Source organism: Burkholderia sp. AU19243, assembly GCF_018148075.1.
Classification (GTDB): domain Bacteria; phylum Pseudomonadota; class Gammaproteobacteria; order Burkholderiales; family Burkholderiaceae; genus Burkholderia; species Burkholderia latens_A.
Genome location: NZ_JAGSTV010000018.1, coordinates 1 through 107,352 on the forward strand (window position 1 = coordinate 1; position 107,352 = coordinate 107,352).

Below are 107,352 nucleotides of genomic sequence, written 5' to 3' on the forward strand. Positions count from 1 at the left end.
GGCTCGAACCCGGCCGGAAGCGGAGCCGGACTGGGGCGCGGCGTCTGGGCGTTCGCGGCGGCGCGCGCGAGGCTCGCGGTGCTGCCGGTCGGCGGCGGCGGCATCGCGCTCGCCGCGCCCGGTGCGGGAGGCGTCGGCATGCGGCGCCCCGCCGTCGGCTTCAGCCAGCCGGATGGCGCGACGGGTTCCGCGAGCGGACGCGGCGTCGCCTTGCTGCGCGGCTTCGGCCTCGCGTGGGGATCCGGTTTCCACAGCGTCGGGCGCGAATACCGGCCGTTCTGCCGCGGCGCCATCGAGTTCACGGTGTGCGCGGTGGTCGGTTGCACGATGTCGTCGTCGCGGTGCAGCGCGCTGCGCGGCAGATCGGCGACGCCCCGCACATCGTCGTCGCCGACGTCGCGCGCGAGCTTCACGCCGAACGACGTGTCGACCCACGCGGCGAACTGGCGCCAGCCGATGCCGGTCAGCCACGGCAGGCCCGCGAAAAACAGTACGACCATCGCGACCGGGGTGCCGATCGGGCCGAGCAGATGCGCGAAGCCGTTCGAGAATGCGTGGCCGAGCGCGTTCGTGTCGGGGCCCGACAACGGGCTCGTCAGCGCGCAGCTCGCGACGAACACGGCCGCGAAGCCGAGCCACAGGCGGATCGAGCCGCGGCCGGCGAGGCCGCCGCCGCCGGGCAGCATCGCCTGAACGAGACGCCAGATGAGAAGGAGGAACCAGACGGCGGAGATGCCGAACCAGCCGAAGACAACCGTGTGCATGCTTTGATGAAACAGGAAAAGGGCGGGGAGCGCGGTGCGCGACCCGCCGAGTTTAACCGGCCGGCGAACGGGACTGACGGGACTCCGGGCCGCGCGAACCCGGCGGTGCGCGTTCAGGCCGCGGGGCGTGCGTCCGGCATCCATGCGCGGCGAAGGCGGCCGGTCGGCCCTCGCCCGCGCACTGCGTCAGCGGCTGCGGCGCGTGAAGGTCAGCGTTGCGCCGGCTTCGGTCACGATCTGCAACTGCTGCGGATCGCGCATCTGCACGCCGGTCTTCCGGATGTGGGCAAGCGCATCGAGGTACGCGTGTTCGAGCTCGCCGCCGAGCGCGTTCGGGCACGCCATGCGCGTGCCGGCGAGCGGGCCGAAGCTCAGCAGGCCGTTCTTGATCGCGTAGGTGCCCATGTAGCGGTTGCAACCGGAAAAACCGCTCGCTCGCCGGACGCCCGATTCGGTCGACAGCGCCAGCTTGATCGGTTCGCCGTTGTCGCCGTGCGGAATCGTGCGCGGCGTGCCGTCGGCGTTCAGCCAGCTCGTGAGCTCCCAGCTCGTGTCGTCGAGCAACTGGACGGCGGCGGGATTGTACGGATCGGGTGCGGGGGCGGCGGAGTCGGGATGGGTCGGCATTGCGCAGGCGGCGAGAAGCGTGGCAAGCGTCAACGCGCAAAGCGGCGCGCGCAACGGGCGAAGCAGGCCGGTGCGTGCGCGTGCGGCCGCGGACAGGTGGGACATGAGCCTCGTTCCTCATCGGATTCTGATCAAGGCGTAAGAGTAACGCACCCGTGCCGCGCGAGGCGAGCCGACACTTCGCGCGTGAAAACGTTCGCAGCATGCCCGCGGCCCTCGCGTGGTGCTCGCGTGGTGCTCGCGCGGCACGGCGCCGGCGCGGCGAAACCGCCCGAACCGGCCGCGGTGCGCGTGTTAACATCGGAGCCGTTTTCGTCCTCCAACAGAAACAGAACCAGCGGGAAATCACATGCAGATCGGTCAGCGGCTCGGTACGCCGCTTTCACCTTCGGCCACGCGCGTCATGCTGCTCGGCGCGGGCGAACTCGGCAAGGAAGTCATCATCGCGCTGCAGCGGCTCGGCGTCGAAGTCGTCGCGGTCGACCGCTATCCGGACGCGCCGGGCCACCAGGTCGCGCATCGCGCACACGTGATCGACATGACCGACGCCGCGGCGCTGCGCGCGGTCGTCGAGGCCGAGCGCCCGCACCTGATCGTGCCGGAGATCGAGGCGATCGCCACCGACGCGCTCGCGGCGATCGAGGCGGCCGGCCTCGCCGAGGTGATCCCGACCGCCCGCGCGACGCAGCTCACGATGAACCGCGAAGGCATCCGCCGGCTCGCAGCCGAGGAGCTTGGGCTCGCGACGTCGCCGTACGCGTTCGCGGAATCGTTCGACGCGTTCAGCGCGGCGGTCGCGAAGATCGGCATGCCGTGCGTCGTGAAGCCGGTGATGTCGTCGTCGGGCAAGGGCCAGTCGGTCGTGCGGACCGAGGCCGACGTGAAGCCCGCGTGGGAGTACGCGATGGCGGGCGGGCGCGTGAACCACGGCCGCGTGATCGTCGAGGGCTTCATCGATTTCGACTACGAGATCACGCAATTGACCGTGCGTGCGATCGATCCGTCGACGCTCGACACGCGCACCTACTTCTGCGAACCGGTCGGCCACGTGCAGGTGGCGGGCGACTACGTCGAATCGTGGCAGCCGCAGCCGATGAGCGCGACCGCGCTGGCCAGGTCCCGCGAGATCGCGCACAAGGTGACCGAGGCGCTCGGCGGGCGCGGGCTGTTCGGCGTTGAACTGTTCGTGCGCGGCGACGACGTGTGGTTCTCCGAAGTGAGCCCGCGGCCGCACGACACGGGCCTCGTCACGCTTGCGTCGCAGCGCCAGTCGGAGTTCGAATTGCACGCGCGCGCGATTCTCGGGCTGCCGGTCGATCCGGCGCTCGGCTCGCCGGCCGCGTCGGCGGTGATCTACGGCGGCCTCGACGAGCGCGGCATCGCGTTCGAAGGCGTGCGCGACGCGCTCGCGGTGCCGGGTGCCGACCTGCGCCTGTTCGGCAAACCGGAGAGCTTTGCGAAGCGACGCATGGGCGTCGCGCTCGCGACCGGTGCGACTGTCGACGAAGCCCGCGAACGCGCGAAGCGCGCCGCGGCGGCCGTGCGGCCCGTATCGGCACGCTGACGCGATCAGGAGAGCACGATGGCATCGACATGGCGGCGCATCGGCCGTTTCGGCAAGGTGGGTGCCGCACTGGCGCTGATCGCGAGTCTCGCGGGGTGCGGCCTTGCGGCCGCGCCGTGCCGGGTCGCCTCGGCCGGGCTGAAGATCGTGCCGCTCGTCGGCCATGTCGCGGCCGCGCCGACCGACGCGTGCGCCGACGTCATCGATCCCTGAACGTCGAACGCTCGACCGATGATCAACGATAACCGCGCGCCCCGCGAGGGCGCGCTTCCACCCGTCTCGTGAGAGGACCTGCATGATTCGCCAAACCTTCGCCGCGCTCGCGCTGGCCGGCGCCGCCGTCTCCGTCGCGCATGCCGCGCAACTGACCGTCGAGGAGATCGACGCCGATGCCCGCGTGCAGACCGTCTATCAGTGCGCGAACCAGAAGCAGCCGGTGCGCGTGTCGTACTGGCGCGCGGGCAACGGCCAGAGCTTCGCGCTCGTGCCGGTCAACGGGCAGCAACTGCTGTTCGTCGATACCGTTTCGGCGTCGGGCGTGCGCTACCAGGCCGGGCGCTATACCTGGTGGACGAAGGGCAAGGAAGGGACGTTGCGCGACGAGATTGCCGACCAGAATGCGGCTCCGCTGCTCGGCGACTGCGTGCAGGTCGAGAAGAAGAAAAAGAAGAAGGGCTGAGCGCCGCGCGCGTTTCGCACCCGCAGCGCGGCCGTGCCGATTGCCGCGATCGATGCGGGCCGCCGAGTTCGATCCCGGGCTCGGCCGAGCAGGCGACGCTCGGGCTCGTCGGCCGCTTGCCGATTTCCCTGAAGCATATGTCCGACATGTGGCCCCGATTTTTTCTCATCGGCCGATCGGCATAGCCCGGTCGCTCGACGCATTTCCCCGCGCCCGGGCCGGCCGGAGGTCGCCGCGAACCGCCGCCGGGGGCGTTCGCGGCGTTGTCACGGACAGATTGCTGCGCAGTGCTACAATACGGCCCTTTCCGCCGGCATTCGCGCCGAACGGAGTCCGCACGGCCTGTGGCGCCCGATGTTCGAAATGAACCGGTCCCAAGCGCCAGAGCGGCGCCGCGCGGCGCGCCGCGGCTCCGTCTACTTCCGAAATGTGATGAGCGCAGGCCCGGCCGGCCTGACGCACGATGTCCCCGCCGCGCCTTTTGAGCGAAACGCCACCATGTCCGATTCTGTCGCCAAGCCAGTCGACGCAACCTTCGATCAATTCGGCCTTGCCGCCGATATCCTGAAAGCCATTGCGGAGCAGGGCTATACGACGCCGACGCCGATCCAGGCGCAGGCCATTCCGGTCGTGCTCGCCGGCCGCGACGTCATGGGCGCCGCGCAAACGGGCACCGGCAAGACCGCGAGCTTCTCGCTGCCGATCCTCCAGCGGCTCCTGCCGCAGGCCAACACGAGCGCGTCGCCCGCGCGCCATCCGGTGCGCGCGCTGATCCTCACGCCGACCCGCGAGCTCGCCGACCAGGTCGCCGCGAACGTGCATGCGTACGGGAAGCACACGTCGCTGCGCAGCGCGGTCGTGTTCGGCGGCGTCGACATGAACCCGCAGATGGCCGAGCTGCGCCGCGGCGTCGAGATCCTGATCGCGACGCCGGGCCGCCTGCTCGATCACGTGCAGCAGAAGACGGCGAATCTCGGGCAAGTCCAGATCCTCGTGCTCGATGAAGCGGACCGGATGCTGGACATGGGCTTCCTGCCCGACCTGCAGCGCATCCTGAACCTGCTGCCGAAGGAACGCCAGACGCTGCTGTTCTCGGCCACCTTCTCGCCGGAAATCAAGAAGCTCGCGTCGACCTACCTGCGCAACCCGCAGACGATCGAGGTCGCGCGCAGCAACTCGACCAACGCGAACGTCACGCAGATCGTCTACGACGTCGCCGAAGGCGACAAGCAGGCGGCCGTCGTCCAGTTGCTGCGCGATCGCGGTCTCAAGCAGGTGATCGTGTTCTGCAACAGCAAGATCGGCGCGAGCCGGCTCGCGCGCAACCTCGAGCGCGACGGCGTCGTCGCATCGGCCATCCACGGCGACAAGTCGCAGATCGAGCGGATGCAGGCGCTCGACGCATTCAAGCGCGGCGAGATCGAGGCGCTGGTCGCGACCGACGTGGCCGCGCGCGGCCTCGACATCGCCGAGCTGCCGGCCGTGATCAACTTCGACCTGCCGTTCAATGCGGAAGACTACGTGCACCGGATCGGCCGTACCGGCCGTGCGGGCGCGACCGGCGATGCGCTGTCGCTGTGCAGCCCGAACGAACGCAAGCAGCTCGCCGATATCGAAAAGCTGATCAAGCGTCCGCTCGACGTGCAGACGCTTACCCTCGACAAGCCTGCGCGTCCCCGCCATGACGAGCGCGGCAGTGAACGCGGAGACCGCGGCGACCGCGGCGGCCGTCGCGATCGCGACGAGCATCGCGGCGCGGCGGGGCGCCGTGCGGGCGGCTCCGAGCGCGGTCACCACCGTCGCCACGAAGCGCCGGTCGACGATTTCTTCCTGAAGCCGTACGAGCCGTCGGCGCCGGCGAAGCAGCCGGAGGAGCCGACGTCCGCGCAGCAGCCCGAGAAGAAGGGGCCGAAGCGTCAGGTCGCGGCGCTGCTCGGCGGATTCGGGATGCCGCGCAAGCCGTCCGCGTAAGCGAACGGCTTGCGAACGGTCGATGTGGCGCGCAAGCGCCGCTGCGCAAACGGGTGCATGTGACGAGCATGTGCCCGTTTTTTATTGGGCGCGATGATTCGAAGGACGTGCGCGGTGCGTCATTGCGTGCCATGCGGGGTGATTGCGATGCCTGGAGCGGCATCGCGACGGCGTCGTCGCCGGCACGCTGGTCGCCGTGGCTGCCAGTGGGCGGTCATGCGGGATGATTCAACGCGGACGCCGCTCGCCGGCGCGGCAAGGAAGCGGCCGGCACGCACCGGCGCGTGTGCGACAGCGGCGGCGGTTCAGCGGTCGAGCGGGTTCAAGCCGATTCAGGCGGCCCGCGGCCCGAAGCATCGTGCCCACGCGCCGATCGCGGCCGCCAGGAACGCGTCGATCGTATCGCCCGATATGTCCCCATCGGTCGCGAGACCGAGATGCGCGGCTGCGGCCCGCAGCGCCGGCAAGGGATCGTCGTCGCGTTCGAGCGCGAGCGCGCCCGTCTGCTTGCTGAGCTTTTCACCGTTCGCATCGACGACGACGGGCACGTGCAGGTACTCGGGCGTCGGCACGCCCAGACAGCGCTGCAGATAGATCTGGCGCGCGGTCGAATCGAGCAGGTCGGCGCCGCGCACGACGTGCGTGATGCCGGCGTCGGCATCGTCGACGACGACCGCGAGCTGGTACGCCCATTGGCCGTCTGCGCGCTTGAGCACGAAATCGCCGACCTCCGTCGCGAGGTTCTGCGCCTGCGTGTGCTGCCAGCGGTCATCGAACGCAACGACCGCGGCGTCGCCGTCCGGCACCCGCAGCCGCCACGCGCGCGGCGGCTTGCCGTGCAGGCCGCTGCGGCAGGTGCCCGGATACGCGAGCGTCGTGTGGCGTTCGTGCGCGGAGCGCAGCGAATCGGCGATTTCCTTGCGTGTGCAGCCGCACGGATAGACGAGCCGCGCGGCGGCGAGCCGTTCGAGCGCGGCCGTGTAATGCGCGTCGCGCGTGCTTTGCCACACGGGCGGCTCGTCGGGCGTCATGCCGAAATGTGCGAGCGTCGCGAGGATGTCGTCGGCGGCGCCGGGCACGGTGCGCGGGCCGTCGATGTCCTCGATGCGCACGAGCCACGCGCCGCCATGCGCACGCGCGTCGAGCCAGCTCGCGAGCGCACCGACCAGCGAGCCGAAATGCAGCGGGCCGGTGGGCGACGGCGCGAAGCGGCCGCGGTAGCCGTTCATCGGGGCGCGACGCGACGCGCGCTTATGCGGCGCTGGCTGCCTGCGCGCAGGCCGGGCACGACTTGCCGGGCACGTAGCTCGGCGATTGCTGGGCTTCCGGCGTGACGACCGCGCGGCACGCGAAGCACGTGACGTTGGCGGTCGGCTGCAGCTGCGGGTTCAGCGCGGTGCGGTAGTCGAACACGAAGCAGTCGCCGTGGTAGTGCGCGCCGCCGACTTCCTCGAAATACTTCAGGATCCCGCCCTCGAGCTGGTACACGTTCTCGATGCCGATTTCCTTCATGTGGATCGCCGCCTTCTCGCAGCGGATGCCGCCCGTGCAGAACGACACGACCGTCTTGCCCTCGAGATCGGCGCGGTTCGCGTCGATCACTTCCGGGAACTCGCTGAACTTGTCGATCCGGTAGTCGAGCGCGTCGTCGAACGTGCCGACGTCCACTTCGAATGCGTTGCGCGTGTCGAGCATCACGACCGGGCGGCCGGCATCGTCGTGGCCGCGGTCGAGCCACGCCTTCAGCGTGCGCGCGTCGACCGACGGGGCACGGCCGAGCTCCGGCTTGATCGCGGGCTTCTTCATCGTGATGATCTCGCGCTTCAGGCGCACGAGCATCCGGCGGAACGGCTGCGAGTCGGACAGGCTCTCCTTGAACTGCAGCGTCGCGAACTTGCCTTCGAACAGCGGATCGTGGCGGATGTAGTCGATGAACGCGTCGGTCGCCTCGCGCGGGCCGGCGATGAACAGGTTGATGCCTTCCGGCGCGAGCAGGATCGTGCCGCGCAGGCCGAGTTCGTTGCAGCGGGCGGTGACGAGCGGGCGCCATTGCTCGGTCGCGTCGAGCGACACGAAGTGGTAGGCGGCAAGGTTGACGATGGTCATGATGGTCCGACGGGAAAACGGCCGCGGCCGTGCGCCTGGCGCACGGCGGCCCCGCAAAAAAGGGTGCGAAGCCGGGGCGATGATTCGAAAACCCGTATTATCCCGCAAACTGCGCATGCGCCGGCACCTGACCGTTCGGCCGACGTCGCGCGCATCGGCCGAACGGCCGGGCGCGGGGATTTTTTGGGCAGCCGGCGCGACGACGCGGCTACAATATCGCCCATGTCAGATCCCCGCTTCGTCCATCTTCGCGTTCACTCCGAATTCTCGATTGCCGACGGCATCGTGCGTCTCGACGACATCGTCAAGGCGGCGGCCGCGGACGGTCAGGGCGCGCTCGCCCTGACCGATCTCGGCAACGCGTTCGGCCTCGTCCGTTTCTACCAGGAAGCCCGCGGCAAGGGCATCAAGCCGATCGCAGGCTGCGACGTCTGGATCACCAATCCGGACGATCGCGACAAACCGTCGCGGCTGCTGCTGCTGGTGAAGGACAAGGTCGGCTACCTGAACCTGTGCGAGCTGCTGTCGAAGGCGTGGCTCACGAATCAGTACCGCGGGCGCGCGGAGCTCGACGCGAGCTGGCTCGACGGCGAGCTGTCGCAGGGGCTGCTCGCGCTGTCCGGCGCGCAGCAGGGCGACATCGGGCTTGCGCTGGCCGCCGGCAACGAGGAAGCCGCGCGCCGTCATGCGCAGCGCTGGTCGAAGCTGTTTCCGGGCGGCTTCTACATCGAGTTGCAGCGTTACGGCCAACCGGGCGCCGAGGCGTATATCCAGCAAGCAGCGACGCTCGCCGCGTCGCTGAAGCTGCCGGTCGTCGCGACGCATCCGACGCAGTTCATGACCGACGACGATTACACCGCGCACGAAGCGCGCGTGTGCATCTCGGAAGGCGACATGCTCGCGAATCCGCGGCGTCAGAAGCGTTTCACGACCGATCAGTATTTCCGCACCCAGGACGAGATGGTCGCGCTGTTCGCCGACCTGCCGTCGGCGGTCGCGAACACGGTCGAGATCGCGAAGCGCTGCAACCTGAAACTCGAGCTCGGCAAGCCGAAGCTGCCGCTGTTCCCGACGCCGGACGGCATGTCGCTCGACGACTATCTGGTGCAGTTGTCGAAAGAGGGGCTCGAGAAGCGCCTCGAGCAGCTGTATCCGGATGCGGCGGAGCGCGACGCGCAGCGCGACACGTATTACAAGCGGCTCGAATTCGAGTGCGGGACCATCACGAAAATGGGGTTCCCTGGCTACTTCCTGATCGTGGCCGACTTCATCAACTGGGCGAAGAACAACGGCGTGCCGGTCGGCCCGGGCCGCGGTTCGGGTGCGGGCTCGCTGGTCGCGTATGCGCTCGGCATTACCGATCTCGACCCGCTGCGCTACAACCTGCTGTTCGAGCGATTCCTGAATCCCGAACGCGTGTCGATGCCCGACTTCGACATCGACTTCTGCCAGCACGGCCGCGATCGCGTGATCCAGTACGTGAAGGAAAAATACGGTGCGGACGCCGTGTCTCAGATTGCCACGTTCGGCACGATGGCCGCGAAGGCGGCCGTGCGCGACATCGGCCGCGTGCTCGATCTCGGCTACATGTTCACCGACGGCGTCGCGAAGCTGATCCCGTTCAAGCCGGGCAAGCACGTGACGATCGCCGACGCGATGAAGGAAGAGCCGCAACTGCAGGAGCGCTACGACAACGAGGACGAGGTCCATCAGTTGCTCGACCTCGCGCAGCGCGTCGAGGGCCTCACGCGTAACGTCGGGATGCATGCGGGCGGCGTGCTGATCGCGCCCGGCAAGCTGACCGACTTCTGCCCGCTGTACACGCAGGGCGACGAAGGCGGCGTTGTCAGCCAGTACGACAAGGACGACGTCGAAGCCGTCGGCCTCGTGAAGTTCGACTTTCTGGGTCTGACGACGCTGACAATCCTCGACTGGGCCGAGCGCTACATCCGCCGCCTCGATCCGACGAAGGCCGACTGGTCGCTCGCGCAGGTGCCGCTCGACGATCCCGCGTCGTTCCAGATCCTGAAGAAGGCGAACACGGTCGCCGTGTTCCAGCTGGAAAGCCGCGGGATGCAGGGCATGCTGAAGGACGCGCAGCCCGACCGTTTCGAGGACATCATCGCGCTCGTGTCGTTGTATCGTCCGGGCCCGATGGACCTGATCCCGAGCTTCTGCGCACGCAAGCACGGGCGCGAGAAGGTCGAGTATCCGGATCCGCGCGTCGAGCCCGTCCTGAAAGAGACCTACGGGATCATGGTCTATCAGGAGCAGGTGATGCAGATGGCGCAGATCATCGGCGGCTACTCGCTCGGCGGCGCCGACCTGCTGCGCCGCGCGATGGGCAAGAAGAAGCCCGAGGAGATGGTCAAGCACCGGGAGATCTTCGCGGAGGGTGCGGCGAAGAACGGTCTCTCGCGCGAGAAGTCCGACGAGATCTTCGACCTGATGGAGAAGTTCGCGGGCTACGGCTTCAACAAGTCGCACGCGGCCGCGTACGCACTGCTTGCGTACTACACCGCATGGCTGAAGGCGCATCATCCGGCCGAATTCATGGCGGCCAACATGACGCTCGCGATGGACGACACCGACAAGGTGAAGATCCTGTTCGACGACTGCGTGATGAACAACTTGGTCGTGCTGCCGCCGGACATCAACCAGTCGCACTACCGGTTCGAGCCGGTCGCGGAACCCGACGGCAAGCGCTCGCGCACGATCCGCTATGGCCTCGGTGCGGTGAAGGGCAGCGGTCAGAACGCGATCGAGGAAATCTTGCGCGCGCGCGAGGAAAAACCGTTCACCGACCTGTTCGACTTCTGCGAGCGGATCGACCGTCGGGTCGTCAACCGCCGCACGGTGGAAGCGCTGATCCGCGCCGGTGCATTCGATTCGCTGAATGCGAACCGCGCGCAGATGCTCGCGTCGGTGCCGCTCGCGATGGAAGCGGCCGAGCAGGCCGCGGCGAACGCGATGCAGGCCGGCCTGTTCGACATGGGCGCCGAGTCGCCGCACGCGCATGCGCTCGTCGACGAGCCCGCGTGGGACGACAAGCGCCGGCTGCAGGAAGAGAAGGGCGCGCTCGGCTTCTACCTGTCCGGCCACCTGTTCGACGCGTATCGCGACGAAGTGCGCCGGTTCGTGCGGCAGAAGCTCGGCGACCTGAAGGAAGGCCGCGACAAGCTCGTCGCCGGCATCATCGCGTCGCTGCGCACGCAGATGACGCAGCGCGGCAAGATGCTGATCGCGTTGCTCGACGACGGGTCGGGCCAGTGCGAGATCACGATCTTCAACGAACAGTTCGACGCGAACAAGGCGCTGTTCAAGGAAGACGAGCTGCTGATCGTGCAGGGGCAGGCGCGCAACGACGCGTTTACCGGCGGCATCCGCTTCACGGCCGACACGGTGATGGACCTCGAACGTGCACGCAGCCGCTACGCGCAGGCGGTTCGGCTCACGATGAACGGCAATGCCGATGCGGCGGCGCTGCGCCGCGTGCTCGAGCCGCACGTGTCGAAGGACGACCCGGCGGCCGCGCCGGCATTCGATGCGCCCGCGCCGCGCGGCGGCGGCCGCGACGGAGGCCGCCGCCCGCAGGCGCCGCTGCCGAACGGGCTCGCGGTCCAGATCCACTACAGCAACGCGCGCGCGCAGGGCGAAATGCGGCTCGGCGACGCATGGCGCGTGAAACCGAGCGACACGCTGCTCGCGGAGCTGCGCGCGGCGTTCGACGGCAGCGTCGTCGAGATTACGTACTGAACGCGCTGAGTATGCCGATCCGATAGCCACCGGAGACCAACGAGGCTCAGCCGATTTATGAATCAAGTTTTGCACCTGTTTCCCACGGACCGCCCTCCACGCACAATACTGGTCGTCTGCACGCGACGCATCGGCGACGTGCTGCTGACGACACCTCTCGTGCGCTCGCTGAAGGAGCGCTGGCCCGCGGCGCAGATCGACATGCTGGTGTTTCGCGGTACCGAGGGTGTGCTCGAAAACAATCCGGATATCCGCCGCGTAATCACGGTCGCGCAACGTGCCCGCATCGGCGAGCGTTTCGCAGATGCTGCGCGGATCTGGCGCCGCTATGATCTGGCATGCGCCGCGATCAGTTCGGATCGCGCACGGTTCTACAGCTGGTTCGCCGGCCGAAAACGCATCGGTCTGTTGGCGCGTGAGCGGGTCACGTGGTTCAATCGCTGGATGCTCGACCGTCATGTCATTGACGACGGAGATCTTCACACCGTCAATAGTGTTCTGTCATTGGCGCGCGCGATCGGCATCACGCCCGTCCCGCACGTGGTGCCGCCTGCCGTAGGCAGCGACGCCGCGGCAGTTGCGCGGTTCGAACAGCGTTTTGACGGCGCGGACGAACTGCTGGGGCGGCCGTACGTCGTGCTGCATCCGTACCCGATGTTCGCGTACAAGTTGTGGCACGTCGATGGTTGGGTCGAGCTCGCTACGTGGTTGCATGCCCAAGGGTTCGCGGTCGCATTGAGTGGCGGCCCCGCAGCGGCCGAGCGCGAATATGCGGAACATATCGCCGCCCGTCTTCCGGGCTTCGTGCTGAATCGGGTCGGACAACTTTCGTTGGCGGAATGCGCGGAGATGATTCGACGGGCGCGTCTGTACGTGGGCCCCGATACGAGCGCCACGCATATCGCGGCGGCGACCGGTACGCCGACGCTCGCGCTGTTCGGCCCGTCCGATCCCGTGCGCTGGGGGCCATTGCCTGCCGCATGGGCTGCGACAGTCAACCCCTGGCAGCGCAAGGGGACGGCGCGACAAGGAAACGTCTATCTGCTTCAAGGCGAAGGCAATTGCGTCCCGTGTCTGAAGGAAGGGTGTGAGCAACACGTGGAGAGCAGCAGCGAATGCCTCACCACGCTCAGCGCGACCCGCGTGATTCGGGCCGCCGGCGAATTGCTGAACGTGCCCGTGGCCACGGCGCTGGTGCGCGTCGATTCAATAGCGAGAGAAAACAAGCATGTTTAGCATCCTGATTCCAACCTGGAACAACCTGCCTTATCTGAAACTGTGTGTCGACAGTATTCGGCGGCATTCGGCCTACGAGCACGAGATCGTCGTGCATGTCAACGACGGCAGTGACGGCACGCTCGACTGGGTGCGCGAACAAGGCATCGCCCATACGTGGAGCAGGGGGAACGTCGGCGTGTGCATCGCGCTGAATGACGTGGCGAGGCTCGCGACACGCGACTGGATCGTCTTCATGAACGACGACATGTTCTGCACGCCGGGCTGGGATCTCGCATTCGAAACGGCGCTGCGCGGACTCGATCACTCGTGCGCGTACTTGTCGTCGCATCTGATCGAGCCGACGCAGACGGGGAATGACCTTGTCTCGGTAGGCGCATTCGGCACCGGCCCCGAGACCTTCGACGAAGCCGGCTTGCTTGCCCATGCCAGGCAGCTGAAGAGCGTCGATCGCGACGGTGTCGCATCCCAGCCTACGCTCGTGAGCCGCGAGCTGTGGCATCGCGTCGGCGGCTACAGCATCGAGTTCGGGCCCGGCATGAGCAGCGACGACGATTTCCTGATCAAGCTGTGGCTGGTCGGCTGCCGCGTGTTCCGGATCGTCGGCGACAGCCGCATCTATCACTTTAGCTGCCGGAGCACCGGACGCATCAGGCGCAATCGCGGCGGGCGCGAATTCCTGATGAAGTGGGGCATCTCTCCACGCGAATTCAAGAAGAAGTACATGCGCGACGGCGCCGGCATGCCGCGCGACGCGCTGCCAAACGTGCCGGTGCCGAGCTTGAAGAGCCGCCTGAAGCGCCTGATGTATGCGTTCGGTCGTTACCCCACCCTCGATCTAGATGCGTGGGAGCCGAACCTTCCCGGCCAACTGCAGTTCGCCCCGTTTGCGGAGCGCGACGCTCGATCAACCGACAAGAGCAGCGTCTGAAGTATGTTCGGGGCCGCTCAGAGCGGCCTCAGCCATCGCGCGTAACGTTCACTGTGCGCGGCGAGGTAAGGGGGGAAGCGGTCGGCATCGGGCGCTTGCGCGACGTAGCGGCTGTTCGGATTGAGCAGGTCTCGACCGGCGTGGATCTGCGTGTCGATATATGCCAGATCCTTGAACTCGTCGCGCACGAACTCCTGCTCGGCAATGCTCTCCATTTTGAGCAAGATTTTCTCCGGCGGCAGCACCCATGTGAAATGCCAGCCGCCCGGCGTCAAACGCTGTACTTCGAAGCGCCGGAACCAGGCGCGACGCAGCGAGCGCAGCGGTCCGGACGATTTGTATGAACGGACTGCGTTGATGTTGCCGAAAAACCGTTCGACCTGGCGCATGGTCGTGATCTTCGACCCTGTCCAGATCGCGGGCCGGCCGTCTTTCTCCACCAACTGATTGTTCAGGAAATACGCATATGCGTGCTGCTGAAAATCACCGCGGCGGTAGCGCGGATCGTACGTGCGAATCGAGGCCGGGTGCGGAATTTCGTCGAGGTCCGACACCAGGATCCAATCATCAGGTTGTGCGTCGTGCAGCCCGTGAATAAGATAGTTCCGCTGATAGTTCTCGTTCGTCCAGGCGCTACGCGCGCCCGGTGCAAAATGATCGACCACCAGGTACCGAATCTTGTCGCGGTATTTGGCAAATTTGTCGATGTCGAAATTCAGCGGTTTAGGGTTGCCCGTCTGCGTGTAGACGGCCTCCGAAATCACAAAGTAGTCGACGTGGTCCCACAGCGTTTCGAGCCGCAGCTCGAGCAACATGTCCTCGTTGAAATAGCAGAAACAATCGTAGATCTTTGGGCGGCTCATGTTCAGGTTTGCGGGTGATTGTCGCGTTCGTCGGCGAGCAACATCATTTTCAGATAGCGATAGTACGAAGCCTCGGCATTCGATACGGCGAGAATGAAACCCATTTTGCCGTCGAGAAAGCCAAGCTTGATCACGTAGGTACGGATGAACGTCCACAGGCCATGCAATATCGCGTGGCGCAGACCGCCGGATTTGCCGCGCGCCACCTTCTGCGCGGCGCCATAGCTCGAATAGCTGTCGATCTTGCCCAGCACTTCCGAAAAATCGCGGTACGTGTAGTGGAGCAGCGGGGCAGCAAGCCGTGCGCTCCGCGCGCCGTCGTCGCCCACTACGCGCTCGTGAACGAGATCGTCGGAGAAGCGCGCACGGCCGCGCATGAACAGGCGCCGCACGTAATCGGGATTCCAGCCGCTGTGGCGAATCCAGGTGCCGCAATAATTGGACCGCCGCGGGAGATCGTAGAGCTCGGCACGCGGCGACGCAATGCAAGCGAGAATCTCGTCCCTCAGCTCGGGTGGAACGCGCTCGTCGGCATCGATCGAAAGCACCCATTTTCCGCGAGCCTGGTCCAGCGCGCGCTGTTTTTGCACGCCGAAACCCGGCCAGTCGGTTTCGTGAACGATCGCGCCGTACTCGCGGCAGATCGCCTGCGTGCCGTCGGTGCTGCCGGAGTCGAACACGACGATCTCGTCGACCCAGGGGCGCAGCGATGCGAGACACGCACCGATATCACGAGCCTCATTCTTGGTGATTACGATGGCGCTGAGAGTGGGGGCGGCGAAACGGTCGCTCATGAGACGTGAGGGGTGGGTCGGGCGGGGCTGGAGGATCGATGCAACTCGCGCAAGTATAGCAAGCGCCGATATGGGCGATGCCTGCGTGCTCAAGGCTGCGGGGACGAGCGTGCCAATTTCGGTACTCGGCACGACGCTGGCTCCACGGGGGCGCGGCGTGCCCCGGTGCCGATTCGTCGCCCCGAAGTCCGTGTGCTATTCTCCGGTTGGCAATTTCACGCAATAATTCCGCGATATCCGAAATCAATGAGCATGTTGTTTGATCGTCTGCTGCCTGGCGCTTCGCGCCGAGAGGGGCCGCAGCACGACTTCGCACCCCGTCGCCGGTTGGTGGACCTCGCGACCGTGCTGGCAGCCGGACTGGGTGTAGCCGGATATTTGAGCTGGCGTGGCGCGACCAATACCGCGCTCTTCGTCATGTCGCTGCTGGCCGTGCTGCACGGCCCGGCATGGTGGGCCGAAGCGCGCGGTCAATGGCGCCGCTTCGCACCTTTGATGGTCGCCTTGGCCGCGCCGATCGTCGCGCTCGGGATCGGGCAGCTGTTTCGGCAAGAATGGGTGCTGAAGGCGTTTGATGCGCCCATGCGGATGTTGCTCGCGATTCCGATTCTTCTGCATTGCTATCAACGCCGCGTTGACTTCGCTCGTATCGTCGGCTATGCGGCGCCGCTCGCTTTGTTCGCGATGCTAATCGAAGTGTGGCTCGATCCGACGGCCTCCCGGCAGTGGGGCGGCCGCTATGCGACGTATTTTGTCGATACGGACACCTTCGGGGTTTATGGGCTGGTGCTGACCGGCTTTTGCTTGTTTTCCATCCGCGTCACGTCCGAACGTGCCGGCAAGCTGCTGGTTGCGTGGCAGTCGGTTGGCGTGCTGGTGGGCATCGCGCTGATCATCGGTTCCGGAACGCGCACCGCCTGGTATGTGATACCGGTCGTATTTGCGCTGTGGCTGTGGCTGAACCGGCGCTCCGTCAGACTGTGGTGGCTTCTGGCTGGTTTCGCCGCACTGGTTGCCGTGCTTGTGCTCAATCAAGAAATAGCCGCGCGCCTGGTGAGCGGTTACGACGAAATCCGCCAATGGCTGACCGGTACACAGCGCGACACGTCGGCTGGCTTGCGGCTCACGATGTGGCACATGTCGTGGGAACTGTTCAAGCATCGCCCGTGGGGCGGCTACGGCGATACCGGCTATCTGGCATTGCTGAACCAGCCGTGGATCACGTCGATTGCGCCCCCATCGCAGGCGATCGCGATCGAGCATGGACCGCATAACGAACTCTTGGCGAACCTGCTGCGCTCAGGCGTGGCGGGCGGGGTTGCGGTGCTGTGCCAATTCCTGATTCCGCTCGTGTTCTTCGCGCGGAGGTGCCATGCTGCCAACGCTTCCGTCAAGCAGGCGAGCCGACTGGGCCTGATTTATATCATCTGCGTGATGGTGATGAGTATCGGTTTTGAAATGTTCACACTTAAATATACCGCGTCGTTCTATGGTCTGATGATCGCGTGCCTTGGTGCGCAGGCTTTGGCGGGCGAAGATACGCGGCGGCGCGACGCGCACCCGCTGAACGGGGCTGCAAGGGGATGAATCGGTATACCAAAATCAGGGTCGTTTGCCCGGGCGGCGCGATGACGGCCGGCCCCGAGGCGCTGCATCAGCTCGTCGCCGAATTGAACCGGTTGGGCCAGCCGGCAGCGATTGTGTACAGTCCTTTCAGCCGAACATTCGAAACGCCCGAACCGTATCGCAAGTACGCGGCGCCGGTGGAGGCGTATGCGGACAATCCCGGCGAACTCGTCGTGTTTCCCGAGATCATGCCGACCGACGCGCTGCACGTCCGACACGCCGACGCGGCGATTTGGTGGATGTCGTTGAACAATTACACATGCGTGCGCTACGGAAACCCGCTGCGTGACCGCTTCCGCTATTTCAAGGCGTGGATCAAGGGCAAGCGGCCGTTGGGTGGAATTGGTGCATTACGGCATCTGAAGCACTTCGCCCAAAGCCATCACGCGCAGTCATATCTTGCGGCACGTGGTTTTTCCGTGCTGCCGCTGACTGATTCGATCCCGGTTTACACCTCGCCCGATTATCTGGCGGCGTTGCCGCGGCGCCTGGCCGCCGCTCGGCACGACGACGTGATTCTGTACAACCCGAGCAAGGGACGGGCGACTACCGAGCGCCTGATGCGTGCATACCCGCAGTGGCAATTCAAGCCGTTGCGCGGCCTGAACCGCGAGCAACTTGCCGATGCGTTTTGCGCCGCCAAGGTCTATATCGACTTCGGGCACCATCCGGGCCGGGACCGGCTGCCGCGCGAGGCGGCCGTGCACGGCTGCTGCGTGGTCACGGCCCGGCACGGCTCCGCCGGCAACCCGGTGGATGTGCCGATACCGGACACATACAAGCTCGACCCAAAGGCGAGCGGATTCGTCGAGCAGTTCGGCCAGGTCATCGGTACGATTTTTGGCGATTTCGCTCGCTGTTCGGCCGAATTCGAGCCATATCGGCAGATGATTCATCAGGAAGCTGACGTATTCATCGCGCAGATCCGGCGCGCGTTCGAGCTGGAGGAGCCGCGAGCCTTATAATTCGCTCCGTTTAACAAACCATCCCGGGCTCGTCCCATTCGCATCAAAGGATCGTCTTGAGCAAGCACCAAACAGGCCTCAGAAGGCCAGTCGGCGACGGACATACACAAACCTCCGCGGTCGGCAAGCGGCTGTGGGTCTACGTTCGTCCGCTGGTGGGCGTGCTGCTGCTCGGCGTGCTGGCGATGGCGATCAGTTCGGCGACCGACGCCGGCATTCCGGCCCTGCTCAAACCGCTCCTCGATCATGGTTTCGGCAGCAACGGAAGTCATCAGGCGGTATGGTTCGTGCCGATCGCCGTGATCAGCCTTGCGTTCGTGCGCGGCGCGGCGCAGTACGCATCGCAGTATCTGCTCGCCTACGTGTCGAACCGGATCCTGCTGCAGATGCGCCTTGACATGTTTTCCCGGATGGTCAACACCAGCGCATCCTTTTTTCAGCGTGAAACGGCGAGCACGGTGATCAACGCGATCGTGTTCGAGGTCAATCAGATCCTCAACGTGTTGGTCAGCGTGATGGTCACACTGGTGCGCGACTCGCTGACCGTCGTGTTCCTGCTGGGCTACTTGTTCTATCTGAATTGGCGGCTCACGCTGATCATTGCCGTGATCCTGCCGGGCATCGGCTGGCTCGTCAGCAAGATCAATCGGCGTCTGCGCAGGCTCGGGCGCGATCAGCAGATGCTCACCAACGACCTTTCGTACGTCGTTGAGGAGGCCGTCGCCGGCTACAAGGTCGTCAAGGTGTATAACGGCGAGCCATACGAAATCTCGCGCTTCAGCGAAATGGCCAAACGCCTGCGCGGCTATGCGATGAGGATGACCGTTGCCGGCGGCCTCGCGCAACCTTTGACGCAGTTTCTCGCGTCGATCGCGCTTGCGATCGTGATCACGGTTGCGGTCGTGCAGTCGAAGCACGATCAGACCACGGTAGGCGGCTTCGTCGCGTTCGTCACGTCGATGCTGCTGATCATTTCACCGCTCAAGCACTTGATCGACGTGAATCAGCCGCTGCAGCGTGCGGTGACCGCCGCCGAGCTGATCTTCGGCCTGATCGACGAACCGGCCGAGCCGCAGGGCGGCGGCCGCGCGCTGCCGCACGCACGCGGCGAGATCGAGTTCCGCGACGTATCGTTCGACTATGGCGCATCCGAGCGGCCGACACTCGACCGCATTTCGTTCAAAGTCGCACCGGGCGAGATGATCGCCCTCGCGGGCCCGTCAGGCAGCGGCAAGACGACGCTCGTGAACCTGCTGCCGCGCTTCTTCGATCCCACCGGCGGCGCGATCCTGGTCGACGGCGTGCCGGTGACCGACTACGACATCCACGCGCTGCGCGCACAGATGGCGATGGTCAGCCAGGATGTCGTGCTGTTCAACGATACGATCGCCGCGAACGTTGCATACGGGCAGACGCCCGATCGGGCCCGCGTGCAGGCGGCGCTCGAGGCCGCGAACCTCGCCGATGCGGTCGCTGCAATGCCGGACGGGCTCGACACGGTGGTGGGCGGCAACGGAATGCGCCTGTCGGGCGGCCAGCGCCAGCGGCTCGCGATCGCGCGCGCGATCTACAAGGACGCGCCGATCCTGATCCTCGACGAGGCGACCTCCGCGCTCGATTCGGAATCCGAGCGTCACGTGCAGGCCGCGCTCGAGCGGTTGATGGAAGGTCGCACGACGCTCGTGATCGCGCACCGGCTGTCGACCATCGAGCGTGCGGACCGGATCCTCGTGCTCGAGGCCGGCAAGATCGTCGAAGAGGGCAGCCACGACGAACTGCTTCGCCACGGCGGGCTGTACGCACACCTCCACCGGATCCAGTACCAGCAGCAGGCGGCCTGACGCTGCGCCACGCGCGTGTGCTAGGCTTGATCGTGCAGTCCAGTTGTTTCCGATTCGACGTGACAACACGGAGGGAAGAACGATGAGGAAGATGCACGGGATGATGCTGGCCGCGCTGCTCGCCGCGACGGTCGCGGCACCGGCCGCGATGGCGCAGGGGCATGGCAACGACGACGATCACGGCGGCCCGGGCATGCACCGCGGCCATGGCCCGAAGCACATGCCGCCGGGCCACGCGATGCATCGCGACGACGACGTGCCGCCGCGCTGGGCCGACCAGCCGCGCCGAGACTGGCACAAGGGCGACCGCCTGCCCGACGAATTCCGCGATCGCCAGTACGTGGTCGACGACTGGCGCGGCTATCACCTGAGCCCGCCGCCGCGCGGCTATCACTGGGTCGGCGTGGGCGGCGACTATCTGCTCGTGCAGATCGGCTCGGGCATCGTGCTGCGCGTCGGTCCGTAACGCTTTCGCCACCGATCCTCGGTTCATCCGGTTGCCGGGCTTGCGTCCGGCAACCGCGTCAGGTATTCGCGTCCTTGCGATGGTCCGCCGCCCGCCGGTACCAGCATCGCTCGATCCGCGACATCAGCCAGCACACGCCGAGCGCGCACACGGTGCCGAGCGCCACTTCCGCGAGCCGCATCAGCGGAATGTCCCACAGGGGGCCGTTGCCCGGGAACAGCAGCACGATCGTTGCGGTCACGCCGCCGAGCCGTGCCGCGCTGCCGACGTTCAGACACCAGCACGCGACGATCGCAACTGCGACCGCAATCGCATACGCAACGACGCGATCGCCGCCGAGCGCCGCGCCCGCGAAGCCGACGAGGCCGCCGATCATCGCGCCGATGAACTGATCGCGCGACAGCGACATCGTGTCCGAGTAGTTGTGCTGCGTGACGGCGATCGCGGTGATCGCCGCCCACACGGCTTGCTCGGTGTGCAGGGCGCGGCCGATCGCGTACGCGAGACACGCGCCGCAGACGGCCTGCAACGCCATCAGCGCGCCTTGCGCGAGCCGTTCGCCGAAGGTGAGCCCCTTGAACAGATCGAAGATCGATTGCTGGATCTGCTGGCGGGCTTCGTTGAGGGTCCTGATCGTGTCCATCGTCTGCGTGACCTCAGGCGGATGCGGCGTGCGAGTGCGTCAGTGCGTCTGCTCCGACGGCGCGGCGGCCGGCTCGCCGGCAGTCGCGTCGCCATTCTCGACGCGCGTTTCCGGCATCGCAAGCCAGACCAGCAGCACCGCAAGCGCACCGGCGGCGGCGAGCCCGAAGAAGCTGACCGCGTTGCCGAAGTGATCGGCGACGTAGCCGGCCACGGCCGTGCTGAGCGTCGCGCCGATCCCGGCCGACAGACCGAACAGCCCGATGCACAGGTTGTAGCGCCCCTTGCCGGCCGCAACGTCGGCCGCAATGAGCGGCAGCATGACGCCGAACACCGCCGCGCTGATGCCATCGAGCATTTGCACCGGTACCAGCAGGTACGGGCTGCTGACGCCGGCGAACAGCAGCGCGCGCACCGGCAGCGCGGAGAAGCCGAGCAGCAGGATCGGCCGGCGCCCCCAGCGTTGCGCTGAGCGGCCGACCCATGGCGACAGCATTGCCACGATCGCCTGCGGCACGATGATGCACGCGGCGATCACGAGTTGCACGTTCTCGCCCATTCCGGCCGTTACTTCGCCGGCCGCGAGGTTGAGCATCGCCGCGTTCGACAGGTGGAACAGCACGACGCACGCCGCGAAGGTCAGCATTCGGCGATCGCGCAGCAGTTCGATCAGCGTTTCGCGTTCCTCGCCTTCGTCGTGATCGTCGCGGTCGTCCGGCTTCTGCGCATGCGGGATCACTTCGTGCGTCGGCTGAATCATCGCGAGCGCGAACAGCGCGGGCAATGCGAGCACGGCGGTCAGCCAGAACACCGCGCGCGCGGAGAAATACTCGCCGGTGAGTCCCATCAGCCCCGCGGCGACGGCACTGCCGATCGATGCCCAGCGCGCGTTGCGGCCGAGCCGGTCGCCGAGATCCGCGCGGCCCACGAGCGAGAACGAGATCGCGGCCATCGCCGGCACGAGCATGCAGCTCGCGAAGCCGTGAAACACCTCGGCCGCGATCACCGGCACGATCGTCGGGCTCGATGCGAGCAGCACTGCGGACAGGATGATCGCGGCGATCGCCCATGCGGCCGCGCCTTTCTTGTTCTTGAGCGCGTCAACGGCGGCGCCGCCCGGCACCTGACTGACCATCGCGCTGATCGTGCCGATCGACAGCACCATGCCGATCTCGCCCTGCGTCCACTTGTGCGATGCGAGGTAGGACGCGATGAACGGACCGAAGCCGGTTTGAACGTTTGCAACGAAGAAGTTGAGCCAGTCGAGAGCGCGGAGACTGCGAACGCTGACGGAATGCTTGATCGTCATCGGGCAGCACTCGCAGACGAAGCCGGCGCGGCGGCGGAAACCGGGGGCGAGACCACGACGATCGGCTTGTCGGCCGCATAGGGCGGGGCGGCCTTGATCTGCGCGTCGTTCAGGTCGAGCTGCGGATGCAGCGCCTTGTCGCGCGTGACGAAGCGCAGCGCGCCCCAGCTCGCGGCAATCGAACGGCGGTCGGTATTGACGAGCCCGCCGAGGTCGAGCACGACGGCCTGCGGCTGTGCGGCGCGGTCGATCAGCACGTCGACGACGCGGCCGATCTTCGTGCCGTTCGGGCGCTCGATGTCGCTGTCGAGCATCGGCAGCCGCGTCGTGGGCGACGCCGCGGCCGAACCCGACAACGGCACGGCCTTGGGTCGAGCGGCCGGGGGCAGCTCGCCCGACGGCACGTCGAGCACGATCGGCTCCTGCTTGCCGCCCGGCGTGAAGCGGAACACGTTCCACGGGAAGCTGACCTTGCGGTCGCCGACGCCCATGAAGCCCTGCAGGTTGACGATCATCTCGCGCGGCTTGCCGCCCGCATCGACGACCATGTCGACCGCGCGACCGATCACCTTGCCGTTGCGGCGCGCGACTTCACTGTCGAGCAGCGCATGGATCTGGCTGCGCTCGACCGGGCGCGTCGCAATCAGCGGAGGCGGTGGGGGCGGCGCCGGCGTCGGCGATTCGGGGCGCTGCACCGGTTTCGGCCGTGGCGCCTCGCGGTGCGGTTTTTTCGGCGCTTCGGGTTCCTCCGGCTGCACGAGCGGCGGCACGGGCGGCATCGTCAACGGTTCGCCTGCGGTTTCACCGACGGGCTCGACGAGCGCCTCGCTGATCGGGGCAGGCGGATTCTGCGTCGGCAGCAGCCCGCAGCCGGACAGCAGCGCAGCGGCTGCGAGAACGAGGAAGACCGTCGACGACGGAAACGGCATGCGGGATGCGGGAAACGGAAGTCCGCCGCTCATTGACACTCACTCCATGGGTCGGGGGCGTGCCCGAAGGCTCGCGCTGGCGATGGATGGCGGGTGCGGGCGGCGCACCACGCGAGGTGAGAGTTTAACGTGTCTTCCTTTCAGGACCGATTTCTGCGGAGGAATGGGCGAGGGGTGGCGGGCAAATGGCGAGGATCGACCGCCGAAACTGCGTCGGCGGCGGCTCCAAAGAACACGGCGCCCGGCCGTCGACGACGGAGCGGGCGCCGCATGAGGCGCGGAGCAAGCGGAACGTCAGGCGTCCGGATACCACGCGTCGCTGAATTCGCTGACCTGGACGTCGGTCAGCTCCGGACGTGCGGCGAGCCATGCGCGCACGGCCTCGCGGTCGGCGTCGGTCGTCGTGCCGCGCGGGGCGCCGGAGATCACGTACGCGCCAATGCCTTCGTCGGCGGATGCGACTGTCAACAGCCCGTTGGCTTCGACGAAATCGATGAACGCGTCGATCAGCTGACCGCGCTCGAGGTCGGACAGCTCGTTGCGGTACTGCGCGGTCGCGTTGAACGCGAGTTCCTGGAACTCGGCGATGTGGAGTTTCTTGCGCTGGCGGCGGTTGTGGCGTTTGCTCATGGTGTGTGACGAACGGGAAGGGGGGAAGGAAGCGGCGGCGGGCGCCGCATTGGACGCCGCGCGGCGGGGCCGGCGGCGGTCGGCTCAGAGCGTTACATCAGCACGATATCGTATTGCTCCTGGCTCAGATTCGACTCGACCTGCAGCGACACAGGCTTGCCGATGAAGTCGATCAGCATCGCGAGATGCTGCGATTCCTCGTCGAGGAACAGGTCGATCACCTGCTGCGCGGCGATTACGCGGAATTCGCGCGGATTGAACTGGCGCGACTCGCGCAGGATCTCGCGCAGGATGTCGTAGCAGACGGTGCGCGACGTCTTCACCTGACCCTTGCCCTGGCAGGTCGGGCAGGGTTCGCACAGCACGTGCGCGAGCGATTCGCGCGTGCGCTTGCGGGTCATCTCCACGAGACCCAATTGCGAAAAGCCGTTGACCGTCACGCGCGTGCGGTCGCGCGACAGCGCCTTCTTCAGCTCGGACAGCACCGCGTCGCGATGCTCGGCGTTCTCCATGTCGATGAAGTCGATGATGATGATCCCGCCGAGGTTGCGCAGCCGCAACTGCCGCGCGATCGTGTGCGCGGCCTCGAGGTTGGTCTTGAAGATCGTGTCGTCGAAATTGCGCGCGCCGACGTAGCCGCCGGTATTCACGTCGATCGTCGTCATCGCCTCGGTCTGGTCGATCATCAGATAGCCGCCGGACTTCAGATCGACGCGGCGCGACAGCGCACGCTGGATCTCCGTCTCGATGTTGTACAGGTCGAACAGCGGCCGCTCGCCGGTGTAGTGATGCAGCTTCGGGCTCACCGCCGGCGTGAACTCGGCCGCGAATTCCGCGAGGCGCTGGTAGGTTTCGCGCGAGTCGACCTGGATGCGTGTGGTGTCGTCGTTCGCGAAGTCGCGCAGCACGCGCTGCGCGAGGTCGAGATCCTGATACAGCAGGCTCGTCGCCGGCATCCGCTGCGCCTGCGCGACGATCGTCGCCCAGGTCTTGCGCAGGTACGCGACGTCGCCGGCCAGTTCGTCGGACGTCGCATCCTCGGCGATCGTGCGCACGATGTAGCCGCCTTTCTCGTCCGGCGGGATTACGGCGGTCAGCCGCGCACGCACGGCCTCGCGCTCGGCTTCGCTCTCGATCTTCTGCGAAATGCCGATGTGCGGCTCCTGCGGCAGGTACACGAGCGTGCGGCCCGCGATGCTGACCTGCGTCGACAGCCGCGCGCCCTTCGTGCCGATCGGATCCTTGATCACCTGGACCATCAGTGTCTGGCCTTCGAACACGGTCTTCTCGATCGGCTGGTGCGGCGCGCCCGACTGCGGCTCGCCCGCGAGGCGCGGATGCCAGATGTCCGCGACGTGCAGGAACGCCGCGCGTTCGAGGCCGATGTCGATGAACGCCGATTGCATGCCGGGCAGCACGCGCACGACCTTGCCGAGGTAGATGTTGCCGACCCGCCCGCGCGACAGCGTGCGCTCGACGTGAAGCTCCTGCACCGCGCCTTGCTGCACGAGTGCGACCCGCGTTTCCTGCGGCGTGAGGTTGATCAGGATTTCTTCGTTCATGGTGGGATTCAGAAGGCGACGCGCGCGGCGCGCAGCAGCGCGGCAGTCTCAAAAAGGGGCAGACCCATGATACCCGAATGGGAGCCGTCGATTCGCTCGATGAACTCGGCCGCGCGGCCCTGGATCGCGTATGCGCCGGCCTTGCCGAACGGCTCGCCGGTGTCCACGTAGCGCGCGAACGCGTCGCGGGATGCGGCGCAAACGCGCACCGACGAGCGCGACAGGGCGGGCGGCAGGAGTTCGCCGTCCGCGCCGATGACTGCGACGGCCGTCAGCACCTCGTGTTCGCGGCCGGCGAGGCGCGTCAGCATCGCGAGTGCCTCGTCGGCATCGGCCGGCTTGCCGAGAATCTTCCCGTCGATCGTGACCGTGGTGTCCGCGACCAGCACTGGCGCGGCGGGCTTGCCGCTCGCCACCAGGCGCGCACGCGCGGCCTCGGCCTTCAGGACGGTCACGCGGCGTACGTATGCATCGGCGGCTTCGCCGGGCAGCTCGGCTTCGAGTGCCTCGGCATCCTCGTCCGGGCGCGGCAGCAGCAGTTCGAAGCGCACGCCGATCTGCTGCAGCAGCTCCTGGCGGCGCGGACTTTGCGAGGCGAGGTAAAGGGTCTGGAAAAGCGGGGCCGGAAAAAGTGCGGACGGGGTGCTGGACGGCATGGTGTCGTTATCTCGTTGAGCGCGCGCGGCGCGCGTCCCGAGGGCGACGCGTCATGCGCGATGATAGGGGTGATTCTGCGTGATGCTCCACGCCCGGTAAAGCTGTTCGGCAAGCAGCACGCGGACCATCCCGTGCGGCAGCGTCATGCTGGAGATGCGCAGCAACAGGTCGGCGCGCGCCTTGAGCTCCGGATCGAGGCCGTCGGCGCCGCCGATCACGAACGCGACGTCGCGACCGTCCTGCTGCCAGCCGGGCAGCGCCTGCGCGAGCTGCATCGTGGTCCAGTCGCGGCCGCGCTCGTCGAGGGCCACGATGCGCGCGCCCTTCGGCAGCGCAGCGTCGATCTTCTGCCGCTCGGCCGCCATCACGCTTTCCGCGCTGCGGCTGCCCGAACGCAGTTCGGGCTTGATCTCGCGCAGCTCGATGCGCAGCTCGGGCGGCATCCGCTTCGTGTATTCGTCGAAGCCGGACGCGATCCAGCCGGGCATCTTGTGGCCGACCGCGAGGATGAAAAGCTTCATCGGAACGACTCGCGGCAGCTCAGCGGCGACGGGCCGCCGTCTTGCGCGCCGGGCGGGCGGGGGCTTCTTCCTCGTCGTCGTCCTCGTCGTCGCCGGCCGTGGCGGCGCCGTTCGGGCCCTTGCCGCCGCCGAGCTTCATCCGCACGGGCTTGTCGCCCCAGATTTCCTCGAGGTTGTAGTACTGGCGCAGCGCCGGCTGCAGGATGTGCACGACCGCGTCGCCGCAATCGACCAGCACCCATTCGCCGGTGTCTTCGCCCTCGGAGCTGACGATGTCGCCGCCGGCTTCCTTGACCTTGTCGCGCACGCTGGACGCGAGCGCCTTGGTCTGCCGGTTCGACGTGCCCGACGCGACGATCACGCGGTCGAACAGTTCGGTCAGGTGGCTGGTGTTGAACACCTTGATGTCTTGCGCCTTGATGTCTTCGAGAGCGTCGACGATCACGCGCTGCAGTTTGCGGATATCCATGGAATCAGGAATGGTAGAGGCGATGTTGAAGAATATAGGCCCAGACGGCGGCCGGCACATGCTCGGCCGACGCGTCGGGCATTTGCGCATGACGCGCGATGCATTCGCGCAGGTGCGCACGGATGTCGGTTGCCGCGATATCGAACGCGAGCGCCGTGTCGATCAGCAGATGGCCGGCCGGCGTCGCTTTCAGCACGTCGGCGCCTGCCTGGCGCCGCGCGATTTCCTGCGTGACGGCGGCCGGCGCCGCGCCGAGGTCGAAACCGGGGCGCGTCGACACGCACACGTGCGCGTAGTCGAACAGCGCGCGCCAGTCGCGCCACGTGTCGAGCCGCACCAGCTGGTCGGCGCCGATCAGCAGCGACAGCGATGCATCGGAGCCGATCCGCTCGCGCCAGCGCGCGAGCGTCTCGACGGTGTAGGTCGGCCCGTCGTGTTCGATTTCGTCGGTCGCGACGGTGACCGTCACGCCGGGCAGCGACAGCGCGCCCGCAGCGGCGCGCGTCATCGCGAGGCGGTGCTCGGCGGCCGACACGTCGCGCTTCTGGTACGGCTGTCCGGCCGGCAGCAGGGCGAGCTCGGTCAGGCCGAGCACGTCTGCGAACCGCCGCGCGAGCGCGAGATGGCCGTCGTGGATCGGGTCGAACGTGCCGCCGAGCAGGCCGATGCGACGCGACAGCGGACGCGGCTGCGGGGCGGGGCGGGCGGTGGTGTTCAGAAAAACGTGTCCTGTTCTTGAGGCGGCCGCGCGGGTCAGACCCAGTCGCGCGGCACGAGGAATTCGGCGAGGCGCGCTTCCGGCGAACCCGGGGCAGGCTGCCAGTTGTAGCGCCAGTTCGCGACCGGCGGCATCGACATCAGGATCGATTCGGTGCGGCCGCCGCTTTGCAGGCCGAACAGCGTGCCGCGGTCGAACACGAGATTGAATTCGACGTAGCGGCCGCGCCGGTAAGCCTGGAACTCGCGTTCGCGCTCGCCGTACGGCAGCGTGACGCGGCGTTCGACGATCGGCAGGTACGCGTTCAGGAACGCGTCGCCGACGCTTTGCATCATCTCAAACGAACGTTCGAATCCGGGCTCCGAGAAATCGTCGAAGAAGATCCCGCCGACGCCGCGCGTCTCGTTGCGGTGCTTCAGGAAGAAATACTCGTCGCACCACGTCTTGAAACGCGGATACAGCTCGGCGCCGAACGGGTCGAGCGCGTCCTTGCACGTCTGGTGGAAGTGTCGCGCGTCATCCTCGAACGGATAAACCGGCGTCAGATCCATGCCGCCGCCGAACCAGAAGACCGGCGCGTCGCCCGGTTTCGTCGCGATCAGCATCCGCACGTTCATGTGCACGGTCGGGCAGTACGGATTGCGCGGGTGCAGCACGAGCGACACGCCGAGCGCCTCGAAGCCGCGGCCGGCCAGCTGCGGGCGCGCGGCGCTCGCCGACGGCGGCAGCGCGTCGCCCGCGACGTCGGAAAAGCCGATTCCCGCACGCTCGAACACGCGGCCGCCTTCGAGAATCCGCGTGCAGCCGCCGCCGCGCAGGCGCTCTTCGGGGCCGCGTTGCCACGCGTCGGTCGCGAGCGGCGTGCCGTCGAGCGCGCCGAGCGCGTCGGCGATGCGTGTCTGCAGGCCCTGGAGGTACGTGCGCACGCGCGTTACGTCGTAGGTCGAATCGGTCATGTCTGAACTGGGCGCCCGCGCGCGAGGCGCGGGCCGTAAAAAAGGCATCTGCCGGGCATTCTAGCGAACCCCGGCAGAGGAGCGGGCGCGCCCGGCGCGATCGTCACGCGCTCTTGCGGTTCAGCGCGCGGAAGCCGATGTCGCGGCGGTATTGCATGCCTTCGAAATTGATCTGGTTGATCGCATCGTACGCATGCTGCTGCGCTTCGCGCACGGAATCGGCGAGGCCGACCACGCACAGCACGCGGCCGCCCGACGTGACGAGCTTGTCGCCGTCGACGAGCGTCGTGCCCGCATGGAACGTCACCGCCTGTTCGGTCTCGGCCGGGATTCCGTTGATGCGGTCGCCCTTGCGCGGCGCGTCCGGATAACCGTGCGCGGCCAGCACGACGCCGAGCGCGGTGCGGCGGTCCCAGTCCAGCTCGACCGTATCGAGCGTGCCCGCGATCGCCTGCTCGACGACCTTCGAGAAATCGCTCTTCAGGCGCGCCATGATCGGCTGCGTCTCCGGGTCGCCCATCCGGCAGTTGAATTCCAGCGTGCGCGGATTGCCGTCCTTGTCGATCATCAGGCCCGCATACAGGAAGCCCGTGAAGCGGATGCCGTCCTTCTCCATCCCGCGCACCGTCGGCATGATGATTTCGCGCATCACGCGTGCGTGCATCTGCGGCGTGACGATCGGCGCGGGCGAGTACGCGCCCATGCCGCCCGTGTTCGGGCCGCGGTCTTCGTCGAGCAGACGCTTGTGGTCCTGACTCGAGGCCAGCGCCAGCGCGTGCTTGCCGTCGACCATCACGATGAAGCTCGCTTCCTCGCCGTCGAGGAATTCCTCGATCACGACGCGCGCGCCGGCGTCGCCGAGCTTGTTGCCCGACAGCATCATGTCGACTGCCGCATGCGCTTCTTCCAGCGTCATCGCGACGACGACGCCCTTGCCGGCCGCGAGGCCGTCGGCCTTCACGACGATCGGCGCGCCTTTCGCGTCGATGTACGCGTGCGCGGCCGCAGCGTCCGAGAAGGTTTCGTAGTCGGCGGTCGGAATGCCGTGACGCTTCATGAACGCCTTCGCGAAATCCTTCGAGCTTTCGAGCTGCGCGGCCTCGCGCGTCGGGCCGAAGATCTTCAGGCCGCGCGCGCGGAACAGGTTGACGATGCCGGCCGCGAGCGGCGCTTCCGGCCCGACGAGCGTGAACGCGACGCCTTCGCTTTCCGCGAAATCGGCCAGCGCGTCGAGCGACGTGATGTCGATGTTCTTCAGACGCTCGTCCTGCGCCGTGCCGCCATTGCCGGGCGCGACGTAGACCATCTGGACGCGCGGCGATTGCGCGAGCTTCCACGCCAGCGCATGTTCGCGGCCGCCGGAACCGACGACGAGTAGTTTCATGGGATTCCCCGCAGACTAGAAAACAGGGCGGCCGGCACGCTCAGGCGCGCCGGCCGCGAAATCGGTCGGGCCGCCGCCGCGACGATGCGCACGGCGGCCTGCATGTCATTCCTCGACGATGACGGCGTTCGTATACACCTCCTGCACGTCGTCGAGGTTCTCGAGCGCGTCCAGGAGCTTCTGCATCTTCACCGCATCGTCGCCCGCGAATTCGACTTCGTTCTGCGGCTTCATCGTCACTTCGGCGAGCTCGGCCTTGAAGCCCGCGGCTTCGAGCGCGTCCTTCACCGCCGAGAACGCCTGCCAGTCGCACAGCACTTCGATCGAGCCGTCGTCGTTCGTGCTGACGTCGTCCGCACCGGCTTCGAGCGCCGCTTCCATCAGCGCGTCTTCCGACGTGCCGGGCGCGAACAGGAACTGGCCGACGTGATCGAACATGAACGCGACCGAACCGTCGGTGCCCATGTTGCCGCCGAACTTCGAGAACGCGTGGCGCACTTCCGCGACCGTGCGGGTGCGGTTGTCGGTCAGCGTGTCGACGATGATCGCCGCGCCGCCGATGCCGTAGCCTTCGTAACGGATCTCTTCGTAGTTCGCGCCGTCCGCGCCGCCGACGCCGCGGTCGATCGCCCGCTTCACGTTGTCCTTCGGCATGTTCGCGTCGGCTGCCTTGTCGACCGCGAGACGCAGACGCGGGTTCGAGCCCGGGTCGCCGCCGCCGAGGCGGGCCGCGACCTGGATTTCCTTGATCAGACGGGTCCAGATCTTGCCGCGCTTCGCGTCGGCCGCTGCCTTCTTATGCTTGATGTTGGCCCATTTCGAATGACCAGCCATACCTTTCTCCGTGCCCGGGCGTGCTTGCGCGGGCGTGTGTGCCAATGTGTCGTTGAATCGGCGGCCGTGTCGGCGGGCGTGATGCCGCGGGGCCGCGCGTGTCGAGTGGAACGTGATTTTATCACGCGGCGACCGCCGCTTCGGGGCCGCCGCGCATGGCCGAACGGCCGGGCGGGCCATCGCGGCGCGCCCAGTGCGCGCCGTCAGTTCTTCGTGCCGAACAGGCGATCGCCCGCGTCGCCGAGGCCCGGCACGATGTATGCGTGCTCGTTCAGGTGCGAGTCGAGCGATGCGACGTACAGCTTCACGTCCGGATGCGCGTCCTGGAACACCTGCACGCCCTCGGGCGCGGCGACGAGCGCCACGAACATGATGTTCGCGGCCGGCACGTTGCGGCGCTTCAGCACGTCGACCGCGTGCACCGCCGAATAGCCGGTTGCGACCATCGGGTCGCACAGGATGAAGATCCGGTCTTCCAGATCCGGCAGGCGCACCAGGTATTCGACCGGGCGGTGGTCGTCGGCGCGGTACACGCCGATGTGGCCGACGCGCGCGGACGGCACGAGGTCGAGCAGGCCGTCCGACATCCCGACGCCGGCACGCAACACCGGCACGATCGCGAGCTTCTTGCCGGCGATCACCGGCGCGTCGATCTCGACGAGCGGGGTTTCGACCCGCTTGGTCGTGATCGGCAGGTTGCGAGTGATCTCGTACCCCATCAGCAGCGTGATCTCGCGCAGCAGCTCGCGGAACGTGCGCGTGGACGTGTCCTTGTCGCGCATGTGGGTCAGCTTGTGCTGGATCAGCGGGTGATCGAGGATGAAGAGATTCGGGAAACGGCTGTCCTGTTTCATGACGGGGCGCCTTGGCGGCAAAAGAGGATCGGGGGCGGCGCCGGCGCAAGGCAGGCCGCCGCTTATGGCGGCAATTTTACCAAGGCGCGCCGCGCGATCCGGATATTATCGATGTCTGACGACAATCCGCGCGCCGCGTTCGCCTGTCCGGCGGCACGGCAGGCAAGCGCCGGCGCGCGCCGCCACAAAGGAATCGACGATGGATCTCGGCATCGCAGGAAAGACCGCGCTCGTGTGCGCGGCGAGCAAAGGGCTCGGACGCGGCTGCGCGGAAGCGCTGGCCGCGGAGGGCGTGAATCTCGTGATCGTCGCGCGCACGCGCGACACGCTCGAGGCAACCGCGGAAGAGATCCGCGCAGCGTCGGACGTGTCGGTCACCGCGGTCGCCTGCGACATCACGACGCCGGACGGGCGCGCGGCCGCGCTCGCCGCGTGCCCGCAGCCGGACATTCTCGTGACGAATGCGGGCGGGCCGCCACCCGGCGACTTCCGCGATTTCTCGCACGACGACTGGATCCGCGCGCTCGACGCGAACATGCTGACGCCGATCGAGCTGATCCGCGCGACCATCGACGGGATGATCGGGCGCGGCTTCGGCCGGATCGTCAACATCACGAGTTCGGCCGTGAAGGCGCCGATCGACGTGCTCGCGCTGTCGAACGGTGCGCGCTCGGGGCTCACCGGTTTCGTCGCCGGCCTGTCGCGCAAGGTCGCGGGGCAGGGCGTGACGATCAACAACCTGCTGCCGGGGCTGTTCGACACCGACCGGATCGCGACGACGCTCGCCGCGTCGGCGAAGGCGCAAGGCGTGACGGTCGACGAGATGCGCGCGCGGCGCACGAAGGACATCCCGGCCGGCCGGCTCGGCACGCGCGCGGAATTCGGCGCGGCCTGCGCGTTCCTGTGCAGCGTGCATGCCGGCTACATCACCGGGCAGAACTGGCTGCTCGACGGCGGCGCGTATCCGGGCACGTTCTGACCCGCCGCCGCGCCGCACCATTCACGATGACGACAACCACTGAACGACGAAGGAACCGGAGATGAGCAAACCCCGCATCGCATTGATCGCGCACGACGCGAAGAAGGACGAGATCGTTGCGCTCGCGGGCCAGTACCGCGAGACGCTCGCGCAATGCAGGCTGGTTGCGACCGGCACGACGGGCGGCCGCATCGCCGCCGCACACGGGCTCGACGTCGAGCGCAAGCTGTCGGGGCCGCTCGGCGGCGACTTGCAGATCGGTGCCGAACTCGCCGATGGCCGGGTCGACATCGTCGTGTTCCTGCGCGATCCGATGACCGCGCAGCCGCACGATCCGGACATCACCGCGCTGGTGCGTGCATGCGACGTGCACGACGTGCCGGTTGCGACCAACGTCGCGACCGCGCGGATGCTGCTCGACGATCTGGCGCGCAACATGCAGGACGTGTGCTAGGCAGGCAGCGGTGCACGAATTCGGATCCGGCGGATGATCGGGTTGGCAAACGGCCACGTTGCGCGGCCGTCATCTCGTAAATGTGCGCGGCAGGACGCGGGTCAACCGACCGGCCCGTCGCAAGCTGTGGATAACCTGACCACGTGCGGCGATGCGCTGTGTTGGACTTGTCGCGCGCCGACTGCCACGCGGGGACCCGCGGCGGCAGTCAGGCCAGGCCGTCGCAGGCAAAGTCGACGTTCGTCCGGCTCGGCAACGCGATGAATCCCGCAAGTCGCAGTGCGACGACCGTCATTGGCGCGAATGCGATTTCGAACGAATCCAGCGACCTGCTCAAAGCTGCGGCCCCGCGCGCATGGTTTGTCGGCGCCATTGATCGCGAAAACCCTGACGATGTGAAGGGATTGCGGTGACACGGTGCATGACCGCGCAGCACGCGCGAGAATCGTTCGCTACGTCCGCCGCTCGCATGCATCGAGCGGCGACGATGTAGCCGTATTTGCCGAACACGATTTCCTGACCAACAAGGAGCGAAACGATGCCGAAAGCAATCCGATACGACCATCCCGGCGGCCCGGACGTGATGAAGTGGGTCGACGTCGAAGTCGGCGCGCCGAAGGCGGGTGAAGTCCGCATCCGGCAGCATGCGGTCGGGCTCAACTACATCGACGTCTATTTCCGCACCGGCCTTTATCCGCAGCCGCTGCCCGGCGGGCTCGGGATGGAGGCGGCGGGCGAGGTGACGGCCGTCGGCGATGGCGTGACCGCGTTCAAGGCCGGCGACCGCGTCGCCTACGTCGGCCAGCCGCCGGGCGCATATGCGCAGGAGCGCGTGATGCCGGCCGAGCGCCTGGTCAAGCTGCCGGACGGGATCAGCTACGACGACGCGGCATCCGTGATGCTGCAGGGACTGACCGCGCACTACCTGCTGCGCCGCACGTATCCGGTGAAGGCAGGCGACACGATCCTGATTCATGCGGCCGCGGGCGGCGTCGGCCTGCTCGTGTGCCAATGGGCGAAGGCGCTCGGCGCGACCGTGATCGGCACGGTCGGGTCCGACGAGAAGGCCGCGCTCGCGAAGGCGCACGGCTGCGATCATCCGGTCGTCTACACGCGCGAGAATTTCACGCAGCGCGTAAAGGAGATCACGAACGGTGCAGGTGTACCGGTCGTCTACGATTCGATCGGCAAGGACACCTACATCGGTTCGCTCGACTGTCTCGCGCCGCTCGGCTACTTCGTCAGCTTCGGCAATGCGTCGGGCCCGCTGCCGCCGATCGACTCGAAGGAGTTTTCGTCGCGCGGCTCGCTGTTCTTCACGCGGCCGACGCTGTTCTCGTACATCGCGAAGCGCGCCGATCTCGAAGGCGCGGCTGCCGAGCTGTTCGACGTGATCCTGTCGGGCAAGGTGAAGACCAGCATCAATCAGCGCTATCCGCTCGCCGAAGTCGGCCGCGCGCATGCCGACCTCGAGTCGCGCAAGACGACCGGCTCGACGATCCTCGTTCCCTGACGCACCCCGCTCGTGCCGGCATCACGCCGGCACGTCCCGTTGCGGGCGGCACCGGCGTGCCGCCCGTCCGTCGCTGCGCACGCAGTCCCGCCGGGCATTCCGCCAGCCGCCCTCCGCCGCGTGCGTTTACGCGTTTTTTATACGCGCCCGAGCACCTTTGACCCGCCCTTTACGCGCATTCCCATAACGTTCGAGTCGTCAGATTTCGACGACGGAGAACAAAAATGGATGGGGTTTTCATCGGCGCACTGGTGGTCTTCACCGCGCTGATCCTCGGTTTGATTGCCGGTTGCGACAAGCTTGCGCAATACGGCCGCGGGGGGCGCGCATGAGCTGGATGCTTTGGCTGGCCGGCGCCTCGACGGCGCTGCTGTTCGCGTATCTCGTGTTTGCGCTGCTGCGCGCGGAGGACATCGAATGAACGCGAACAACCTGTTGCAGACGTTGCTATTCATCGTCGTGCTGCTCGCCGCGGCCGTGCCGGTCGCGCGCTACCTGACCGCCGTGATGGACGGCAGCTCGCGCGCGGTGCGCGTGTTCGGGCCGCTCGAGCGCGCGCTGTACCGGATCGCCGGCGTCGATGCCGGCACCGAAATGACGTGGAAGCAATACGCGCTCGCGACGATCGCGTTCAATGCGTTCGGCGCGCTGTTCCTCTACGGCCTGCTGCGGCTGCAGGGCGTGCTGCCGGGCAACCCGCAGCAGTTCGGCGCGATGACCGTCGACGGTGCATTCAACACGGCCGTCAGCTTCGTCACCAACACGAACTGGCAGGACTACACGCCCGAGCAGACCGTCAGCTACCTGACGCAGATGCTCGGCCTGACCGTGCAGAACTTCCTGTCGGCGGCGACCGGCATCGTCGTCGTGATCGCGCTGATCCGCGGCTTCGCACGTCACACGGCGCAGACGATCGGCAACTTCTGGGTCGACCTCACGCGCGTGACGCTGTACGTGCTCGTGCCGATGGCGGTCGTGATCGCCGGGCTGCTGATGAGCCAGGGCGTGATCCAGAACATGAAGGCGTACCAGGACGTGCCGGTGCTGCAGGCGAGCACCTACGCGGCGCCGAAGCTCGACGCGCAGGGCAATCCGGTGAAGGACGACAAGGGCAATCCGGTCACGGTGCCGACCCCGCTCGTGAAGCAGACGCTCGCGATGGGCCCGGTCGCTTCGCAGGAAGCGATCAAGATGCTCGGCACCAACGGCGGCGGGTTCTTCAACGCGAACTCCGCGCATCCGTACGAGAACCCGACGCCGTTCACGAACTTCGTGCAGATCTTCGCGATCCTGATCATTCCGGCCGCGCTTTGTCTCGTGTTCGGCCGGATGATCGGCGACCGGCGGCAGGGCATCGCGGTGCTCGCGGCGATGACGGTTGCGTTCGCGGTCGCGGTCGGCGTCGAGATCGGTGCCGAGCAGCGCGGCACCCCGACGCTCGCCGCGCTCAACGTCGACCAGTCGGCGAGCGCGCTGCAGCCGGGCGGCAACATGGAAGGCAAGGAAACGCGCTTCGGGATCGCGCAGACCGGCATCTTCACGGTCGCGACGACGGCCGCGTCATGCGGCGCCGTCGACACGATGCACGACTCGCTGACGCCGCTCGGCGGTCTCGTGCCGATGCTGTTGATGCAGCTCGGAGAAGTGATCTACGGCGGCGTCGGCTCCGGCCTCTACGGGATGCTCGTGTTCGCGCTGCTCGCGGTGTTCGTCGCCGGCCTGATGATCGGCCGCACGCCCGAATACGTCGGCAAGAAGATCGAGTCGTACGAGATGAAGATGGTGTCGATCGTCGTGCTGCTCACGCCGCTGCTCGTGCTGGTCGGCACGTCGATCGCCGTGCTCGCCGATGCGGGCAAGGCAGGCATCGCGAACCCGGGCCCGCACGGCTTCTCGGAGATCCTCTATGCGTTCAGCTCGGCCGCCAACAACAACGGCAGTGCGTTCGCGGGCCTGACGGTCGGCACGCCGTTCTACAACTGGATGACCGCGATCGCGATGTGGTTCGGCCGCTTCGGCACGATCGTGCCGGTGCTGGCGATCGCCGGCTCGCTCGCCGCGAAGAAGCGCATCGCGGTGACGGGCGGCACGCTGCCGACACACGGTCCGTTGTTCGTCGTGCTGTTGCTCGGCACCGTGATGCTGGTGGGCGCACTGACCTACGTGCCGGCGCTCGCGCTCGGCCCGGGCGTCGAGCATTTGATGATGTGGCTGGGTGCCTGACCCGTCCGCATGGCGATACATTGAAAAAGTTGAAGAGATCGCAATGACTCAACATTCCGCAACACGATCCATGTTCGATCCCGCGCTGCTGCGTCCGGCGATCGTGGATTCGTTCAAGAAACTCACGCCGCGCACGCAGTTTCGCAACCCGGTGATGTTCTGCGTGTACGTCGGCAGCATCCTCACCACGATCCTGTGGGTCGCGGCGCTGTCGGGCCAGGCCGAGGCGCCGGCCGGCTTCATCCTGGCGATCGCGCTGTGGCTGTGGTTCACCGTGCTGTTCGCGAACTTCGCCGAAGCGCTCGCCGAAGGGCGTTCGAAGGCGCAGGCTGCGTCGCTGCGCAGCGCGAAGAAGGACGTGATGGCGAAGAAGCTGAACGAGCCGCACCCGAAGTCGCCGATCCGCATCACGACCGCGTCCGAACTGCGCAAGGGCGACGTCGTGCTGGTCGAGGCCGGCGACGTGATCCCGGCCGACGGCGAAGTCGTCGACGGCGTCGCATCGGTCGACGAATCGGCGATTACCGGCGAATCCGCGCCGGTGATCCGGGAGTCGGGCGGCGACTTCTCGTCGGTGACGGGTGGCACGCGCGTGCTGTCCGACTGGATCGTCGTGACGGTCACCGCGAACCCCGGCGAGGCATTCCTCGACCGGATGATCGCGATGGTCGAAGGCGCGAAGCGCAAGAAGACGCCGAACGAAGTCGCGCTGACGATCCTGCTCGTCGCGCTGACCATCGTGATGCTGCTCGCGACCGCGACGCTGCTGCCGTTCTCGATGTTCTCGGTCGAGGCAATGAAGTCCGGCCACGTGGTGACGATTACCGCGCTCGTCGCGCTGCTCGTGTGCCTGATTCCGACGACGATCGGCGGCCTGCTGTCCGCGATCGGCGTGGCCGGGATGAGCCGGATGATGCAGGCGAACGTGATCGCAACGTCGGGCCGCGCGGTGGAAGCGGCTGGCGACGTCGACGTGCTGCTGCTCGACAAGACCGGCACGATCACGCTCGGCAACCGGCAGGCGTCGGCGTTCGTGCCCGCGCCGGGTGTGACCGAGGAAGCGCTCGCGGACGCCGCGCAGCTGTCGTCGCTCGCCGATGAAACGCCGGAAGGCCGCAGCATCGTGGTGCTCGCGAAGGAGCGCTTCAACATCCGTCAGCGCGACATGGCGCAACTGCACGCGACGTTCATCGGCTTTTCCGCGCAGACGCGGATGAGCGGCGTCGATCTGGCTCCGCAGGGAACTTCGTCCGGGGCGCCCGGCCGCGAGATCCGCAAGGGCGCGGCCGATGCGATCCGCCGCTACGTCGAGACCCACGGCAGCCGCTTCCCCGAAGAAGTGCGCCGCGCGGTGGACGACGTCGCGCGCCGCGGCAGCACGCCGCTCGTCGTGGCCGAGCTGCAGGACGGCGTTGCGCGCGTGCTCGGCGTGATCGAGCTCAAGGACATCGTGAAGGGCGGCATCAAGGAGCGCTTCGCCGAGCTGCGCAAGATGGGCATCAAGACGGTAATGGTGACGGGCGACAACCGGCTGACGGCCGCGGCGATCGCGGCGGAGGCGGGCGTCGACGACTTCCTCGCGGAAGCGACGCCGGAAACCAAGCTCGCGACGATTCGCGAGCACCAGGCGGCCGGGCGCCTCGTCGCGATGACGGGCGACGGCACCAACGACGCGCCGGCGCTCGCGCAGGCCGACGTCGCAGTCGCGATGAATACCGGCACGCAGGCGGCGAAGGAGGCCGGCAACATGGTCGACCTCGATTCGAATCCGACCAAGCTGATCGAGATCGTCGAGATCGGCAAGCAGATGCTGATGACGCGCGGCTCGCTGACGACGTTCTCGATCGCGAACGACATCGCGAAGTATTTCGCGATCATCCCGGCCGCGTTCGTGACGACGTACCCGCAACTGAAGGTGCTCGACATCATGCATCTGACGTCGCCCGCGTCGGCGATCCTGTCGGCGGTGATCTTCAACGCGCTGATCATCGTCGCGCTGATCCCGCTCGCGCTGAAGGGCGTCACGTACCGGCCGCTCGGCGCCGCGTCGCTGTTGCGCCGCAACCTGCTGGTGTACGGCCTCGGCGGCATGCTGCTGCCGTTCCCGTTCATCAAGCTGATCGACATGACGCTCGCCGCCCTGGGCTGGGCCTGATGCGCGGCACCTGAAGGAAACACCACCATGAAAACGCTGATTCGCCCCCTCGTCGTGATCTTCGTCGTGCTGACCGCCGTGACGGGGCTCGCTTACCCGGCCGTGATGACCGTGTTCGGTCAGGCCGTATTTCCATCGCAGGCGAACGGCAGCCTGATCGAGCACGACGGCAAGGTCGTCGGTTCCGCGCTGATCGGCCAGCAGTTCGACGCGCCGAAGTACTTCTGGGGCCGGCTGTCGGCCACCTCGCCGATGCCGTACAACGCGACCGGCTCCGGCGGCTCGAACCTCGGGCCGCTGAACCCGTCGCTCGCCGACCAGGTGAAGGCGCGCATCGCCGCGTTGCGCGACGCGGGCACCGATCTGTCGAAGCCGGTGCCGGCCGACCTCGTGACGGCGTCGGCGAGCGGCCTCGATCCGGAGATCACGCCGGCTGCCGCCGCGTATCAGGTCGAGCGCGTCGCGAAGGCGCGCAAGCTCACGACCGACGCGGTCGCGCAACTCGTCGCCGAGAACACGACGGGCCGCCAGTTCGGCGTACTCGGCGAGCCGCGCGTGAACGTGCTGAAGCTGAACCTCGCGCTCGACGCGGCGCAAGCCGCGCACTGAGCGCGGGCGCCGCGGCGCGGCGCGGCATGCTGCGCGCCGCGCCGGCATCGACCGGCGGCGCATGCGCCGTCTTTGCGTTTTGCAGCGATTTGGAACCACAATGCGTGTATCTCGCGCGCCATCCGGCGCTTTGCCATCCTGACGCATGAACCGCCCCGATCCCGACCAACTCCTCGACAAGCTGCAGCGCGATGAAGAAAAGCAGCGGCGCGGCCAGCTGAAGATCTTCTTCGGCGCGTCCGCCGGTGTCGGCAAGACCTACGCGATGCTGCAGGCCGCGCGCCAGCGGCTGCAGGACGGCGTCGACGTCGTCGTCGGGATCGTCGAGACGCACGGCCGCGCCGAAACTGCGGCGCTGCTCGACGGCTTCGACGTGCTGCCGCTCGCGCACATCGAATATCGCGGCCGCACGCTCACGGAGTTCGATCTCGACGCCGCGCTTGCGCGTGCGCCGCAGCTGATCCTCGTCGACGAACTCGCGCATTCGAACGTGCAGGGCGCACGGCATCTGAAGCGCTGGCAGGACGTCTACGAACTGCTCGACGCGGGCATCGACGTGTACACGACGGTCAACGTCCAGCATCTCGAAAGCCTGAACGACGTGGTCGGTGCGATCACCGGCATTCGCGTGTGGGAAACCGTGCCCGATCGTGTATTCGATGCGGCCGACGAAGTCACGCTGGTCGACCTGCCCGCCGAGGAACTGCTCGAGCGGATGCGCGACGGCAAGGTCTATCTCGCGCAGCAGGCCGAGCGCGCGGTGCGCAATTTCTTCCGCAAGGGCAACCTGATCGCATTGCGCGAACTCGCGCTGCGGCGCACGGCCGATCGCGTCGACGCTCAGATGCGCGAGTACCGCGCGGACCGTTCGATCCAGCGCATCTGGCAGGCGCGCGAGCGGTTGCTCGTCTGCGTCGGGCCCGGCCCGGAAGCGCCCACGCTCGTGCGCGCGGCCGCGCGGCTTGCAGCGAGCGTGAAGGCCGACTGGATCGCCGTGTACGTCGAGACGCCGCGGCTGCAGCGGCTGCCCGACGCGCGCCGGCAGCGCACGCTCGACGCGCTGAAGCTCGCGGCCGAGCTGGGCGCCGAGACGGCCACGCTTGCCGGCGACGACGCGCTCGCCGCGCTGATCGGTTATGCGAAGGTGCGCAACGTGTCGAAGATCGTGGCCGGCGGCTCGTCGAAGGTCGGGCTCGCCCGCCGCTTCGCTCGGCCGTTCGGCGAGCGGCTCGCCGAGCGCGCGGGCGACGTCGACCTGATGCTGATCCGCGCATCCGCGACCGACGACGCACGTGCGGCGCCGCGCGACGCGCGCGCCCGCGACTGGCGCGACGCGTTCGCGCAGTTCGGCATGCGGCGTTCGCCGCCGCGCCATTATGTGTATGCGGCCGCGATCTGCGCGGCGATCACCGGTGTCGCGAGCATCGTGTCCGCGCGGCTGGACCTGACGAACCTCGTGATGCTGTATCTGCTTGGCGTCGTGTTCTCGGCCGTGCGGCTCGGGCGCGGGCCGGGCGTGCTGCAGTCGTTCCTGTCGGTGGCCGCGTTCGACTTCTTCTTCGTGCCGCCGCGGATGTCGTTCTCGGTCAGCGACACGCAATACCTGCTGACCTTCTTCGGGATGCTGCTCACGTCGCTCGTGATCAGCCATCTGACGTCGACGCTCACGCGTCAGGCGAGCGTCGCGCAGCATCGCGAGCGCCGCACGGGCGCGATCTACGCGATGGCGCGCGAACTCGGCGCGGCGCTGACGACCGAGCAGATCGTCGAGATCGGCAGCCGGCACGTCAGCGAGGTGTTTCGCGCGCGCGTCGCGTTCCTGCTGCCGGACAGCGCTGACCAGGTGCGGCAGAAGATCGAAGAGCCCGACGCGGCCGTGACGCTGACCGGCCCGGAGCTCGACAGCGATGTCGGCCAGTGGGTGTACGACCAGCAGAAGCCGGCCGGCCGCGGCACCGACACGCTGCCCGCGACCGCTGCGTTGTACCTGCCGCTGAAGGCGCCGATGCGCACGCGCGGCGTGCTCGCGGTCGCATCGCGCGAGCCGCGCGAACTCGAGGTGCCGGAACAGCAGCGGATGCTCGATGCGTTCGCGGCGCAGATCGCACTTGCACTCGAACGCGTGCACTACGTCGAGATCGCGCGCGACGCGCTCGTCAACATGGAATCCGAGCGGCTGCGCAATTCGCTGCTGTCGGCGATCTCGCACGACCTGCGCACGCCGCTCACCACGATCGTCGGTTTCTCGTCGATGCTCGCGAACGGGCGCGCGGCCCGTGCATCGACTGACGACGCGGCGGCGGAACGTGCCGCGCAACGCGAAGCCGAGCTGGTCGACGCGATCCACGACGAGGCGCTGCGGATGACCGGCATCGTCACGAATCTGCTCGACATGGCGCGGCTGCAGGCCGGCAGCCTGCAGCTCAAGCGTCAGTGGTCGGTGCTGGAGGAAACCGTCGGCGCCGCGCTCGCCGCGTGCAAGCGCGTGCTCGCGCGCCATCCGGTGCGCGTCGCGCTGCCGGCCGACCTGCCGCTGCTGCAGACGGATGCGGTGCTGATGGAGCGGCTGTTCGCGAACCTGTTCGAAAACGCGGCGAAGTACACGCCGGCCGACACGCCGATCGACATCGGCGCCGAACGCGTGACCGACGACGGCCGCGCGTTCGTGCGCGTGCACGTTGACGATTACGGCCCCGGCCTGCCGCCCGGGATGGAAACGCGGATCTTCGACAAGTTCACGCGCGGCGAGAAGGAATCTGCGACGCCCGGTATCGGCCTGGGCCTCGCGATCTGTCGCGCGATCGTCGACGCGCACGGCGGTACAATCGGCGCGCTCAACCGTACCGGGCCCGACGGCCGCGTGGCCGGCGCGCGCTTCTGGTTCACGCTGCCGGTCGACACGCCGCCGCCCGCGCCTGCGGTACCCGACGACGACCTCGACGCGCCCGGCGCGTCGCCTTCTTCCGAGCCGTTGCCAGACCATGAGTGAACCGAGCCTGACCGTCGTCCTGATCGAGGACGAAAAACAGATCCGCCGCTTCGTGCGCGCCGCGCTCGAGGAGGAGGACATTGCCGTGTTCGACGCGGAGACGGGCAAGCAGGGGCTGATCGATGCGGCGACCCGCAAGCCCGATCTCGTGATCGTCGACCTCGGGCTGCCCGATACCGACGGCATCGACGTGATCCGCGAATTGCGCGGCTGGTCCGACGTACCGGTCATCGTGCTGTCGGCGCGCACGCAGGAAGAGGAGAAGGTGGCCGCACTCGACGCGGGCGCCGACGACTATTTGACGAAGCCGTTCGGGGTGTCCGAGTTGCGCGCGCGGATTCGCGCGCAGCTGCGCCGGCGCAACCAGGGGGGCGCCAACGAGTCGCCGAAGGTCGGTTTCGGCAACGTGACGGTCGATCTCGCGCTGCGCCAGGTGTGGCGCGACGGCGAGATCGTGCATCTCACACCGCTCGAGTACCGGTTGCTCGCGACGCTCGTGCGGCACGCGGGGCGCGTGCTTACGCACCGCCAGCTGCTGCGCGACGTGTGGGGGCCGTCGCACGTCGAGAGCCCTCACTATCTGCGCATCTACATGGCGCATTTGCGCCAGAAGCTCGAGCGCGATCCCGCGCAGCCGGAGCACATCGTCACCGAAACGGGCGTCGGCTACCGGCTCGTCGGCGCCGCATGACGTGCGCGGCGTGCGGCGCGATGCGGCCGGAATGTCACGCCGCACGGCGGTGCAGTGGCTTCGGCGCGACATTGCGGCCGCCGGCACGGCTGCTTACACCGCTTGCGCATTCCCCGCTATGCTGATCGTTCCGCGAACGCATCCGAGGAGCGTGCAATGTCCGTCCGTCTGATCGTTATCGCTGCGCTGGCGCTTGCTGCATCGGGCGCGTTCGCGCAGCCGCTGCCGCCGGGCCAGCAGCCTTCTGCGCCGCGTGCGGCGCTCGCCAATCCCGCGTCGGTCAATTGCGAGAAACTCGGCGGCCGTCACGTGATTCGCGACCTGCCGCGCGGGCAGGTCGGCATGTGCGTGTTCAAGGACGGCCGCGTGTGCGACGAATGGGCGCTGTACCGCGACGATCGCTGCGTCGGCGGTGTCGGCGCGAAGCGCGCGTCGAAGAGCGGCTGAACCAGGCGGGCGGGCGCTTTCCCCGCCATGACCTGCCCAGGCCCGCAGCGGCCGGCGCCGGCGGCATCCGGCGCCGCCGTAAGCGCCTTGTTATACTCGCCGCCGCCCGGGGACGGCCCCGGGCCATTCGCTTCAACGGGGACGGCCCCATCCGATACGGAGTACGTCGCGATGGCGTGGGTATTGTTGTTGATCGCCGGTTTGCTGGAAGTGGCCTGGGCGGCCGGCATGAAATCGTCCGAGGGCTTCACGAAACTCGGACCGTCGGTGTTGACGATCGTGACGGCGCTCGCCAGCTTCGCGCTGCTCGCGGTCGCGATGCGCCAGTTGCCGCTCGGCACCGCCTATGCGGTATGGACGGGCATCGGCGCGATCGGCGCGTTCGTGTTCGGCATCGTGGTGATGGGCGAGGCGTTGACCGTCGCCCGCGTCGCGAGTGCATCGTTGATCGTGATCGGGCTGATCGGCCTGAAACTGTCGTCGGCCACCTGAGGCCGCCTGACATGGCATGCCGGCGCGCCGGACAACCGGCACGCATCCGGCCCTGACGCACTGCGGAATTGCGCCGGCCGTGCCGATAGCCTGTCTATAATGGAACGCATTCGGGCCTGAATGCCGTCGTGCCGTTCGCGGCACGCGGTGCTGGTCGCCACGCGCCCCGCGGCCGGTCATACCGACTCGATCCGATCAATCGGCAAAACGCACGGAAAGTGCAAGGAGAGGGCCATGATCGAAGCCATTTCGCTCGGCGCGGGGCTCGCGTGGGCGAGCGGGCTGCGCCTTTATCTGACGGTGCTGATCGCCGGCGTGCTCGCGCGGGTCGGCTGGCTGCATCTGCCCGATACGCTCGCGGTGCTGACGTCGCCGTGGGTGATCGGCGCCGCCGCGGTGCTCGCCGTCACCGAATTCCTCGCCGACAAAATTCCCGCGTTCGACTCGCTGTGGGACGCCGTGCACACGTTCATCCGCATTCCGGCAGGCGCGGTGCTGGCCGCCGGCGCGCTCGGCCATGCCGATCCGACCGTGCTCGCGGTCGCGGGGCTGGCCGGGGGCTCGCTCGCCGGTGCCGCGCACGTCGCGAAGGCCGGCACGCGCGCGTTGATCAACCTGTCTCCCGAGCCGATCTCGAACTGGGTCGCATCGTCCACCGAGGACGGGCTCGTGTTCGGCGGCCTCGCGCTCGCATTCTTCGTGCCGCTCGCGTTCCTGGTGCTGCTCGCGGCGTTCATCGCGGCGTCGGCGTGGGCGTTGCCGCGTCTGTGGCGTGGCGTGTCGGGCGGTTTCCGCGGGATGGCGAATCATATGGTGTCGCGGCTCAATTCGATCGGAGGCAAGCGCGATTGAAGGCGCCGCCATCCGTCGAGCGGCAGTACGCTGATCCGTCGGCCGGGCGTCACGCCCATGCCGGCCGCTTCGGCTGGCACGATCTGATCCGGCAGGCCGCGCGCATGACCGCACGCGACTGGCGCGCCGGCGAACTCACGCTGCTCGTGCTGGCACTGGTGCTGGCCGTCGCCGCGCTGACGAGCGTCGGCTTTCTCGCCGATCGCTTGCGCCAGGGGCTCGAGCGCGACGCGCGCCAGATGCTCGGCGCCGATTTCGTCGTGCGCGCCGATCATCCCGTCGACCCGTCGTTCGATCGCGAGGCTCGCTCGCTCGGGCTGCGTACCGCGACGACCGCGATTTTCCCGAGCATGATCGCGCCGGCCGCCCCGGGGCCCGCGGGCGGCGCGGCGCCGTCGCGCCTCGCGGCCGTGAAAGCAGTGTCTGCCGGCTATCCGTTGCGCGGCGCGGTCGAGATCGTGCCGGCCGGCGCGCAGGCTGCGCTGAAGGCGGACGCGATCCCCGCGCCCGGCACCGTATGGGCCGATCCCGCGCTGCTCGATGCGCTGCATCTGAAGGCGGGCGACACCGTGCGGGTCGGCCTGCGCACGTTCACGGTCGCCGCGTCGATTTCCCGCGAACTCGATCGCGGCTTCTCGTTCGTCAATTTCTCGCCGCGGCTGATGATGCGTGCGGACGAGCTCGCGGCCACCGGGCTCACCGGGTACGGCAGCCGCGTCACGTACCGGCTGCTGGTTGCCGGAAACGCGCAGGCCGTTGCGCGCTTCGAGGCCTATGCGCACGGTCGCGTCGACGGCGGCAAGCTGCGCGGCGTCGGCCTCGAATCGCTTCAGGAAGGCCAGCCGCAGGTGCGCCAGACGCTCGACCGCGCGCGTCATTTCCTGACGCTCGTCGCGCTGCTGACCGCACTGCTCGCGGCGGTCGCGATCGCGATGGCCGCGCAGCGCTACATGCGGCGCCATCTCGACGGCTGCGCGACGATGCGCTGTCTCGGTGTGAGCCGCCGCACACTCGGCGCGCTGTTCGCACTCGAATTTGCCGGCATCGGCATCGTGTCGGGCGTCGCGGGCGCGGTGCTTGGCTACGGCGGCCACTGGGCGCTGCTTGCCGCGCTCGGCAGCCTGATCGACGTCGTGCTGCCGTCGCCGACACCGTGGCCGGCGCTCGTCGGAATCGGCGCCGCGCTCGTGCTGCTGCTCGGCTTCGCTTTGCCGCCGCTGGCGCCGCTCACTCGCGTGCCGCCGGTGCGCGTGCTGCGCCGCGACTGGGGCGATGCGTCGCGCACCGCGTGGGCCGCGTATGCGCTCGGCGTCATGCTGTTCGCCGCACTGCTCGTCATCGCCGCGGGCAACCTGAAGCTCGGCCTGATCGTCGCCGGCGGGTTCGCGGGCGCGCTGGCCGGTTTCGCGCTGATCGTGCGGCTCGTGCTGTACGCGGCCGCGCGCGCGGTACGCAATGCACGCGTGGCGGCCGGTATCGGATGGCGCTACGCGCTCGCGTCGCTGCACCGGCGCGGCACGGCGAGCGCGCTCCAGATCACCGCCCTCGCGCTGGGACTGATGTGCCTGCTGCTGATCGCCATCACGCGCAACGACCTGGTTGCCGGCTGGCGGCAGTCGACGCCGCCCGATGCGCCGAACCAGTTCCTGATCGACATCCAGCCCGACCAGCGCGACGACGTCGCCGCGTGGCTCGCCGCGCACGGCGTGCGCGACGCGGTGCCCGCGCCGATGGTGCGCGGGCGGCTCGTCGCGATCAACGGCAAGCCGGTGAACCCCGATGCGTATCCGTCCGACGAAGCGCGCCGCCTCGTCGACCGCGAGTTCAATCTGTCGTATACGACCGAGTTGCCGTCCGACAACCGGATCGTCGAAGGCGACTGGTTCGGCACGTCGTCGCGTCCGCAGATTTCGATCGAGGCCGGGCTCGCGAAGACGCTGAACGTGAAGCCTGGCGACACGCTGCGTTTCGACGTGACGGGGCTCACGGTCGACGCGCCGATCACCAGCGTACGCAAGCTCGACTGGGGCTCGTTCCGCGTCAATTTTTTCGTGCTGATGCCGCCGCCGGTGCTGAAGGACTTCCCGGCCGTCTATCTCACGAGCTTTCATCTGCCGGCTGCGCAGGCGGCGCTGCTCGATCCGCTGATCGCACGCTACCCGAATCTGACCGCGATCGACGTCGCGCCGATCCTCGCGCAGTTGCAGCGGATGATGCTGCAGGTGGTCGGCGCGGTGCAGTTCCTGTTTGCGTTCACGCTCGCGGCCGGCGTGCTCGTGCTTTTCACCGCGCTCGCCGGCTCGCGCGACGAGCGCGTGCGCGAGGCCGCGCTGCTGCGCGCGCTCGGCGCGTCGCGCGCGCAGGTGAATGCGGTGCAGCGCGCCGAATTCATCGTCGTCGGCGCGCTGGCCGGCCTGCTGGCGTCGTTGGGCGCGATCGCGGTCGGCTCGGTGCTCGCGTCGCGCGTGTTCGACTTCCAGCTCGCCGTCGATCCGTGGCTCGTGCCGGCGGGCATCGCGGCCGGCGTCGCGTGCGCCGGTGCGGCCGGCTGGCTGAGCCTGCATAATGTGCTGCGGCGCCCGGCGCTGCAGTCGCTGCGCGACGCATGAGCGTTGCCGGCGACCCCGACCATCCCGTTTCCGATTATCCGTATGACCGATGTGAATGATGAGGCGCCGTCGCAGCCGACGGCGTTCGAGCTCGTGGGCGGCGAAGCCCGCGTGCGCGACATGGTGGACCGCTTTTACGACCTGATGGATCTGGAGCCCGAGTTCGCGCAGATTCGCGCGCTGCATCCGGCGTCGCTCGACGGCTCGCGCGACAAGCTGTTCTGGTTCCTGTGCGGCTGGCTCGGCGGCCCCGATCACTACATCAGCCGGTTCGGCCATCCGCGGCTGCGCGCACGGCACCTGCCGTTCCCGATCGCGTCGGTCGAGCGGGATCAGTGGCTGCGCTGCATGGCGTGGGCGATGGAAGACATCGGGCTGCCCGAGCCGCTGCGCGAACGGCTGATGCACTCGTTCTACGATACGGCCGACTGGATGCGCAACCGGCCCGGTTGATCGACCGGTACGCTGCCGTTCCGGTGCAGGACGATGTGCGTCTGGGCGGCAGCGCCACGCGGCGCGACACTGACTGTTTCCGATCGATACGAGGCGAGTCCGATGACCACCCAGGCTTTGTTTCGCGAAGACGCATACCTGACGCAATGCGACGCGATCGTCGTTGCCGTCGGCGACGACGGCATCCGGCTCGACCGCACGGTGTTCTATCCGCTCGGCGGCGGCCAGGCCGGCGACAGCGGCACGCTGACGCGGCCCGACGGCATTGCGATCACGATCGCCGATACGCGCAAGGCGAAGTTCGACGGCGCGACGCCCGACGATGCGGTGCACGTGCCTGCGGCCGGCCAGGACGCGCGCGTCGCGTCGCTCACGCCCGGTATGCGTGTGGTCGCGGCCATCGACTGGCCGCAGCGCTACCGGCGGATGCGGCTGCATACCGCCGCGCACCTGATGTGCGCGGTGCTGCCGTATCCGGTCGACGGCTGCAGCGTGACGGCCGACTACGTGCGGCTCGATTTCGCGACGTCGGACGCGATCGACCGCGTCGACGTCGAACGTCGCCTCGCGGCGCTGGTGCACGGCGCGCATCCAGTCACGACCGAATGGATCACCGACGCGGAGATGGCCGAACGGCCCGAACTCGTGCGCACGATGAGCGTGAAGCCGCCGATGGGGCTCGGGCGCGTGCGATTGTTGCGGATCGACGGCATCGACCTGCAGCCGTGCGGCGGCACGCACGTGCGCAACACGTCGGAAATCGGCGGCCTGCGGGTCGCCAAGCTCGAAAAGAAGAGCGCGCGGACACGGCGCCTGGTACTGGAGTTTGCATGACGGTCGACAACCCGGGGCGAGCGGACGCCGCCGCCGCGCTCGATCCGCAAGCGCGCGAGATTCTCGATTTCTGGTTTGGTGCGCCGGATTCGGCGGCGTTCGGCCACGCACGCAGCGTGTGGTTCAACGGCGGCGCGGCGTTCGACGACGTGCTGCGCGCGCGTTACGGCGCGCTGCTCGACGCCGCATGCGACGGCGCATGCGATCACTGGGCCCGCACGCCGCTCGGCGCGCTCGCGCTGATCGTGGTCCTCGACCAGTTCTCGCGCAACATTCATCGCGGCACGCCGCGCGCGTTCGCCGCCGATCCGAAGGCGCTGGCGCTCGCGCGGCGCATCGTCGCCGCAGGTTGGGACGCGCAGTTGCCGAGCGGCCACCATCGTGCGTTCGCATACCTGCCGTTCGAGCATGACGAGTCGGACGAAAGCCAGCGCGAGGCGGTGCGGCTGTGCGCAGGCATTCGTCGGGAGGCCGGATGCGAAAGCTATCACGACTTCGCGTTACGTCATGCGGCCGTCGTCGAGCGCTTCGGCCGGTTCCCGCACCGGAACGCGATCCTCGGCCGCGCGTCTACCGGCGACGAAGCGGCCTTCCTGCGGCAGCCAGGGTCGTCGTTTTGACGCGGGGACAGCGGCGAGCGGCGCGGCCGGCATGAGTCCCCGTTCTGGCGTCGCGGGCGGCGGCCTTCGGCCCGCGCGTGGCCGAGCGGCGACGTCGCCGCCGCGCGGCGCCGCGTTCGGTTACGGCGCGTTGTGTTGCTCGGGCGTGCGCACGTAGACGCGCAGCATTTCCTTGTCGTCGCCCGGGCGCGCGCCGCTCCAGAACAGCTTCCATTCGTTGCCCGGCGACGGATCGACGGTCCGCACGCCCTGGACGATCATCCACGTGCAGCGCGTGGTCTTCGCGTCGTCAATCGGCGTGTGCTGGATGCCGGAGAAGTAGTACAGCATTGGTGCTTCGGATTCACCGAGCCCGTGCAGACTCGCCATGCAGTCGCCGTCGTTCCATTCGAGCGCGAGATGCGCGTTCAGGTCGTCGAACACCGACCGGTAGCTCTTCGCGACGTCGAGCCACGGCAGCAGCAGCGTGTACACGAGCCCCCACGCGGCCAGCGCGCCCGCACTCCACGACAGCGCGCCGCGCCACGGGCCCGTTGTGCGCAGCTTCGGCAGCAGCGTCAGCCAGCCGATCGTCAGCACGAGCGCGCCGAGCACGAGCGCCGGCACGATCGGCATCGTCCAGTCGAGCGGCAGCCAGCGGCCGAGCGGCGCGATGCTCGCACGCGACGCGCCCGGATCGGCCATCGTCGCCCAGATCGCCCACGCGAGCACGACGACGGTGCCGAACAGCAGCCGGCTCAGGTAGTCCCACGCGAGATGCAGCCCGCGCGGCAGGCGGTCGATCGCCTGCGCGGCGACCAGCGAGAGCGGCGCAAAGAACGGCAGGATGTAGAGCTGGCGCGAGGTCGCCGATACCTGCAGCACCGCGAGGCCGATGCCCACGAACAGCACCGGCAGCCCGATGTGCGGCGTGCGCCAGTCGCGCCATGTGCCGCGGGCGAGCGCGACGATCGCGAGCGGCGCGACCGGGAAACCGACCAGCAGGAATGCTCGCAGGATGAAGAGCGGCTTGTCGTTTTCGGCGCCGAGTTCGGGCACCGAGAAGCCGAAGAAGCGGCCGACGTTGTTGTCCCAGAACCACGTCATGAACAGCGTCTCGGAGCGCAGGAACAGCACGGTCGGCCAGATCAGCGCGAACGGCGCGAACACGAGCGCGGCGACGCCGAGCGAGCGTGCGAACGCGCGCGTCCGGCAGGCGGGGTAGAGCACCATCGTACCCACGACGGTGGCCGCGAACACGAGCGGCACGAACAGCCCCTTCGCCATCAGCGCGATGCCCACGCCCGCGCCGAACATCGGCGCGGCCCACCGGCCGGCCGGCCGCACCGGCAGCCCGTGCTGCACCTGCCGCCCGCGTGCCACGTGCTGCATCACGAGTTCGAGCAGTCCGCAAAAGCCGATCGCGGCGCCGGCGAACAGCGCGACATCCGTGATCATGTCGTGCACGTGCTTGATGACGACGAGCGTGCCGGCGCTCAGCACGACCGGCCCGATCACGCGCAGGTCCAGCCAGCTGTCGGCGCGGCTCGCACTGCGCGCCGCGCGTGCGATGAAGCCGAATGCGAGCGCCGCGAACAGCGCGCTCGCAAGCCGGGCGGCATCGTGCAGCGGCATCACGCGCTGCAACAGCCATGCGAGACTCGTCGCGACCCATGCGTAGAGGGGCGGCTTTTCCATGAACGGCAACCCGGCGTTGGTCGGCACGACGAAGTCGCCGGTCTCGAGCATGTGCTGGATGATGCCGAACGTATAGGTTTCGTCCTGCTTCCACGGATCGTGGCCGAGCACGCCCGGCAGCGTATAGGCGCAGAGCAGCGCTGCCACCAGCATCCACACGCGCCAGCCGAGCCGCAGGATGCGATCGCGGGCTGCGCCGGGCGCGGCGGTATCGGCCGCGGCGAACGGGCCGGCGGCATGGAGTGTCGTGCTGAGGTCGGGATCGGCGGGGGATCGGGCGTGCGCCGAAGCGGGCGCGGACGTGCGTCGCCGGCCGGGCGCTGCGGTTCCTGGCATGGAAAAGATCTCGTTCGGGTCAAGCTGGTCCGGCGGCATGGGCCGGCACCATTAGGGTCACATCGACGCGACATGACAGCCGGATGACGGCTGCTGGCGTTCGGCGCTAGTAAAGCACGGAACTGTTACGGATGTTTACCTGGACGCTCACGATTTTGTGGAGATTTGTGGTGTCGTGACCGCGTGGCGGGTCGCGGCGGCCCGCCGGGACACTTTACGGGTGCGATTACCGTCCGCCGCCGACGTCGAGCAGCGCACCGGTCGTATAGGACGCCGCGTCGCCGAGCAGCCAGACAATCGCTTCGGCGACCTCGTGCGCGGCGCCGGCCCTGCCAAGCGGCGTCTGCGCGCCGAGACGTGCCGCGCGGCCCGGCTGGCCGCCGCTCGCATGGATGTCGGTCTCGATCAGGCCGGGGCGCACCGCGTTCACGCGCACGCCGTGCGGGCCGAGTTCCTTCGCGAGGCCGATCGTCATCGAATCGACCGCACCCTTCGAGCCCGCGTAGTCGACGTACTCGTTCGGCGACCCGAGCCGCGACGCGATCGACGATACGTTGACGATCGCGCCGCCGCGCCCGCCGCGATCGGTCGACAGCCGGCGCGCGGCTTCGCGCGCGCACAGATACGCGCCGAGCACGTTGGTGTCGAACATCCGGCGCAGTCGGTCGAGCGGCATGTCGGCGAGCGGCGTCGACGGTGCGACGATCCCCGCATTGTTGACCAGCGCGTCGAGGCGGCCGAACGCAGCCGTGACGGTGTCGAACATCGCGATAACGTCCGCTTCGTTCGCGACGTCGCCGGCCACCACGCACGCGCGGGCGCCGGCGTCGCGCACGGCCTCGGCGGTCAGCTCGGCCGCCGCCGCGTCGCGTGTGTAGTTGATGCCGACGTCCCAGCCGCGCGCGGCCGCCAGCACCGCGGTCGCGCGGCCGATGCCGCGGCTCGCGCCGGTGATGAGGACGACTTTGCGCTCGGACGGTGCGGGCATCGCGGGCGGTTCCGGAATGGTGTTACTTGGCTGCGTCCGGCGCCCACTTGTCGCGGGCGGGCGGCTGGTAGCCGCGCAACTGCTCGATCAGCGCGGCGGGCTCGGAAGCGATGCACAGTGCGTCGAAGTAGGTGGGGCGCATGAAGCCTTCGTCGACGGTATGGCGCAGCAGCGCGATCAGCGGATCGTAGAACGAATCGATGTTGTACAACGCGACCGGCTTGCGGTGATAGCCGAGCTGCGCCCACGTGTAGACTTCGAACAGCTCTTCCAGCGTGCCGGCGCCGCCGGGCATCGCGACGAATGCGTCGGCGAGGTCGGCCATCATCTTCTTGCGGTGGTGCATGTCGGGCACGACGTGCAACTCGGAGAGCCCCGTATGGCCGACTTCCTTGTCGACGAGGAGCTCGGGGATCACGCCGACCGCACGGCCGCCGGCCGCCATCACTTCATCGGCAATCACGCCCATCAGGCCGACGCGGCCGCCGCCGTAGACGAGCGTGAGGCCGGCATCGACGAGCGCGCGGCCGAATGCACGCGCGGCATCCGCATAGACGGGCCGCACGCCGGACGACGAACCGCAATACACGCAGACTGCCTTCATTGTTTCGTATCCTTCGCGGCGGGCTTGGCGGCGACCGGACTGCCCGCCGGGCGCGGCGAACCGTCGCGCGGCGGCAGGTAGTCGGCGAACTGGCGCTTCGGCAGCTTGCCGGAGACGAGATCGTCGAACAGCTGGCGCGACCGGCCGCGCAGGTACGGGGCCATGATCGAGATCACGTGCATGCTGACCTGGTGCAGCTCTTCTCGGATCGCGTCCTGGTCGTTGTACTTGCGCGGATGCATCACGTACTGATACGACAGCCAGTACGTCGAGATCACGGCCATGTTCGTCGCGATGACCTCGATCTCGGCCGGCGTCGCGACCATTTCGGCGTCGGACACGAGCAGCTCGCACATGTCGTGCGCGAAGCGCACCTTGTGGCTGATGATCTGCTTGAAGTGCGTCTCGAGCGTGCGATTGCGCGCGAGCAGGTCGTTCAGGTCGCGATACAGGAACCGGTAGGTCCACATGAAATCGGCCATGTACTGCAGGTAAGACCAGGTTTCGTCGATCGTCGGACGGTGATCTTCGGGGAAGCGCAGCCGCCGTTCGATCTGCTGCTCGAACTGCGCGAAGATGCTGTTGATGATGTCGTCCTTGTTGCGGAAATGGTAGTACAGGTTGCCTGGACTGATTTCCATTTCCTCGGCGATCGTCGTGGTCGTGACGTTCGGCTCGCCGATCTCGTTGAAGAGTTTCAACGACAACTCGAGAATCCGTTCGCGGGTGCGGCGGGGAGGTTTCGCTTCCATGTCGTCCGGCCCTGTGTATGCCGGACTGGCGGGCGCTGCAATCGATGCTGCGAGATTCGTCCGGCGCGGGTTGCTGTTCTAAGTCTGGCCGACGATTATAAACCGCTGTTTCCTCGCATCGGGCGCATTTCGTGTGCGCAATGCATGCGCCCGCGTGCTGCACCGCCGCATGCGCGCGTCGCGGCGGCTCCGTGAATGCGGCTAGAACCCGAGCCAGCGAGCGACGACCGGACCGAGCACGAACCCCCACGTCGTCACGCATGCGAACAGCGCGACCGTGACTGCCGCGCTGCCGAGGTCCTTCGCGCGCTTCGAAAGCTCATGGCGCTCGAGCGAGATGCGGTCGATCGCGGCCTCGACGCTCGAATTGAGCAACTCGACGATCAGCACCAGCAGCACCGAGCCGATCAGCAGCGCGCGCGAGACGGCAGGCACCGGCGAGAACGCGCCGATCGGCAGCATCAGCGCGGCGAGCGTGAGTTCCTGGCGGAACGCGCTTTCCTCGCGGATCGCGACGCGAAAGCCGTTCAGCGAATGCTTGAGCGCGTACCACGCGCGCGTGATGCCGCGGTGGCGCTTGTACGGATTCGCCGGCAGCGGCGCCAGACGGTCGTCCGGGCCGAGCGGTTCGTGCGCGTGCAGGTCCGCATCGGCGTGCGGCTCTTCCTCGTCGAACGGGCGATGCGGTTGCGCCGTCGCGGCAGGGGATGGATTGCGGTCGTTCAGGTCTCGTTTCAAACGGGTGCACCTTCGGCGGGCGAGTACGCAGTCTTCGGCAGCGGCTTCAGGTGGGAGGCGAACTGCTCGGACGCCGCGCGCCACGAGAAGCGTTCTGCCCAGGCGCGCGCGGTCTCGCGTTCGATCTTCAGCGCCTCGAGGCAGGCTTCCTGCAGGTCTTCGTGCATCGCGCCGGCATTGCCCCCGCTCAGCACGTCGATCGGACCCGTGACCGGGTAGGCCGCAACCGGCGTGCCGCATGCGAGCGCCTCCAGCAGCACGAGGCCGAACGTGTCGGTGCGACTCGGGAACACGAACACGTCGGCCGCAGCATACACCTTCGCGAGCTCGGCTTGGGACAGCACGCCCAGATAGTTCGCTTCCGGATAGCGCGACTTCAGCTCGGCGAGCGCCGGGCCTTCGCCCGCGACCCACTTCGAGCCCGGCAGGTCCAGACGCAGGAACGCCTCGACGTTCTTTTCGATCGCGACGCGGCCCACGTACAGGAAGATCGGCCGCGCGGTATTCAGCACCTTCGAGTCCATCGGCCGGAAGATGTCGAGATCGACGCCGCGCGTCCACAGCACGACGTTCGTGAAGCCGAACTTCTCGAGGTCCTGCTTGACGACCGGCGTCGGCGCCATCACCGCGAGCGACGGTGCATGGAACCAGTGCAGGAACTTGTAGGTCGCCGCCAGCGGGATCCCGAAGCGCGCCTGCACGTATTCCGGAAAGCGCGTGTGATAGGCAGTCGTGAACGGCAGCTTGCGCGCGCGCGCATAGCGGCGGGCGGCGAGACCGAGCGGGCCTTCGGTTGCGATGTGCAGCGCGTCGGGGGCGAACGCATCGATCCGTGCACGCAGTTTCCGGTACGGCAGGATCGACAGGCGAATCTCGGGGTAGGTCGGGCAGGGCACCGTGCGGAATTCCAGCGGCGTCAGCAGTTCGACGCGGTGGCCGAGCGCCGTGAGTTCGCGCGACGTGCTCTTCAGCGTGCGCACGACGCCGTTGACCTGCGGTTCCCACGCGTCGGTGACGATCATGATCTTCATCGCGGCATGTCCTGTAAGTAGGGTTGTGTCAGGCAGTGGCCTTGGCCTTGCGCGACGTGGTCTCCGACGGTGCGGTGCGCATCACCGTCCAGTAGACGATCTTCAGTTCGCCTTCCATCGTTTCGACGAGCGCGGACAGGCTTTCGACCCAGTCGCCGTCGTTGCAGTACAGCACGCCGTCGATGTCGCGAATCTCGGCCTTGTGGATGTGGCCGCACACGACACCGTCGCAGCCGCGGCGGCGCGCTTCGTCCGTCATCACGGTCTCGAACTGCGAGATGAAGTTGACCGCGTTCTTGACCTGGTGCTTCAGGTACTGCGACAGCGACCAGTACTGGAAGCCGAGCCGGCTGCGGATCCGGTTGAACCAGCGGTTCAGCACAAGGATCAGCGTGTACAGCGTGTCGCCGAGATAGGCGAGCCATTTCGCGTGCTGGATCACGCCGTCGAACAGGTCGCCGTGCACGATCCACAAACGTTTGCCCGCGAGCGTCGTGTGAAACGCCTCGCCGCGCACCTGGATGTCGCCGAACGCGAGGTCGCAGAACTGCCGCGCGCCTTCGTCGTGGTTGCCCGGGATGTAGACGACCTGCGTACCCTTGCGCGCCTTGCGCAGGATCTTCTGCACGACGTCGTTGTGCGCCTGCGGCCAGTACCAGCCTTTCTTCAGCTGCCAGCCGTCGATGATGTCGCCGACGAGGTACAGGTATTCCGAATCGTTGTGGCGCAGGAAGTCGAGCAGATACGTCGCCTGGCAGCCGCTCGAGCCGAGGTGGATGTCGGACAGCCAGATCGTGCGGTACCGGTGGGCCGACGATTCGGGCTCGTCATGTGTCGCGTGCGTCGGCGTCGGCTCGTGCGGCGACAGCGCATCGGTTGCGGCAGAGCCGGACAGGAACGCGTTGACGGCTCGGGCGCCGAGCGGTTGACGGAACAGGGAGGTCGCGGACGTTTTCTGGCCCATGCATGACTCGCGCCGGTTGACATGCACGCATTGCGCCATGCGGGCGTGACCATGCCGTGACAGTCACGAGACGTTCTTATTACTGTCGTCCCGGCGTGTTTAGCAGTGAATGCGGCAGCGTTGAGTTATCTGCCGAACCGACCGTTGGACCGGCATCCCGCAAGCCGACCGGGGCGGTCGGCGGGTATCCGCGACGAATTTCGTCAGATCAATGCGTCGTGGAGCCGAGGGCGGCGCGGGTGCCGTCGCGGATCGCGCGGCGCGTCAGCGCGGAAGTGCGACGATGCGGGTGCGGGCGAGGCGGTCGTGCGGGAACTGGCGGTCGGCATGCAGGCACGCGGCGCCCGCCCACGCGGCGATCCATGCGGCGGCAATCGCGAGCGTGACGGGCACCGGCAGCCCGAGGAGCGGATGCAGCGCGAGCGGCGGCAGGAACCACAGCCAGCCGAGCGCATACCGGACGAGTGCTTGAGCCGCGTTCAGCGGCCGCCCGCTCGACGATTCGAGCCGCAGCCGCCAGGTCTTCATTGGCAGCGTCTGGCCGCCGTGGGTCCAGAACCACACGAAATACGCGCCGACGACGAGCGCGATCCATGCGGCGAGCAGGTTGTGATGGACGAGGCCGTTGCGCTGCTGGGTCACGAGGCCGAATGCGAGCCCGGCGAAGAACACCACGCCGAACAGCAGCACGGCTTCGTACAGCATTGCCGCGAGGCGCCGGCGCACGGACGGCGTGGCGCCGGCGGGCGGGGCGGATGGCGCAGGCACGTTCGTCACGGCTGCTCAGGAACCCTTGAACAGCGAAGGCGCGTCCGCCGGCGACACCGGCGTGACGGTGGCCGGCGCGGTCGCGGGCCCGGTGCCGGACGTCGCCGACGCAGCGGGCGGCGCACCGGCGCCGGCCGATGCGGGCGCCGGTGCGACCGCCGCATTGCTCGCCGGATGGTCGTGCGCATTGACGAGCCGGCGCACATCGCGGTCGGCGACGGCCGGTGGCGCGCTGACGACGCTTGGCCGGCGGCGGCGCTCGGTCGCGGCCAGCCGTTGCTTCTGTTCTTCGGGCAATTGCTGATAGGCCTTCCACGCGCGCTCGCGCGCCTGCGCGGACAGTTCCTTCGCGCTCTGGTAGTTCTCGCGCGCGACGCGGCGTTGCTCGGGCGTCATCCGCACCCATTCGGACATCCGATCCTGCAGATGTTTCTGCGCGTCGGGCGTCAACTTCGCGAAACGCGACGCGATCTTCAGCCATTTGCGCTTGCGCGCGTCGCTGAAGCCGTCCCATTGGTCGGCGAACGGCGCGAGCGCCGCACGCTGCGCGGGCGTCAGGCGCGCCCATGACAGCGGGCCGTTGGCGGCCGGCAGCGGCAGGGGCAGCGGGGGAAGTTCGGTGCTCAGGCCGGCCGCGGCCGAGGTCGGCGCGGGTGCGCTGCTGGCCGCGGTGGAAGCCGCGGGAGGCGGGTTGAATCGGGAATAGGTGGCGACGTACGAAACGGCGATCGCGATCACGCATCCGAAAAATACGGCCAGGCCGCGTTTCTGACTCACCCGTGCGATCCCCTCGTTATTGTCTGTTAGCGTGCGTGCGAAAGATACGCGTTGAACCCGTGGTCGAGATACGCGTTGAGCGGCAGGTCGTCGCTCAGCATCGCGGCGTCGATGTCCGCGAGCTCGGCGGTGCGCTGCATGTCTTCCCAGTACGCGATGCCGACGAGCCCCGCGAGCAGCAGCGCGAGCGGCCACGCGCGCAGCAGGCGGCGCGCGAACGATGCCCGCGGGCGGTTTGCGGGCGCCGGCGCGCCGTACGTGCCGGCCCCGCCCGCGAAGGCCGGTACGAATACCGGCGCGCTCGCGGCTTCCGGCTTCTTGCGCGCGAGCGCGGCCCGGCGCGCGGCGGCCAGGCGGTCGGTGGTCGCGGCAGGCAGCGCCGCGGCACGTTCGTCCAGCGCGCGGCGCACCTTCAGCGCGAATTCGTGTTCTCGATTTACGGGAGCGGAGCTCATAGCGTGATTCCTTTGGCCTTGAGCGCTTGCGCCAGCGCGTGGGTGGCTCGCGAGCAGTGCGTTTTGACGCTGCCTTCGGAGCACCCCATGGCGGCGGCCGTCTCGGCGACATCCATATCTTCCCAATAACGCATCAGGAACGCTTCCCGTTGACGCGTCGGAAGTTTCTGGATTTCCTCGTCGATCAGGGCCAGAACCTGTTCCCGCTCGAGGCGGTGCTCGGTGCTCTCGACTCCTGCATTGTCGCCCGCCGATTCGAGCGTTTCCAGTGGATCGAAGTCTTCGTCGTCCGTATTGTTCAGCGACGAGAAGAGGGTGACCCAGGTGTTGCGGACCTTCTGCCGGCGGAACCAGTCGTGGATCGCATTCTGCAGGATCCGCTGAAACAGCAGCGGCAGCTCGGCCGCCGGCCGGTCGCCGTATTTCTCCGCCAGCTTGATCATCGCGTCCTGCACGATGTCGAGCGACGCATCGTCGTCCCGCACGGCGTACGCGGCCTGCTTGAACGCGCGCCTTTCGACGCCCGCCAGAAAGTCGGCGAGTTCCTTGTCTGATGCCATTCCGTAAAGGTATGCGCTGCGGACTGCGGCGTGTGAAAGGTCGAAAAATTTCGTAAAACCCGCGGATGCTAACAAATTTTCGCGTGAGTTGGCATCGGTTGCGGCGCGCCACGTTGCTCACGAGCCGCGTGCGCGGGCCGCCGCGCGCCGGCCATGATGCGCTGCGGGATATTTTGCTTGACGGCCCAATCTCGAGCCGCTATTGTCAGCGATTCGCAACATGAAGTGATAGTCTCATTTGAGGCTGGCCCAAGAAGCCCGCCCTTCAACTGGACGCGCCGCTTGAACCCGAGCCACAAGCCCGGCAGAGAGCACCCGATCAATTTTTTGCCGAAAATTCGAAAGGTCAAAATGAACATGCCCAGCGCGGAATTCTCCACGTCGGAACCCCTTTCCCCTCCCGATAGCGACTCCATCGGCGCCACCGTGCTCATGAAGGCACTGGCCGACGAGAACGTCGAATTCATCTGGGGTTACCCCGGCGGCTCGGTACTCTACATCTACGACGAGCTTTACAAGCAGGACAAGATTCAGCACGTGCTGGTGCGCCACGAGCAGGCGGCCGTGCACGCAGCCGACGCGTATGCGCGTTCCACCGGTAACGTCGGCGTCTGTCTCGTGACGTCCGGCCCCGGCGTCACCAACGCGGTGACCGGCATCGCGACGGCGTACATGGATTCGATCCCGATGGTCGTGATCAGCGGCCAGGTGCCGACTGCCGCGATCGGCCAGGACGCGTTCCAGGAGTGCGACACGGTCGGCATCACGCGTCCGTGCGTGAAGCACAACTTCCTCGTGAAGGACGTGCGCGACCTTGCGGAAACCGTCAAGAAGGCGTTTTACATCGCCCGCACCGGCCGTCCCGGCCCGGTCCTGATCGACATCCCGAAGGACATCTCCAAGACGCCGTGCCAGTACGAGCCGGTCAAGAGCGTATCGCTGCGTTCGTATAACCCGGTCACGAAAGGCCATTCGGGCCAGATCCGCAAGGCCGTGTCGCTGCTGCTGTCGGCGAAGCGTCCGTACATCTACACGGGCGGCGGCATCATCCTTGCCGACGCGTCGCGCGAGCTGAACCAGTTCGCGGATCTGCTCGGCTACCCGGTCACGAACACGCTGATGGGCCTCGGCGGCTATCGCGCGTCGGACAAGAAATTCCTCGGCATGCTTGGCATGCACGGCACCTACGAAGCGAACATGGCGATGCAGCACTGCGACGTGCTGATCGCCATCGGCGCCCGCTTCGACGACCGCGTGATCGGCGATCCGGCGCACTTTGCGTCGCGGCCGCGCAAGATCATCCACATCGACATCGACCCGTCGTCGATTTCGAAGCGCGTAAAGGTCGACATCCCGATCGTCGGCGACGTGAAGGAAGTGCTGAAGGAGCTGATCGAGCAGCTGCAGACGGCCGAGCATGGCCCCGACACCGAGGCACTCGCGCAATGGTGGAAGGACATCGAAAGCTGGCGCGCGAAGGACTGCCTGAAGTTCGACCGCGAAAGCGAGATCATCAAGCCGCAATACGTGGTCGAGAAAGCCTGGGAGCTGACGGACGGCAACGCGTTCGTGTGCTCGGACGTCGGCCAGCACCAGATGTGGGCCGCGCAGTTCTACCGTTTCAACAAGCCGCGTCGCTGGATCAACTCCGGCGGCCTCGGCACGATGGGCTTCGGCCTGCCGGCAGCGATGGGCGTCAAGATGGCGCACCCGGACGACGACGTGCTGTGCATCACGGGCGAAGGCTCGATCCAGATGTGCATCCAGGAGCTGTCGACCTGCCTGCAGTACGACACGCCCGTGAAGATCATTTCGCTGAACAACCGCTATCTCGGCATGGTTCGCCAGTGGCAGCAGATCGAATACAGCAAGCGCTATTCGCATTCGTACATGGATGCGCTGCCGGACTTCGTGAAGCTCGCCGAAGCTTACGGCCATGTCGGCATGCGGATCGAAAAGACTTCGGATGTGGAGCCGGCGCTCAAGGAAGCGCTGCGCCTGAAGGACCGCACCGTGTTTCTCGACTTCCAGACCGATCCGACCGAAAACGTCTGGCCGATGGTACAGGCCGGCAAGGGCATCACCGAGATGCTGCTCGGATCGGAAGATCTGTAACGGCGCGACGCGCGCCCGGGCCCGAGCGGCCGCCTTCACGAAGGGCGGTGTGGCATCGGGCGGCGCGCGGCGCGAGTGAATCGACACGGACACATTCTGGAAGAAGCGAACATGAGACACATCATTTCCGTCCTGCTGGAGAACGAACCGGGCGCGCTGTCGCGCGTGGTCGGTCTGTTTTCCGCACGCGGCTACAACATCGAAACCTTGACGGTGGCGCCGACCGAAGACCAATCGCTGTCGCGGCTGACCATCGTTTCCATTGGCTCGGACGACGTGATCGAACAGATCACGAAGCATCTGAACCGCCTGATCGAGGTGGTGAAAGTGGTGGACCTGACCGACGGTGCACACATCGAACGCGAGCTGATGCTGATCAAGGTACGTGCAGTGGGCAAGGAGCGCGAAGAAATGAAGCGGATGTCGGACATTTTCCGCGGCCGCATCATCGACGTGACCGAAAAGACCTACACGATCGAATTGACGGGCGCGAGCGACAAGCTCGACGCATTCATCCAGGGGCTGGACGCCACCGCGATCCTCGAGACCGTGCGGACCGGCAGCTCCGGCATCGGACGCGGCGAGCGCATCCTGAAGGTGTGATGCCGATATTGCAACAAGGCACGCCGGGTGCGCCGTCATGTCCCGGCCCGCAGTACCCCATCCGAACGAATTGTTGAATTTTTGAATTAGCGAAGGAACCATCATGAACGTTTTCTACGACAAAGACGCCGACCTCTCCCTCATCAAGGGCAAGCAAGTCACGATCATCGGTTATGGCTCGCAAGGCCATGCACACGCACTGAACCTGAAGGACAGCGGCGTGAACGTGACGGTCGGCCTTCGCAAGGGCGGCGCGTCGTGGAGCAAGGCCGAGAACGCAGGCCTGTCGGTCAAGGAAGTCGCGGAAGCGGTGAAGAACGCAGACGTCGTCATGATGCTGCTGCCGGACGAGCAGATCGCCGACGTCTACGCGAAGGAAGTGCACGCGAACATCAAGCAGGGCGCGGCGCTCGCGTTCGCACACGGCTTCAACGTCCACTACGGTGCGGTGATCCCGCGCGCCGACCTCGACGTGATCATGATCGCGCCGAAGGCGCCGGGCCACACCGTGCGCGGCACGTACTCGCAAGGCGGCGGCGTGCCGCACCTGATCGCGGTTGCGCAGAACAAGTCGGGCGCGGCACGCGACATCGCGCTGTCGTACGCAGCAGCGAACGGCGGCGGCCGTGCCGGCATCATCGAGACGAACTTCCGCGAAGAGACCGAAACCGACCTGTTCGGCGAGCAGGCCGTGCTGTGCGGCGGCACCGTCGAGCTGATCAAGGCTGGCTTCGAAACGCTGGTCGAGGCCGGCTACGCGCCGGAAATGGCGTACTTCGAGTGCCTGCACGAGCTGAAGCTGATCGTCGACCTGATCTACGAAGGCGGCATCGCGAACATGAACTACTCGATCTCGAACAACGCCGAGTACGGCGAGTACGTGACGGGCCCGCGCATCGTCACGGAAGAGACGAAGAAGGCGATGAAGCAGTGCCTGACCGACATCCAGACGGGCGAGTACGCGAAGAGCTTCATTCTCGAGAACAAGGCAGGCGCGCCGACGCTGCAGTCGCGCCGTCGCCTGACGGCCGAGCACCAGATCGAGCAGGTCGGTGCAAAGCTGCGCGCGATGATGCCGTGGATCGCGAAGAACAAGCTCGTCGACCAGACGAAGAACTAAGCACCGACAGAAGCAAAACGTGCTGTTCCGGCCCTTCGAGTGGAGGGTCGGTATCAAAAAGCCGTCCGAAGGCAGCAGTGCCCCGGGCGGCTTTTGCTATCCTACGGGCTTTGCAATTCACCGAACACCGAACGAACCCATGAACTATCCTCATCCGATCATCGCGCGCGAAGGCTGGCCGTTCATCGCGATTGCAGCCGTCATCGCGTTGTTGATCCACGCCGTCGGGGGCTTCGGCTTTGCGTGGCCGTTCTGGCTGCTGCTCGTCTTCGTCGTCCAGTTCTTCCGCGATCCGCAGCGCCCGATCCCGGCGCAGCCGAACGCGGTGCTGTGCCCGGCGGACGGCCGCATCGTCGCGGTCGAGACCGCGCAGGATCCGTACGCGAACCGCGAAGCGCTGAAGATCAGCGTGTTCATGAACGTCTTCAACGTGCACTCGCAGCGTTCGCCGGTCGACGGCGCGATCTCCAAGGTCGAATACTTCCCGGGCGCGTTCCTGAACGCGGCGATCGACAAGGCGTCGACCGAGAACGAGCGCAACGCGGTCGTGATCCAGACCGCAAGCGGCAAGACCGTTACGTCCGTGCAGATCGCCGGCCTGATCGCACGCCGGATCCTCTGCTACGTGCGCGCCGGCGAGCCGCTGTCGCGCGGCCAGCGTTACGGTTTCATCCGCTTCGGTTCGCGCGTCGACGTGTATCTGCCGCTCGGCAGCCGCGCGAAGGTGTCGATCGGCGAGAAGGTCTACGCGTCGTCGACGATCCTCGCCGAGCTCGAACAGTAAGCGGCGGGGACGCACGATGGCCGCATTCAAACCGCGCCGGCCGCGCAACGGCACCAGCCAGACGCCGCGCCCATTCCGCCGCAACAAGGTGCTGGCAGCCGATCCGGTGCCGAGCGAAAGCCGCCGTGCCGCGCGCCAGCGGTTCCTGAAGACGCGCGGCATCTACCTGCTGCCGAACGCGTTCACGACCGCCGCGCTGTTCTGCGGCTTCTTCGCGGTCGTGCAGGCGATGAACGTGCGCTTCGAGATCGCCGCGATCGCGATTTTCGTCGCGATGGTGCTCGACGGAATGGACGGGCGCGTCGCGCGGATGACCCACACGCAAAGCGCGTTCGGCGAACAGTTCGACAGCCTGTCGGACATGGTGTCGTTCGGCGTCGCGCCCGCGCTCGTCATGTACGAATGGGTGCTGAAGGATCTCGGCCGCTGGGGCTGGCTCGCGGCGTTCGTCTACTGCTCGGGCGCCGCGCTCCGGCTCGCGCGCTTCAACACGAACATTGGCGTGGTCGACAAGCGCTTCTTCCAGGGGCTGCCGAGTCCGGCCGCTGCCGCGTTGATCGCCGGCTTCGTATGGCTCGCGACCGACAACCGCGTGCCGATGAAGCTCGGCTGGCTGCCGTGGGTCGCGTTTGCGCTGACGATCTACGCGGGCGTGACGATGGTGTCCAATGCGCCGTTCTATAGCGGCAAGGCGCTCGACGTGCGGCACCGTGTGCCGTTCGCGGCAATCCTGCTGGTCGTCGTCGCGTTCGTGCTCGTGTCGTCCGATCCGCCGCTGATGCTGTTCTGCCTGTTCGTTCTGTACGGGCTGTCCGGCTACGTGTTCTGGGCCTACCAGGCCATGCGGGGGCGGGCGAATCCCGCGCGCTCGTCGCAGCGCGATCATTGACGCGCAACCTGCGCGGAAACGGCGGCTTCGGGCCGCCGTTTTCATTTGCCCCCTTTTCGCATCCGCGGCCCGTCCCCCCGGGCGTCGTCCGATTGCGCCCCCGGCGGAATGTCGCTATAGTCTTTGGCATGACTGCATTTCCCCGCCTCTCCCTCCTTCTAGCCGGTGCGCCGCTACGCGCGCTAGCTTCGGCGCGCCTGCCGCGCTGATCGTTCTCGCCCTCCGTCAAGCCTCGTCTGTTGTTGAGCGTCGCCAGCGGTGGCGCGATCTCATTACGTTTGATTCCCGTATAAAGAGCCCTGGAGCCCCCCATGACAGACAAGCTGATCATTTTCGATACGACGTTGCGTGACGGTGAACAATCGCCCGGCGCGTCGATGACGAAGGAAGAGAAAATCCGCATCGCGAAGCATCTCGAGCGGATGAAGGTCGACGTAATCGAGGCCGGCTTCGCGGCCAGCTCGAACGGCGACTTCGACGCGATCCACACGATCGCCGGTCTCGTGAAGGACAGCACGGTCTGCTCGCTGGCGCGCGCGAACGACAAGGACATCCAGCGTGCGGCCGACGCGCTGAAGCCAGCCAACAGCTCGCGGATCCACACGTTTATCGCGACGTCGCCGCTGCACATGGAGAAGAAGCTGCGAATGACGCCCGACCAGGTGTTCGAGCAGGCACGGCTCGCGGTGCGCTTTGCGCGCAAGTTCACCGACAACGTCGAATTCTCGCCGGAAGACGGCAGCCGTTCGGACCTCGACTTCCTGTGCCGCGTGCTGGAAGCCGTGATCGACGAAGGCGCGACGACGATCAACATTGCCGACACGGTCGGCTATGGCGTGCCGGAGCTGTACGGCCATCTCGTGAAGACGCTGCGCGAACGCATTCCGAACTCGGACAAGGCGATCTTCTCCGTGCACTGCCACAACGACCTCGGGATGGCCGTCGCGAACTCGCTCGCCGGCGTGAAGATCGGCGGCGCGCGGCAGGTCGAGTGCACGATCAACGGGCTCGGCGAGCGCGCGGGCAACACGTCGCTCGAGGAGATCGTGATGGCGGTGAAGACGCGCAAGGACTACTTCGGCCTCGACGTCGGCATCGACACGACGCAGATCGTGCCGACGTCGAAGCTGGTGTCGCAGATCACCGGTTTCGTCGTGCAGCCGAACAAGGCCGTGGTCGGCGCGAACGCGTTCGCGCACGCGTCGGGTATCCACCAGGACGGCGTGCTGAAGGCCCGCGACACTTACGAGATCATGCGCGCGGAAGACGTGGGCTGGGCCGCGAACAAGATCGTGCTCGGCAAGCTGTCGGGTCGCAACGCATTCAAGCAGCGCCTGCAGGAGCTCGGCGTGTCGCTCGACAGCGAAGCCGAACTGAACGCCGCGTTCATGCGCTTCAAGGACCTGGCCGACCGCAAGGCCGAGATTTTCGATGAAGACATCATCGCGATCGTCTCCGAAGAATCCGCGCTCGCGCAGGAGCAGGAGCACTTCAAGTTCGTGTCGCTGTCGCAGCGCTCCGAAACCGGCGAGCAACCGCAGGCGAAGGTCGTGTTCGCGGTCGATGGCAAGGAGGTGACGGGCGAGGCGCGGGGCAACGGCCCGGTCGATGCGACGCTGAATGCGATCGAGAGCGAAGTCGGGAGTGGTTCCGAACTGCTGCTGTATTCGGTGAACGCGATCACGACCGGTACGCAGGCGCAGGGCGAGGTGACGGTGCGGCTGTCGAAGAGCGGCCGGATCGTCAACGGCGTCGGCACCGATCCGGACATCGTCGCGGCGTCCGCGAAGGCGTATATCGCCGCGCTGAACAAGCTGCACTCGAAGGACGACAAGCTCAACCCGCAGCGCGCATAAGCGCCGCGCGTCGAGCGCGTGCAACACCTGAAACGCCCCGTGCGGCCTTGCGCCGCCCGGGGCGTTTTTCATGCATCGATCATTCGGCGGCCGGCGTGCGGAACGACCAGCGGCGCGCGGCCGGGCTCGCCGCCGGGTTGCGCCGGCGGAACTCGACCACGATCCCGCGCCGCGGCGCATCGGCGATGAACGCGTCGAGCAGCTCGAGCACGTCGTGATCGATGTAGTCGGCGCGCGTCGCGTCGATGATCACGGCCGCGCGGTCCGGAATGTGGCGCAGATGATGCTTGACCTGCACCTTGCCGAGGAACGACACGTCCTTGCGGAACGACAGCAGGAAGTGGTCGTCGTGCTGCGCGAGCGTGACCGGGCTCTTCAGGTTGGCAACGGCGACCGCGAGCACGCTGCATGCGAGACCCATTGCGATGCCGAACAGCAGGTCGACCGTGAGCACGCCCGCGATCGTGGCCGCGAACGGCGCGAACGCGGCCGGGCCTTGCTTCATTACCGAGCGGAACAGCGCCGGCTTCGCGAGCTTCAGGCCGGTATGGATCAGGATCGCGGCAAGGCTCGCGAGCGGGATCAGATTGATCAGCCCGGTGAGCGCGAACACGCTCGCAAGCAGAAGGATGCCGTGGACGATTGCCGACATCCGGCTTTGCGCGCCGGCGTTCACATTGGCTGAACTGCGAACGATCACCGACGTGATCGGCAGGCCGCCGACGGCGCCGGCGACAAGATTGCCGACGCCCTGTGCCTTCAGCTCCCGATCGGGTTGCGTCGGCCGCCGCTTCGGATCGATCTGTTCGACCGCTTCGAGGCACAGCAGCGTCTCGAGGCTCGCGACCACCGCAAGCGTGATCGCGACGCGCCAAACGTCCGGATTGGCCAGTTGCGCGAAGTTCGGGCCGAGCTCCGCGTGCTTGAGCGATGCAGCGAGCGCCGCGAACGAGTCGAATTCGGGAAGCGTGACACGATGCGCGGCGCCCGGCGCGGCCGCCGGTGCGATCGCGCCGAGCACGAGGGTCGCGCCGATGCCGAGCACGACGACCGCGAGCGGCGCGGGGACTGCGCGCACCCACGCGAAGCGCTTGAATGCCGGCGTGTCCCATGCGATCAGCAGCGCCAGCGATGCCAGCGCGATCGCCGTGGCGGCCCATGCGGCCGGCAGGTGCGGCCACGAAGCAAACGATTGCGCGGCCGGGCCGCCGATACCGAACGCGAACGGAATCTGCTTCACGATCAGCAGCAGGCCGATCGCGGCTAGCATGCCTTTGATGACCGGCGACGGCACATACGCGGCGAATCGGCCGGCGCGCAGCATGCCGAAGCCGAATTGCAGCACGCCGGACAGCAGCACCGCGAGCAGGAACGCGGAAAAGCTGCCGAGTTGCGCGATTCCTTCGACGACGATCACGACGAGGCCGGCGGCCGGGCCGCTGACCGACAGCGACGAGCCGCTCAGCAGCGCGACGACGATGCCGCCGACGATGCCCGACACGAGCCCGGCAAACGGTTCGACGCCGGACGCATTCGCGATGCCGAGACATAGCGGAAGCGCGACGAGGAAAACGACGATGCCGGCGACGATGTCGCGCGGCAGGGTGGACAGATGCTCGTTCAGTTTCATGGTTGGGGCGATTTCACGGGCGTTGGGGGCGGTGTGGATCAGTCGAGCGCGGCGGCCGCGGCAAGCTGTTCCGGCTCGGTTTCGACAGGCGGCGCGGTGTAGCCGGAGTCCAGCTCCTTCAGACGGCCGTCGGCAAGCGAGAAGATCCAGCCGTGGACGAGCGGCGGCCGCTGGCGGCCCTGCACGATCGGCGATGCGCGCAGCAGCCGCACCTGCTCGAGCACGTTGAGTTCGGCCAGCCGGTCGGCGGCAGCGATGTCGTCGAGGCCGTCGAGCGCGTCGCGATGGCGGCGCGCAAGCCCGCAGAGCGGCGCGATGCGCCGCGCAACGTGCGGCAGGTCGGCCGGCGGCGGCAGCAACGACGCGCGTACGCCCCCACAGCCGTAGTGACCGCACACGATCACATGGTCGACCTCGAGTACGCGCACGGCGTACTCGAGCACGCTTGCGGAATTGTCGTCGTCGGGATGGAACAGGTTCGCGATATTGCGATGGACGAACAACTCGCCGGGCACGCTGTGCGTGATGGTTTCAGCCGGCACGCGGCTGTCCGAGCAGCCGATCCACAGCACGCGCGGATTCTGGCCGCGCGCGAGCGCGTCGAAGAAGCCGGGCGTATGTTCGCGCGTCTCCCGGGCCCACGCGATATTGGCAACCAGCATGCTCTTGGGACGGTTCATGAGGACTCCTTTCTGGTTGAAACAAATAAATGAAAACCGGACGAAGGGGAGCAATAGGATGCTTTCTAAATTGAAAGGTTCAATTTCGACTGATATTAGGGGTATGCCCTAGCATTCGGGGTTACTGATACAAATTGTTTCAAGTCGATCGGGCGCGGTGCATCGCATGCACCAATCGAACGCATGACATGTATGGCGAGTGCCTGTTTCGGGCCAGCCCGCGCGGGCCGGGGAATCGGGCGAAGTGACTGTTGCGCGGGCGGCATCGGCCGGAAAGCATTACCGCGCCGCATTGCCGCTTAATCGAAAATGACGGGAAATAAGAAATGGCCATTTACGCAACAATTCGTAAATGGCCATTGTGAAAATTGCGCGTAAATGCGCAATCCCGCGATCAGAACAGATTGCGACGATCGGGGTCGTGCAGCGGATCCGGCGTTTTCTGGGTAGTGCGCAGGATGCCCTGCGGATCGAAGTAGAAGCTGTACATCATGTACCAGACGTTGTCTTCGAGGTACCGGTAGGTCCACACCTCGCGCTTCATCAACGGGAAGTAGGACGTCTCGACCGGGCGGCCGAAGTTCACGAGCACGTCCGTCTTGGTCCACTTGCCAATCTCCGCGCGATAGAACTCGCTCGGCTGCAGCACCTGGCGCACGTTGACGATCCGGTGGCTCGCGTCGACGTCGGCCGCGATCGTGATCTCGCCCATCGGCTGGGTCGGCCACATCAGGCGCTTGCCGCCTCCGGGCAGATCGTAGATCTCGCGCGGCGGCCCCATGCGCGCGACGATCGCCGACTCGTCCTGACCGGCCTGGTATTGCTGCCACGGTTGTGCGCAGCCGGCAAGCAGCGCCGCCGCGCAGGCGGCCAGCACCGGCAGGCGCACGGAAATGCGAATGCGCATGGGATTCTCCAGAACTAGAATTCGCTGACCGCTCAGTTGTATCACGGACGGCGCGTAGCCGTGCATCCTGCCGCAAAAATCGGTGCGGATCACGCGCGGCGTGTCGTGCAGCGCGATGCTTGCGGGCGCCGGCGACGACGGCCTATGATCCGCGCTTCCCGGACAGATTGAAGACAGGTGGCCGATGCAGTTGTGGAAACGATGCGCGCTCGCATTGAGTGCCGGATGGATGATGGCGTCGTCCGCGTTCGCGGCCGGCGAGCCGGTGCGGATCGCGCTGATCGAAGGGATGTCGGGCCCGTTCGCGAACGCGGGCGCCGCGGTCGAGCGCAACCTGCGCTTCGGCATCGAGAAGATCAATGCGGCGGGCGGCGTGAAGCTGCGCGACGGCGTGCATCCGCTCGAGCTGGTCGTGCTCGACAGCAAGGGCAGCCCGGAAGAGGCGCTCGTGCAGCTGCGCGCAGCGGCGGACCGGCACATCGGCTTCGTCGCGCAGGGCAACAGCTCGGCGGTGGCTGCCGCGCTCGTCGCGGCGCTCGACAAGCTGAACGCGCGCAACCCGGACAGCCGGATGCTGTTCGTCAACTATTCGGCCGACGATCCGGCGCTGACCGGCGCGCGCTGCAGCTTCTGGCATTTCCGCTTCGACGCGCACGCCGGGATGCGGATGGCCGCGCTCGCGGACGTGATGGCGCGCGATCGTGCGTTGCGCAAGGTCTATCTGCTGAACCAGGACTACAGCTTCGGTCACGACGTCAGCGCGCTGGCGCGGCAGGCGCTCGCCGAGCGGCGTCCCGACGTGACGATCGCCGGCGACGAATTCCATCCGATCGGCCGCATCAAGGATTTCTCGCCGTACGTCGCGAAAATCCGGGCGAGCGGCGCGGACGCGGTCGTGACCGGCAACTGGGGCAACGATCTCACGCTGCTTGTGAAGGCCGCGCGCGAGCAGGGGTTGAACGCGAAGTTCTACACGTTTTACGGCAACAGCCTCGGCGCGCCGGCCGCCCTGGGCGACGCCGGCGTCGGGCGGGTAGTGGCGGTCGCGGACTGGCATCCGAACGCGGGCGGTGCACAGTCGGACGCGTTCTATCGGGCGTTCCGGACCCGTTTCCCGGCTGCGCAGGACGACTATCCGGTGCGGCGGATGAGCCTGATGATCGAAATGCTTGCCACCGCGATGAACCGGGCCGGGTCGGCCGACCCTGTCGCGGTTGCACGTGCGCTGGAAGGGCTGGCGTTCGACGACGGCTTTCATGCGTCGACGATGCGCGCGCAGGACCATCAGTTGATCCAGCCCCTTTATGTGATGGAAATGGACAAGGCCGGCACGCCGGGCGTGCGGTTCGACAACGAAGGTTCGGGCTATGGCTTTCGCACGGTGCTGGCGGTGCCCGCGCAACGCACGCAGATGCCGTCGACGTGCTCGATGACGCGCCCGTGACAGCGGCCGGTAGGAACGGCGTGCAGTTGTGCTACAATGCCCGCCGGTTGTAAGTCACGGCACGGCCATTCTTCCGTGTCCGCGTGTTCAGTTAGCCAGTAGGAAATCAAGGAAATCACATGTCTGTTGCAGATATCAAGAAGTCGGAAGTCGTTGCTCAGTTCGCCCGCGGTACCAACGACACGGGTTCGCCCGAAGTCCAGGTCGCACTGCTGACCGCACGTATCGTCGAACTGACGGGTCACTTCAAGACCCACGCGAAGGACCACCACAGCCGCCGCGGCCTGCTGCGCATGGTGAGCCGCCGTCGCAAGCTGCTCGACTACCTCAAGGGCAAGGATGCCGACCGTTACCGCGCGCTGATCGAGAAGCTGGGTCTGCGTAAGTAATCGAGGCGATTGCCGCCAGCAAGATGCCTGTGTCAGTCCGCTGATGCAGGCATTTTGTTTTTGCGCGGTGCGTAGCGTCACGCGCACCGCAGGTCGTCCGGCACGTGGGTGCCGGGCTGCCGGAACGGCTGATACCGGGGTCGGGATTTGTGTCATTCCAGCGCGCTGCCGCTCGTCGAGCGCCGCGCTGGAATGGCATAAAAAACACACCTTGCTCCGGGTGATTCGGTCGGGACGCCGCCGCGCGGGATGGCCCGGGCGGCGAATGAAATGAATGAATTCAAAGGAGCAACCATGTCCATGTTCAACAAGGTCGTGAAGGAATTCCAGTGGGGCCAGCACAAGGTGCGCCTCGAAACCGGTGAAGTCGCCCGTCAGGCGAGCGGTGCCGTGATCGTCGACGTGGAAGACACCGTCGTGCTGGCAACCGTCGTCGGCGCGAAGTCGGCGAAGCCGGGTCAGGATTTCTTCCCGCTGACCGTCGACTACCTCGAAAAGACCTACTCGGCCGGCAAGATCCCCGGCGGCTTCTTCCGTCGCGAAGGCCGCCCGTCGGAACACGAGACGCTGACGTCGCGCCTGATCGACCGTCCGCTGCGCCCGCTGTTCCCGGAAGGCTTCTACAACGAAGTCCAGGTCGTGATCCACGTGCTGTCCGTGAACCCGGAAATCCCGGCGGACATCCCCGCGCTAATCGGTGCATCGGCCGCGCTCGCCGTGTCGGGCCTGCCGTTCAACGGCCCGGTCGGTGCCGCGCGCGTCGCATACATCGACAACGCGTACGTGCTGAACCCGACGCGTGAACAGCTCAAGGCGTCGCGCCTCGACCTCGTCGTCGCAGGCACGGAGCGTGCCGTGCTGATGGTCGAATCGGAAGCCGACCAACTGCCGGAAGACGTGATGCTGGGCGCGGTCGTGTTCGGCCACGAGCAGATGCAGATCGCGATCGACGCGATCCACGAACTCGTGCGCGAAGGCGGCAAGCCGGAGTGGGACTGGCAACCGGCGCCGAAGAACGAGGCGCTGATCGCACGCGTGACGGAACTGGCGCACGCCGACCTGCTCGCGGCTTATCAGCTGCGCGACAAGCAGGCGCGCTCGACCAAGCTGAAGGAAGTCTACGCGGCGACTTCGGCGAAGCTCGAGGAAGAAGCGCTGGCGGCCGGCACGGTTGCGGCCGACAAGGCCACCGTCGGCAACATCCTGTTCGACATCGAAGCGAAGATCGTGCGTTCGCAGATCCTGAACGGCGAGCCGCGCATCGACGGTCGCGACACGCGCACCGTGCGCCCGATCGAGATCCGCACCGGCGTGCTGCCGCGCACGCACGGTTCCGCGCTGTTCACGCGCGGCGAAACGCAGGCGCTCGTCGTCGCGACGCTTGGCACGAAGGGTGACGAACAGATCATCGACGCGCTCGAAGGCGAATACCGCGAGCGCTTCATGCTTCACTACAACATGCCTCCGTTCGCAACCGGCGAAACGGGTCGCGTGGGCTCGCCGAAGCGCCGCGAAATCGGCCATGGCCGGCTGGCCAAGCGGGCGCTGGTCAAGTGCCTGCCGAGCGCCGACGAATTCGGCTACTCGATCCGCGTCGTGTCGGAAATCACCGAGTCGAACGGTTCGTCGTCGATGGCATCGGTGTGCGGCGGCTGCCTCGCGCTGATGGACGCCGGCGTGCCGATGAAGGCGCACGTCGCCGGTATCGCAATGGGCCTGATTCTCGAAGGCAACAAATTTGCGGTGCTGACCGACATCCTCGGCGACGAAGATCACCTCGGCGACATGGACTTCAAGGTGGCCGGCACGGAGCACGGCGTGACGGCGCTGCAGATGGACATCAAGATCCAGGGCATCACGAAGGAAATCATGCAGGTCGCGCTCGCGCAGGCGAAGGAAGGCCGCATGCACATCCTCGGCAAGATGACCTCGGCGGTCTCGGGCGCGAACACGCAGCTGTCGGAATTTGCACCGCGGATGATCACGATCAAGATCAACCCGGAAAAGATCCGCGACGTGATCGGCAAGGGCGGTTCGGTGATCCGTGCGCTGACGGAAGAAACCGGCACGACCATCGACATCTCGGACGACGGCGTCGTGACGATCGCGAGCACGAGCAGCGAAGGCATGGCCGAAGCGAAGAAGCGCATCGAGCAGATCACGGCCGAGATCGAAGTTGGCCAGGTGTACGAAGGCACGGTGCTCAAGCTGCTCGATTTCGGCGCGATCGTGAACCTGCTGCCGGGCAAGGACGGCCTGCTGCACATCTCGGAAATCGTCAACGAACGCGTGAAGGACATCAACGACTACCTGAAGGAAGGTCAGCAGGTGAAGGTCAAGGTGATCCAGACGGACGAGAAGGGGCGCGTCCGTCTGTCGGCGAAGGCGCTGCTGAACGAAGCAGCGGCGGCTTCGCAGTCGGATACGCCGCCGCAGCAGTAAGCGGGCAGGCGTGAGAACGGCCGGCAGTGCGAAAGCGTGCCGGCCGTTTTTTCTGTAGCATCGTTGTGCGACGCAGCAGCGTCGGCGGCGCGACCGTGCGACGCACGGTGCGTCTCCCGATTCCGATTCTGGAGCGAATTCCCATGAAAGCCATCGAAATCACCGAATTCGGCGCCCCCGACGTGTTGAAGCTCGCCGAGCGTCCGCGCCCGGAACCGAAGCGCGGAGAAGTGTTGATCAAGGTGGCGGCTTCCGGCGTCAACCGGCCGGACGTATTCCAGCGCAAGGGCGCGTATGCGCCGCCGCCGGGTGCGTCGGATCTGCCGGGCCTGGAGGTCGCGGGCGAGATCGTCGGCGGCGACCTGTCGGATGCCGCGTTGAACCCGTTCGGCCTGAGGCTCGGCGATCGCGTCTGTGCGCTGCTCGCGGGCGGCGGCTACGCCGAGTATGCGGTCGCGCCGCTGCCGCAATGCCTGCCGGTGCCCGGCAGCCTCACCGACATCGAAGCCGCATCGCTGCCCGAGACGTTCTTCACCGTGTGGAGCAACGTGTTCGACCGTGCGCTGCTCGGCGCGGGCGAAGGCGGCGAGCACGAAACGCTCCTCGTGCAGGGCGGCTCGAGCGGGATCGGCGTGACGGCAATCCAGATCGCGCATGCGCTCGGCTTTCGCGTGTTCGCGACGGCCGGGAACGAAGACAAGTGCCGCGCATGCGAGGCGCTCGGCGCCGAGCGTGCGATCAACTATAAAACCGAAGACTTCGTCGAGGTCGTCAAGTCGTTGACGCACGATCGCGGCGTCGACGTGATTCTCGACATGGTCGCGGGCTCGTACGTACCGCGCGAGCTGTCCGCACTGGCGGATGGCGGCCGTCTCGTGCTGATCGCGCTGCTCGGCGGCGCGAAGGCCGAGGTCAACCTGAACGAGATCCTGCGCCGCCGGCTGACCGTCACCGGCTCGACGCTGCGCCCGCGACCGGTCGAATTCAAGGCGCGGATCGCCGCGCAGCTGAAGGCGCGCGTGTGGCCGCTGCTCGAGGACGGGCGCATCAAGCCGGTGATCTACCGAGTACTACCGGCCGGCGAGGCCGCTCAGGCGCATGCGTTGATGGAAAGCGGCGAGCACATCGGCAAGATCGTGCTCGATTGGGGTAAGAACGCGTGACGGCGCGCGGCGGGCTTGACATGCGCGGTTTGACCGGTTCAACGCACGCGCAGTAAAATCGCGGGTTTGCTTCGCCAGATCCAACCTGACGGCCGGGCTCCGGCGCGTTAATGACAAGATAGTGACGAGACAGACACGATGTCGAAACAACGAACAAAGCGAGTGATCGGCAACTGGAAGATGCACGGCCGGCTGGCCGGCAACCAGGCGCTGCTGAACGAAGTGGTGCAGGGCGCAGGTGCGGTGGCGGCGGAAACGTCGATCGGCGTGTGCGTGCCGTTCCCGTATCTCGCGCAGGTTCAGGCGCAGCTCGGCGGCGGCCGCGTCGCGTTCGGTGCGCAGGACGTGTCCGCGCACGAGCAGGGCGCATTCACCGGCGAGGTCGCAGCCGCGATGGTTGCGGAGTTCGGCGCGCAGTATGCGATCGTCGGTCACTCGGAGCGTCGCGCGTATCACGGCGAGCGCAACGAAACGGTCGCCGCGAAGGCGCAGCGCGCGCTTGCGGCAGGCCTCACGCCCGTCGTGTGCGTTGGCGAAACGCTCGACGAGCGCGAAGCCGGCACGACCGAGCAGGTGGTCGGCGCGCAGCTCGACGCGGTGCTCGCGGTGCTGAGCGCCGAAGAAGCGGCTCGCATCGTCGTTGCCTACGAGCCGGTGTGGGCGATCGGCACGGGCAAGAGCGCGACGTCGGCGCAGGCGCAGGACGTGCACGCATTCCTGCGTGCGCGTCTCGCGGCGAAGGGGGCGGAGCACGTGTCCGTGCTATACGGCGGCAGCGTGAAGCCGGACAACGCGGAAGAGCTGTTCTCGCAGCCGGACATCGACGGCGGCCTGATCGGCGGCGCGTCGCTGAAGGCGGAAGATTTCCTGGCGATCTGCCGGGCCGCGCGTTGAGCGGTCCGCGATCGAATTGAACCATGATGGCGGCCGGTCGGTCCGGTCGCCTGATCCAATCGGGTGGGTGTGATGCTGTTATTCAAGACGCTGATTATTGTCGTGCAGGTGCTGTCTGCGCTGGGTGTGATCGGGCTCGTGCTGCTGCAGCACGGCAAGGGTGCCGACATGGGCGCCGCATTCGGCAGCGGCGCGTCGGGCAGCCTGTTCGGTGCGACGGGCTCGGCGAACTTCCTGTCGCGCACGACGGGCATTCTCGCGACGATCTTCTTCGTCGCGACGCTCGCGCTGACGTACCTCGGTTCGTACAAGTCGACGCCGTCGGCGGGCGTGCTCGCCACGGCGGCGACCGCGCCGGCAGCGTCGTCTGCAGCGTCGGCTCCGGCCGTCGCGGCGTCTGCTGCCGCCGGCTCGGCAGCGAGCGCGCCGAGCCAGGACGTCCCGAAATAAAAAGTTCAAATTTTTGCGTTTGTGCGTTGAACAAATCTGGAACTCGGGTTAGAATTTAATTCTTGAAGCGATTCGCGGGAAACGAGCAGTACGACCCGAGTTGCATGCAGTGCCGACGTGGTGAAATTGGTAGACACGCTATCTTGAGGGGGTAGTGGCGAAAGCTGTGCGAGTTCGAGTCTCGCCGTCGGCACCAAAGTTACTCAATGCCAGCCGCTTCTAGTGGCTGGCATTTTTCATTTGTGGGGTGTGTCTTGCGATTGTCTTGTGATCGCCTGCACTCCGAAATGATTCCTTCCGCCGGAAGTGGTATTCTCCGGACGCTCAGAACCAACCGATAGAGGATTGCCTTGAACCTCGCAGCCTATTACCCCGTCTTGTTGTTCCTCCTCGTGGGCACTGGTTTAGGTATAGCGCTGGTCAGCATCGGCAAGCTCCTCGGTCCCAACAAGCCGGACGTCGAGAAGAACGCACCGTACGAGTGCGGCTTCGAAGCCTTTGAAGACGCCCGGATGAAATTCGACGTCCGGTACTACCTCGTCGCCATCCTGTTCATCATCTTCGATCTCGAAACCGCATTCCTGTTTCCGTGGGGCGTCGCGCTCCGGGACATCGGCTGGCCGGGTTTCATCGCAATGATGATTTTTCTGCTCGAATTCCTGCTGGGCTTTGCCTATATCTGGAAGAAAGGCGGCCTCGACTGGGAGTGATGGGTTAATCGCCGGTTTGCATGGGCGGCCACGCTGGGTCGCTCGTCTGGAGTGGAAAGCAAATGAGTATCGAAGGGGTCTTGAAGGAAGGGTTTGTCACCACGACGGCTGACAAGCTGATCAACTGGACGCGTACCGGCTCGCTGTGGCCGATGACGTTCGGGCTCGCGTGTTGCGCCGTCGAGATGATGCATGCGGGCGCCGCCCGTTACGACCTGGACCGGTTCGGCGTGGTGTTTCGCCCGAGTCCGCGTCAGTCGGACGTGATGATCGTGGCCGGCACGCTGTGCAACAAGATGGCGCCTGCGCTGCGCCGCGTGTACGACCAGATGGCCGAGCCGCGCTGGGTGATCTCGATGGGGTCGTGCGCGAACGGCGGTGGTTACTACCACTACTCGTACTCGGTGGTCCGCGGCTGCGACCGGATCGTGCCGGTCGACGTCTACGTGCCGGGCTGCCCGCCCACGGCCGAGGCGCTGGTCTATGGCGTGATCCAGCTTCAGGCGAAGATCCGCCGCACCAACACCATCGCCCGTCAATAAAGCCCCGAGCGTCCCCTCAATATGGCAAGCAAAATCGAGACCCTCAAGGCCAACCTCGAAGCCGCGCTCGGCGCGCGCGTGGTGAGCCTCACCGAAGCGATCGGTGAACTGACGCTCGTCGTGAAGGCGAGCGATTACCTCGAAGTCGCAAAGACGCTGCGCGACGATCCGAAGCTCCGTTTCGAGCAACTGATCGACCTGTGCGGCGTCGACTACCAGACATACGGCGACGGCGCGTACGACGGCCCCCGTTTCGCGGCCGTGTCGCAGCTGTTGTCGGTCACGAACAACTGGCGCCTGCGCGTGCGCGTGTTCGCGCCGGACGACGATCTGCCGATCGTTGCGTCGCTCGTCGACATCTGGACGTCCGCGAACTGGTACGAGCGCGAAGCGTTCGATCTGTACGGCCTCGTGTTCGAGGGTCACCCCGACCTGCGCCGCATTCTCACCGACTACGGCTTCATCGGCCATCCGTTCCGCAAGGACTTCCCGGTGTCGGGCTACGTCGAAATGCGTTACGACCCGGAAGAGAAGCGTGTCGTCTACCAGCCGGTGACGATCGAGCCGCGCGAAATCACGCCGCGCGTGATCCGCGAGGATCGCTATGGCGGTCTGAAACATTAAGGGGGCGTCATGGCAGAAATCAAGAACTACACCCTCAACTTCGGCCCGCAGCACCCGGCAGCGCACGGTGTGCTGCGCCTCGTGCTCGAGCTCGACGGCGAAGTGATCCAGCGTGCCGATCCGCACATCGGCCTGCTGCACCGCGCGACTGAAAAGCTCGCGGAAAACAAGACGTTCATCCAGTCCGTGCCGTACATGGACCGCCTCGACTACGTGTCGATGATGGTCAACGAGCACGGCTACGTACTCGCGATCGAAAAGCTGCTCGGCATCGAAGTGCCGGAGCGTGCGCAGTACATCCGCGTGCTGTTCGACGAAATCACGCGCGTGCTGAACCACCTGATGTGGATTGGCGCGCACGCACTCGACGTCGGCGCGATGGCGGTGTTCCTGTACGCATTCCGGGAGCGCGAGGACTTGATGGACGTGTACGAAGCGGTGTCCGGCGCGCGGATGCACGCTGCGTACTACCGCCCGGGCGGCGTCTATCGCGACCTGCCTGACGCAATGCCGCAATACAAGGCGTCGAAGATTCGCAACGAGAAAGCGCTCGCGAAGATGAACGAAGCGCGCAGCGGCTCGGTGCTCGACTTCATCGACGATTTCTTCACGCGTTTCCCGAAGTGCATCGACGAATACGAAACGCTGCTGACCGAAAACCGGATCTGGAAGCAGCGTCTGGTCGGGATCGGCGTCGTGAGCCCGGAACGTGCGCTGCAGATGGGCCTGACGGGCCCGATGCTGCGCGGCTCCGGCATCGCGTGGGACCTGCGCAAGAAGCAGCCGTACGAAGTGTACGACCGCATGGATTTCGACGTGCCGGTCGGCGTGAACGGCGATTGCTACGACCGCTATCTGGTGCGCGTCGAAGAAATGCGCCAGTCGGTCCGGATCGCGAAACAGTGTATTGAGTGGCTCCGCAAGAATCCGGGCCCGGTGATGACCGACAATCACAAGGTTGCGCCGCCGTCGCGCGTCGGCATGAAAACCAACATGGAAGACTTGATTCACCACTTCAAGCTCTTCACCGAAGGTTTTCACGTGCCGGAAGGCGAAACTTACGCGGCCGTCGAGCACCCGAAGGGCGAGTTCGGCATCTACCTCGTGTCGGATGGTGCAAACAAGCCGTATCGTCTCAAGATTCGCGCGCCGGGCTTCGCACATCTCGCGTCGCTCGACGAAATGGCGCGCGGTCACATGATTGCCGACGCCGTCACGATCATCGGTACGCAGGACATCGTGTTCGGCGAAATCGATCGCTAATGGTTGCGCCGCCCGTTTGCTCCGGGCGGCGAGCGGTAAGTCACACGCGAAGTCACCTGCGGTATGCGCTGAACCGGCGCGGCTTCGCAAGCTGTCAACAGTGAGCGCCAGGTCTGCCGTCCATGCACAGCAGTGCGGCAGGTTGTTCGTTCGGTAGGAATTGAAAGAGTCGTGTCTGAAAATGATCTCAGCTGAAGGCCTGAAGGAAATCGATCGAGCGTTGACGAAGTATCCCGCCGATCAGAAACAGTCCGCCGTGATGTCGGCGTTGGCCGTCGCTCAGGAAGAGCACGGCTGGCTGTCGCCCGAACTGATGCAGTTCGTCGCGGACTATCTCGGCATGCCGGCCGTCGCCGTGCAGGAAGTCGCGACGTTCTACACGATGTACGAGCTCAAACCGGTCGGCAAGCACAAGATCACGCTCTGCACGAACCTGCCGTGCCAGCTCGGGCCGCACGGCGGCGCGGAAGCGACGGCCGAGTACCTGAAACAGAAGCTGGGCATCGACTTCGGCGAGACCACGCCCGACGGCAAGTTCACGCTGAAGGAAGGCGAATGCATGGGCTCGTGCGGCGATGCACCGGTGCTGCTGGTGAACAATCACAGAATGTGCAGCTTCATGAGCCGCGAGAAGATCGACCAGCTGCTTGAGGAGCTTTCGAAATGACGTCCCTCCACGACCGTCACATCAAACCGTTGATCCTCGCTGGTCTGAACGGCGAGAACTGGCATCTCGAAGATTACGTTGCGCGCGGCGGCTACAAGCAACTGCGCCGCATTCTCGAAGAAAAGATTCCGCCGGAGCAGGTGATCGCCGACGTGAAGGCGTCGGGCCTGCGCGGCCGCGGCGGTGCGGGCTTTCCGACCGGCCTGAAGTGGAGCTTCATGCCGCGCCAGTTCCCGGGGCAAAAATACCTCGTCTGCAACTCCGACGAAGGCGAGCCCGGCACGTTCAAGGATCGCGACATCCTGCGCTGGAACCCGCATGCGCTGATCGAAGGGATGGCCATCGGCGCGTACGCGATGGGCATTACCGTCGGCTACAACTACATCCACGGCGAAATCTTCGAAGTGTATCGACGCTTCGAGGCCGCGCTGGATGAAGCGCGCGCCGCAGGTTTCCTCGGCGACAACATCATGGGCTCGGAATTCTCGTTCCAGCTGCATGCGCACCACGGCTACGGCGCGTACATCTGCGGCGAGGAAACGGCGCTGCTCGAGTCGCTCGAAGGCAAGAAGGGCCAGCCGCGCTTCAAGCCGCCGTTCCCGGCGAGCTTCGGCGTATACGGCAAGCCGACCACGATCAACAACACCGAGACGTTCGCCGCGGTGCCGTTCCTGCTGGCCATCGGGCCGCAGAATTACCTCGAGATCGGCAAGCCGAACAACGGCGGCACGAAGATCTTCTCGGTGTCCGGCGACGTCGAGCGTCCGGGCAACTACGAAGTGCCGCTCGGCACGCCGTTCGCGACGCTGATGGAGCTCGCCGGCGGGATGCGCGGCGGCCGCAAGATCAAGGCCGTGATTCCGGGCGGATCGTCGGCGCCGGTGATCCCGGGCGACATCATGATGCAGACCGATCTCGATTACGACTCGATCGCGAAGGCGGGCTCGATGCTCGGCTCCGGCGCGGTGATCGTGATGGACGAGACGCGCTGCATGGTGCGTTCGCTGCTGCGCCTGTCGTACTTCTACTACGAGGAATCGTGCGGCCAGTGCACGCCGTGCCGCGAAGGCACCGGCTGGCTGTATCGCGTCGTGAACCGTATCGAGCACGGCGAAGGGCGTCAGGAAGATCTGGACCTGCTGAACTCGGTTGCCGAGAACATCATGGGCCGCACGATCTGCGCGCTCGGCGATGCGGCGGCGATGCCGGTGCGCGGGATGCTCAAGCATTATTGGGACGAATTCGCGTACCACGTCGAGCACAAGCACTGCATGGTCGGCGGCCATGCGCACGCGGCGGCAGCCTGAAGCGAAGCACCGGTTGCGGAATTTGAGCGCACGGTCGGGCCAAGGCGCGAACGGGCGGAAATAGGTTAAGGACCATTCACCATCATGGTTGAACTTGAAATAGACGGCAAGAAGGTCGAGGTGCCCGAAGGCAGCATGGTGATCCAGGCTGCGCACAAGGCGGATACGTACATTCCTCACTTCTGCTATCACAAGAAACTGTCGGTCGCGGCCAACTGCCGGATGTGTCTCGTCGAAGTCGAGAAGATGCCGAAGGCCGTGCCTGCCTGCGCGACGCCCGTGTCGGCCGGCATGATCGTGCGCACGCAGTCCGACAAGGCCGTGAAGGCGCAGCAGTCGGTGATGGAATTCCTCCTCATCAACCACCCGCTCGACTGCCCGATCTGCGATCAGGGCGGCGAATGCCAGCTGCAGGATCTGGCGGTCGGCTACGGCAAGTCGTCGTCGCGCTACTCGGAAGAAAAGCGCGTGGTGTTCCACAAGAACGTGGGCCCGCTGATCTCGATGGAAGAAATGTCGCGCTGCATCCACTGCACGCGCTGCGTCCGCTTTGGCCAGGAAATTGCCGGCGTGATGGAGCTCGGCATGCTGGGCCGCGGGGAGCACTCGGAAATCACGACGTTCGTCGGCAAGACGGTCGACTCCGAGCTGTCGGGCAACATGATCGACCTGTGCCCGGTTGGCGCGCTGACCAGCAAGCCGTTCCGCTACAGCGCCCGCACGTGGGAACTGTCGCGCCGCAAGTCGGTGAGCCCGCACGATTCGGTCGGCGCGAACCTCGTCGTGCAGGTGAAGAACAACCGCGTGATGCGCGTGCTGCCGTTCGAGAACGAAGCGATCAACGAATGCTGGATCTCCGACAAGGATCGTTTCTCGTACGAAGGCCTGAACAGCGAAGAGCGCCTGACGAAGCCGATGCTGAAGCAGGGCGGCCAGTGGATCGAAACCGACTGGCAGACCGCGCTCGAATATGTCGCGAAGGGCCTGAAGGGCATCGCTGCGGATCACGGCGCGAACGCGCTGGCGATGCTCGCGAGCGCGCACAGCACCGCTGAAGAGCTGTTCCTCGTGAAGCAGCTCGCCAACGAACTGAAGACGCCGAACGTCGACTTCCGTCTGCGTCAGCAGGATTTCTCCGCACCGGTCCAGGGTGCACCGTGGCTCGGGATGCCGATCGCCGAACTGTCGAACGTGGATGCCGCGTTCGTTGTCGGGTCGTTCCTGCGCCGCGACCACCCGCTGTTCGCGGCACGCCTGCGTCAGGCTGCGAAGAACGGCGCGAAGCTGCACTTCCTGCATGCGAGCGCCGACGACTCGCTGATCCCGACCGCGCAGCGCATCGTCGCCGCTCCGTCGGCATGGCTCGACGAACTGGCGGGCATCGCCGCGGCCGTCGCGCAACTGCGTGGCGTCGCGCTGCCGGATGCCCTCGCGGGCGTCACCGCATCGGCTGCCGCACAGGCGGTCGCGCAATCGCTCGCGAATGGCGAGCGCCGCGCAGTGCTGCTCGGCAACGTCGCGGTTCGTCATCCGCAATTCTCGAAGCTGCACGCCGTCGCGCAGTGGATCGCCGACAACACCGGCGCCACGTTCGGTTTCCTGACCGAAGCGGCGAACACGGTCGGCGCGCACGTCGTCGGCACATTGCCGGGCGAAGGCGGCCTGAACGCACGCGAAGCGTTCGCGCAGCCGCGCAAGGGCTACGTGCTGCTGAACGTCGAACCGGAATTCGACACGGCAGATCCTGTGCAGGCGCTTGCCGCGCTGAACCAGGCTGAAATGGTCGTCGTGATGTCGCCGTTCAAGCACGGCCTCGATTACGCCGACGTGCTGCTGCCGATCGCGCCGTTCACGGAGACGGCCGGTACGTTCGTCAACGCCGAAGGCACCGTGCAGAGCTTCAACGGCGTCGTGCGCCCGCTCGGCGACACGCGTCCGGCCTGGAAGGTGCTGCGCGTGCTCGGCAGCCTGCTCGGCCTGCCGAACTTCGAATACGAGACGGCCGAAGAAGTGCGTCTGGCGGCGCTCGGCGACGCAGGTGTCGCGAACCGCCTGTCGAACCGGACGCCGGTCGCGCCGGCCCGCGTCGCGGCAGCTGCCGCGAACGGCAGCTTCGAGCGCCTCGCCGATGTACCGATCTATCACGCCGACGCGCTCGTGCGCCGCGCAGGTGCGCTGCACCTGACGGCGGCCGCGAAGGCGGCGAACGCCGCAGCCCTGCCGGCCGCGCTGTTCGACAAGCTGGGCTTGAAGGAAGGCGACGCAGTGCGCGTGCGCCAGGGCGAGCGTGCGGTGCAGTTGCCGGCCGTGCGCGACGCGAATCTTGCGGAGACGGTCGTTCGCGTGTCGGCGGCAACGCCTGCCGGCGCAGCGCTCGGCAGCCTGTCCGGTGAACTGGTGGTGGAGAAGGCGTAAATGAGCTTGTTCGATACGATCAACGCGGGCGGAGCCCAGCTTCTCGGCGTCGCATGGCCGACGGTGTGGGCGCTCGTGCGCATTCTCGTCGTCGCCGTCGTGATCCTGCTGTGCGTCGCGTACCTGATTCTGTGGGAGCGCAAGCTGATCGGCTGGATGCACGTGCGTCTCGGCCCGAACCGCGTCGGCCCTGCCGGCCTGCTGCAGCCGATCGCCGACGTGCTGAAGCTGCTGCTGAAGGAAGTCATTCAGCCGACGGCCGCCAGCCGCTGGCTGTACCTGATCGCACCGATCATGACGGTCGTGCCGGCGTTCGCCGTGTGGGCCGTGATTCCGTTCCAGGCCGAAGCCGTGCTCGCGAACGTGAACGCGGGGCTGCTGTATGCGATGGCGATCTCGTCGATCGGCGTGTACGCGGTGATTCTCGCCGGCTGGGCGTCGAACTCGAAGTACGCGTTCCTCGGCGCGATGCGCGCCGCGGCGCAGATGGTGTCGTACGAAATCTCGATGGGCTTCGCGCTGGTGCTCGTGCTGATGACGGCAGGCAGCCTGAACCTGTCGGAAATCGTCGGCTCGCAGCAGCACGGCTTCTTCGCCGGCCACGGCGTGAACTTCCTGTCGTGGAACTGGCTGCCGCTCCTGCCGGCGTTCGTCGTCTACTTCGTGTCCGGCATCGCCGAAACGAACCGTCACCCGTTCGACGTGGTGGAAGGGGAGTCGGAGATCGTCGCAGGTCACATGATCGATTACTCGGGCATGGCGTTCGCGCTGTTCTTCCTCGCCGAGTACATCAACATGATCGTGATCTCGGCGCTGGCCGCGACGCTGTTCCTCGGCGGCTGGGACGCACCGTTCGAATTCCTGTCGTTCATTCCGGGCATCTTCTGGCTGGTGCTGAAGGTATTTGCGCTGCTGTCGGTGTTCATCTGGGTCCGCGCGACGTTCCCGCGCTACCGTTACGACCAGATCATGCGCCTGGGCTGGAAGGTGTTCCTGCCCGTCACGGTGATCTGGGTGGTCGTGGTCGGCTTCTGGATGATGTCGCCGCTCAACATCTGGGTGAAGTAAAGATCGGACGAAATCATGACGGCAATCCAACACTTCTTTAAGACCTTCTTCCTGACGGAGCTGCTGAAGGGGCTCGCGCTCACCGGTCGTTACACGTTCCGGCGCAAGTTCACCGTGCAGTTCCCGGAAGAGAAGACCCCGATCTCGCCGCGTTTTCGCGGGCTGCACGCGCTGCGCCGCTACGAGAACGGCGAAGAGCGCTGCATCGCGTGCAAGCTGTGCGAGGCCGTATGCCCCGCAATGGCGATCACGATCGAATCGGAAACGCGCGCGGATAACACGCGCCGCACGACGCGTTACGACATCGACCTGACGAAGTGCATCTTCTGCGGTTTCTGCGAGGAAAGCTGCCCGGTCGACTCGATCGTCGAGACGCAGATTCTCGAGTACCACGGCGAAAAGCGCGGCGACCTGTATTTCACGAAGGAAATGCTGCTCGCGGTGGGCGATCGCTACGAGAAGGACATCGCCGCGGCGAAGGCCGCCGACGCGCCGTATCGTTGATTGTGTGTGCAGTGCCGGCCCGGGATGAACGGGCCGAGCCGCCGCGACGGGTGCGGACGTCCCGCAAGCCGCGCCTGACTATGGCCTAACGATGAACCGGTAATCATGGAATTCACGACCGTACTGTTCTACATCTTCGCGCTGCTCCTGGTGGTATCAGGGCTGAAGGTGATCACTTCGCGCAACCCGGTGGCGTCTGCGCTTTTCCTTGTGCTGGCGTTTTTCAACGCCGCAGCGATCTGGATGCTGCTGGAAGCGGAGTTCCTCGCGATCCTGCTGGTGCTGGTGTACGTGGGCGCCGTGATGGTGCTGTTCCTGTTCGTCGTGATGATGCTGGACATCAACATCGATTACCTGCGCCGCGACTTCAAGCGGTTCGTGCCGATGGCAACGGTCGTCGGCGCGATCATCGTGATCGAAACCGCGCTGATCCTGTGGCGCGGCTACGGCGACACGCACGCGGTGCATGCAATGGCGACGGGCGCGATGGCCGACTGGTCGAACACGCGCCTGATCGGCAAGGTGATCTACACCGATTACATCTTCGCGTTTGAAATCGCCGGCCTGGTGCTGCTGGTCGCGATCATCGCCGCGATCGGGCTGACCGAGCGCAAGGGCAAGGACAGCAAGCGCCAGCGCGTGTCGGATCAGGTCAAGGTGCGCCGCGGCGACCGCGTGCGCCTCGTGAAGATGGAAGCGGACAAGCCGCAGCCGGAAACGGCGCAGAGCGAAGCCGGTACGAGCACCAACGGCTAAGCGGAGGAAAAGAAAACCATGCTGACTCTTGCTCACTACCTCGTGCTCGGCGCGATCCTCTTTGCGATCGCGATCGTCGGGATCTTCCTGAACCGCCGCAACATCATCATCATCCTGATGGCGATCGAACTGATGCTGCTGGCGGTGAATACCAACTTCGTCGCGTTCTCGCACTACCTCGGCGACGTGCACGGCCAGATCTTCGTGTTCTTCGTGCTGACCGTCGCCGCAGCGGAAGCCGCGATCGGTCTCGCGATTCTGGTGACCCTGTTCCGTAAGCTCGACACGATCAATGTCGAGGATCTCGATCAGCTCAAAGGTTAATTTCAGGCAACGCTGTTATGTCAACGACACTCAATGAAAACCTGCTGCTGGCGATTCCGCTCGCTCCGCTGGCCGGCTCGCTGATTGCGGGGCTGTTCGGGAACGCAGTGGGGCGCAAGGGCGCACACCGGATCACGATCCTCGGCGTATTGATCGCGTTCCTCCTGTCGGCGAAAGTCTTCGTCGACGTGATGGGCGGTGCGAGCTTCAACGCGACCGTCTACGAATGGATGAACGTCGGCTCGCTGAAACTCGAAGTCGGCTTCCTCGTCGATTCGCTGACCGCGATGATGATGGTCGTCGTGACCTTCGTGTCGCTGATGGTGCACGTGTACACGATCGGCTACATGTCGGAAGAAGACGGCTACCAGCGCTTCTTCTCGTACATCTCGCTGTTCACGTTCTCGATGCTGATGCTCGTGATGAGCAACAACTTCCTGCAGCTGTTCTTCGGCTGGGAAGCGGTGGGTCTGGTGTCGTACCTGCTGATCGGCTTCTACTTCACGCGTGAGAGCGCGATCTACGCGAACATGAAGGCGTTCCTCGTGAACCGCGTCGGCGACTTCGGCTTCCTGCTCGGCATCGGCCTGCTGCTCGCGTTCGCGGGTTCGATGAACTACGGCGAAGTGTTTGCGAAGCGCGCGGAGCTCGCGAGCCTGCACTTCCCGGGCACCGACTGGGGCCTGCTGACCGTTGCGTGTATCTGCCTGTTCATCGGCGCGATGGGCAAGTCCGCGCAGTTCCCGCTGCACGTGTGGCTGCCGGACTCGATGGAAGGCCCGACGCCGATCTCCGCGCTGATTCACGCGGCGACGATGGTGACGGCCGGCATCTTCATGGTGTCGCGCATGTCGCCGCTGTTCGAACTGTCTGACACCGCGCTGTCGTTCATCACGGTGATCGGCGCGATCACCGCACTGTTCATGGGCTTCCTTGGGATCGTCCAGAACGACATCAAGCGCGTGGTCGCGTACTCGACGCTGTCGCAGCTCGGCTACATGACCGTCGCGCTCGGCGTGTCCGCTTACCCGGTAGCCGTATTCCACCTGATGACGCACGCGTTCTTCAAGGCGCTGCTGTTCCTCGGCGCCGGCTCGGTGATCATCGGCATGCACCATGACCAGGACATGCGCAACATGGGCGGCCTGCGCAAGTACATGCCGATCACGTGGATCACGTCGCTCGTCGGTTCGCTCGCGCTGATCGGTACGCCGTTCTTCTCGGGCTTCTACTCGAAGGACTCGATCATCGACGCGGTGAAGCTGTCGCACCTGCCGGGTTCGGGCTTCGCGTACTTCGCGGTCGTCGCGAGCGTGTTCGTCACGGCGCTGTACTCGTTCCGCATGTACTTCCTGGTGTTCCACGGCGAAGAGCGTTTCCGCCAGCCGAAGCATCCGGAATCGCCGATGGGCATGGCCGCCGCACACGGTCACGACGATCACGGGCACGGCCATGGCCACGACGATCATGCGCACGAGCCGCACGAGACCCCGTGGGTCGTGTGGGTGCCGCTGGTCCTGCTGGCGATCCCGTCGGTGATCATCGGCGCGATCGCGATCGGCCCGATGCTGTTCGGCGACTTCTTCCAGCATGGCGTCGCGTTCGACAAGGTGATCTTCATCGGCGAAAACCATCCGGCGCTGGCCGAGATGGCCGAAGAATTCCACGGCTGGGTCGGCATGGGCCTGCACTCGGTGTCGGGCCTGCCGGTGTGGCTGGCGCTTGCCGGCGTCGTCGTCGCGTGGTTCCTGTACCTGAAGCGTCCGGATCTGCCGGCGTCGATCCGCCGCGCGTTCGGCCCGATCTACACGCTGCTGGACAACAAGTACTACATGGACAAGATCAACGAAGTGGTGTTCGCCCGTGGTTCGGTGGCGATCGGCCGCGGCCTGTGGAAGGAAGGTGACGTCGTCGTGATCGACGGCCTCGTCAACGGCAGCGCCCGGTTCATCGGCTGGTTCGCCGGCGTGATCCGCTTCCTCCAATCCGGTTACATCTATCACTACGCGTTCGCCATGATCATCGGCATGCTGGGGCTCCTGACCCTGTTTGTAACGCTCGGCGGCAAATAAGGCGGGGGACAACACTAATGCACGCTTTTCCGATTCTCAGTACCGCGATCTGGCTGCCGATCGTTTTCGGCCTCCTCGTGCTCGCGGTCGGTAACGACAAAAACCCGGGGACGGCCCGCTGGGTCGCGCTGATCGGTTCGCTGCTCGGCCTCGCGGTCACGATTCCGCTGATCACGGGCTTCGATTCGAGCACGGCTGCGCTGCAGTTCGTCGAGCAGTCGACCTGGATCGAACGCTTCGACATCTCGTATCACCTTGGCGTCGACGGCATCTCGATGTGGTTCGTCGTGCTGACCGCGCTGATCACGGTGATCGTCGTGATCGCCGCGTGGGAAGTGATCACCGAAAACGTCGCGCAGTACCTCGCGGCCTTCCTGATCCTGTCCGGGATCATGATCGGCGTGTTTTCGGCGGCCGACGGCCTGCTGTTCTACGTGTTCTTCGAGGCGACCCTGATCCCGATGTACATCATCATCGGCGTGTGGGGCGGCCCGAACCGCGTGTACGCGGCGTTCAAGTTCTTCCTGTACACGCTGGCCGGCTCGCTGCTGATGCTGGTCGCCCTGATCTACCTGTACACGGAAACGCATTCGTTCGACCTTGCGACGTGGCAGAACGCGAAGATCGCGATGACGCCGCAGATCCTGCTGTTCATTGCATTCTTCCTCGCGTTCGCGGTGAAGGTGCCGATGTGGCCGGTGCATACCTGGCTGCCTGACGCACACGTGGAAGCGCCGACGGGCGGCTCGGTCGTGCTGGCGGCGATCATGCTGAAGCTCGGCGCCTACGGTTTCCTGCGTTTCTCGCTGCCGATCACGCCTGACGCGAGCCACTTCCTGGCGCCGGTCGTGATCACGCTGTCGCTGATCGCGGTGATCTACATCGGCCTCGTCGCGATGGTGCAGGCCGACATGAAGAAGCTGGTCGCGTATTCGTCGATCGCGCACATGGGCTTCGTCACGCTCGGCTTCTTCATCTTCAACCAGCTCGGCGTCGAAGGCGCGATCGTGCAGATGATCTCGCACGGCTTCGTGTCGGGCGCGATGTTCCTGTGCATCGGCGTGCTGTACGACCGCGTGCACTCGCGCCAGATCGCCGATTACGGCGGCGTCGTGAACGTGATGCCGAAGTTCGCGGCATTCGCGATGCTGTTCTCGATGGCCAACTGCGGCCTGCCGGGTACGTCGGGTTTCGTCGGCGAGTTCATGGTGATTCTCGCGGCCGTCCAGTACAACTTCTGGATCGCGTTCGGCGCGGCATTCACGCTGATCCTCGGCGCTGCCTACACGCTGTGGATGTACAAGCGCGTGTACTTCGGCGCGGTCGCGAACGATCACGTTGCCAAGCTGAAGGACATCGGCCGTCGCGAATTCACGATGCTGGCCGTGCTCGCCGCGTTCACGCTGCTGATGGGCCTGTATCCGAAGCCTTTCACCGACGTGATGCACGTTTCCGTGGAAAACCTCCTCTCCCACGTCGCGCAGTCGAAGCTGCCGCTGGCCCAGTAATCGCGAGCGGAGGAAATCAAGATCATGAACGCTCCTATGAATGTCCTGTTGCCTGACGCGCTGGTGATGGTCGCCATCGTGGTCGCATGGCTGAACGACACCTTTACCGGTGCCGCCGGCCGCCGCCTGACCTATCTGATCGCGGTGGTTTCGTCGGTCGTCGCCGGCGTCTGGTTTGCCTTGCAGGCGCTGGACCCGCAGCCGTACTACTTCTTCTCGCGGATGGTCGTCGTCGACTCGTTCGCGAGCATGATGAAGGCCGTCGTGTCGATCGGCTTCGCGGTCTCGCTCGTCTATTCGCGCAAGTATCTCGAAGACCGCGACATGTTCCGCGGTGACGTGTTCCTGCTCGGCATGTTCTCGCTGCTCGGTCAACTGGTGATGGTGTCCGGCAACAACTTCCTGACGCTGTACCTCGGCCTCGAACTGATGTCGCTGTCGCTGTACGCCGTCATCGCGCTGCGCCGCGATGCCGCGCAGTCGAGCGAAGCCGCGATGAAGTACTACGTGCTGGGCGCGCTCGCGTCGGGCTTCGTGCTGTACGGCATCTCGATGCTTTACGGCGCGACCGGCTCGCTCGAGCTGGGCGAGGTGTACAAGGCGGTCGGCGGCAACACCGACGCAGCCGTGCTGATGTTCGGCGTGATCTTCATCGTCGCGGGTATCGCGTTCAAGCTTGGCGCCGTGCCGTTCCACATGTGGGTGCCGGACGTCTACCAGGGCGCGCCGACCGCGATGACGCTGTTCGTCGGCGGCGGCCCGAAGGTTGCCGCGTTTGCGTGGGGTCTGCGCTTCCTGGTGATGGGCCTGCTGCCGCTCGCGCAGAACTGGCAGACCGCGCTCGTGATCCTCGCTGCGCTGTCGCTGATCGTCGGCAACATCACCGGTATCGTCCAGCGCAACATCAAGCGGATGCTCGCGTACTCGGCGATCTCCAACATGGGCTTCGTGCTGCTCGGCCTGCTCGCCGGCATCGTGAAGGGCGACGCGGCCGCACCGGCGAACGCTTACAGCTCGGCGATGTTCTACGCGATCGTCTATCTGATCACGACGCTCGGCTCGTTCGGCGTGGTGATGCTGCTCGCGCGCCGCGATTTCGAAGCGGAAACGATCGACGACTTCAAGGGTCTCAACAAGCGCAGCCCGGTGTTCGCGTTCGTGATGATGGTCATGATGTTCTCGCTGGCCGGCATTCCGCCGACCGTCGGCTTCTACGCGAAGCTCGCGGTGCTCGAGGCGACCGTCAACGCGGGCCTGACTTGGCTGGCCGTGCTGGCCGTGATCACGTCGTTGTTCGGCGCGTTCTACTACCTGCGCATCGTCAAGCTGATCTATTTCGATGCGCCGCAGGACACGGCCCCGATTACCGGCGACTTCTGCAAGCGTACGATCCTGGTGCTTAACGGTGTCGCGGTCGTCGTGCTGGGCCTGATCCCGAGCCCGCTGCTGACGGCCTGCCTGCAGGCGATTCGTCACACGCTGCCGCTGTAATGTCGGCAGCCGGCTGGTTCATCGTGCTGTTGGCGCTCACGGGCGCCAACGTGCCGTTCCTGAACCAACGTCTCTTCGCCGTCGTGCCGTTCGGCGCGGCGAAGAAGAGCGCGTGGATCCGGATCGGCGAGCTGATCGTCCTGTATTTCGTGGTCGGCGCGCTGGGCTTCTGGCTCGAGTCGCGCGCCGGCAACCGCTTCGAACAAGGCTGGCAGTTTTACGCGATCACGTTCAGTCTTTTCGTCGTGTTCGCGTTTCCCGGCTTCACGTTCCAGTATCTCGTCAAACGACGCTGACGGCTGCGGCCGTCGCGTGCTCACTCCTCAGGAGCCCGCCGATGGCCGAACTTCCCAATCACGACGCCGCACTGACCGAAACCTGCCTCGAAAGCGAGGCGATTTTCGAAGGCTCGTTCCTCAAGCTCAAGCGCGACACCGTTCGCCTGCCTGACGGCAAGCAGGCCACGCGCGAATACGTGCAGCATCCGGGCGCGGTGATGGTGATTCCGCTGTTCGACGACGGCCGCGTGCTGATGGAAAGCCAGTATCGGTATCCGATCGGCAAGGTGATGGCCGAATTCCCGGCCGGCAAGCTCGATCCGAACGAAGGTGCGCTCGCGTGCGCGGTGCGCGAGCTGCGCGAGGAAACCGGCTATACGGCGCGTGAATACGTGTTCCTGGCCCGGATTCACCCGATCATTTCCTATTCGACCGAATTCATCGATCTCTATCTCGCACGCGGGCTGACGGCCGGTGAACGCAAGCTCGACGAAGGCGAATTCCTCGAAACCTTCACCGCGACGCTGGCCGACCTGCTCGAATGGGTGCGCACGGGCCAGATCACCGACGTGAAGACCATCATCGGCACGATGTGGCTCGACAAGGTGCTGTCCGGCGCGTGGCCGCTGGGTCCGGTCGAGCGGCCCTGACGGGCGTCTGCAACGGGTCGGGCGCCGCGTTACAATCCCGTGACGCGGCCGCCGTGCGGTAACGCGCTCCCGGTTTAGCACGGTCGTTCACAAAAGCGCGTTTTGCGCTACACTCGTCACACGCCCTGATTCAGCATGAAGGTCCTCGATTTACAGTGCCCGCACGGTCATCGGTTCGAAGGCTGGTTCGCTTCCGCCGATGAGTTCGAAGCGCAGTTGTCCCGCAAGCTGGTCGAATGCCCGGTATGCGGAACGACGCAGATCAATCGGATGCCGTCGGCTCCGCGCCTGAACCTGTCGGGTGCGACGCAGGCGCAGCCGGCCGATCCGCGCGCGTTGCAGGCGCACGTGATGCGGGCACTGCGAGAGGTGCTGGAGAAAACCGAGAACGTGGGCGAGCGCTTCGCCGAGGAAGCGCGGCGCATCCATTACAACGAGGCGCCGGCACGGAGCATTCGCGGCGTCACGACGCCGGAGGATGCACAGTCCTTGGTCGAAGAAGGCATCGACGTGATGCCGCTGCCGATTCCTGCCGCGCTTAAAGAACCGCTGCAATGACGTACGCAGTGTGTTCGTGGCCGGGGCGGCTGCGGACAGGAGACACTGCGCATGGATCTGGATTATTCCCCCGCCGACGACGCATTCCGCGCCGACGTCCGCGCGTGGCTCGAGGCGAATCTGCCTCAAGCACTGCGCGTCAAAGTACTTGATCACAAGCGACTCGACCGCGAGGATTTCGCAAGCTGGCACCGGCTTCTCGGCCAGCGCGGCTGGTCCGCGCCTGCATGGCCGGTGGAATACGGCGGGCCGGGCTGGAACGCGACGCAGCGGCACATCTGGGACGAGGAGTGCGCACGCATCGGCGCACCGACCGTGCTGCCGTTCGGCGTGTCGATGGTCGCGCCGGTGCTGATGAAATACGGCAGCGACGCGCAGAAGCAGCACTATCTGCCACGTATCCTCGACGGCACCGACTGGTGGTGCCAGGGCTATTCGGAGCCGGGTTCCGGGTCCGATCTCGCGTCGCTGCGCACGCGCGCCGAACGTCACGGCGACTACTACGTCGTCAACGGCCAGAAGACCTGGACGACGCTCGGCCAGTATGCGGACATGATGTTCTGCCTCGTGCGCACCGATCCGGCGGCGAAGAAGCAGGAGGGCATCTCGTTCCTGCTGATCGACATGAAGACGCCAGGCATCACCGTGCGCCCGATCATCACGCTCGACGAGGATCACGAAGTCAACGAAGTCTTCTTCGAGGACGTGAAGGTGCCGGTCGACAATCTCGTCGGCGACGAGAATCGCGGCTGGACCTATGCGAAGTATCTGCTCGGCCACGAGCGTACCGGCATCGCGCGCGTGGGCGCGTCGAAGCGCGAACTCGCGTTCCTGAAGCGCGTGGCGTCGAACCAGCGCAAGAACGGCAAGCCGTTGCTCGCCGATCCGGTGTTCGCCGCGAAGGTCGCGGCGCTCGAAGTCGAGCTGATGGCGCTCGAGGTGACGGTGCTGCGCGTCGTGAGCCGCGAGACGAGCGGCCAGGGGCCGGGCCCCGAGGCGTCGATGCTGAAGATCAAGGGAACCGAGGTGCAGCAGGCGCTCACCGAGCTGATGTTCGAGGCGATCGGCCCGCTGGCCGCGCCGTTCGACGTCCCGTTCCTCGCCGGCGAGCGCGAACACAGCATCGCCGGCGACGACGATGCGGCGCCGCTTGCCGCGTACTACTTCAATTATCGGAAGACGTCGATCTACGGCGGCTCGAACGAAATTCAGAAGAACATCATCGCGCAGATGATCCTCGGGCTGTGATCAGGTAACGGAGACAACCATGGATTTCGGTTTTACCGATGAGCAGCAACAGTTCGCCGACGCGCTGCGCCGTTATCTCGGCGAGCAGTACGGTTTCGACGCGCGCCAGGCCATCGTGCGCAGCGACGCCGGCGTGTCGGACGTGCAATGGAGCGCATTCGCGGAGCTCGGCCTGACCGCGCTGCCGGTGCCCGATGCACACGGCGGCTTCGGCGGCGGCACCGTCGACATGCTGGTGGCGATGCAGGAGCTCGGCCGCGCACTCGTCGTCGAACCGTACTGGGCGACGGCGGTCGGCATCGAGGCGCTGAGGGTCGCCGGTTCCGGCACGGGGGACGATGCGGCTCTGCTGGAAGCGGTCGCTCAGGGGCAGAAGCGCCTGGCCGTGGCGTTCCACGAACCGCGGGCGCGCTATGACCTGTACGAAATCGATACGCGTGCGCGCGAGGACGGCGGCACACATCGGCTGACCGGCACGAAATCGATTGTCCAGCATGGTGCGCAGGCACATGCGTGGATCGTGCCCGCGCGCGTCGACGGCGGCGGCATCGGCCTGTTCGTCGTCGAGCGCGACGCCGCGGGCGTCAAACTCGCCGATTACCGGACGATCGACGGCCAGCGCGCCGCAACGATCGAGCTGCATGAAACGCCCGCACGGCAGTTGACCGGCGGCGCGCGCGATGCGGCTGCGCTCGAGCAGATTGCCGACTACGCGACCTTCCTGCTGTGCGCGGAAGCGGTCGGCGCCCTCGACGAGTTGAATCGTGCGACAGTCGAGTACACGAAGACGCGCGAGCAGTTCGGCGTACCGATCGCGCGCTTCCAGGCGCTGCAGCACCGGATGGTCGACATGCTGATTCACGCGGAGCAGGCGCGTTCGCTGACGTATCTCGCCGCGGTGCGTTACGCGGGCGGCGATGCCGGCGCGCGGCGCAAGGCGGTGTCCGCCGCGAAGGCGCGCGTGGGAGCGGCCGCGCGGTTCGTCGGCCAGCAGGCCGTGCAACTGCACGGCGGGATGGGCGTGACCAACGAGGTCGCGGCCGCGCACCTGTTCAAGCGGTTGTCGATCATCGAGATCACGCTTGGCGACACCGATCATCACCTTGCGCGCATCGCGGCCCTGCCGGATTTCGCGCAGTTCGACGCTGCATGACGGCGACGCGCGAGCGCGCCACGGGAGACGCACAAGTGGGTATCAGCTACGAAGATCTGGAAGTCGGCAGCACGACCGAAATCGGTCGCTACACGTTCGAGTCGGACGACATCAAGGCGTTCGCGCAACGCTACGACCCGCAACCGTTCCACCTCGACGAGGCCGCCGGCAAAGCATCGCCGTTCGGCGGCCTCGTCGCGAGCGGCTGGCATACCTGTTCGGTGTTCATGAGCCTGCTCATCAAGAAGCTCGGCCCGGATTCGACGAGCATGGGTTCGCCCGGCATCGATTCGATTCGCTGGCTCAAGCCCGTGCGCGCCGGCGACACGATCACGATGTACCAGAAGATTCACGACAAGCGCGTGTCGGCTAGCAAGCCCGATCGCGGCATCGTGTCGACGGAGTGGATCGGCATCAACGAAGCCGGCGACACGGTGATCACCGTTCACACGAAAGTGATCTTCGGGCTGCGTCATCCGCAAGGAGTGGGCGCATGACCGACACGACATTGCCGCTCATCGCATCGGCGCCGGCGCTGCATGCTCTGGTCGGTGCGGAGCCGTTTGCCAGCGGCTGGATCGAGGTCGATCAGCAGCGGGTCGACCGTTTTGCCGATGCGACCGACGATCGCCAGTGGATTCATGTCGATCCCGAGCGTGCGCGGCGCGAGTCGCCTTTCGGCGGCCCGATCGCGCACGGGTTCCTGACACTGTCGCTGATTCCCGCGCTGATGACCGACGCGATGCGCTTCGAGCAGAAGATGGGTGTGAACTACGGACTGAACCGCGTTCGGTTCCTGAAGCCGGTGGCAGTCGGTGCGCGCGTGCGTGCGCTGTTCGCAGTGAAGGAAACGGCGGACGCCGCGCGCGGTGGCGTACAGGTAACGTGGTCGGTGTCGGTGCAGGCCGATCGTCCCGATGCGCCGCAGCTTGTTTGCGCGGCGGAATTCATCACGCTGCACTACTTCTGACGCGTGCAGCGGCATCGCCGGATGCCGCCGCGCTCGCCGTTGCCTGCCGCATCAGTGCTTCGCGTATTGCGTTGCGCCGAACAGGATCTCGCGTGCCTTGTCGTCCTGCAGCGCCTTGCGCAGCGACGAGAGAACTTCGACGCCGCGCTGCACGGCCGGGCGCGCGGCAATCGCTTCATGCCAGCGCTTCACGTTAGGCAGTTCATCGAGCACGATGCCCTGGTTCTGCCACGAACGCGTCCACGGAAACGTCGCGATGTCCGCGATCGTGTACGTGTCGCCCGCGAGATATTCGGATTCGCCGAGGCGCTTGTCCATCACGTTGTACAGGCGCTTCGCTTCGTTCGTGTAGCGATTCACCGCATATTCGATTTTTTCCGGTGCGTAGATGCGGAAATGGTGTGCCTGTCCGAGCATCGGGCCGACCCCGCCCATCTGGAACATCAGCCATTCGAGCGTCGCGTAGCGCGCGGCCGGATCCGACGGCAGGAACTTGCCGGTTTTTTCCGCGAGGTAGACGAGGATCGCGCCCGATTCGAACAGCGAGATCGGCTGGCCGCCCGGGCCGTCGGAATCGACGATCGCGGGAATCTTGTTGTTCGGGCTGATCTTCAGGAATTCTGGCTTGAACTGGTCGCCCGCACCGATGTCGATCGGATGCGCTCGATACGCGAGGCCGGTTTCCTCGAGCATGATGTGGATCTTGTGGCCGTTCGGGGTCGCCCAGCTGTAGACGTCGATCATCGTCAACTCCTTCGTTGCATGCGCGAAAACGGCGCCGGTACGGCGCCGCGACAGGCGGTCATTAGAGCATGGATCGCCGTGCGCTGCAGGCGGCGCGAAACCGCGCCGGCAACAGGCACATGCGTGTCGCCGCAACGCCGGTAACGCCGTTGGAGCGGTGGAGTCGCCCGGGCATTAGCGCTTGTAGCGCGGTGCCCGTTTCTCGAGAAATGCGGTAATTCCCTCGAACGCATCCGCGTGATGCAGCGACGCGACGAAGTGATCGCGCTCGGCGCCGAGATGTGCGTCAAGCGGCTGCGCGGTTGCGTCGTCGAGCAGCGATTTGATGCGCGTGAGCGCGTTCGGCGAGACGCCGGCCAGCGAGTCGGCCCACGCGAGCGCGTCGGACAACGCGGCCCCCGGCGCGGCGAGCCGGTTGACGATACCGAGCGCATGCAGGCGTTCGGCCGCGACGGGCTTGCCCTCGAACAGGATTTCCGCCGCCAGCGCGCGCGGCAGCGCACGGGCGAGGAACCAGGAGCCGCCGCCGTCCGGCGTGAGGCCGACGCGAGCGTACGACATCACGAATTTCGCGTCGTGCGCGGCGACGATCAGATCGCATGCGAGCGCAAGCGAGAAGCCTGCGCCGGCCGCCGCGCCTTCGACTGCTGCGATCACCGGCTTCGTCGACGCGCGAATCGCCGTAATCCATGCGGCGAGCTGATCGATGCTGTCAGCCTGGTAAGACGGGTCCTTCGATCGGTTGTCGAGCAGCCGGTTCAGGTTGCCGCCCGCGCAAAAGAAACGGTCGGCGCCCGTGAGCACGACGGCGCGGATCGCCGGATCGCGATCGGCGGTGGCGAGCGCTTCGACGCCGGCTGCGTACATGTCGGGATGCAGTGCGTTGCGTGCGCCGGGGTTGGACAACGTGAGGACGAGCGTCGATTCGCTTTCGGGCGGACGCGAGGCCAGCAGTTCAGCGCTCATGCGAGTGTGTCTCCATCGAATGGCGACGCTGCGGCGTCGCGCGTTGCGCATGCAGGCGAGCGTGACGCTGCAGCGGATGTAATGGCGTCGTGACGGACGTGAAACTGCTTTAGACTAGCACGAACGTGCTTTTTGGCGCGATGCATCCCGATGCGGCCGGTAGCGCTGCGGCCGCGCTTCAAGCAACGCAGGAGACTCCGATGCTACAGCTGTGCGGTATTCCGTTGTCCAACTATTACAACAAGGTGAAGTTCGTGCTGCTCGAGCACGGCATCCCGTTCGAGGAATCGACATGCGGCTTGCCGATCAGCGACCCGGCATTGCTCGCCGATTCGCCGCTCGGCAAGATTCCGTTCGTGAAGACGGAAGAGGGCGCGCTGTTCGAATCGCAGGTCATCGTCGAGTATCTGGCGGCGCGCTACCCTGAGAAGGCGATCCTCCCGCATAGTCCATTCGCGGCCGCCAAGGTACGTGAACTCGTCGAGACGCTCGAGCTGTATCTCGAATGGACGGCGCGCGAAGTTTATACGGAAGCATTTTTCGGCGGCAAGGTCAGCGACGGGATGAAGGCGCACGTCGAGAAGCGCCTGCCGCGCGCGATCGACGCATTCAAGCAAATGGCGAAGTTTTCACCGTATGTGCTCGGCGACACGTTTGGCTTGGCCGACATCGCCGCGACGGTACATCTGCCGGTGATCGGAATGGCAACGAAGGCGATCTTCGGCCGCGATTTCCTGGTCGACGCAGGCATTGACTGGAAGGCGCATGCGAAGCTGGTCGGCGAGCGGCCCGCCGCACAACGCGTGGCAGCCGATCGCAAGGCGTATATCGAAGCATCCGGCATCGCGCGTTCATAAGCGCGATGGGGCGGGCGCGGCGAGCGGCCGCGCCCGGCCGGCCCAATCCGGTTTACAAGCGCGCGAGCCGTTCTAGTGCGGATGCGAGCGTGCTTTCCTGTTTCGCGAAGCAGAAGCGCACGACGCCCGATTCATGCGGCTCGTGATAGAACGCGGACACCGGAATTGCCGCCACGCCGATTTCCGAGGTGAGCCATTTCGAGAATTCCGCTTCCGGCAGGTCGCTGATCGCCGAATAATCGACGCACTGAAAGTACGTGCCCGTGCACGGCAGCAGCCTGAAGCGCGTGCGTTCGAGGCCGGCGCGGAAGAAGTCGCGCTTCTTCTGGTAGAAATCGGGCAGCGTCAGGTACGGTGCCGGATCGCGCAGGTAGTCGGCGAGCCCGATCTGCATCGGCGTGTTGACCGTGAATACGTTGAACTGGTGGACCTTGCGGAACTCCGCGGTCAGCGCCGCGGGCGCCGCGACATAGCCGACTTTCCAGCCGGTCACGTGGTACGTCTTCCCGAAGCTCGACACGATGAAGCTGCGCGCGGCGAGCTCCGGGTAGCGCGCGACGCTCTCGTGGCGCGCACCGTCATAGACCATGTGCTCGTACACCTCGTCCGACAGGATCAGCACGTTGGTGCCGCGCACGATCTCCTCGAGCCTGCGCATGTCCGTGTCGCGCCACACCGTGCCGGTCGGATTGTGCGGCGTGTTGATCATGATCATGCGTGTCTTTGGCGTGATCGCCGCCGCGAGACGATCGAACGGAATGGCGTAGTCCGGCGCTTCCAGCGTGACGAACACGGGCTTGCCGCCGGCCAGTTCGATCGACGGCAGATAGCTGTCGTAGGTCGGTTCGATGACGATCACTTCGTCGCCCGGATGCACCGCGCACAGGATTGCCGTCAGCAGCGCCTGCGTCGCGCCGGCGGTCACAGTGATCTCCGTGGCCGGATCGTAGCGCCGGCCGTAGACGTGCGCGATCTTGTCGGCAATCGCGTCGCGCAGCGGGGCCACGCCCGCCATCGGCGGATACTGGTTGTGCCCGTTGCGCATCGCGGCCGAGACCGCGTCGACGATGCGCGGATCGCAGTCGAAATCGGGGAAGCCCTGCCCGAGGTTGACCGCGCCTTTCTCGGCGGCGAGCGCGCTCATGACCGTGAAAATCGTCGTGCCGACGTTCGGCAGGCGCGAGGGGAAAACGGGAGTCTTGGGCATGTCGGAAGGAGCGTTCATCGATACGGTCGCAAGCGGTGTGGCGCCGGGCCTGTCAGGCCGGCGTGGAGGTGGTGGCCGACGCGGCATCGAGCGCGCAGGCTTCGGTAAACGGCGCAGGCTGTGCGATCCGGAAGCCGAAGTCGCGCGCAGTGCGCTTCGCGAGCTTGAGCAGCGCGCGATCCTTCGATACGAGCCAGTCGGCCTGCGCGGCGCGCGCGAGCTCGAGAAATTTCTGATCGTCGCGGTCCTTGCATTTCGGCAGCGGCAGCGTGTCGGCGGCGGCGATGGCCGGCGGCTCGACGAGCGTCGCCAGGCGCGCGACGATCGCGAGCGCTTTGGCCTTGTCGATCGCGCGCGCCCGGAACTGCGGATAGTCGAGCACGAGTTCGAGCTCGTTCAGGCAGCGGCCGTCGATCACGGCGCCGAGCGTACCGCGCTCGAGCGCAGCACGGATCGGGCGCGTGGCAGGGTCGTCGAACACGAGGATGTCGATCCAGACGTTCGAGTCGAGCACGACGCGAAGCGCGTCATGCGGGGCGAGGGAGCGGGTCATTCGTTACAATCGGTGGTTTTCGTCTGACCGCAAGGCACGGCGTGCCAGCGAGCCTCTATGATAATCGTTCTCTCTCCCGCCAAATCCCTCGACTACGATACGCCCGCCCACGTCCCGTCTTACACGAAGCCTGCATTCGTCGAGGATGCGTCGGAACTGATCGATGGTCTGCGCAAGCTGTCGCCGCAGGACATCGCAACGCTGATGGATATCTCCGATCCGCTCGCGCGCCTGAACTTCCAGCGTTACGCCGACTGGTCGCCGAATTTCACGACGGCCAATGCGAAGCAGGCGGTGCTCGCGTTCAACGGCGACGTCTACGAAGGATTCGACGCAAAATCGCTGTCGGCTGCCGATCTCGACTTCGCGCAGCAACACGTGCGCGTGCTGTCGGGCTTGTACGGGCTGCTGCGTCCGCTCGACCTGCTGCAGCCGTACCGGCTCGAGATGGGGACCCGTTTCGCGAACGCGCGCGGCAAGGATCTGTACGCGTTCTGGGGCGACCGGATCACCCGGGCGCTGAACGAGCAGCTCGAGACGCGCACGGGTGCAGCGCGCGTGCTGGTCAACTGCGCGTCCACCGAGTACTTCAAGTCGGTGAAGCCGAAACTGCTGGCCGCGCCGATCGTCACGCCGGTATTCGAGGACTGGAAGGGCGGCCGCTACAAGATCATCAGCTTCCACGCGAAGCGCGCCCGTGGCCTGATGGCGCGCTATATCGTCGAGAACCGCATCGCCGAACCCGCGGCGCTGAAGGATTTCGCGATGGAAGGTTACGCGTTCGACGCGGCTGCGTCGAACGATTCGACTTACGTATATCGCCGGCGCATCGGCGAGTGACCATGCCGGCCGTTCACGAGGCGGCCGGCGCAAGCATGAGGCCGGACATGCGGCAAACCGCCCGCTCCGGTCGCAATTGGAGAGAAGGATGACCCTTTCGATCACCAGCAATTTCGATGCGGGCGCGATCGACGTCGTGTCGTGCGACAGCCCGGACGCGATCCGTCTGCGCGTGCGCGGCGACAGCCGTTCCGAGTTCGCGCAATGGTTTTACTTCCGCCTGACCGGCGCCCGCGATGAGCGTTGCGTGATGGCGTTCGAGAATGCGGCCGACTGTGCGTATCCGTCGGGATGGCGCAACTACAGTGCGGTCGCGAGCTACGACCGCGTCGACTGGTTTCGCGTGCCGACGACATTCGACGGCAAGACGATGACCATCGACCACACGCCGGAATTCGACAGCATTTACTACGCATACTTCGAGCCATATTCGGAAGAGCGCCATGCGGCGTTCGTCGGTGCGGTCCAGCAGCTGCCGCACGCGAATGTCGTCGAGCTTGGGCGCACCGTCGAAGGCCGGCCGATGTCGCTGCTGACGCTTGGCACGCCGGAAGTCGACGGCGCGCCGAAGAAGAAGGTGTGGATCATCGCGCGCCAGCATCCCGGCGAGACGATGGCCGAGTGGTTCGTCGAAGGGCTCGTCAAGCGGCTCGCCGGCTGGGGCGACTGGGCGGGTGACCCGGTTGCGCGCAAGCTGTACGACCACGCAACGTTCTACATCGTACCGAACATGAATCCGGATGGCAGCGTGCACGGCAACCTTCGCACCAACGCGGCGGGCGCGAACCTGAACCGCGAGTGGATGGAACCCGATGCCGCGCGCAGCCCGGAAGTGCTGGTCGTGCGCGACGCGATCCATGCGACCGGTTGCGACATGTTCTTCGACATTCATGGTGACGAGGATCTGCCGTACGTGTTCGTTGCGGGTTCGGAGATGCTGCCAGGCTTTACCGAGCAACAGCGCAGGGAGCAAGCCGCATTCATTGATGCGTTCAAGGTCGCAAGCCCCGACTTCCAGACCGAGCACGGCTATGCGGCGAGCAAGTACAAGGAGGACGCGCTCAAGCTCGCGTCGAAGTACATCGGCCATCAGTTCGGCTGCCTTTCGCTGACGCTCGAGATGCCATTCAAGGACAACGCGAACCTGCCCGACGAGCGCGTCGGCTGGAACGGCCAGCGCAGCGCGGCGCTCGGCGCGGCGATGCTCGCGGCAATCCTCGCGCACGTCGAGACGTTCGCGTAAGCGCGCAGTCGTCGATATGAAAAAAAAAGCCGGCGCATCGTGCGATGCGCCGGCTTTCTTGCTTCTGTCGTTGCCGCTCCGTCGTATCAGGACTTCTTCGCGGTTTTCTTTTTGACGGCTTTCTTCGTACCGCTCGATTTTTTCGTCGCGACTGCCTTCTTGCCGCCGGTGCGGCCGGCTGCGTTCGCTTTTGCCTTGCCGCGGTGCGACTTGCCCTTGAACTTCTTCGTCGACGACGACGGGCGCTCGACACGGGGCTTCAACGGCGGCACGGGATCGTTCCAGCTGAACGCGAGCATTTGCTGACCGACGTAGCCGCAACGGAATTTCAACGGTGTCGGTGCGCTGCCGTCGTTGCGGACGCCGAGGCCGTCCACGGTGACGATGTTGTCGACCTTCACGCGCTGCTTGCCCTGATCGAACGAATCGTTCCACGGCGTCATTGTTGCGTTGCCGCTTTCGAACGCATTCGGCGCGAAGTCGACGCGGTCGAACGCCGACGACGTGCTCGCGATGAAGCTGCCGTGCGCCGCACAATCCGCGACGATCGGATCGGCATGCATCTCGTTGACGAATTTGTTGATCAGTTCGGAGCGCTGGTCGAGGAGGTCGGCGAATACCGGTGCCGGAAGCGCAAGCGACAGGCCCGCGACACAGGCTGCCAGCTTGCCGAGCGCCCGGAAAATCCGGAGCGAGGCAGGAGAGCTGTCCATCAGGTTATTGGTGAGAAGCAAGTGAGGCATCGGGACGTATAGATGCCCGATGAAGATCAGGAGTTCAATCTTAGCGTAAAAAAGTGGTGCGTCAGTAGACGTCGCGCTCTCCCGCGCTCCGCAAGCGGTTCGACGCACGCGTTGTTGGACCGGGACAGCTCAGGCATTCAAGCGCGCGGGCCGCCGAGACGATAGCGGCGGACATCGAACGTCGTGACCCATGCGGGACGATAGACGGCGATGAGCGCGGTCGCCATCCCGGTGAACCATGCTTCGCCGAGCGCGAGCAGCGCTGTGTTCAGCATGTAGCCGGCCGGAATCACGACGGGCACGCCATCCGCGAGCGCGAGCTGCACACCGGCCGCCGCACCGGCAACCGCGACGATCGCGATGGCCGGCGACAGGAAGCCCTGCCCGGTGATGAACGACGCGAGGTTGTGCGGCAGCCACGCGAGCGCCGCGCGCTGCAGCAGCGCGGATACCGCGACCGGCAGCGCGCCGTACACCAGATAGGTGAGACCGACGCCTTGCCACGGTGCGTCGAAAACAACTGCCGCGACGCCCGTGACGGCACCCATCGCGATCAGTGCGAGCGTCCAGTCGAACAGCGTAACGAGTAGCGTCGCGCCGAGCAGATGCATGACGATCCCGTCCTCGAGCCACGCGTTCGACGCCCACAGAACCGCGATCGCGGTGACGAGCGCGAGCCACACGTGCTGGAGCGTTGCGTCCTGCAGGCGGACGAAAGGACGATTCCAGATCGCGAGCGCGAGCAGCGCCACGGCGGCGATCCAGCCACCGACGCCTACCCAGAGCGGAAGCGGTGTGAAAAGAAAACCCATGCGTTCATATTACTCGTTGAGGATCAAAGGTGGGAATCCGCACATTCCGAACGTCGCAATATCGAGACTGTCCGACTAGCGCTCGCGCCGAAACCGTGCCGGCGGCTCGGCCGCGAGCGGCAAGTCGCGGGTACCGGCGTTTGCCGCGGGCAACGGATACGCACGCTCTCTCCGTTGCGCGCGCAGCGGAACCGGGCCGCGCTCCCCGATGGCCGGTTTGCTGGCGCGATCGCGGTTGGCCAGAAGCACCTCGAGATGCGGCGACAACCAGCCGTTGTAGATCGCGACCGCGGCGGCGCGATTTGCCGCGCCGAGTTGCTGGAAGATGCTGGCGAGATGGATCTTCACGGTGCCTTCGCTGATTCCGAGCGTTCGCGCAATCATCTTGTTGGTGCTGCCCATGTGAACGAAACGCATGATTTGCGCCTGCCGCGGCGATAGCAGGCCGACGGGCGGCCTGCGTGGCAGGGATCCGGCCAGTTTCTGGAAATGGGCGTCGTTGCGCGCCGCGGCGGCGGACGGCAGTAGGCTCAGCGCGATCGGCGGGATGTAGTGGCCGCCGAGCAGCACGATTTCGAGTGCCCGCACGATCAGATGCGGCCGCGTGGAATGCGGGATCACGCCCGCGACGCCATAGTTGTAGAAGCGCTGGATGGCTTGCGGCGTGGACTCGTCGATCAGTACCGCGGTGGGAGTCGGCGAGCACGCGCTGGACAGCGCCTGGACTTCGCTCAGCCTGCCGACGTCCGGCCAGTTGATCGCGACCAGATCGAAACGCTGGGTGCGCAGCAGCCGGCGCGCCTGGAAGCCGTCGGGCGCATCGTTGATGCTGGCGTGACGGTCGATCTGCCGCAGCAGGGCTTTCAGTCCGTCACGCCGTTCGGCGTCTGAATTCAGCACCAGGAACCGCATATTCAACCTCCTTAAGATGAATCATTGAGCTGCCGTCGGCATGCCTTCAGTCCGATAATGACAAAAACCTTACACGATGTCTGCTTGGCTGAAAGGCTTAGGAAAAGTCTGAAATGTCGGCGGATGGTGCGATCGACGAAAAAAAAGCCGCTCCGGCTGGAACCGGGAGCGGCTTCGGGCGGGGCAGGCCATGCTGGCCTGCGACGCGGTCAGTGGAAGTGCGGTTGCGCGGGCGACGCGTCTTCCGGCATTTCGGCGTGGACGATTTCGCCGAGCGGATCCGCATAGAGCGGCACGCCGCAGTCGTCGCAATATTCGGGTTCGAAGCGTCCGGCGTGCCGCCGGACGTCCGTTACGCCGCATTCCTTCAGCAAACTCACGATTTCTTCGAGCGGCCCGTCGATCGGCGCCTCGCCTTCGAGCGTCGCGCTGTCGATCGCCACGTCGCCGTTTTCGCGGCCGTAGAGCGGCCACACGACTCCATAGATCACGTCGTTGCTGGCGCGTCGCGTGAAGCCGACGCGATACTCGTCGATCCGTCGTTCGCCGAAGCCGGCAACCACAGCACGCAGTTCCTGCGGCGCTGCACCAAGTGTGTCGAAAAGATAACGGATGGCCGTTCGGACTGTGTGCGGACGGATTCGCTCGTCCGCATCACGGCAAGCGGAGTAGTACGCGTCCGGAAGCAGGCATTCGAACTCGCAGCCCGGGAGTGCGACCGACAGATTCGGGCCGCCCTGGGCAGTCCATTGTTCCAGGCATTGGCCGCGTTCGATCCGGTTGCCGTGCTCTTCTTCCTGCCAACGGAACAGCGGTGCGCCGGCGGGGGCGGCGACGACGGCGAGCAGGAAGCGCGGATCGGCCAGAATCGGCGAAGTCTCGGGCAGGTCGCCGAAGCTCAGCTTGGCCGCGTGCTGGCCGACGGCTGCATGCGCGAGTTGCTGGGCGAGCCGGTAGGTCTCGACGTGGTGTCGCGGCAACTGATCGATGCTGTACAGGAACGGCGCGAGTCCCACGAGCGTCCCGGATGCCAGCACATGCGCGTGCAGATGAGCACGCAGCGCGTCCGCGACGTCGCCTTTCAGCGGACCGGACGGGATCATGTAGCGCGTCCATGCAAGAACGGGGACGGCGACCAGCAGTGCATCGTACGGCTGGCCTTCGTGATCGATCACCATCGATTCGCTGTGCGTCTCGGCCATGTCGGCGAGCGCGCCATATGCATCGGGATGATTCTGCTGCAGATGATCGAGTGCCGCGTCGAGCGTCGTCTGGTTGCCGTTGCGAACGATCTTGGCGAGCAGCGCATCGAGCTTCGCTTCCCAGAAGCGATCCTCAATGCGGCTGCCGGAGGCGAAGAGCGCAAGCGACAGGCCGACCAGTTTGTCGGCGTCGGGGGGGAGGCGTTTGGCGATTCGCTGGCGCATATTAAATACGTATAGAAAGAGGCGAAGAACCTCACATTCTAGTCCGTTCTTTGCACCATAAGCGCTCTCGTGCTCGGGCATGGCTGGAAGGTCGTCTGGACGGGGGGCGAAATAAATCCGCCGAACCCCTTGCGCGATCGCTGAACGATGCCTAGAATCACGCCTCTTTCGCGCTAACGGAAACGCGGCGCGGGAGAAGAAGGGAAGCGGTGCGATTGGGTCTGCGGTAGCGGCCCTGGGCACACGAAGCTGAACCCCTCGCGGTCGCAACGAAGCAGTTCAGAAAGTTGTTGACGAGCGAAGAAAGGCGGTTCATAATCTCGCTTCTCTGCTGCTGAAAACGCAGCGCT

Annotated in this window: 104 protein-coding genes, 1 tRNA gene and 1 pseudogene; 65 read left to right on the forward strand and 41 right to left on the reverse strand. The window is 66.2% G+C overall.

The annotated features are described in order from the left end of the window. Positions 1-764 (reverse strand): annotated as a pseudogene (locus KDW55_RS25490) (DNA translocase FtsK); the annotation flags it as partial. Positions 765-950: 186 nt separating this feature from the next. Beyond that, on the reverse strand, positions 951-1,496 hold the full coding sequence (locus tag KDW55_RS25495) for an META domain-containing protein (protein WP_040144738.1): 546 nt from the start codon (positions 1,494-1,496) through the stop codon (positions 951-953). Positions 1,497-1,740: 244 nt separating this feature from the next. Here KDW55_RS25495 and purT point away from each other — a divergent pair, with 244 nt between their 5' ends. The 4 genes from purT to KDW55_RS25515 all read left to right on the forward strand — a co-directional run bounded on the left by purT (position 1,741) and on the right by KDW55_RS25515 (position 5,605). Next, complete coding sequence (purT, locus tag KDW55_RS25500) at positions 1,741-2,955, forward strand: formate-dependent phosphoribosylglycinamide formyltransferase (protein WP_059546372.1); 1,215 nt, start codon at positions 1,741-1,743, stop codon at positions 2,953-2,955. 18 nt (positions 2,956-2,973) lie between these two features. After that, a complete protein-coding gene (locus KDW55_RS25505; RefSeq protein ID WP_059448675.1) occupies positions 2,974-3,168 on the forward strand; it encodes a DUF6726 family protein in 195 nt (64 codons plus the stop codon). 82 nt (positions 3,169-3,250) lie between these two features. Then, positions 3,251-3,634: an MliC family protein gene (locus KDW55_RS25510; RefSeq protein WP_059502684.1), complete on the forward strand. Its 384-nt coding sequence runs from the start codon at positions 3,251-3,253 to the stop codon at positions 3,632-3,634. Positions 3,635-4,066: 432 nt separating this feature from the next. After that, entirely contained in the window at positions 4,067-5,605 is a 1,539-nt protein-coding gene (locus tag KDW55_RS25515; protein WP_083253013.1) for a DEAD/DEAH box helicase, read from the forward strand. Between the two features lie 332 nt (positions 5,606-5,937). Here the strand turns inward: KDW55_RS25515 and gluQRS are convergent, their stop codons facing one another. After that, positions 5,938-6,834: a tRNA glutamyl-Q(34) synthetase GluQRS gene (gene gluQRS / locus KDW55_RS25520; protein ID WP_212161578.1), complete on the reverse strand. Its 897-nt coding sequence runs from the start codon at positions 6,832-6,834 to the stop codon at positions 5,938-5,940. A 22-nt stretch (positions 6,835-6,856) separates the two neighbouring features. Beyond that, on the reverse strand, positions 6,857-7,711 hold the full coding sequence (locus KDW55_RS25525; RefSeq protein WP_059502680.1) for a sulfurtransferase: 855 nt from the start codon (positions 7,709-7,711) through the stop codon (positions 6,857-6,859). A gap of 222 nt (positions 7,712-7,933) precedes the next feature. Here KDW55_RS25525 and dnaE point away from each other — a divergent pair, with 222 nt between their 5' ends. Genes dnaE through KDW55_RS25540 form a run of 3 tightly spaced genes read left to right on the forward strand, consistent with a single transcriptional unit; the run spans position 7,934 to position 13,634 of the window. Further along, the gene (gene dnaE / locus KDW55_RS25530; protein ID WP_212161580.1) at positions 7,934-11,467 is read left to right on the forward strand and encodes a DNA polymerase III subunit alpha; all 3,534 of its coding nucleotides are present in this window, start codon (positions 7,934-7,936) and stop codon (positions 11,465-11,467) included. A gap of 57 nt (positions 11,468-11,524) precedes the next feature. Then, the gene (locus KDW55_RS25535; RefSeq protein WP_059546384.1) at positions 11,525-12,703 is read left to right on the forward strand and encodes a glycosyltransferase family 9 protein; all 1,179 of its coding nucleotides are present in this window, start codon (positions 11,525-11,527) and stop codon (positions 12,701-12,703) included. Continuing rightward, positions 12,696-13,634 (forward strand): glycosyltransferase, encoded by a 939-nt coding sequence (locus KDW55_RS25540; RefSeq protein WP_040144729.1) that lies wholly within the window; start codon positions 12,696-12,698, stop codon positions 13,632-13,634. The genes KDW55_RS25535 and KDW55_RS25540 overlap by 8 nt, the downstream gene beginning before the upstream one ends. 17 nt (positions 13,635-13,651) lie before the next feature. On the opposite strand, the gene KDW55_RS25545 is transcribed toward KDW55_RS25540, so the two are convergent. Together KDW55_RS25545 and KDW55_RS25550 are read right to left on the reverse strand one after the other, a co-directional pair. Further along, the gene (locus KDW55_RS25545; protein ID WP_040144728.1) at positions 13,652-14,497 is read right to left on the reverse strand and encodes a beta-1,4-mannosyl-glycoprotein beta-1,4-N-acetylglucosaminyltransferase; all 846 of its coding nucleotides are present in this window, start codon (positions 14,495-14,497) and stop codon (positions 13,652-13,654) included. Between the two features lie 2 nt (positions 14,498-14,499). Beyond that, the gene (locus KDW55_RS25550) at positions 14,500-15,291 is read right to left on the reverse strand and encodes a glycosyltransferase family 2 protein (protein WP_059546385.1); all 792 of its coding nucleotides are present in this window, start codon (positions 15,289-15,291) and stop codon (positions 14,500-14,502) included. Between the two features lie 246 nt (positions 15,292-15,537). Here KDW55_RS25550 and KDW55_RS25555 point away from each other — a divergent pair, with 246 nt between their 5' ends. The 4 genes from KDW55_RS25555 (at position 15,538) to KDW55_RS25570 (ending at position 20,189) form a co-directional block, all read left to right on the forward strand. Next, positions 15,538-16,878, forward strand: a complete 1,341-nt coding sequence (locus KDW55_RS25555; protein WP_040144726.1) for an O-antigen ligase family protein — start codon at positions 15,538-15,540, stop codon at positions 16,876-16,878. Continuing rightward, positions 16,875-17,882: a hypothetical protein gene (locus KDW55_RS25560; protein WP_212149630.1), complete on the forward strand. Its 1,008-nt coding sequence runs from the start codon at positions 16,875-16,877 to the stop codon at positions 17,880-17,882. The genes KDW55_RS25555 and KDW55_RS25560 overlap by 4 nt, the downstream gene beginning before the upstream one ends. A 131-nt stretch (positions 17,883-18,013) precedes the next feature. After that, complete coding sequence (gene msbA / locus KDW55_RS25565; protein ID WP_245163672.1) at positions 18,014-19,723, forward strand: lipid A export permease/ATP-binding protein MsbA; 1,710 nt, start codon at positions 18,014-18,016, stop codon at positions 19,721-19,723. An 82-nt stretch (positions 19,724-19,805) separates the two neighbouring features. Then, positions 19,806-20,189: an RcnB family protein gene (locus KDW55_RS25570; RefSeq protein WP_040144723.1), complete on the forward strand. Its 384-nt coding sequence runs from the start codon at positions 19,806-19,808 to the stop codon at positions 20,187-20,189. Between the two features lie 58 nt (positions 20,190-20,247). On the opposite strand, the gene KDW55_RS25575 is transcribed toward KDW55_RS25570, so the two are convergent. The 13 genes from KDW55_RS25575 to upp form a co-directional block, all read right to left on the reverse strand. Beyond that, entirely contained in the window at positions 20,248-20,832 is a 585-nt protein-coding gene (locus tag KDW55_RS25575; RefSeq protein WP_059546392.1) for an FUSC family protein, read from the reverse strand. Positions 20,833-20,871: 39 nt separating this feature from the next. Next, positions 20,872-22,140: an MFS transporter gene (locus KDW55_RS25580; RefSeq protein ID WP_040144721.1), complete on the reverse strand. Its 1,269-nt coding sequence runs from the start codon at positions 22,138-22,140 to the stop codon at positions 20,872-20,874. Then, the gene (locus KDW55_RS25585) at positions 22,137-23,102 is read right to left on the reverse strand and encodes a PRC-barrel domain-containing protein (protein WP_040144720.1); all 966 of its coding nucleotides are present in this window, start codon (positions 23,100-23,102) and stop codon (positions 22,137-22,139) included. The genes KDW55_RS25580 and KDW55_RS25585 overlap by 4 nt, the downstream gene beginning before the upstream one ends. 261 nt (positions 23,103-23,363) lie before the next feature. Beyond that, complete coding sequence (locus tag KDW55_RS25590; RefSeq protein ID WP_040144719.1) at positions 23,364-23,699, reverse strand: 50S ribosome-binding protein YggL; 336 nt, start codon at positions 23,697-23,699, stop codon at positions 23,364-23,366. A gap of 92 nt (positions 23,700-23,791) precedes the next feature. Further along, complete coding sequence (rng, locus tag KDW55_RS25595) at positions 23,792-25,261, reverse strand: ribonuclease G (protein ID WP_040144718.1); 1,470 nt, start codon at positions 25,259-25,261, stop codon at positions 23,792-23,794. 8 nt (positions 25,262-25,269) lie between these two features. After that, positions 25,270-25,917, reverse strand: a complete 648-nt coding sequence (locus tag KDW55_RS25600) for a Maf family protein (protein ID WP_059546394.1) — start codon at positions 25,915-25,917, stop codon at positions 25,270-25,272. 51 nt (positions 25,918-25,968) lie between these two features. Beyond that, entirely contained in the window at positions 25,969-26,439 is a 471-nt protein-coding gene (gene rlmH / locus KDW55_RS25605; RefSeq protein ID WP_059546396.1) for a 23S rRNA (pseudouridine(1915)-N(3))-methyltransferase RlmH, read from the reverse strand. A 19-nt stretch (positions 26,440-26,458) separates the two neighbouring features. Continuing rightward, complete coding sequence (gene rsfS / locus KDW55_RS25610; RefSeq protein WP_040144715.1) at positions 26,459-26,908, reverse strand: ribosome silencing factor; 450 nt, start codon at positions 26,906-26,908, stop codon at positions 26,459-26,461. Positions 26,909-26,912: 4 nt separating this feature from the next. Beyond that, a complete protein-coding gene (locus tag KDW55_RS25615; protein ID WP_080294596.1) occupies positions 26,913-27,626 on the reverse strand; it encodes a nicotinate-nucleotide adenylyltransferase in 714 nt (237 codons plus the stop codon). Between the two features lie 35 nt (positions 27,627-27,661). Beyond that, complete coding sequence (gene hemF / locus KDW55_RS25620) at positions 27,662-28,582, reverse strand: oxygen-dependent coproporphyrinogen oxidase (RefSeq protein WP_059546401.1); 921 nt, start codon at positions 28,580-28,582, stop codon at positions 27,662-27,664. A gap of 103 nt (positions 28,583-28,685) precedes the next feature. Next, the gene (gene purD, locus KDW55_RS25625; protein WP_040144712.1) at positions 28,686-29,966 is read right to left on the reverse strand and encodes a phosphoribosylamine--glycine ligase; all 1,281 of its coding nucleotides are present in this window, start codon (positions 29,964-29,966) and stop codon (positions 28,686-28,688) included. A gap of 105 nt (positions 29,967-30,071) precedes the next feature. Next, a complete protein-coding gene (locus KDW55_RS25630; protein WP_040144711.1) occupies positions 30,072-30,800 on the reverse strand; it encodes a YebC/PmpR family DNA-binding transcriptional regulator in 729 nt (242 codons plus the stop codon). A 203-nt stretch (positions 30,801-31,003) separates the two neighbouring features. Then, positions 31,004-31,654: a uracil phosphoribosyltransferase gene (gene upp, locus KDW55_RS25635; protein ID WP_010091140.1), complete on the reverse strand. Its 651-nt coding sequence runs from the start codon at positions 31,652-31,654 to the stop codon at positions 31,004-31,006. Between the two features lie 199 nt (positions 31,655-31,853). Between upp and KDW55_RS25640 the strand changes: the two genes are divergently transcribed. The 17 genes from KDW55_RS25640 to KDW55_RS25720 all read left to right on the forward strand — a co-directional run bounded on the left by KDW55_RS25640 (position 31,854) and on the right by KDW55_RS25720 (position 49,574). Then, on the forward strand, positions 31,854-32,633 hold the full coding sequence (locus tag KDW55_RS25640; RefSeq protein WP_040144710.1) for an SDR family oxidoreductase: 780 nt from the start codon (positions 31,854-31,856) through the stop codon (positions 32,631-32,633). Positions 32,634-32,694: 61 nt separating this feature from the next. Beyond that, positions 32,695-33,087 (forward strand): methylglyoxal synthase, encoded by a 393-nt coding sequence (locus KDW55_RS25645; protein ID WP_034208002.1) that lies wholly within the window; start codon positions 32,695-32,697, stop codon positions 33,085-33,087. A 158-nt stretch (positions 33,088-33,245) separates the two neighbouring features. Next, positions 33,246-33,500 carry a hypothetical protein gene (locus tag KDW55_RS25650; RefSeq protein WP_212149613.1) on the forward strand — a complete coding sequence of 85 codons (255 nt, stop codon included), beginning with the start codon at positions 33,246-33,248 and terminating at the stop codon, positions 33,498-33,500. Between the two features lie 125 nt (positions 33,501-33,625). Then, complete coding sequence (locus tag KDW55_RS25655; protein WP_069241593.1) at positions 33,626-34,600, forward strand: quinone oxidoreductase; 975 nt, start codon at positions 33,626-33,628, stop codon at positions 34,598-34,600. Positions 34,601-34,928: 328 nt separating this feature from the next. Beyond that, positions 34,929-35,021, forward strand: coding sequence for a K(+)-transporting ATPase subunit F (kdpF, locus tag KDW55_RS25660; protein WP_040144707.1), 93 nt, complete (start codon positions 34,929-34,931; stop codon positions 35,019-35,021). Then, positions 35,018-36,823 (forward strand): potassium-transporting ATPase subunit KdpA, encoded by a 1,806-nt coding sequence (gene kdpA / locus KDW55_RS25665; RefSeq protein WP_212149614.1) that lies wholly within the window; start codon positions 35,018-35,020, stop codon positions 36,821-36,823. Before kdpF ends, kdpA begins: the two co-directional genes overlap by 4 nt. A gap of 43 nt (positions 36,824-36,866) precedes the next feature. Next, complete coding sequence (gene kdpB, locus KDW55_RS25670; RefSeq protein WP_209824479.1) at positions 36,867-38,978, forward strand: potassium-transporting ATPase subunit KdpB; 2,112 nt, start codon at positions 36,867-36,869, stop codon at positions 38,976-38,978. Between the two features lie 27 nt (positions 38,979-39,005). Continuing rightward, positions 39,006-39,587: a potassium-transporting ATPase subunit KdpC gene (gene kdpC / locus KDW55_RS25675; RefSeq protein WP_040144704.1), complete on the forward strand. Its 582-nt coding sequence runs from the start codon at positions 39,006-39,008 to the stop codon at positions 39,585-39,587. A 145-nt stretch (positions 39,588-39,732) separates the two neighbouring features. After that, positions 39,733-42,576, forward strand: coding sequence for a DUF4118 domain-containing protein (locus KDW55_RS25680; RefSeq protein ID WP_059546406.1), 2,844 nt, complete (start codon positions 39,733-39,735; stop codon positions 42,574-42,576). Continuing rightward, positions 42,569-43,267 carry a two-component system response regulator KdpE gene (gene kdpE / locus KDW55_RS25685; protein WP_040144702.1) on the forward strand — a complete coding sequence of 233 codons (699 nt, stop codon included), beginning with the start codon at positions 42,569-42,571 and terminating at the stop codon, positions 43,265-43,267. Before KDW55_RS25680 ends, kdpE begins: the two co-directional genes overlap by 8 nt. Positions 43,268-43,423: 156 nt before the next feature. Continuing rightward, positions 43,424-43,714: a DUF333 domain-containing protein gene (locus tag KDW55_RS25690; RefSeq protein ID WP_040144701.1), complete on the forward strand. Its 291-nt coding sequence runs from the start codon at positions 43,424-43,426 to the stop codon at positions 43,712-43,714. A gap of 171 nt (positions 43,715-43,885) precedes the next feature. Further along, positions 43,886-44,206 carry a quaternary ammonium compound efflux SMR transporter SugE gene (gene sugE / locus KDW55_RS25695; protein ID WP_059546407.1) on the forward strand — a complete coding sequence of 107 codons (321 nt, stop codon included), beginning with the start codon at positions 43,886-43,888 and terminating at the stop codon, positions 44,204-44,206. Between the two features lie 234 nt (positions 44,207-44,440). Further along, on the forward strand, positions 44,441-45,058 hold the full coding sequence (locus KDW55_RS25700) for a DUF4126 domain-containing protein (protein WP_040144699.1): 618 nt from the start codon (positions 44,441-44,443) through the stop codon (positions 45,056-45,058). 104 nt (positions 45,059-45,162) lie between these two features. Continuing rightward, entirely contained in the window at positions 45,163-47,667 is a 2,505-nt protein-coding gene (locus KDW55_RS25705; protein WP_249174113.1) for an FtsX-like permease family protein, read from the forward strand. Positions 47,668-47,709: 42 nt separating this feature from the next. Further along, positions 47,710-48,120: a group II truncated hemoglobin gene (locus KDW55_RS25710; protein ID WP_040144698.1), complete on the forward strand. Its 411-nt coding sequence runs from the start codon at positions 47,710-47,712 to the stop codon at positions 48,118-48,120. 102 nt (positions 48,121-48,222) lie between these two features. Continuing rightward, positions 48,223-48,954, forward strand: a complete 732-nt coding sequence (locus KDW55_RS25715) for an alanyl-tRNA editing protein (protein WP_212161582.1) — start codon at positions 48,223-48,225, stop codon at positions 48,952-48,954. Continuing rightward, a complete protein-coding gene (locus KDW55_RS25720) occupies positions 48,951-49,574 on the forward strand; it encodes a DUF924 family protein (RefSeq protein ID WP_069241589.1) in 624 nt (207 codons plus the stop codon). The genes KDW55_RS25715 and KDW55_RS25720 overlap by 4 nt, the downstream gene beginning before the upstream one ends. Positions 49,575-49,694: 120 nt before the next feature. Here KDW55_RS25720 and KDW55_RS25725 read toward each other — a convergent pair whose 3' ends face one another. The 11 genes from KDW55_RS25725 to KDW55_RS25775 all read right to left on the reverse strand — a co-directional run bounded on the left by KDW55_RS25725 (position 49,695) and on the right by KDW55_RS25775 (position 59,224). Next, positions 49,695-51,587, reverse strand: a complete 1,893-nt coding sequence (locus KDW55_RS25725) for a glycosyl transferase (RefSeq protein WP_212161583.1) — start codon at positions 51,585-51,587, stop codon at positions 49,695-49,697. 226 nt (positions 51,588-51,813) lie between these two features. After that, the gene (locus KDW55_RS25730; protein ID WP_212161585.1) at positions 51,814-52,575 is read right to left on the reverse strand and encodes an SDR family oxidoreductase; all 762 of its coding nucleotides are present in this window, start codon (positions 52,573-52,575) and stop codon (positions 51,814-51,816) included. 22 nt (positions 52,576-52,597) lie between these two features. Next, positions 52,598-53,179: a TIGR00730 family Rossman fold protein gene (locus KDW55_RS25735; RefSeq protein ID WP_040144694.1), complete on the reverse strand. Its 582-nt coding sequence runs from the start codon at positions 53,177-53,179 to the stop codon at positions 52,598-52,600. Next, positions 53,176-53,931 carry a TetR/AcrR family transcriptional regulator gene (locus KDW55_RS25740; RefSeq protein WP_040144693.1) on the reverse strand — a complete coding sequence of 252 codons (756 nt, stop codon included), beginning with the start codon at positions 53,929-53,931 and terminating at the stop codon, positions 53,176-53,178. Before KDW55_RS25740 ends, KDW55_RS25735 begins: the two co-directional genes overlap by 4 nt. A gap of 201 nt (positions 53,932-54,132) precedes the next feature. Beyond that, entirely contained in the window at positions 54,133-54,669 is a 537-nt protein-coding gene (locus KDW55_RS25745) for a diacylglycerol kinase (protein ID WP_040144692.1), read from the reverse strand. Beyond that, entirely contained in the window at positions 54,666-55,700 is a 1,035-nt protein-coding gene (locus KDW55_RS25750) for a glycosyltransferase family 1 protein (protein WP_040144691.1), read from the reverse strand. Before KDW55_RS25750 ends, KDW55_RS25745 begins: the two co-directional genes overlap by 4 nt. Before the next feature lie 28 nt (positions 55,701-55,728). Next, positions 55,729-56,664, reverse strand: coding sequence for a UDP-2,3-diacylglucosamine diphosphatase (locus KDW55_RS25755; RefSeq protein ID WP_040144690.1), 936 nt, complete (start codon positions 56,662-56,664; stop codon positions 55,729-55,731). Positions 56,665-56,928: 264 nt separating this feature from the next. After that, positions 56,929-57,432, reverse strand: a complete 504-nt coding sequence (locus KDW55_RS25760; protein WP_040145004.1) for an RDD family protein — start codon at positions 57,430-57,432, stop codon at positions 56,929-56,931. Between the two features lie 15 nt (positions 57,433-57,447). Further along, positions 57,448-58,209, reverse strand: coding sequence for a DUF3106 domain-containing protein (locus tag KDW55_RS25765; protein WP_040144689.1), 762 nt, complete (start codon positions 58,207-58,209; stop codon positions 57,448-57,450). 26 nt (positions 58,210-58,235) lie between these two features. Then, positions 58,236-58,664 (reverse strand): DUF3619 family protein, encoded by a 429-nt coding sequence (locus KDW55_RS25770; RefSeq protein WP_040144688.1) that lies wholly within the window; start codon positions 58,662-58,664, stop codon positions 58,236-58,238. Continuing rightward, a complete protein-coding gene (locus KDW55_RS25775) occupies positions 58,661-59,224 on the reverse strand; it encodes an RNA polymerase sigma factor (protein WP_069241585.1) in 564 nt (187 codons plus the stop codon). The genes KDW55_RS25770 and KDW55_RS25775 overlap by 4 nt, the downstream gene beginning before the upstream one ends. A gap of 351 nt (positions 59,225-59,575) precedes the next feature. Between KDW55_RS25775 and KDW55_RS25780 the strand changes: the two genes are divergently transcribed. The 6 genes from KDW55_RS25780 to KDW55_RS25805 all read left to right on the forward strand — a co-directional run bounded on the left by KDW55_RS25780 (position 59,576) and on the right by KDW55_RS25805 (position 66,591). Then, positions 59,576-61,339: an acetolactate synthase 3 catalytic subunit gene (locus KDW55_RS25780; RefSeq protein WP_040144686.1), complete on the forward strand. Its 1,764-nt coding sequence runs from the start codon at positions 59,576-59,578 to the stop codon at positions 61,337-61,339. Between the two features lie 111 nt (positions 61,340-61,450). Next, the gene (ilvN, locus tag KDW55_RS25785) at positions 61,451-61,942 is read left to right on the forward strand and encodes an acetolactate synthase small subunit (RefSeq protein ID WP_034207977.1); all 492 of its coding nucleotides are present in this window, start codon (positions 61,451-61,453) and stop codon (positions 61,940-61,942) included. Positions 61,943-62,045: 103 nt separating this feature from the next. Next, positions 62,046-63,062: a ketol-acid reductoisomerase gene (gene ilvC / locus KDW55_RS25790; RefSeq protein ID WP_040144685.1), complete on the forward strand. Its 1,017-nt coding sequence runs from the start codon at positions 62,046-62,048 to the stop codon at positions 63,060-63,062. 139 nt (positions 63,063-63,201) lie between these two features. Continuing rightward, positions 63,202-63,846 (forward strand): phosphatidylserine decarboxylase, encoded by a 645-nt coding sequence (locus tag KDW55_RS25795; protein WP_006491035.1) that lies wholly within the window; start codon positions 63,202-63,204, stop codon positions 63,844-63,846. A 16-nt stretch (positions 63,847-63,862) separates the two neighbouring features. Then, a complete protein-coding gene (gene pssA / locus KDW55_RS25800) occupies positions 63,863-64,735 on the forward strand; it encodes a CDP-diacylglycerol--serine O-phosphatidyltransferase (RefSeq protein WP_040144684.1) in 873 nt (290 codons plus the stop codon). 311 nt (positions 64,736-65,046) lie between these two features. After that, positions 65,047-66,591 (forward strand): 2-isopropylmalate synthase, encoded by a 1,545-nt coding sequence (locus KDW55_RS25805; protein ID WP_212161586.1) that lies wholly within the window; start codon positions 65,047-65,049, stop codon positions 66,589-66,591. Between the two features lie 79 nt (positions 66,592-66,670). Here KDW55_RS25805 and KDW55_RS25810 read toward each other — a convergent pair whose 3' ends face one another. The 3 genes from KDW55_RS25810 to KDW55_RS25820 form a co-directional block, all read right to left on the reverse strand. Further along, positions 66,671-68,221, reverse strand: coding sequence for a SulP family inorganic anion transporter (locus KDW55_RS25810; RefSeq protein ID WP_040144682.1), 1,551 nt, complete (start codon positions 68,219-68,221; stop codon positions 66,671-66,673). 38 nt (positions 68,222-68,259) lie between these two features. After that, complete coding sequence (locus tag KDW55_RS25815; protein WP_040144681.1) at positions 68,260-68,901, reverse strand: carbonic anhydrase; 642 nt, start codon at positions 68,899-68,901, stop codon at positions 68,260-68,262. 394 nt (positions 68,902-69,295) lie between these two features. Then, the gene (locus KDW55_RS25820) at positions 69,296-69,808 is read right to left on the reverse strand and encodes a hypothetical protein (protein WP_040144680.1); all 513 of its coding nucleotides are present in this window, start codon (positions 69,806-69,808) and stop codon (positions 69,296-69,298) included. 184 nt (positions 69,809-69,992) lie between these two features. On the opposite strand from KDW55_RS25820, the gene KDW55_RS25825 reads away from it, so the two are divergent. The 28 genes from KDW55_RS25825 (at position 69,993) to KDW55_RS25960 (ending at position 96,698) form a co-directional block, all read left to right on the forward strand. Then, positions 69,993-71,252 carry a branched-chain amino acid ABC transporter substrate-binding protein gene (locus tag KDW55_RS25825; RefSeq protein WP_040144679.1) on the forward strand — a complete coding sequence of 420 codons (1,260 nt, stop codon included), beginning with the start codon at positions 69,993-69,995 and terminating at the stop codon, positions 71,250-71,252. Positions 71,253-71,371: 119 nt separating this feature from the next. Beyond that, the gene (gene rpsO / locus KDW55_RS25830) at positions 71,372-71,641 is read left to right on the forward strand and encodes a 30S ribosomal protein S15 (protein ID WP_006398792.1); all 270 of its coding nucleotides are present in this window, start codon (positions 71,372-71,374) and stop codon (positions 71,639-71,641) included. 294 nt (positions 71,642-71,935) lie between these two features. After that, complete coding sequence (gene pnp, locus KDW55_RS25835; protein WP_040144678.1) at positions 71,936-74,083, forward strand: polyribonucleotide nucleotidyltransferase; 2,148 nt, start codon at positions 71,936-71,938, stop codon at positions 74,081-74,083. Between the two features lie 143 nt (positions 74,084-74,226). Continuing rightward, on the forward strand, positions 74,227-75,246 hold the full coding sequence (locus KDW55_RS25840; protein ID WP_040145003.1) for an NAD(P)H-quinone oxidoreductase: 1,020 nt from the start codon (positions 74,227-74,229) through the stop codon (positions 75,244-75,246). Positions 75,247-75,384: 138 nt separating this feature from the next. Further along, positions 75,385-76,140, forward strand: coding sequence for a triose-phosphate isomerase (tpiA, locus tag KDW55_RS25845; protein WP_209820858.1), 756 nt, complete (start codon positions 75,385-75,387; stop codon positions 76,138-76,140). A gap of 72 nt (positions 76,141-76,212) precedes the next feature. Beyond that, the gene (secG, locus tag KDW55_RS25850; RefSeq protein ID WP_059546424.1) at positions 76,213-76,590 is read left to right on the forward strand and encodes a preprotein translocase subunit SecG; all 378 of its coding nucleotides are present in this window, start codon (positions 76,213-76,215) and stop codon (positions 76,588-76,590) included. Between the two features lie 111 nt (positions 76,591-76,701). After that, positions 76,702-76,786: transfer RNA gene (locus tag KDW55_RS25855), tRNA-Leu, on the forward strand. Between the two features lie 154 nt (positions 76,787-76,940). Continuing rightward, a complete protein-coding gene (locus tag KDW55_RS25860; protein WP_006398798.1) occupies positions 76,941-77,300 on the forward strand; it encodes an NADH-quinone oxidoreductase subunit A in 360 nt (119 codons plus the stop codon). 62 nt (positions 77,301-77,362) lie between these two features. Then, complete coding sequence (locus KDW55_RS25865) at positions 77,363-77,842, forward strand: NADH-quinone oxidoreductase subunit B (RefSeq protein WP_006398799.1); 480 nt, start codon at positions 77,363-77,365, stop codon at positions 77,840-77,842. Positions 77,843-77,863: 21 nt separating this feature from the next. Further along, positions 77,864-78,466 (forward strand): NADH-quinone oxidoreductase subunit C, encoded by a 603-nt coding sequence (locus KDW55_RS25870; RefSeq protein ID WP_040144675.1) that lies wholly within the window; start codon positions 77,864-77,866, stop codon positions 78,464-78,466. Between the two features lie 9 nt (positions 78,467-78,475). After that, positions 78,476-79,729 (forward strand): NADH-quinone oxidoreductase subunit D, encoded by a 1,254-nt coding sequence (locus tag KDW55_RS25875; protein WP_212161587.1) that lies wholly within the window; start codon positions 78,476-78,478, stop codon positions 79,727-79,729. A 181-nt stretch (positions 79,730-79,910) separates the two neighbouring features. Then, the gene (nuoE, locus tag KDW55_RS25880; RefSeq protein WP_040144673.1) at positions 79,911-80,396 is read left to right on the forward strand and encodes an NADH-quinone oxidoreductase subunit NuoE; all 486 of its coding nucleotides are present in this window, start codon (positions 79,911-79,913) and stop codon (positions 80,394-80,396) included. Beyond that, positions 80,393-81,703 carry an NADH-quinone oxidoreductase subunit NuoF gene (nuoF, locus tag KDW55_RS25885; RefSeq protein WP_059546425.1) on the forward strand — a complete coding sequence of 437 codons (1,311 nt, stop codon included), beginning with the start codon at positions 80,393-80,395 and terminating at the stop codon, positions 81,701-81,703. The genes nuoE and nuoF overlap by 4 nt, the downstream gene beginning before the upstream one ends. 84 nt (positions 81,704-81,787) lie before the next feature. Then, the gene (gene nuoG / locus KDW55_RS25890) at positions 81,788-84,118 is read left to right on the forward strand and encodes an NADH-quinone oxidoreductase subunit NuoG (protein WP_212161588.1); all 2,331 of its coding nucleotides are present in this window, start codon (positions 81,788-81,790) and stop codon (positions 84,116-84,118) included. Further along, entirely contained in the window at positions 84,119-85,186 is a 1,068-nt protein-coding gene (gene nuoH / locus KDW55_RS25895; protein WP_040144670.1) for an NADH-quinone oxidoreductase subunit NuoH, read from the forward strand. It begins immediately after the preceding gene. Between the two features lie 15 nt (positions 85,187-85,201). Continuing rightward, positions 85,202-85,690, forward strand: a complete 489-nt coding sequence (gene nuoI / locus KDW55_RS25900; protein ID WP_011885529.1) for an NADH-quinone oxidoreductase subunit NuoI — start codon at positions 85,202-85,204, stop codon at positions 85,688-85,690. 105 nt (positions 85,691-85,795) lie between these two features. Then, positions 85,796-86,446 (forward strand): NADH-quinone oxidoreductase subunit J, encoded by a 651-nt coding sequence (locus KDW55_RS25905; protein WP_040144669.1) that lies wholly within the window; start codon positions 85,796-85,798, stop codon positions 86,444-86,446. A gap of 18 nt (positions 86,447-86,464) precedes the next feature. After that, on the forward strand, positions 86,465-86,770 hold the full coding sequence (nuoK, locus tag KDW55_RS25910; protein WP_004185739.1) for an NADH-quinone oxidoreductase subunit NuoK: 306 nt from the start codon (positions 86,465-86,467) through the stop codon (positions 86,768-86,770). Positions 86,771-86,787: 17 nt separating this feature from the next. Next, positions 86,788-88,842, forward strand: coding sequence for an NADH-quinone oxidoreductase subunit L (nuoL, locus tag KDW55_RS25915; RefSeq protein ID WP_040144668.1), 2,055 nt, complete (start codon positions 86,788-86,790; stop codon positions 88,840-88,842). 17 nt (positions 88,843-88,859) lie between these two features. After that, positions 88,860-90,350 carry an NADH-quinone oxidoreductase subunit M gene (locus KDW55_RS25920; RefSeq protein ID WP_040144667.1) on the forward strand — a complete coding sequence of 497 codons (1,491 nt, stop codon included), beginning with the start codon at positions 88,860-88,862 and terminating at the stop codon, positions 90,348-90,350. 36 nt (positions 90,351-90,386) lie between these two features. Beyond that, entirely contained in the window at positions 90,387-91,841 is a 1,455-nt protein-coding gene (gene nuoN, locus KDW55_RS25925) for an NADH-quinone oxidoreductase subunit NuoN (RefSeq protein ID WP_212161849.1), read from the forward strand. After that, the gene (locus tag KDW55_RS25930; RefSeq protein ID WP_040144665.1) at positions 91,841-92,137 is read left to right on the forward strand and encodes a DUF2818 family protein; all 297 of its coding nucleotides are present in this window, start codon (positions 91,841-91,843) and stop codon (positions 92,135-92,137) included. The genes nuoN and KDW55_RS25930 overlap by 1 nt, the downstream gene beginning before the upstream one ends. Before the next feature lie 41 nt (positions 92,138-92,178). Then, positions 92,179-92,769: an NUDIX hydrolase gene (locus KDW55_RS25935; protein ID WP_040144664.1), complete on the forward strand. Its 591-nt coding sequence runs from the start codon at positions 92,179-92,181 to the stop codon at positions 92,767-92,769. Positions 92,770-92,904: 135 nt separating this feature from the next. Beyond that, on the forward strand, positions 92,905-93,327 hold the full coding sequence (locus KDW55_RS25940) for a DUF1178 family protein (RefSeq protein WP_040144663.1): 423 nt from the start codon (positions 92,905-92,907) through the stop codon (positions 93,325-93,327). A 51-nt stretch (positions 93,328-93,378) separates the two neighbouring features. Further along, positions 93,379-94,575, forward strand: coding sequence for an acyl-CoA dehydrogenase family protein (locus tag KDW55_RS25945; RefSeq protein WP_212161846.1), 1,197 nt, complete (start codon positions 93,379-93,381; stop codon positions 94,573-94,575). A gap of 19 nt (positions 94,576-94,594) precedes the next feature. After that, positions 94,595-95,728: an acyl-CoA dehydrogenase gene (locus KDW55_RS25950; RefSeq protein WP_212161847.1), complete on the forward strand. Its 1,134-nt coding sequence runs from the start codon at positions 94,595-94,597 to the stop codon at positions 95,726-95,728. Between the two features lie 35 nt (positions 95,729-95,763). Continuing rightward, positions 95,764-96,225, forward strand: coding sequence for a MaoC family dehydratase (locus tag KDW55_RS25955; protein WP_040145002.1), 462 nt, complete (start codon positions 95,764-95,766; stop codon positions 96,223-96,225). Further along, on the forward strand, positions 96,222-96,698 hold the full coding sequence (locus KDW55_RS25960; RefSeq protein ID WP_040144660.1) for a MaoC family dehydratase: 477 nt from the start codon (positions 96,222-96,224) through the stop codon (positions 96,696-96,698). Before KDW55_RS25955 ends, KDW55_RS25960 begins: the two co-directional genes overlap by 4 nt. Before the next feature lie 51 nt (positions 96,699-96,749). On the opposite strand, the gene KDW55_RS25965 is transcribed toward KDW55_RS25960, so the two are convergent. Together KDW55_RS25965 and KDW55_RS25970 are read right to left on the reverse strand one after the other, a co-directional pair. Further along, positions 96,750-97,442 carry a glutathione binding-like protein gene (locus KDW55_RS25965; RefSeq protein WP_212161848.1) on the reverse strand — a complete coding sequence of 231 codons (693 nt, stop codon included), beginning with the start codon at positions 97,440-97,442 and terminating at the stop codon, positions 96,750-96,752. Between the two features lie 174 nt (positions 97,443-97,616). Next, positions 97,617-98,408, reverse strand: a complete 792-nt coding sequence (locus KDW55_RS25970; protein ID WP_059546432.1) for an enoyl-CoA hydratase — start codon at positions 98,406-98,408, stop codon at positions 97,617-97,619. A gap of 200 nt (positions 98,409-98,608) precedes the next feature. Between KDW55_RS25970 and KDW55_RS25975 the strand changes: the two genes are divergently transcribed. After that, the gene (locus tag KDW55_RS25975) at positions 98,609-99,265 is read left to right on the forward strand and encodes a glutathione S-transferase (RefSeq protein ID WP_069241980.1); all 657 of its coding nucleotides are present in this window, start codon (positions 98,609-98,611) and stop codon (positions 99,263-99,265) included. Between the two features lie 52 nt (positions 99,266-99,317). Here the strand turns inward: KDW55_RS25975 and KDW55_RS25980 are convergent, their stop codons facing one another. Both KDW55_RS25980 and KDW55_RS25985 read right to left on the reverse strand, forming a co-directional pair. After that, a complete protein-coding gene (locus KDW55_RS25980) occupies positions 99,318-100,490 on the reverse strand; it encodes a pyridoxal phosphate-dependent aminotransferase (RefSeq protein WP_059546433.1) in 1,173 nt (390 codons plus the stop codon). Positions 100,491-100,524: 34 nt separating this feature from the next. Next, complete coding sequence (locus KDW55_RS25985; RefSeq protein ID WP_069241574.1) at positions 100,525-101,025, reverse strand: putative toxin-antitoxin system toxin component, PIN family; 501 nt, start codon at positions 101,023-101,025, stop codon at positions 100,525-100,527. Between the two features lie 57 nt (positions 101,026-101,082). On the opposite strand from KDW55_RS25985, the gene yaaA reads away from it, so the two are divergent. Together yaaA and KDW55_RS25995 are read left to right on the forward strand one after the other, a co-directional pair. Next, entirely contained in the window at positions 101,083-101,865 is a 783-nt protein-coding gene (yaaA, locus tag KDW55_RS25990; RefSeq protein ID WP_209820862.1) for a peroxide stress protein YaaA, read from the forward strand. 88 nt (positions 101,866-101,953) lie between these two features. Further along, positions 101,954-103,108, forward strand: coding sequence for a M14-type cytosolic carboxypeptidase (locus tag KDW55_RS25995; RefSeq protein WP_040144655.1), 1,155 nt, complete (start codon positions 101,954-101,956; stop codon positions 103,106-103,108). Between the two features lie 86 nt (positions 103,109-103,194). On the opposite strand, the gene KDW55_RS26000 is transcribed toward KDW55_RS25995, so the two are convergent. From KDW55_RS26000 to KDW55_RS26015, 4 genes are all read right to left on the reverse strand, one after another. Further along, positions 103,195-103,851, reverse strand: a complete 657-nt coding sequence (locus tag KDW55_RS26000; RefSeq protein WP_040144654.1) for a hypothetical protein — start codon at positions 103,849-103,851, stop codon at positions 103,195-103,197. A gap of 137 nt (positions 103,852-103,988) precedes the next feature. Beyond that, positions 103,989-104,663: an energy-coupling factor ABC transporter permease gene (locus KDW55_RS26005; protein ID WP_040144653.1), complete on the reverse strand. Its 675-nt coding sequence runs from the start codon at positions 104,661-104,663 to the stop codon at positions 103,989-103,991. A 75-nt stretch (positions 104,664-104,738) separates the two neighbouring features. Further along, a complete protein-coding gene (locus KDW55_RS26010) occupies positions 104,739-105,575 on the reverse strand; it encodes a response regulator transcription factor (protein WP_040144652.1) in 837 nt (278 codons plus the stop codon). A 209-nt stretch (positions 105,576-105,784) separates the two neighbouring features. Beyond that, positions 105,785-107,002 carry a DUF2863 family protein gene (locus KDW55_RS26015; protein WP_040144651.1) on the reverse strand — a complete coding sequence of 406 codons (1,218 nt, stop codon included), beginning with the start codon at positions 107,000-107,002 and terminating at the stop codon, positions 105,785-105,787. Between the last annotated feature and the right edge of the window lie 350 nt (positions 107,003-107,352).

Bases quoted from the DNA above. Each gene is read 5' to 3' on its own strand.
- KDW55_RS25630 (WP_040144711.1), bottom strand. From the start codon at position 30,800: ATGGCTGGTCATTCGAAATGGGCCAACATCAAGCATAAGAAGGCAGCG.
- KDW55_RS25735 (WP_040144694.1), bottom strand. From the start codon at position 53,179: ATGAAGGCAGTCTGCGTGTATTGCGGTTCGTCGTCCGGCGTGCGGCCC.
- ilvN (WP_034207977.1), top strand. From the start codon at position 61,451: ATGAGACACATCATTTCCGTCCTGCTGGAGAACGAACCGGGCGCGCTG.
- KDW55_RS25590 (WP_040144719.1), bottom strand. From the start codon at position 23,699: ATGAGCAAACGCCACAACCGCCGCCAGCGCAAGAAACTCCACATCGCC.
- KDW55_RS25810 (WP_040144682.1), bottom strand. From the start codon at position 68,221: ATGAAACTGAACGAGCATCTGTCCACCCTGCCGCGCGACATCGTCGCC.
- KDW55_RS26000 (WP_040144654.1), bottom strand. From the start codon at position 103,851: ATGCCTCACTTGCTTCTCACCAATAACCTGATGGACAGCTCTCCTGCC.
- KDW55_RS26015 (WP_040144651.1), bottom strand. From the start codon at position 107,002: ATGCGCCAGCGAATCGCCAAACGCCTCCCCCCCGACGCCGACAAACTG.
- KDW55_RS25995 (WP_040144655.1), top strand. From the start codon at position 101,954: ATGACCCTTTCGATCACCAGCAATTTCGATGCGGGCGCGATCGACGTC.
- KDW55_RS25700 (WP_040144699.1), top strand. From the start codon at position 44,441: ATGATCGAAGCCATTTCGCTCGGCGCGGGGCTCGCGTGGGCGAGCGGG.
- upp (WP_010091140.1), bottom strand. From the start codon at position 31,654: ATGAAACAGGACAGCCGTTTCCCGAATCTCTTCATCCTCGATCACCCG.
- KDW55_RS25540 (WP_040144729.1), top strand. From the start codon at position 12,696: ATGTTTAGCATCCTGATTCCAACCTGGAACAACCTGCCTTATCTGAAA.
- KDW55_RS25545 (WP_040144728.1), bottom strand. From the start codon at position 14,497: ATGAGCCGCCCAAAGATCTACGATTGTTTCTGCTATTTCAACGAGGAC.
- KDW55_RS25820 (WP_040144680.1), bottom strand. From the start codon at position 69,808: ATGCGCATTCGCATTTCCGTGCGCCTGCCGGTGCTGGCCGCCTGCGCG.
- KDW55_RS25655 (WP_069241593.1), top strand. From the start codon at position 33,626: ATGCCGAAAGCAATCCGATACGACCATCCCGGCGGCCCGGACGTGATG.
- KDW55_RS25725 (WP_212161583.1), bottom strand. From the start codon at position 51,587: ATGCCAGGAACCGCAGCGCCCGGCCGGCGACGCACGTCCGCGCCCGCT.
- KDW55_RS25975 (WP_069241980.1), top strand. From the start codon at position 98,609: ATGCTACAGCTGTGCGGTATTCCGTTGTCCAACTATTACAACAAGGTG.
- nuoE (WP_040144673.1), top strand. From the start codon at position 79,911: ATGATCTCAGCTGAAGGCCTGAAGGAAATCGATCGAGCGTTGACGAAG.
- KDW55_RS25780 (WP_040144686.1), top strand. From the start codon at position 59,576: ATGAACATGCCCAGCGCGGAATTCTCCACGTCGGAACCCCTTTCCCCT.
- KDW55_RS25945 (WP_212161846.1), top strand. From the start codon at position 93,379: ATGGATCTGGATTATTCCCCCGCCGACGACGCATTCCGCGCCGACGTC.
- KDW55_RS25960 (WP_040144660.1), top strand. From the start codon at position 96,222: ATGACCGACACGACATTGCCGCTCATCGCATCGGCGCCGGCGCTGCAT.
- KDW55_RS25740 (WP_040144693.1), bottom strand. From the start codon at position 53,931: ATGGAAGCGAAACCTCCCCGCCGCACCCGCGAACGGATTCTCGAGTTG.
- nuoF (WP_059546425.1), top strand. From the start codon at position 80,393: ATGACGTCCCTCCACGACCGTCACATCAAACCGTTGATCCTCGCTGGT.
- KDW55_RS25870 (WP_040144675.1), top strand. From the start codon at position 77,864: ATGGCAAGCAAAATCGAGACCCTCAAGGCCAACCTCGAAGCCGCGCTC.
- KDW55_RS25515 (WP_083253013.1), top strand. From the start codon at position 4,067: ATGAGCGCAGGCCCGGCCGGCCTGACGCACGATGTCCCCGCCGCGCCT.
- purT (WP_059546372.1), top strand. From the start codon at position 1,741: ATGCAGATCGGTCAGCGGCTCGGTACGCCGCTTTCACCTTCGGCCACG.
- KDW55_RS25600 (WP_059546394.1), bottom strand. From the start codon at position 25,917: ATGCCGTCCAGCACCCCGTCCGCACTTTTTCCGGCCCCGCTTTTCCAG.
- KDW55_RS25770 (WP_040144688.1), bottom strand. From the start codon at position 58,664: ATGAGCTCCGCTCCCGTAAATCGAGAACACGAATTCGCGCTGAAGGTG.
- hemF (WP_059546401.1), bottom strand. From the start codon at position 28,582: ATGACCGATTCGACCTACGACGTAACGCGCGTGCGCACGTACCTCCAG.
- KDW55_RS25525 (WP_059502680.1), bottom strand. From the start codon at position 7,711: ATGACCATCGTCAACCTTGCCGCCTACCACTTCGTGTCGCTCGACGCG.
- nuoH (WP_040144670.1), top strand. From the start codon at position 84,119: ATGAGCTTGTTCGATACGATCAACGCGGGCGGAGCCCAGCTTCTCGGC.
- purD (WP_040144712.1), bottom strand. From the start codon at position 29,966: ATGAAACTACTCGTCGTCGGTTCCGGCGGCCGCGAACATGCGCTGGCG.
- rpsO (WP_006398792.1), top strand. From the start codon at position 71,372: ATGTCTGTTGCAGATATCAAGAAGTCGGAAGTCGTTGCTCAGTTCGCC.
- tpiA (WP_209820858.1), top strand. From the start codon at position 75,385: ATGTCGAAACAACGAACAAAGCGAGTGATCGGCAACTGGAAGATGCAC.
- rng (WP_040144718.1), bottom strand. From the start codon at position 25,261: ATGAACGAAGAAATCCTGATCAACCTCACGCCGCAGGAAACGCGGGTC.
- KDW55_RS25575 (WP_059546392.1), bottom strand. From the start codon at position 20,832: ATGGACACGATCAGGACCCTCAACGAAGCCCGCCAGCAGATCCAGCAA.
- KDW55_RS25755 (WP_040144690.1), bottom strand. From the start codon at position 56,664: ATGGGCCAGAAAACGTCCGCGACCTCCCTGTTCCGTCAACCGCTCGGC.
- KDW55_RS25505 (WP_059448675.1), top strand. From the start codon at position 2,974: ATGGCATCGACATGGCGGCGCATCGGCCGTTTCGGCAAGGTGGGTGCC.
- KDW55_RS25720 (WP_069241589.1), top strand. From the start codon at position 48,951: ATGACGGTCGACAACCCGGGGCGAGCGGACGCCGCCGCCGCGCTCGAT.
- KDW55_RS25840 (WP_040145003.1), top strand. From the start codon at position 74,227: ATGAAAGCCATCGAAATCACCGAATTCGGCGCCCCCGACGTGTTGAAG.
- KDW55_RS25805 (WP_212161586.1), top strand. From the start codon at position 65,047: ATGACAGACAAGCTGATCATTTTCGATACGACGTTGCGTGACGGTGAA.
- KDW55_RS25875 (WP_212161587.1), top strand. From the start codon at position 78,476: ATGGCAGAAATCAAGAACTACACCCTCAACTTCGGCCCGCAGCACCCG.
- gluQRS (WP_212161578.1), bottom strand. From the start codon at position 6,834: ATGAACGGCTACCGCGGCCGCTTCGCGCCGTCGCCCACCGGCCCGCTG.
- KDW55_RS25585 (WP_040144720.1), bottom strand. From the start codon at position 23,102: ATGAGCGGCGGACTTCCGTTTCCCGCATCCCGCATGCCGTTTCCGTCG.
- KDW55_RS25555 (WP_040144726.1), top strand. From the start codon at position 15,538: ATGAGCATGTTGTTTGATCGTCTGCTGCCTGGCGCTTCGCGCCGAGAG.
- kdpF (WP_040144707.1), top strand. From the start codon at position 34,929: ATGAGCTGGATGCTTTGGCTGGCCGGCGCCTCGACGGCGCTGCTGTTC.
- KDW55_RS25580 (WP_040144721.1), bottom strand. From the start codon at position 22,140: ATGACGATCAAGCATTCCGTCAGCGTTCGCAGTCTCCGCGCTCTCGAC.
- KDW55_RS25750 (WP_040144691.1), bottom strand. From the start codon at position 55,700: ATGAAGATCATGATCGTCACCGACGCGTGGGAACCGCAGGTCAACGGC.
- KDW55_RS25815 (WP_040144681.1), bottom strand. From the start codon at position 68,901: ATGAACCGTCCCAAGAGCATGCTGGTTGCCAATATCGCGTGGGCCCGG.
- KDW55_RS25965 (WP_212161848.1), bottom strand. From the start codon at position 97,442: ATGATCGACGTCTACAGCTGGGCGACCCCGAACGGCCACAAGATCCAC.
- KDW55_RS25950 (WP_212161847.1), top strand. From the start codon at position 94,595: ATGGATTTCGGTTTTACCGATGAGCAGCAACAGTTCGCCGACGCGCTG.
- KDW55_RS25935 (WP_040144664.1), top strand. From the start codon at position 92,179: ATGGCCGAACTTCCCAATCACGACGCCGCACTGACCGAAACCTGCCTC.
- nuoI (WP_011885529.1), top strand. From the start codon at position 85,202: ATGACGGCAATCCAACACTTCTTTAAGACCTTCTTCCTGACGGAGCTG.
- KDW55_RS25970 (WP_059546432.1), bottom strand. From the start codon at position 98,408: ATGAGCGCTGAACTGCTGGCCTCGCGTCCGCCCGAAAGCGAATCGACG.
- kdpA (WP_212149614.1), top strand. From the start codon at position 35,018: ATGAACGCGAACAACCTGTTGCAGACGTTGCTATTCATCGTCGTGCTG.
- KDW55_RS25690 (WP_040144701.1), top strand. From the start codon at position 43,424: ATGTCCGTCCGTCTGATCGTTATCGCTGCGCTGGCGCTTGCTGCATCG.
- KDW55_RS25905 (WP_040144669.1), top strand. From the start codon at position 85,796: ATGGAATTCACGACCGTACTGTTCTACATCTTCGCGCTGCTCCTGGTG.
- KDW55_RS25985 (WP_069241574.1), bottom strand. From the start codon at position 101,025: ATGACCCGCTCCCTCGCCCCGCATGACGCGCTTCGCGTCGTGCTCGAC.
- KDW55_RS25535 (WP_059546384.1), top strand. From the start codon at position 11,525: ATGAATCAAGTTTTGCACCTGTTTCCCACGGACCGCCCTCCACGCACA.
- KDW55_RS25730 (WP_212161585.1), bottom strand. From the start codon at position 52,575: ATGCCCGCACCGTCCGAGCGCAAAGTCGTCCTCATCACCGGCGCGAGC.
- kdpC (WP_040144704.1), top strand. From the start codon at position 39,006: ATGAAAACGCTGATTCGCCCCCTCGTCGTGATCTTCGTCGTGCTGACC.
- KDW55_RS26005 (WP_040144653.1), bottom strand. From the start codon at position 104,663: ATGGGTTTTCTTTTCACACCGCTTCCGCTCTGGGTAGGCGTCGGTGGC.
- KDW55_RS25980 (WP_059546433.1), bottom strand. From the start codon at position 100,490: ATGAACGCTCCTTCCGACATGCCCAAGACTCCCGTTTTCCCCTCGCGC.
- pnp (WP_040144678.1), top strand. From the start codon at position 71,936: ATGTCCATGTTCAACAAGGTCGTGAAGGAATTCCAGTGGGGCCAGCAC.
- KDW55_RS25550 (WP_059546385.1), bottom strand. From the start codon at position 15,291: ATGAGCGACCGTTTCGCCGCCCCCACTCTCAGCGCCATCGTAATCACC.
- KDW55_RS25920 (WP_040144667.1), top strand. From the start codon at position 88,860: ATGCACGCTTTTCCGATTCTCAGTACCGCGATCTGGCTGCCGATCGTT.
- sugE (WP_059546407.1), top strand. From the start codon at position 43,886: ATGGCGTGGGTATTGTTGTTGATCGCCGGTTTGCTGGAAGTGGCCTGG.
- KDW55_RS25775 (WP_069241585.1), bottom strand. From the start codon at position 59,224: ATGGCATCAGACAAGGAACTCGCCGACTTTCTGGCGGGCGTCGAAAGG.
- KDW55_RS25795 (WP_006491035.1), top strand. From the start codon at position 63,202: ATGAACTATCCTCATCCGATCATCGCGCGCGAAGGCTGGCCGTTCATC.
- kdpE (WP_040144702.1), top strand. From the start codon at position 42,569: ATGAGTGAACCGAGCCTGACCGTCGTCCTGATCGAGGACGAAAAACAG.
- KDW55_RS25705 (WP_249174113.1), top strand. From the start codon at position 45,163: ATGACCGCACGCGACTGGCGCGCCGGCGAACTCACGCTGCTCGTGCTG.
- rsfS (WP_040144715.1), bottom strand. From the start codon at position 26,908: ATGGATATCCGCAAACTGCAGCGCGTGATCGTCGACGCTCTCGAAGAC.
- KDW55_RS25710 (WP_040144698.1), top strand. From the start codon at position 47,710: ATGACCGATGTGAATGATGAGGCGCCGTCGCAGCCGACGGCGTTCGAG.
- KDW55_RS25715 (WP_212161582.1), top strand. From the start codon at position 48,223: ATGACCACCCAGGCTTTGTTTCGCGAAGACGCATACCTGACGCAATGC.
- KDW55_RS25930 (WP_040144665.1), top strand. From the start codon at position 91,841: ATGTCGGCAGCCGGCTGGTTCATCGTGCTGTTGGCGCTCACGGGCGCC.
- KDW55_RS25510 (WP_059502684.1), top strand. From the start codon at position 3,251: ATGATTCGCCAAACCTTCGCCGCGCTCGCGCTGGCCGGCGCCGCCGTC.
- KDW55_RS25865 (WP_006398799.1), top strand. From the start codon at position 77,363: ATGAGTATCGAAGGGGTCTTGAAGGAAGGGTTTGTCACCACGACGGCT.
- KDW55_RS25560 (WP_212149630.1), top strand. From the start codon at position 16,875: ATGAATCGGTATACCAAAATCAGGGTCGTTTGCCCGGGCGGCGCGATG.
- yaaA (WP_209820862.1), top strand. From the start codon at position 101,083: ATGATAATCGTTCTCTCTCCCGCCAAATCCCTCGACTACGATACGCCC.
- KDW55_RS25495 (WP_040144738.1), bottom strand. From the start codon at position 1,496: ATGTCCCACCTGTCCGCGGCCGCACGCGCACGCACCGGCCTGCTTCGC.
- KDW55_RS25680 (WP_059546406.1), top strand. From the start codon at position 39,733: ATGAACCGCCCCGATCCCGACCAACTCCTCGACAAGCTGCAGCGCGAT.
- nuoL (WP_040144668.1), top strand. From the start codon at position 86,788: ATGTCAACGACACTCAATGAAAACCTGCTGCTGGCGATTCCGCTCGCT.
- KDW55_RS26010 (WP_040144652.1), bottom strand. From the start codon at position 105,575: ATGCGGTTCCTGGTGCTGAATTCAGACGCCGAACGGCGTGACGGACTG.
- pssA (WP_040144684.1), top strand. From the start codon at position 63,863: ATGGCCGCATTCAAACCGCGCCGGCCGCGCAACGGCACCAGCCAGACG.
- nuoG (WP_212161588.1), top strand. From the start codon at position 81,788: ATGGTTGAACTTGAAATAGACGGCAAGAAGGTCGAGGTGCCCGAAGGC.
- KDW55_RS25940 (WP_040144663.1), top strand. From the start codon at position 92,905: ATGAAGGTCCTCGATTTACAGTGCCCGCACGGTCATCGGTTCGAAGGC.
- kdpB (WP_209824479.1), top strand. From the start codon at position 36,867: ATGACTCAACATTCCGCAACACGATCCATGTTCGATCCCGCGCTGCTG.
- KDW55_RS25645 (WP_034208002.1), top strand. From the start codon at position 32,695: ATGAGCAAACCCCGCATCGCATTGATCGCGCACGACGCGAAGAAGGAC.
- KDW55_RS25825 (WP_040144679.1), top strand. From the start codon at position 69,993: ATGCAGTTGTGGAAACGATGCGCGCTCGCATTGAGTGCCGGATGGATG.
- nuoK (WP_004185739.1), top strand. From the start codon at position 86,465: ATGCTGACTCTTGCTCACTACCTCGTGCTCGGCGCGATCCTCTTTGCG.
- secG (WP_059546424.1), top strand. From the start codon at position 76,213: ATGCTGTTATTCAAGACGCTGATTATTGTCGTGCAGGTGCTGTCTGCG.
- KDW55_RS25640 (WP_040144710.1), top strand. From the start codon at position 31,854: ATGGATCTCGGCATCGCAGGAAAGACCGCGCTCGTGTGCGCGGCGAGC.
- ilvC (WP_040144685.1), top strand. From the start codon at position 62,046: ATGAACGTTTTCTACGACAAAGACGCCGACCTCTCCCTCATCAAGGGC.
- dnaE (WP_212161580.1), top strand. From the start codon at position 7,934: ATGTCAGATCCCCGCTTCGTCCATCTTCGCGTTCACTCCGAATTCTCG.
- KDW55_RS25570 (WP_040144723.1), top strand. From the start codon at position 19,806: ATGAGGAAGATGCACGGGATGATGCTGGCCGCGCTGCTCGCCGCGACG.
- nuoN (WP_212161849.1), top strand. From the start codon at position 90,387: ATGAATGTCCTGTTGCCTGACGCGCTGGTGATGGTCGCCATCGTGGTC.
- rlmH (WP_059546396.1), bottom strand. From the start codon at position 26,439: ATGAAGCTTTTCATCCTCGCGGTCGGCCACAAGATGCCCGGCTGGATC.